General features: G+C 40.3%; 78 protein-coding genes, 14 tRNA genes, 3 rRNA genes and 4 pseudogenes (2 of these 99 cut by a window edge). 59 read left to right on the top strand and 40 right to left on the bottom strand.

What is annotated here, in order from left to right; translation table 11 throughout:
* The 4 genes from HYD28_08470 to HYD28_08485 form a co-directional block, all read left to right on the top strand.
* On the top strand, positions 1-3 hold the final stretch of the coding sequence (locus tag HYD28_08470) for an ABC transporter ATP-binding protein (protein QLE08996.1). 924 nt of this gene lie to the left of the window's left edge; only the last 3 of its 927 coding nucleotides appear in the window; its start codon lies beyond the left edge, outside the window; it ends in the stop codon at positions 1-3.
* Positions 4-5: 2 nt separating this feature from the next.
* A complete protein-coding gene (locus HYD28_08475) occupies positions 6-1,154 on the top strand; it encodes an ABC transporter permease (GenBank protein QLE10518.1) in 1,149 nt (382 codons plus the stop codon).
* A gap of 92 nt (positions 1,155-1,246) precedes the next feature.
* On the top strand, positions 1,247-2,374 hold the full coding sequence (locus HYD28_08480) for an extracellular solute-binding protein (protein QLE08997.1): 1,128 nt from the start codon (positions 1,247-1,249) through the stop codon (positions 2,372-2,374).
* Positions 2,375-2,383: 9 nt separating this feature from the next.
* On the top strand, positions 2,384-4,621 hold the full coding sequence (locus HYD28_08485; protein QLE08998.1) for a response regulator: 2,238 nt from the start codon (positions 2,384-2,386) through the stop codon (positions 4,619-4,621).
* Between the two features lie 10 nt (positions 4,622-4,631).
* Here HYD28_08485 and gloA read toward each other — a convergent pair whose 3' ends face one another.
* Both gloA and HYD28_08495 read right to left on the bottom strand, forming a co-directional pair.
* A complete protein-coding gene (gene gloA / locus HYD28_08490; protein QLE08999.1) occupies positions 4,632-5,030 on the bottom strand; it encodes a lactoylglutathione lyase in 399 nt (132 codons plus the stop codon).
* Positions 5,031-5,282: 252 nt separating this feature from the next.
* The gene (locus HYD28_08495) at positions 5,283-7,190 is read right to left on the bottom strand and encodes an aminotransferase class V-fold PLP-dependent enzyme (GenBank protein ID QLE09000.1); all 1,908 of its coding nucleotides are present in this window, start codon (positions 7,188-7,190) and stop codon (positions 5,283-5,285) included.
* 253 nt (positions 7,191-7,443) lie between these two features.
* On the opposite strand from HYD28_08495, the gene HYD28_08500 reads away from it, so the two are divergent.
* The gene (locus HYD28_08500; GenBank protein ID QLE09001.1) at positions 7,444-8,982 is read left to right on the top strand and encodes a serine carboxypeptidase; all 1,539 of its coding nucleotides are present in this window, start codon (positions 7,444-7,446) and stop codon (positions 8,980-8,982) included.
* A 124-nt stretch (positions 8,983-9,106) separates the two neighbouring features.
* Here the strand turns inward: HYD28_08500 and HYD28_08505 are convergent.
* A pseudogene (locus tag HYD28_08505) lies at positions 9,107-9,263 on the bottom strand (endonuclease III).
* Between the two features lie 311 nt (positions 9,264-9,574).
* Between HYD28_08505 and HYD28_08510 the strand changes: the two are divergent.
* Entirely contained in the window at positions 9,575-10,768 is a 1,194-nt protein-coding gene (locus HYD28_08510; GenBank protein QLE09002.1) for a sensor domain-containing diguanylate cyclase, read from the top strand.
* Between the two features lie 214 nt (positions 10,769-10,982).
* Here HYD28_08510 and nth read toward each other — a convergent pair whose 3' ends face one another.
* From nth to HYD28_08570, 12 genes are all read right to left on the bottom strand, one after another.
* Positions 10,983-11,615, bottom strand: a complete 633-nt coding sequence (gene nth / locus HYD28_08515; protein ID QLE09003.1) for an endonuclease III — start codon at positions 11,613-11,615, stop codon at positions 10,983-10,985.
* A gap of 38 nt (positions 11,616-11,653) precedes the next feature.
* Positions 11,654-12,352, bottom strand: a complete 699-nt coding sequence (locus HYD28_08520) for an electron transport complex subunit E (protein ID QLE09004.1) — start codon at positions 12,350-12,352, stop codon at positions 11,654-11,656.
* Positions 12,352-12,987: an electron transport complex subunit RsxG gene (gene rsxG / locus HYD28_08525; GenBank protein ID QLE09005.1), complete on the bottom strand. Its 636-nt coding sequence runs from the start codon at positions 12,985-12,987 to the stop codon at positions 12,352-12,354. The genes HYD28_08520 and rsxG overlap by 1 nt, the downstream gene beginning before the upstream one ends.
* Entirely contained in the window at positions 12,987-14,042 is a 1,056-nt protein-coding gene (rsxD, locus tag HYD28_08530) for an electron transport complex subunit RsxD (GenBank protein QLE09006.1), read from the bottom strand. The genes rsxG and rsxD overlap by 1 nt, the downstream gene beginning before the upstream one ends.
* Positions 14,039-16,612: an electron transport complex subunit RsxC gene (gene rsxC, locus HYD28_08535; protein QLE09007.1), complete on the bottom strand. Its 2,574-nt coding sequence runs from the start codon at positions 16,610-16,612 to the stop codon at positions 14,039-14,041. The genes rsxD and rsxC overlap by 4 nt, the downstream gene beginning before the upstream one ends.
* Before the next feature lie 8 nt (positions 16,613-16,620).
* Positions 16,621-17,175 (bottom strand): electron transport complex subunit RsxB, encoded by a 555-nt coding sequence (gene rsxB, locus HYD28_08540; GenBank protein ID QLE09008.1) that lies wholly within the window; start codon positions 17,173-17,175, stop codon positions 16,621-16,623.
* A 1-nt stretch (position 17,176) separates the two neighbouring features.
* A complete protein-coding gene (gene rsxA / locus HYD28_08545; protein QLE09009.1) occupies positions 17,177-17,758 on the bottom strand; it encodes an electron transport complex subunit RsxA in 582 nt (193 codons plus the stop codon).
* A 176-nt stretch (positions 17,759-17,934) separates the two neighbouring features.
* Positions 17,935-19,878 carry a GGDEF domain-containing protein gene (locus HYD28_08550; GenBank protein QLE09010.1) on the bottom strand — a complete coding sequence of 648 codons (1,944 nt, stop codon included), beginning with the start codon at positions 19,876-19,878 and terminating at the stop codon, positions 17,935-17,937.
* Positions 19,879-20,071: 193 nt separating this feature from the next.
* A tRNA-Asn gene (locus HYD28_08555) sits at positions 20,072-20,148 on the bottom strand.
* 29 nt (positions 20,149-20,177) lie between these two features.
* Positions 20,178-20,254 (bottom strand) — tRNA-Asn (locus tag HYD28_08560).
* Between the two features lie 19 nt (positions 20,255-20,273).
* Positions 20,274-20,350, bottom strand: a tRNA-Asn gene (locus HYD28_08565).
* A gap of 21 nt (positions 20,351-20,371) precedes the next feature.
* A tRNA-Asn gene (locus HYD28_08570) sits at positions 20,372-20,448 on the bottom strand.
* A 1,063-nt stretch (positions 20,449-21,511) separates the two neighbouring features.
* On the opposite strand from HYD28_08570, the gene HYD28_08575 reads away from it, so the two are divergent.
* From HYD28_08575 to HYD28_08590, 4 genes are read left to right on the top strand one after another with little or no spacing between them, the layout of a single operon-like run.
* Positions 21,512-22,891 (top strand): MATE family efflux transporter, encoded by a 1,380-nt coding sequence (locus HYD28_08575; protein ID QLE09011.1) that lies wholly within the window; start codon positions 21,512-21,514, stop codon positions 22,889-22,891.
* Complete coding sequence (uvrB, locus tag HYD28_08580; GenBank protein ID QLE09012.1) at positions 22,888-24,882, top strand: excinuclease ABC subunit UvrB; 1,995 nt, start codon at positions 22,888-22,890, stop codon at positions 24,880-24,882. The genes HYD28_08575 and uvrB overlap by 4 nt, the downstream gene beginning before the upstream one ends.
* 5 nt (positions 24,883-24,887) lie before the next feature.
* Positions 24,888-25,817 carry a class I SAM-dependent methyltransferase gene (locus HYD28_08585; protein QLE09013.1) on the top strand — a complete coding sequence of 310 codons (930 nt, stop codon included), beginning with the start codon at positions 24,888-24,890 and terminating at the stop codon, positions 25,815-25,817.
* The gene (locus tag HYD28_08590) at positions 25,817-26,473 is read left to right on the top strand and encodes a tRNA (adenine(22)-N(1))-methyltransferase TrmK (GenBank protein QLE09014.1); all 657 of its coding nucleotides are present in this window, start codon (positions 25,817-25,819) and stop codon (positions 26,471-26,473) included. The genes HYD28_08585 and HYD28_08590 overlap by 1 nt, the downstream gene beginning before the upstream one ends.
* Here HYD28_08590 and HYD28_08595 read toward each other — a convergent pair whose 3' ends face one another.
* The 9 genes from HYD28_08595 to HYD28_08635 form a co-directional block, all read right to left on the bottom strand.
* On the bottom strand, positions 26,474-26,716 hold the full coding sequence (locus HYD28_08595) for a hypothetical protein (GenBank protein QLE09015.1): 243 nt from the start codon (positions 26,714-26,716) through the stop codon (positions 26,474-26,476).
* Between the two features lie 69 nt (positions 26,717-26,785).
* Positions 26,786-27,673: a DMT family transporter gene (locus HYD28_08600; GenBank protein QLE09016.1), complete on the bottom strand. Its 888-nt coding sequence runs from the start codon at positions 27,671-27,673 to the stop codon at positions 26,786-26,788.
* Between the two features lie 72 nt (positions 27,674-27,745).
* Positions 27,746-27,904: a DUF2496 domain-containing protein gene (locus HYD28_08605; GenBank protein ID QLE09017.1), complete on the bottom strand. Its 159-nt coding sequence runs from the start codon at positions 27,902-27,904 to the stop codon at positions 27,746-27,748.
* Entirely contained in the window at positions 27,901-28,173 is a 273-nt protein-coding gene (locus HYD28_08610) for a late competence development ComFB family protein (GenBank protein ID QLE09018.1), read from the bottom strand. The genes HYD28_08605 and HYD28_08610 overlap by 4 nt, the downstream gene beginning before the upstream one ends.
* A gap of 46 nt (positions 28,174-28,219) precedes the next feature.
* Entirely contained in the window at positions 28,220-29,113 is an 894-nt protein-coding gene (locus tag HYD28_08615) for a histone deacetylase (GenBank protein ID QLE10519.1), read from the bottom strand.
* Complete coding sequence (locus HYD28_08620; GenBank protein QLE09019.1) at positions 29,110-29,718, bottom strand: primosomal replication protein; 609 nt, start codon at positions 29,716-29,718, stop codon at positions 29,110-29,112. Before HYD28_08620 ends, HYD28_08615 begins: the two co-directional genes overlap by 4 nt.
* The gene (locus HYD28_08625; protein ID QLE09020.1) at positions 29,719-30,495 is read right to left on the bottom strand and encodes a TSUP family transporter; all 777 of its coding nucleotides are present in this window, start codon (positions 30,493-30,495) and stop codon (positions 29,719-29,721) included.
* On the bottom strand, positions 30,495-32,570 hold the full coding sequence (gene dinG / locus HYD28_08630) for an ATP-dependent DNA helicase DinG (protein ID QLE09021.1): 2,076 nt from the start codon (positions 32,568-32,570) through the stop codon (positions 30,495-30,497). Before dinG ends, HYD28_08625 begins: the two co-directional genes overlap by 1 nt.
* Before the next feature lie 85 nt (positions 32,571-32,655).
* On the bottom strand, positions 32,656-34,371 hold the full coding sequence (locus HYD28_08635; GenBank protein QLE09022.1) for a sulfotransferase: 1,716 nt from the start codon (positions 34,369-34,371) through the stop codon (positions 32,656-32,658).
* 68 nt (positions 34,372-34,439) lie between these two features.
* On the opposite strand from HYD28_08635, the gene HYD28_08640 reads away from it, so the two are divergent.
* The 3 genes from HYD28_08640 to HYD28_08650 all read left to right on the top strand — a co-directional run bounded on the left by HYD28_08640 (position 34,440) and on the right by HYD28_08650 (position 41,625).
* Entirely contained in the window at positions 34,440-36,788 is a 2,349-nt protein-coding gene (locus tag HYD28_08640; GenBank protein ID QLE09023.1) for a DNA polymerase II, read from the top strand.
* A 255-nt stretch (positions 36,789-37,043) separates the two neighbouring features.
* Complete coding sequence (locus HYD28_08645; protein ID QLE09024.1) at positions 37,044-39,902, top strand: TonB-dependent receptor; 2,859 nt, start codon at positions 37,044-37,046, stop codon at positions 39,900-39,902.
* A 76-nt stretch (positions 39,903-39,978) separates the two neighbouring features.
* Positions 39,979-41,625 (top strand): sulfotransferase, encoded by a 1,647-nt coding sequence (locus tag HYD28_08650; protein ID QLE09025.1) that lies wholly within the window; start codon positions 39,979-39,981, stop codon positions 41,623-41,625.
* A gap of 46 nt (positions 41,626-41,671) precedes the next feature.
* Here the strand turns inward: HYD28_08650 and HYD28_08655 are convergent, their stop codons facing one another.
* The 3 genes from HYD28_08655 to HYD28_08665 all read right to left on the bottom strand — a co-directional run bounded on the left by HYD28_08655 (position 41,672) and on the right by HYD28_08665 (position 45,899).
* Positions 41,672-43,462, bottom strand: a complete 1,791-nt coding sequence (locus tag HYD28_08655; protein QLE09026.1) for a tetratricopeptide repeat protein — start codon at positions 43,460-43,462, stop codon at positions 41,672-41,674.
* Positions 43,463-43,515: 53 nt separating this feature from the next.
* Complete coding sequence (locus tag HYD28_08660) at positions 43,516-44,661, bottom strand: DUF547 domain-containing protein (GenBank protein QLE09027.1); 1,146 nt, start codon at positions 44,659-44,661, stop codon at positions 43,516-43,518.
* A gap of 62 nt (positions 44,662-44,723) precedes the next feature.
* Positions 44,724-45,899, bottom strand: coding sequence for a DUF547 domain-containing protein (locus HYD28_08665; GenBank protein ID QLE09028.1), 1,176 nt, complete (start codon positions 45,897-45,899; stop codon positions 44,724-44,726).
* Positions 45,900-46,539: 640 nt separating this feature from the next.
* Here HYD28_08665 and HYD28_08670 point away from each other — a divergent pair.
* The 6 genes from HYD28_08670 (at position 46,540) to HYD28_08695 (ending at position 60,035) form a co-directional block, all read left to right on the top strand.
* Positions 46,540-49,203, top strand: coding sequence for a TonB-dependent receptor (locus HYD28_08670; GenBank protein ID QLE09029.1), 2,664 nt, complete (start codon positions 46,540-46,542; stop codon positions 49,201-49,203).
* Positions 49,204-49,788: 585 nt separating this feature from the next.
* Complete coding sequence (locus HYD28_08675; GenBank protein ID QLE09030.1) at positions 49,789-52,431, top strand: TonB-dependent receptor; 2,643 nt, start codon at positions 49,789-49,791, stop codon at positions 52,429-52,431.
* A gap of 50 nt (positions 52,432-52,481) precedes the next feature.
* Positions 52,482-53,444 carry a class I SAM-dependent methyltransferase gene (locus HYD28_08680; GenBank protein ID QLE09031.1) on the top strand — a complete coding sequence of 321 codons (963 nt, stop codon included), beginning with the start codon at positions 52,482-52,484 and terminating at the stop codon, positions 53,442-53,444.
* A 229-nt stretch (positions 53,445-53,673) separates the two neighbouring features.
* A complete protein-coding gene (locus tag HYD28_08685; protein QLE09032.1) occupies positions 53,674-57,804 on the top strand; it encodes a transporter substrate-binding domain-containing protein in 4,131 nt (1,376 codons plus the stop codon).
* A 110-nt stretch (positions 57,805-57,914) separates the two neighbouring features.
* Positions 57,915-58,220, top strand: coding sequence for an H-NS histone family protein (locus HYD28_08690; GenBank protein ID QLE09033.1), 306 nt, complete (start codon positions 57,915-57,917; stop codon positions 58,218-58,220).
* A gap of 69 nt (positions 58,221-58,289) precedes the next feature.
* The gene (locus tag HYD28_08695; GenBank protein QLE09034.1) at positions 58,290-60,035 is read left to right on the top strand and encodes a DEAD/DEAH box helicase; all 1,746 of its coding nucleotides are present in this window, start codon (positions 58,290-58,292) and stop codon (positions 60,033-60,035) included.
* 25 nt (positions 60,036-60,060) lie between these two features.
* Here HYD28_08695 and HYD28_08700 read toward each other — a convergent pair whose 3' ends face one another.
* Positions 60,061-60,393 (bottom strand): ribonuclease E inhibitor RraB, encoded by a 333-nt coding sequence (locus HYD28_08700; GenBank protein ID QLE09035.1) that lies wholly within the window; start codon positions 60,391-60,393, stop codon positions 60,061-60,063.
* 171 nt (positions 60,394-60,564) lie between these two features.
* On the opposite strand from HYD28_08700, the gene HYD28_08705 reads away from it, so the two are divergent.
* The 6 genes from HYD28_08705 to HYD28_08730 all read left to right on the top strand — a co-directional run bounded on the left by HYD28_08705 (position 60,565) and on the right by HYD28_08730 (position 71,903).
* Positions 60,565-62,292, top strand: coding sequence for an outer membrane protein assembly factor (locus HYD28_08705; GenBank protein ID QLE09036.1), 1,728 nt, complete (start codon positions 60,565-60,567; stop codon positions 62,290-62,292).
* Positions 62,292-65,978: a translocation/assembly module TamB gene (locus HYD28_08710; GenBank protein QLE09037.1), complete on the top strand. Its 3,687-nt coding sequence runs from the start codon at positions 62,292-62,294 to the stop codon at positions 65,976-65,978. Before HYD28_08705 ends, HYD28_08710 begins: the two co-directional genes overlap by 1 nt.
* Positions 65,979-66,069: 91 nt before the next feature.
* Positions 66,070-66,960, top strand: coding sequence for a peptidylprolyl isomerase (locus HYD28_08715; GenBank protein ID QLE09038.1), 891 nt, complete (start codon positions 66,070-66,072; stop codon positions 66,958-66,960).
* Between the two features lie 260 nt (positions 66,961-67,220).
* Positions 67,221-71,111, top strand: a complete 3,891-nt coding sequence (gene hrpA, locus HYD28_08720; GenBank protein QLE09039.1) for an ATP-dependent RNA helicase HrpA — start codon at positions 67,221-67,223, stop codon at positions 71,109-71,111.
* Positions 71,112-71,166: 55 nt separating this feature from the next.
* The gene (locus HYD28_08725) at positions 71,167-71,598 is read left to right on the top strand and encodes a response regulator (protein ID QLE09040.1); all 432 of its coding nucleotides are present in this window, start codon (positions 71,167-71,169) and stop codon (positions 71,596-71,598) included.
* Positions 71,599-71,606: 8 nt separating this feature from the next.
* Entirely contained in the window at positions 71,607-71,903 is a 297-nt protein-coding gene (locus HYD28_08730; protein QLE09041.1) for a PilZ domain-containing protein, read from the top strand.
* A 9-nt stretch (positions 71,904-71,912) separates the two neighbouring features.
* On the opposite strand, the gene HYD28_08735 is transcribed toward HYD28_08730, so the two are convergent.
* Complete coding sequence (locus HYD28_08735; GenBank protein ID QLE09042.1) at positions 71,913-73,103, bottom strand: class I SAM-dependent methyltransferase; 1,191 nt, start codon at positions 73,101-73,103, stop codon at positions 71,913-71,915.
* A gap of 135 nt (positions 73,104-73,238) precedes the next feature.
* On the opposite strand from HYD28_08735, the gene HYD28_08740 reads away from it, so the two are divergent.
* Positions 73,239-73,886, top strand: coding sequence for an HD domain-containing protein (locus tag HYD28_08740; GenBank protein ID QLE09043.1), 648 nt, complete (start codon positions 73,239-73,241; stop codon positions 73,884-73,886).
* 1 nt (position 73,887) lies between these two features.
* Positions 73,888-74,280, top strand: coding sequence for a VOC family protein (locus HYD28_08745; GenBank protein ID QLE09044.1), 393 nt, complete (start codon positions 73,888-73,890; stop codon positions 74,278-74,280).
* 16 nt (positions 74,281-74,296) lie between these two features.
* Here the strand turns inward: HYD28_08745 and HYD28_08750 are convergent, their stop codons facing one another.
* Together HYD28_08750 and HYD28_08755 are read right to left on the bottom strand one after the other, a co-directional pair.
* On the bottom strand, positions 74,297-75,286 hold the full coding sequence (locus HYD28_08750) for a two-component system response regulator (protein QLE09045.1): 990 nt from the start codon (positions 75,284-75,286) through the stop codon (positions 74,297-74,299).
* Positions 75,283-78,612, bottom strand: coding sequence for a PAS domain S-box protein (locus HYD28_08755; GenBank protein ID QLE09046.1), 3,330 nt, complete (start codon positions 78,610-78,612; stop codon positions 75,283-75,285). Before HYD28_08755 ends, HYD28_08750 begins: the two co-directional genes overlap by 4 nt.
* Before the next feature lie 137 nt (positions 78,613-78,749).
* Between HYD28_08755 and HYD28_08760 the strand changes: the two genes are divergently transcribed.
* Positions 78,750-79,820 carry a GGDEF domain-containing protein gene (locus HYD28_08760; GenBank protein QLE09047.1) on the top strand — a complete coding sequence of 357 codons (1,071 nt, stop codon included), beginning with the start codon at positions 78,750-78,752 and terminating at the stop codon, positions 79,818-79,820.
* On the opposite strand, the gene HYD28_08765 is transcribed toward HYD28_08760, so the two are convergent.
* Complete coding sequence (locus HYD28_08765) at positions 79,817-80,797, bottom strand: pentapeptide repeat-containing protein (protein QLE09048.1); 981 nt, start codon at positions 80,795-80,797, stop codon at positions 79,817-79,819. The two genes, HYD28_08760 and HYD28_08765, sit on opposite strands and share 4 nt — an antisense overlap.
* 99 nt (positions 80,798-80,896) lie before the next feature.
* Here HYD28_08765 and HYD28_08770 point away from each other — a divergent pair, with 99 nt between their 5' ends.
* Positions 80,897-81,580, top strand: a complete 684-nt coding sequence (locus HYD28_08770; GenBank protein QLE09049.1) for a M48 family metallopeptidase — start codon at positions 80,897-80,899, stop codon at positions 81,578-81,580.
* On the opposite strand, the pseudogene HYD28_08775 reads toward HYD28_08770, so the two are convergent.
* A pseudogene (locus HYD28_08775) lies at positions 81,526-81,696 on the bottom strand (pentapeptide repeat-containing protein). The gene HYD28_08770 and the pseudogene HYD28_08775 sit on opposite strands and share 55 nt — an antisense overlap.
* On the opposite strand from HYD28_08775, the pseudogene HYD28_08780 reads away from it, so the two are divergent.
* A pseudogene (locus HYD28_08780) lies at positions 81,692-81,970 on the top strand (pentapeptide repeat-containing protein). The pseudogenes HYD28_08775 and HYD28_08780 overlap by 5 nt on opposite strands.
* On the opposite strand, the gene HYD28_08785 reads toward HYD28_08780, so the two are convergent.
* Positions 81,934-82,018 (bottom strand) — tRNA-Tyr (locus HYD28_08785). The pseudogene HYD28_08780 and the gene HYD28_08785 sit on opposite strands and share 37 nt — an antisense overlap.
* 48 nt (positions 82,019-82,066) lie before the next feature.
* Positions 82,067-82,151, bottom strand: a tRNA-Tyr gene (locus tag HYD28_08790).
* Positions 82,152-82,263: 112 nt separating this feature from the next.
* Between HYD28_08790 and HYD28_08795 the strand changes: the two genes are divergently transcribed.
* Positions 82,264-82,779 carry a queD like 2 gene (locus HYD28_08795; GenBank protein QLE09050.1) on the top strand — a complete coding sequence of 172 codons (516 nt, stop codon included), beginning with the start codon at positions 82,264-82,266 and terminating at the stop codon, positions 82,777-82,779.
* Between the two features lie 150 nt (positions 82,780-82,929).
* The gene (locus HYD28_08800) at positions 82,930-83,229 is read left to right on the top strand and encodes a hypothetical protein (protein ID QLE09051.1); all 300 of its coding nucleotides are present in this window, start codon (positions 82,930-82,932) and stop codon (positions 83,227-83,229) included.
* Between the two features lie 53 nt (positions 83,230-83,282).
* Here the strand turns inward: HYD28_08800 and HYD28_08805 are convergent, their stop codons facing one another.
* The 3 genes from HYD28_08805 to HYD28_08815 form a co-directional block, all read right to left on the bottom strand.
* Positions 83,283-83,723, bottom strand: coding sequence for a hypothetical protein (locus tag HYD28_08805; protein ID QLE09052.1), 441 nt, complete (start codon positions 83,721-83,723; stop codon positions 83,283-83,285).
* A 148-nt stretch (positions 83,724-83,871) separates the two neighbouring features.
* Positions 83,872-84,840: a cysteine synthase A gene (cysK, locus tag HYD28_08810; GenBank protein QLE09053.1), complete on the bottom strand. Its 969-nt coding sequence runs from the start codon at positions 84,838-84,840 to the stop codon at positions 83,872-83,874.
* Positions 84,841-85,294: 454 nt separating this feature from the next.
* The gene (locus HYD28_08815; protein QLE10520.1) at positions 85,295-87,616 is read right to left on the bottom strand and encodes a carbohydrate binding family 9 domain-containing protein; all 2,322 of its coding nucleotides are present in this window, start codon (positions 87,614-87,616) and stop codon (positions 85,295-85,297) included.
* Between the two features lie 227 nt (positions 87,617-87,843).
* On the opposite strand from HYD28_08815, the gene HYD28_08820 reads away from it, so the two are divergent.
* The 13 genes from HYD28_08820 (at position 87,844) to HYD28_08880 (ending at position 93,909) form a co-directional block, all read left to right on the top strand.
* Positions 87,844-88,995 (top strand): dicarboxylate/amino acid:cation symporter, encoded by a 1,152-nt coding sequence (locus HYD28_08820; GenBank protein QLE09054.1) that lies wholly within the window; start codon positions 87,844-87,846, stop codon positions 88,993-88,995.
* Positions 88,996-89,103: 108 nt separating this feature from the next.
* Complete coding sequence (gene uvrY / locus HYD28_08825; GenBank protein ID QLE09055.1) at positions 89,104-89,754, top strand: UvrY/SirA/GacA family response regulator transcription factor; 651 nt, start codon at positions 89,104-89,106, stop codon at positions 89,752-89,754.
* A gap of 8 nt (positions 89,755-89,762) precedes the next feature.
* Entirely contained in the window at positions 89,763-91,586 is a 1,824-nt protein-coding gene (gene uvrC, locus HYD28_08830; GenBank protein ID QLE09056.1) for an excinuclease ABC subunit UvrC, read from the top strand.
* Positions 91,587-91,627: 41 nt separating this feature from the next.
* On the top strand, positions 91,628-92,173 hold the full coding sequence (gene pgsA / locus HYD28_08835; protein ID QLE09057.1) for a CDP-diacylglycerol--glycerol-3-phosphate 3-phosphatidyltransferase: 546 nt from the start codon (positions 91,628-91,630) through the stop codon (positions 92,171-92,173).
* Positions 92,174-92,312: 139 nt separating this feature from the next.
* Positions 92,313-92,388: transfer RNA gene (locus HYD28_08840), tRNA-Gly, on the top strand.
* A gap of 12 nt (positions 92,389-92,400) precedes the next feature.
* Positions 92,401-92,474, top strand: a tRNA-Cys gene (locus HYD28_08845).
* A gap of 34 nt (positions 92,475-92,508) precedes the next feature.
* Positions 92,509-92,595 (top strand) — tRNA-Leu (locus HYD28_08850).
* Positions 92,596-92,656: 61 nt separating this feature from the next.
* Positions 92,657-92,732: transfer RNA gene (locus tag HYD28_08855), tRNA-Gly, on the top strand.
* A gap of 39 nt (positions 92,733-92,771) precedes the next feature.
* Positions 92,772-92,858 (top strand) — tRNA-Leu (locus HYD28_08860).
* A 125-nt stretch (positions 92,859-92,983) separates the two neighbouring features.
* Positions 92,984-93,059 (top strand) — tRNA-Gly (locus HYD28_08865).
* 18 nt (positions 93,060-93,077) lie between these two features.
* Positions 93,078-93,151, top strand: a tRNA-Cys gene (locus HYD28_08870).
* Positions 93,152-93,186: 35 nt separating this feature from the next.
* Positions 93,187-93,273, top strand: a tRNA-Leu gene (locus tag HYD28_08875).
* Positions 93,274-93,456: 183 nt separating this feature from the next.
* Positions 93,457-93,909: a hypothetical protein gene (locus HYD28_08880; GenBank protein ID QLE09058.1), complete on the top strand. Its 453-nt coding sequence runs from the start codon at positions 93,457-93,459 to the stop codon at positions 93,907-93,909.
* 10 nt (positions 93,910-93,919) lie between these two features.
* Here HYD28_08880 and HYD28_08885 read toward each other — a convergent pair whose 3' ends face one another.
* Complete coding sequence (locus tag HYD28_08885; protein QLE09059.1) at positions 93,920-95,338, bottom strand: alanine:cation symporter family protein; 1,419 nt, start codon at positions 95,336-95,338, stop codon at positions 93,920-93,922.
* A gap of 590 nt (positions 95,339-95,928) precedes the next feature.
* Here HYD28_08885 and HYD28_08890 point away from each other — a divergent pair.
* From HYD28_08890 to ihfA, 8 genes and pseudogenes are all read left to right on the top strand, one after another.
* A 16S ribosomal RNA gene (locus HYD28_08890) occupies positions 95,929-97,470 on the top strand.
* A gap of 270 nt (positions 97,471-97,740) precedes the next feature.
* Positions 97,741-100,650 (top strand): 23S ribosomal RNA (locus tag HYD28_08895).
* A gap of 104 nt (positions 100,651-100,754) precedes the next feature.
* Positions 100,755-100,869: ribosomal RNA gene (rrf, locus tag HYD28_08900) — 5S ribosomal RNA — on the top strand.
* Together the 16S, 23S and 5S rRNA genes form the textbook arrangement of a ribosomal RNA operon.
* Positions 100,870-101,187: 318 nt before the next feature.
* Entirely contained in the window at positions 101,188-102,243 is a 1,056-nt protein-coding gene (locus tag HYD28_08905) for a DUF2066 domain-containing protein (GenBank protein ID QLE09060.1), read from the top strand.
* A complete protein-coding gene (gene hda, locus HYD28_08910) occupies positions 102,243-102,953 on the top strand; it encodes a DnaA regulatory inactivator Hda (GenBank protein QLE10521.1) in 711 nt (236 codons plus the stop codon). Before HYD28_08905 ends, hda begins: the two co-directional genes overlap by 1 nt.
* A gap of 77 nt (positions 102,954-103,030) precedes the next feature.
* Positions 103,031-104,011: a phenylalanine--tRNA ligase subunit alpha gene (pheS, locus tag HYD28_08915; protein ID QLE09061.1), complete on the top strand. Its 981-nt coding sequence runs from the start codon at positions 103,031-103,033 to the stop codon at positions 104,009-104,011.
* Positions 104,012-104,026: 15 nt separating this feature from the next.
* A pseudogene (gene pheT / locus HYD28_08920) lies at positions 104,027-106,415 on the top strand (phenylalanine--tRNA ligase subunit beta).
* A 2-nt stretch (positions 106,416-106,417) separates the two neighbouring features.
* Positions 106,418-106,717: an integration host factor subunit alpha gene (ihfA, locus tag HYD28_08925; protein ID QLE09062.1), complete on the top strand. Its 300-nt coding sequence runs from the start codon at positions 106,418-106,420 to the stop codon at positions 106,715-106,717.
* Between the two features lie 62 nt (positions 106,718-106,779).
* Here ihfA and HYD28_08930 read toward each other — a convergent pair whose 3' ends face one another.
* Positions 106,780-107,586: a DUF2989 domain-containing protein gene (locus HYD28_08930; protein QLE09063.1), complete on the bottom strand. Its 807-nt coding sequence runs from the start codon at positions 107,584-107,586 to the stop codon at positions 106,780-106,782.
* A gap of 174 nt (positions 107,587-107,760) precedes the next feature.
* Here HYD28_08930 and HYD28_08935 point away from each other — a divergent pair, with 174 nt between their 5' ends.
* The 6 genes from HYD28_08935 to HYD28_08960 form a co-directional block, all read left to right on the top strand.
* Complete coding sequence (locus HYD28_08935; GenBank protein ID QLE09064.1) at positions 107,761-109,203, top strand: glyceraldehyde-3-phosphate dehydrogenase; 1,443 nt, start codon at positions 107,761-107,763, stop codon at positions 109,201-109,203.
* A 202-nt stretch (positions 109,204-109,405) separates the two neighbouring features.
* Positions 109,406-110,533 carry a carboxypeptidase family protein gene (locus HYD28_08940; protein QLE09065.1) on the top strand — a complete coding sequence of 376 codons (1,128 nt, stop codon included), beginning with the start codon at positions 109,406-109,408 and terminating at the stop codon, positions 110,531-110,533.
* A gap of 287 nt (positions 110,534-110,820) precedes the next feature.
* Positions 110,821-112,323 carry an alanine:cation symporter family protein gene (locus tag HYD28_08945; protein QLE09066.1) on the top strand — a complete coding sequence of 501 codons (1,503 nt, stop codon included), beginning with the start codon at positions 110,821-110,823 and terminating at the stop codon, positions 112,321-112,323.
* 151 nt (positions 112,324-112,474) lie between these two features.
* Positions 112,475-112,801 (top strand): hypothetical protein, encoded by a 327-nt coding sequence (locus tag HYD28_08950; GenBank protein ID QLE10522.1) that lies wholly within the window; start codon positions 112,475-112,477, stop codon positions 112,799-112,801.
* Between the two features lies 1 nt (position 112,802).
* Positions 112,803-113,084 (top strand): DUF1315 family protein, encoded by a 282-nt coding sequence (locus HYD28_08955; GenBank protein QLE09067.1) that lies wholly within the window; start codon positions 112,803-112,805, stop codon positions 113,082-113,084.
* Positions 113,074-115,343, top strand: partial view of a DUF349 domain-containing protein gene (locus HYD28_08960; GenBank protein ID QLE09068.1) — the 5' portion only. 412 nt of this gene lie beyond the right edge of the window; 2,270 of the gene's 2,682 nt are visible here — the first part of the coding sequence; the start codon lies at positions 113,074-113,076; the stop codon falls past the right edge of the window. Before HYD28_08955 ends, HYD28_08960 begins: the two co-directional genes overlap by 11 nt.

Below are 115,343 nucleotides of genomic sequence, written 5' to 3' on the forward strand. Positions count from 1 at the left end.
TGAATATTGTTACCTCTTTAAGCCGTATAAAAGCTATTGTAAGCAAAGAGTTATTACAATTACGCCGTGATAGAATGACATTTGCTATGGTGGTAATGATCCCCCTTATCCAGCTGATTCTATTTGGGTATGCTATTAACACTAATGTTAAGGATATCCCTGTTGCAGTAGTCGATCATAGTCACACTGCTCTCAGCCGCATTTTAGTACAAACAGTATCAGCCACAAATGTGGTCAAAGTGACAGATTACTATAACAGTATAGAGCAAGCACAAACAGCAATAGCCAGTGCTAAAGTGCGCGCCGTGCTTTTTATACCCCACGATGTAGCAAACCGGCTTGCTCAACACCCAACAGTCGGTTTTGGTTTACCAGATGGTAGTAATGAGTCGTTAGTCAGGCCAATTGCGCATTGGTTAGTTGATGGCTCAGATACAATGGTAGCGTCGAGCATTAAATCGCTTCGCAACATGCCGCTTGCTGAACTGCTCGATAAGCCCGCGAATAGAACTTATCCTACCTTTGAAACAACCTTATTTTATAACCCTGAGCAGCGCTCTGCGGTTAATATTGTGCCAGGTTTAGCAGCTGTCATTTTGACCATGACCATGATTATGTTTACCTCTGCTGCAATTGTTAAAGAGCAAGAGCGAGGCAATATGGAGCTCTTAATAACCTTACCTTTAAGCTCACTTGAGTTGATGATAGGTAAAGTGGTGCCTTATATCTTCATTGGTTTTATTCAGTTATTTATTATATTAGGAATGGGCAAGATATTATTTCATATTCCTTTTGGCGGTGGTTTAGTGGCACTGGTTGTCGCAACATTTGCCTTTATATGCGCCAGTTTAGTGCTAGGTTTAGTGCTCTCGACCATCGCTAAAAACCAGCTTCAAGCAATGCAAATGACTATTTTTATTCTGTTACCTTCCATTTTATTGTCTGGTTTTGTATTTCCCTATGAAGGAATGCCTATGGCGGCGCAGTGGCTTGCTGAATGCTTACCAGCAACGCACTATTTAAGGCTAATAAGAGGAATAGTACTAAAAGATGTCAATCTAATGAGCATGAGCAGTGACTTAATTTGGCTTTTGATCTTTACTATTTTAGGCTTGGCTATGGCTGCACTTAGGTTCAAGAAAACCCTTGATTAAGCTAGGCAATGTACGGCATATGTGCTTAACTAAAATATAATTTTCATTATTTATGAGCAAACCTTAGCGTGTGGCAAGTATTTTGGGTAGTGATGCTAATAGTTACATTTGATAGCTATGCGGCAAAGATAAACCTAGCCCATACCATGAAACATGAGCATTTTGATCAACTGTTAAGCACACTCGCTGAGCAAAGTGGTTTGACGGTTAATTCTGTGTCGGTTGATCAAAAAGCTCTAAAAGTAAGACTGGTACAAAACACCAGTACCAGCACCTCAACAGACGTTATTATTGTGCCTGCAGATCATTTAGGTCTTGATAAATATGCCAACTACAGTGTTATTCCAAGCTCACTCATTGCTGACACTACAGATAAGCGAACCTTAGACACTGCTAAGCTAAACAATCAGCTCTTGGGTATTCCCATTATTCAAGGTAATCACCTGCTACTTTTTTATAATAAGCAGTACGTTAAAGAGCCAATAGAAAATTGGCAGGATATATATAGCTTTAAATCATCCTTGCCTGAAGAGGTTAAACTAGTTACATGGAGTTTTATGGAGATGTACTGGTTTATTCCGTTTTTATCGGCTTTTAATGGTGATCTAATTGTAGATAATAAAGCTCAGCTAAACACGCCTGCAATGCAATCTGCTCTCAAATTTGTTTGGGATTTAAGTAAACAAAACCTCGTTGACAGACAGTGCGATTACACTTGTTCAAATAACGCATTTAAAGCGCAGCAAGCCGCATTTACTATTGATGGTGCATGGGCATTAAAAACGTATGATCAGGCGCTTGGTGATAATTTAGGGATGCAACAGTTACCGAAACTCAATGGTGAGTATATGCAGCCTTATTACTCTACTTTTGTACTGGCGTTTCCAAATGATGGCCTAAATGGTGCAAATAAAGAAAACTTATTCAAATTTGCTAAATTGGTTCAAGCAGAAAAGTTCCAAACAATGATTTGGCAACAGCTCCAAGATATTCCTATCAATACAGAGGTTTTAAATAAGCTAAAAGCACAACAAGGTTCATGGTTATCAACCTTAATTGATGCTATGCAATTCACAAAACCTATGCTATCAACGCCATCTATGATCATTGTATGGGAAGTATTAAATAAAGGTTTTATTCGCTATGGGAGTGGAGCCTTAACTGCTGAGCAAGCGGGGTTATTTATGCAAGGGTTGGCAGAGCGTTTCGATTGCCAATGAAGGGGATGAATGAGCAGTCCACGCTTTAGTCGCGCCTTGTTTATCAGTGTTTTACTTCTGGTAATTATACCTTTATTGATACTTGCAGGTTTGATGACAGGGCGTTTCTATTTAAGCTCGATTGATCAGGCAAACACTAGTTTACAGTGGCAAGCCAGAAATAATGCGGCTAGTCTTGAGCAACTATTATTTAAGCTTGAGAAAAACAGCCAATTACTTAGTAGTATCAAGGCGATTACTGAACTGCCTAATAAAGTTGTATACTCACAGTTCGCGCTAGTACAGCTACAGGAGTTTGTCGCCCAAAACCCGCAAATTAAAGCTGCAATTGTTATTGATAACCAAGGGTTTATAGTTGAGGGTTATCCTATTACCTCTTTAAATTTGAACTATAAGCTCACAAAAAGCATTCTCGATAGCGCCCAAACATCGACACAACAGAACACAATTCAAATTATTGATAACCCCCAAGTGAGTGAGTTGTTTGTTCCTGCACAAGCAAAACAAAATGCCTTGTTGGCTATTACATCAACACTGCTCCATGAGCAAGATTCACTGAGCGAGCCAATTATCAAAACGGGCGTATTAGTGTCTTTTGTCCCCTTATCCGAAGCGTTAAAGTGGCTTGCAATACATAATGAGCAGCCAGTTTATCAAGAAGGCAAGCAAGTACAAATCACAGCAGAAAAAAATATTTTGTTTAGTTTGGGTGATGCGGGCGAAAATGGGAAACTAATGGGGCAAGCAACGATTAATAATGTTTACTTCGAAGGCAAACCAACGAACTTACAGTTTCAAATTAACGAAACCAAAACAAGTTACACCAGCGCCGTTAAACAAACAGCCGTATTAGCAGGACTACTAATTTTTGGACTCTCTGTTATTTCATTTATTCTCGTCCGTTGGCTGACTGCGCGACTTCATAACCCGCTGAATCGTATAACTGCCCTTAGCCGCGAGTATGCGTTAGGGAATTACAAACAAAATACTGACGACTTTCACTACCAAGAGTTTAAAGATATTGCTGAGTCGCTAAATAGCATGGCTGAAACCATTGATATTCAAATTACTTCTTTGCAGCTAGAAAAACATCGGGCTGAGCGTTCTGAGCAAGTTAAAAGCCAATTCTTAGCGAATATGAGCCATGAAATACGCACTCCAATGAATGGTATCGTGGGCTTTTTACAGTTACTAAATAAAAGCGAATTAACGCAAGAGCAAGCAGAGTTCGTTAGGCAAATTAATAACTGCAGCGATGTTTTATTGACCGTTATTAATGACATTCTTGATTTTTCAAAAATAGAGGCAAAAAAAATAGAGCTAGAGTCGCGTGAATGTGATTTAGTCGCGCTTTGTCGTGACCTTATTTTATTATTCAAGCCTAGTTGTGATAACAAAGGGATTCGCTGCAATCTAGATGTCCCCTCAATACAATCTTTGATCGTTGAGTGTGATGAAATACGTGTTAAACAAGTGCTTATTAATTTGCTTTCGAATGCAGTTAAGTTCACTAACCAAGGGGAAATTGTACTCTCACTTACTTTGCTAAATAGAGACGAACGCGTCACAGACGTTGAGTTTTCTGTAAAAGATTCAGGAATTGGTATCGCAGAAGATAAAATTAAAGCACTGTTTAATCCATTTGTTCAGGCGCAAAGTAATATCACCCGTGAATATGGCGGTACAGGCCTTGGGCTTGCAATTAGTAAAGGGATGATTGATTTAATGGCAGGGAATATAGCGATAATTAGTGAGCTTGGCAAAGGAACCGAGTTTACGGTTAATGTCAGTTTTAAAACGCTATATCCAGAAGGTGTAAGCGCTAGAGTGGATCAGTTAGATAAAGACTCTCAATTTGATTTTAACTCAGTCGATAAGCCTATATTAATTGCCGAAGATAACCCAATTAACCAAATTGTTATCACTAAGTATTTAACTCAATTAGGTCTAAGTTATGAATTGGCCGAAAATGGACAAATTGCGTGTGAGAAAACCCTAACAAAAGACTACGCACTGATTTTAATGGATATCCAAATGCCGGTGATGGATGGTTTAAGTGCCAGTGAAAATTTATTAGCAAGGTCAGGTTTTAATACACCAATTATTGCAGTCAGTGCCAATGCAATGAAAGACGACATCGAAAGAAGTTCAAAAATTGGTATCAGCGACCATATCGCAAAGCCAATTAATTTTACTGAACTGGAAAAAGTACTCGCAAAGTGGCTATCTCAGCAATTGCTGAAATAGCCACTATCAATCAAAAAGTGTTGTTATCTTTTTTCTGAATTAACTCAATCGCATAACCATCTGGGTCTTTAACAAACGCGATTTCAGTTGTGCCGCCTTTAACAGGACCCGGCTCACGACTCACATTACCGCCAGCAGCTTTAATGTCTTCGCAAGCTTTATAAATATCATCAAACTCAATAGCAATATGACCGTATGCATTACCTAAATCATAGCTGTCTGTATCCCAGTTATAAGTAAGCTCAAGCACTGTCGAATCTTTTTCATCACCATAACCGACAAAAGCAAGGGTGTAGCGGTACTCTTCGTTGTCTGCACGACGCAGCTCTTTCATACCTAATACCTGCGTATAAAATTCAATTGATTTGTCTAAATCAGCAACGCGAAGCATTGTGTGTAATAAGCGCATTTTTAGCATCCTCTTTCTTGTCTTTAAATTCGCACAATTCTAATAACGCAGTGTGGTATAAGGCTGCGCGTTAAAATTATCAAAAATGGATTATAAGTTATTTCGATTGCTTGCACAGTAGCATTGAGACAAATCGCAAAGTCCATGCTGTAAAATTAATAACTAAGCTTTGGTATAAAGAAGGTAATGATATGCAGCAATGGGAGAGCTATTGCTGCATAACAATGAGGTATTTGAGATATAAGCGTACGTTTAGCTTTTCACTTTACCTTTCAGTACATAGATTTCGCCATCAAAACTCCCTTGGATTGTCAGACCTTGTCCCGCCAACTCTTTAAGATATTCGATATGCTCATTAGTGATATGTTGCCCCGGGACTAACAGTGGGATACCAGGAGGGTAAGGCGTCACTAATCCGGCACAGATTCGGTTGTTACTTTTACTAATCGGCACAGATTCACGTTCACCATAGAACGCATCACTTGGGATACAAGCCAAGTCTATAGCAGGTAAGTTTTCTGGTAAGCGAGTGCGCCTCATTGTGGTGGCTAGCTTCACTTTACCACTGTCGAGTTTTTTCAGTGCATTGTAAAGACGAATGATCTTTGAGCGTGTACCGCCAAGAGTTAGTAAAACTAAGATAGTACTGTGAGTATACTTTTCAATTTCAAGGCCAATTTCATCTAATAGGAATTTATGAATATCCTTTAATGAATAAGGTAGCTCACTAATATCTATAAGAATTTTTAGTGGGTCGTGGCCCATGTTATCGCCACGAAAATGTGGGAATATATCCATGAAATCTTGCTTATCGAGCACTTTTATATGTTTTAGGGAAGCCATTTGTTGCTTAAATTCTGCAACGTGATTCAGTAGGGCATTCAGTAATTTATAACCTTCCATTTCTAATTGTTTTTGGCATACATCTAGCGAAGCAATGAGCTGATATTTTGGCGAGGTACTGGCGTAAATACTGTAGATCTCACGAAAGAAATCGGCATCAAAATCAGGATCGTTAACATGAATATAAGATGCTTGAGAGAACGCTGAAACCACTTTATGTGCCGAATGGGTAACATAGTCCGCGCCAGCATTAATCGCCGAGTAGTGGCGTAAACTCGGGTGAAAAAGTGAATAAGCAAACCAGGCTTCGTCGATAAACACTTTAATACCGTGCTGATGAGCAAATTCAACCACTTGCTTTAAATCGCTAAGCAGGCCATCGTAAGTACAGCCTGTTAAAACCAATAATTTAGCATCGGTATTTTGTTCAATTGCTTGCTTAATGTCAGCCAGTGACGGTGGTGCGAAGATACCATATTTAGGATTCAAAATACTCGACAAGTAGATAGGTAAACTAGCCGATTGCAAAATGCCATAATGCACTGACTTATGGCAGTTTCGGTCTATTATCACCTTATCGCCTTTACGTAGCAAAGTTTGCAAAATAATTTTATTTGAAGTAGATGAGCCGTTGGTAACAAAGTAGGTATGTTTTACTTCAAATGTCGCCGCTGCTGATTCTTGAGAGCGGCCTATAGTGTTGGTACTGTCTGACAATGAGCCAAGCGAATCGACAGAAACAGACAAGTCGCCAACAAACACATTACGGCCATAAAACTGATAAAAGTCTTTAATATAGGGAGAGTTTCTAAAGCTAGCACCGCCACTGTGCCCAGGTGTGTGCCATGAATCGTTCGATTCACTTACATAACGACGGTAAGCGGTCCAAAATGGGGTTTCTGATCTGTCATCAAAGTCATTGATCATATAGCCCAAGATTGCTTCTGGGTCTGAAATGACCTCGTCTTTAAAAAAGAAAGATTCAATTTCTTCAGACTCGTTGACTATTTCCAAGCCTTTCGTATCGTCACCGATAACATAGACTGGCAGTTCAAGACGGATACCTTTTAATTGCTCGATAAAGCGACTATAGGTGCGTTCGCCATTATTTAATACATCCCAACTAAGCACTACAGCTTGAATATCACCATCTTCCTCTACATAATTCAACGCCTGCTTGAGCTCAATGCACTCAACAATCTCGATATCAACATCAGTACGTTCAAAGTTAGGGATTGTTCTTGCTAGGTTCGTTGAAAGCTCTTTTAAGGTGGCAGGATCTTGCTCAATTAATAAGATACGAAGTAAAGGTAACATAGCAACTCTCATAAAAAATTCACATTACTCAACAGCATAACGAAAGGATGGAAGCTTGTGAAATTAATACATTGATATTTTTGTTTCGATACAGGGTATGCTTTTTTGCGTGTTAATCGCAGATAGTTGAAATTACATGTTCTTACTGTAAAAGTAATCGCTAAAGTAAAAGGTTAATTGAGCACTGAGTGATAAAACCACTCAAGCCAGATACAGCTAAAAATAAAGGCAAGCTTCCAAGGGAGAATAAAACATGGCGTATGTTGCCAATTTCAAAACCGTAGTCATCTCGACATTGTTTGCGTTTTGTACAAACGCGGTCAATGCAGATGAAATTTCAGATTCAAACAACAGTAAAAAGTCGATACCCGAAGCCACAAAATTTGTTACGCAGCATAAAGGCACTTTCAATGGCAAAAAGCTGAAATACAAAGCTGTAGCAGGTGAAACTTATTTATTAAACAAAAACGAACAGCCAACAGCTGCTATTTTTTCGTTTGATTACATAGCCTCAGACGGCAACAAAAACAGACCTGTTACATTTATCTGGAATGGTGGCCCTGGCTCATCGTCTAATTGGTTACACATGGGGGCTTATGGCCCCAAACGAGTTGTTGTACCAAGCGATGCAACATCTCCTGGAATGGCTCCTTACGAATTAAAAGAAGCGCCTGAGACGATTCTAGATGTGACTGATATGGTGTTTGTGGACCCTGTTGGTACAGGTTACTCACGTGCATTAGGTGACACTGAAAGCAAAGCCTTTTGGGGCTTGAATGAAGATGCATCTTCTATCGCTGATTTTATTGCCCAGTGGCTGACGAAAGAAAATCGCTGGAATGCACCAATATTTTTATTGGGAGAGAGTTATGGTACAACTCGAGCAGCAGCGGTTTCTAAAGTGCTTATGGATAAACACCTGAATAATGTAAATGGCATTATTTTTGTTTCACAAGCTTTAGACTATCAAGGTTCAAGCCCTTATGTTGATGACAACATCATTTCTTACGTCACTTACATACCAACGCTCGCTGCAACCGCTTGGTATCATAAAAAAGTAGACACATCAGGAAATTTTGAAGCATTCATTGATGCTAGCCGAAAATTTGCAGTTGATGAATTACTGCCTGCACTATTTAAGGGTAATGCGCTCAGTAAAGCTGACAGAGCGCTAATTGTTGATGGACTTCACCGTTATACAGGGCTAAGTAAACAATATATTGAACAGGCTGATTTACGCATTAACGCCTTTAGATTTGCAAAAGAATTATTGCGTGATGAGGGCGTTGCCGTTGGCTTTCTTGATGGACGTTATAAGCTTGATGAAAGAGATGATCTAACAGCAGCTCCTAAGCAAGACGCTTCGAAAGTTATAGGGCCGGCATATAAAGCGGCACTGATGAAATACATGCACACAGACTTAAACGTGCAGTGGAAAAGAAAATACTTAAATCCTGGCGACCCTGAGTTATCTGATAATTGGCGCTGGCGAACTGCTCCTGACGGACAAGGTTGGGAGCCAAAATACGTCAACACAGCACCGGATCTATCTTATGTTCTTCGTAGTAACCCACAGATGAAAGTGATGGTTGCCTCTGGATATTACGATATTGTTACCCCATTTTTTGATGCTGAATACACTTTAAATAGACACGGTATATACGCTGATAAAATTGACTATCACTATTATCACGGCGGTCACATGATGTATGTTCACGAACCAGCAAGAGTGTCGCTTTTAAGAGATACGCGAGAATTTATTAAAAAGCAGGTGAGCCAAAATCCTCGATAATTGCCTAGTACATTGTGTCAAACCCTGTGTTTGGCACAATGTGCAAAATGAGCTTGCATGGGGATAGAAAAAGAAGAAGTGGGGAACATCACCTTTAGATTATTTGCTTTCGAGTAGACTTCAACTACTCAGTCTTTTCTTTAAACTCACTCAAATCTTCAATATTACAACTGCCGCATTTAGGCTTACGAGCAGTACATACATAGCGGCCATGCAGGATTAACAAGTTTAGGTACCACTTCTTCTAGTTTTTGTTCTACAGCAAGCACATCTTTACCCATGGCAAACTTAGTGCGGTTAGAAACGCGGAAAAAATGCGTATCAACAGCAATTGTCGGCCAGCCGAAGTATACTGAAAGTAGATTTAGATGATTGCGCTAAAATAGGCTGCTTTGAGAGGCCAATGGCCGTTGTTAACGATTAAGTTGTCTAGTCTATTTGTTTGATAATCTTAGATACTTCAGTGTTTGGTTGATTAAAAATCGATTCTTTCGATTCCTGTATAGAAAGTAATGTGATCAATTTGTTAATTATTTAGTAACCTATCGCTGTTTTATCGTTATAATGATAGTGACTTAATAGGTGAGTGAATGTGAGCATCATTTTTATAATTTTAGTTTTGACACTGTTGTTTACCTTTATAAAAATTAGACAGTATCAAATAGAAGTGCGTGCTGCTAGGTTCGATAAACAGCGTGCTGACATCGTTAATAAAATAGCAAAATGTATCAGCTCTGAATTAGCGCCGAATCAAATAATAACCATTGCGCTAAAGGATATAGCCCAATATTTCCCTATGTATCGTGTATCCTATTCTACTATTTCACCTCAAGGGATTTTATCCGTACATAGCTGTATACCCACTGAAAACTCACCCTCTATCGAAGGCATAGAAGCTGATTTAACTATTGCTCCGCAATACCTCGCAGCGCTAAAAAAACAAAAAATATTGGCGATTGATGATGTCGAAACCAACTCACTTATAGCGCCATTAAAAGACGCTATGATAGAAGGAAAGACCAGAGCTGTACTGGATGCTCCTATCAATGTAAAAAATAATGTCGTCGGTTTATTTTGCTTGGACAGTGCATCAACTCAACACTGGTCGGCCAGTGAAATTGAAATAATAAAAGAAGTTACTTCTTACATTGAAATTGCAATTCGCCAAGCGAACTATGTGATTGATATTGAGCAAATGGCAGCCAAATTAAAAAAATATAATCATAGTCTTGAAGAGCAGGTTAAAGCCCGTACGGCAGAGATCGAAATAGCCAAGAAAAAAGCTGAAACACTTGCCTTAACGGACGAATTAACACAGCTTCCTAATCGCAGAGCTTTTTATCAAATGGCTGAATGTCAGCATTCACAAGCTGTACGTTATTGTCATTCGTATTGTGTAATGATGTTTGATATCGATAACTTTAAGTCTATTAACGATACCTTCGGTCACGCTGCTGGTGACAAGGTGCTCTGTTCACTTGCAGATTTAGTGCGAAAAATTATAAGAAAGTCCGATGTCATCGGGAGAATAGGCGGCGAAGAGTTTGCGATGATGCTACCTGAAACTGAAATAGAAGAGGCAAAAGACATGGCTGAACGTCTGAGAGCACATGTAGAACAATGCCAAGTAAAATTTGAGCAACAAACTATTCGTTTTACCTTATCAATAGGTGTCGCCCAGCAGCCAGATTATAAACAAAGTTTTGACTCTATTTTAGCTCAAGCAGATAATGTGCTTTACCAAGCTAAAGCCTCAGGTCGAAATAAGGTAAACTGTACTGCCTGAAGAAATATTGTGGCTGCGTTTTTCGAATAACCGAGAGTGAGCTGCATCTACTTTTTATGAAGAGAAGGTTTCATGTAGAAGTACTGTGCTTATTGAGGGGTGTTATCACGTCAGGGGTGATTGTATGCCCATCACTTACTTACCGAAGCCGCCCCTTAATGGGTGGTCTAAAGGTGCTGACTGAGTTTGAGTAATACAACAATGAAGTCTTTGATTACTCAGTTTTATCCTTAAACTCACACAAGTCTTCAATAATACAACTGCCGCATTTGGGTTTACGTGCAGTACATACATAACGACCATGTAAAATGAGCCAGTGGTGCACATCGACTTTAAATTCTTTAGGTACTACTTTTTCTAATTTTTGTTCTACAGCAACTACATCTTTACCCATGGCAAACTTAGTGCGGTTAGAAACGCGGAAAATATGCGTGTCTACAGCAATGGTCGGCCAGCCAAAGGCACAGTTTAAAACAACATTCGCGGTCTTTCTGCCAACACCCGGTAATGCTTCGAGTGCTTCACGATTCTCTGGTACTTCTGAGTTATGTTTATTGACCAGAATTTCACACATTTTATAGACATTATTAGCTTTAGAATTAAACAAACCAATGGTCTTAATGTAATCACGAAGGCCTTCAAGGCCCAAATCAAGAATCGCTTGAGGCGTGTTAGCAACAGGGAAAAGCTTACGTGTGGCTTTATTAACCCCCACATCTGTAGCTTGTGCAGATAAGGTAACAGCAACTAATAATTCAAACGGGCTTGAATATTCAAGCTCTGTTTCTGGGTGCGGATTTTGTTCACGAAGACGAGATAAGATCTCGTAGCGTTTTTCTTTATTCATGGTGGCGTAAAGCACGCAGTGACGGTGCGCGCTCTCCTTTAAGTTAAACTCGTTACTCGGGCTCTTGGGCCTTTTTCTACTTCTGGAGTAACAACTTGCTTAGATTTTATTTGTGTATCAATGACATTTTTTGCAGCAATCAATAAACCAAGTCCCAAAAAGGCACCCGGAGGTAAGATAGCTAATAAAAATTGGTTATCAAAACTGAATACTTCAATACGAAGTGAAGCAGCCCACGGCCCTAATAGTAAATCGGCGCCATCAAATAGCGTACCTTGGCCAATAAGCTCTCGCATCGCCCCTAATACCACTAAAACTAGCATAAAACCAAGACCCATCATCAGTCCGTCAAAGGCTGAAAGTGGCACGGTATTTTTAGAGGCGAATGCTTCTGCGCGACCGATAATGGCACAGTTAGTAACAATAAGCGGAATAAAAATCCCCAGTGATTGGTAAAGCCCAAATGTATAGGCATTCATCATCAGCTGCACAATGGTTACAAAGCCTGCGATGATCATCACAAAAACAGGGATACGAATATCTTTAGGCACCCAGTTACGTACTATCGATACGGTTACGTTAGAGCCAACCAGTACCAATAAAGTCGCTAATCCAAGGCCTAACGCATTGGTAATCGTTGATGTAACGGCAAGTAGCGGGCACAAGCCTAATAACTGAACAAGGGCAGGGTTATTGGCCCACATACCATCTTTAAACAAGGTTCTAACTTGGCTCATTACTTGGCTCCTTGACAGATGTTTGGTGCAGCAAACAGATTATCAAATTCAGCTTGGGCAAAAAGTACCGCTTGTTTAACTGAGCCGACAACAGCACGGGGTGTGATCGTAGCACCGGTGAATTGATCAAACTGGCCGCCATCTTTTTTAACAGCCCAGCGGTTGTCATCTTCACCCAGTACATTTTGGCCTTTGAAAAGGGTGATCCAGTCAGACTTCTTGATCTCGACTTTATCGCCAAGACCCGGCGTTTCTTCGTGTTTAGTCACACGGACACCGGCTATTTCGCCATTGGCAAAAACTGCTGTTAATAAGTTGATATCGCCGCTATAACCACTTGGTGTTACATGGCGCATCACTAAAGCATAAGGCTTATTGTCTTTGTAGGCGCGGTAAATAACTTGCTCTGGGCGTGGACCTAAGCGCTCATCGGTGATCACAACACAATCTTTATAGAGCTGATTGTCGTAATGATGAGCATCAAGTACTTGTTGCAGTTGTTCTGCAAGTTGTTGCTTTTCTTGCTCTTCAATACGCTCAGCAGTCAAGTTATGAGTAAGGGCTACAGTGCCTGTGGTAATGAGCGCAAACGCAGTAAGAATAGCACCATTTTTAGTCATTGAGGAAAGGATCATTATTTCACCCCATGGCCGTAAGTTCGTGGTTGCGTGTAGTAATCAATTAAAGGCACCGCCATATTTAACAGCAATACACTAAATGCCACTGCATCAGGGTAACCACCAAAAGTACGAATTAAGTAAACAAGCAAACCAATTAACGCGCCGTAGATTAAACGCCCTTTATTAGTTGTTGATGCAGAAACAGGATCCGTGGCAATGAAAAATGCCCCTAACATAGTCGCACCACTGAATAAGTGAAATACCACACCTGGTTCTGTGCCAGGGGCGGCGATATAACCTATACCACTGCACACGGCTATCGAGGCTAAAAAGCTAACAGGGATATGCCAATTAATGATTTTAGCTTTTAATAAATAAAGACCACCGATTAAAAAGCCGAGGTTAACCCAGCCCCAGCCAAGACCAAACCAGTCGTTAAAAATTGGTTTACTCATGCTTTCAGCCACCGTTAGGTGATGGGCGACATCTGTTTTAACGGTATCAAGCGGTGTTGCCATAGTTGTGCCATCAATTGCTACACGTAATTGATCGACACTAAACCCAGCGCTGGTAAAGCCATTGAAAATAACAGACAGCTGTTGTGAGAAGCTAATCGGAGATGCAAGTAAATCACTCACAGGTAACCAACTAGTCATTTGCACCGGAAACGATACAAGTAGTAATACATAAGCCGCCATAGCAGGGTTAAATAAATTAAAGCCAAGGCCGCCATAAAGCTGTTTTACAATAACAATTGCAAACATACAGCCAATTACGATAATCCACCAAGGCGCTAAAGGTGGAATACTCAACGCCAGTAATACGCCCGTTAACCAAGCACTGCCATCACTGAGTGTTGGCCAAACTTTGCGCTTACGAAGAAGCAATACAGCGGCTTCAAAGGCGCTTACTGTTATAAGTGCGAGAATAAGCTGAATTAAAACGGCTGTGCCAAAAAAGTACACTTGGGCAATTAAGCCAGGAATACACGCAGCAATCACCGTCATCATTAATCGACTTAATGATTTATGGCTATGATTATGCGGCGAACTCGCCATGGTTAGTTTCATGACTTATCGTTTCCTTCTTGTTGTAACTTTTTAGCTTTAGCTTTTGCAATTGCACGGGCGACTGCTGCTTTTTTCTTATCTTCGCTAGACTCAGGTTCATCAGATTGCGGTTTGGCATCTGCCTCATCACTTGAATCATTTATTTGCTCTGAATAATTGTCACTCTGCGCTTGCTCTTTAGCGGCTTTTTTCGCTTTGGCGCGAGCGATAGCTGCAGCAACGGCGGCTTTTTTCTTATCTTCGCTAGACTCAGGTTCATCAGATTGCGGTTTGGCATCTGCCTCATCACTTGAATCATTTATTTGCTCTGAATAATCGTCACTCTGCGCTTGCTCTTTAGCGGCTTTTTTCGCTTTGGCGCGAGCGATAGCTGCAGCAACGGCGGCTTTTTTCTTGTCTTCTCTAGATTCAGTAGCATCAGACTGCGGCTTGGCATCTGCCTCATCACTTGAATCATTCGTTTGCTCTGATGAACCGTCACTCTGCGCTTGCTCTTTAGCGGCTTTTTTCGCTTTAGCGCGAGCTATGGCTGCAGCAACAGCGGCTTTCTTATCATCAACTGGTGCGCCATCTTCTTCAGCTTCAGTTTGGTTTTTAGCAGATTGCGCGGCTTTTTTCGCTTTAGCGCGAGCTATGGCTGCAGCAACGGCAGCCTTTTTGTCATCAACTGGTGCGCTATCTTCTTCAGCTTCAGTTTGGTTTTCAGCAGCTTGAGCGGCTTTCTTCGCCTTTGCACGAGCGATAGCAGCTGCAACAGCTGCTTTTTTGTCATCTTTTGGTGCTGAGTCTACTTCTGCGTTATCTTCTTTAGCTTGCGCGGCCTTTTTCGCTTTAGCGCGGGCAATAGCGGCAGCAACAGCAGACTTTTTATCGTCTTTATCGACGCCTTCTTCACCTTGCTCTAGTGCTTTTTGCTCTTTATATTTACGTGCTTGTTCTTTACGCGCAGCACGCTCTTTAGCTATTTCAGAGTTATCAGGCTCAAGCTCTGCACCCTGCTTTTTCGCTTTAGCACGCGCGATAGCAGCAGCGACAGCTGATTTACTCTCTTTGTCATCAGATTTAGTTTTAACTCGTGCTAGTGCATCGGCCACTTTTTGTTTTTCGCTATCTGACTTAGCAGCTGGCTTACGTTTGTGGCGGTTTTGACGTTCTTCTTGTTCGCGCTCTAAACGTTCTTTACGTGCTTCAAAACGCTCCTTTGCACGCTCTGCTTTGATTTGCTCTGCTTGCTGCTCTTTGATTTCAGCTTTAGCAACACGATAGTACTGAACGAGTGGGATTTCGCTTGGGCAAACATAAGCACAGGCGCCACATTCAATACAATCGAATAAATTGTGCTCGTTGAGTTTGTCGTATTCTTTAGACTTAGCAAACCATTGTAATTGCTGCGGTAACAATGAAGCAGGGCAGGCGTCAGCACAGGCACTACAACGAATACAGGCTTTTTCCTCACCCGGCTCAGCAAGTTCTTGGTGATCTGGCGCTAAAATACAGTTTGTCGTTTTAACGACACCAATTCGCACTGTTGGTAGGGTAAAGCCCATCATCGGGCCGCCCATTACAACACGTTGTTGTGGTACTGGTGAAAAACCTTGGCAATCTAATAAATGTTTAATTTCAGTGCCCAGTAAAGCCCACACGTTACCCTGTTTATGAATGGTGTTACCAGTTACAGTCACCACACGCTCAATCAGAGGTTTACCCTCATGCACAGCTTGATTTACTGCAAACAAGGTACCGACATTTTGCACTAACATACCAATATCAGCTGGAATACTGCCACTCGGGACTTCTTTGCCAGTTAGCAATTTAATCAGTTGTTTTTCACCGCCAGAAGGGTAAACCGTTGGCACTGTTTGTACCATTATGCTGTCGTTATGTTCAGCTGCTTTTTTCATAGCAGCAATGGCTTCTGGCTTATTATCTTCAATACCAATAATTGTGAGCTGCGGGTTTAACAGCTGCTGCATTAATTCAATGCCCGCGATAATACCATCAGCATGTTCGCGCATTAGCATGTCATCAGCGGTGATATATGGCTCACATTCGACGGCATTGACAATTAAAAACTCAATGTCTTTACGTATATCTGCTTTGACATAAGTAGGGAAGCCAGCGCCGCCCATACCTGAAATACCGCTTTGATGAATAATATCCACAAGCTCATCATGCGAAAGTGCTTTGGTATCAGACACAGACCGAAGCTCGCACCATTTATCTTCACCATCAGGTTCAATGATAACGCTAAGTTCTGGCAGCGCTGATGGGTGAGCAGATGGCATTGGGCAAATATCGCTGATCAGCCCAGATGTTGGTGCGTGTACTGGCACTGACCAATTCCCGCTTGGTTTCGTTAATGCTTGGCCTTTAAGTACCTGTTGGCCTTTTTCAACAATGAGTTTGCCGTTAGCGCCAATATGTTGTTTTAGTGATACAACAAGTTTGTCAGGTAGTGGTAGTCTTGCGATTGCTTGCTTAGTTGATTGCTGCTTTTGACCCGGTGGGTGAATACCTCCAGGAAATGGCCACACTTTACCTTGTTTAATTTGATCTATTAGCTTTTCCATCTGTGCTCCTAATCTACCTGAGTCACAGGGATTGCGTTTAATTGCCATTTCCAGGTTTGTTTAGTTTCTTTTACGGGCAACATATCAATACAGTCTACAGGGCAGGGTTCTACACATAAGTCACAACCGGTACATTCATCAATTAACACGGTATGCATTTGACGCGTTGCACCGATAATGGCATCAACAGGGCAGGCTTGAATACATTTGGTACAGCCAATACATTCATCTTCACGAATATAGGCGACTGTTTTAATCGGATCAGCTTGCTCACCGCCTGCAAGTGGTTTTGCTTCAACACCCATTAAATCAGCTAATTTTTTTACAGTTGCTTCGCCGCCTGGTGGGCATTTATTTATTTCATCGCCGTTGGCAATCGCTTCAGCATATGGGCGACAGCCAGGGTAACCACATTGGCCACATTGTGTTTGCGGTAAAATGGTATCAATTTGGTCAACTATAGGGTTGCTCTCTACGCGAAAACGCACGGCAGCGAAACCTAAAATTAAACCAAATATTAGCGCTAATGAACCTAACGCTATCAAAGCATAAAACAAGGTCATATTAAAACTTCACTAATCCTGTAAAACCCATAAAGGCCATCGACATAAGGCCTGCAGTGATCATCGCAATAGAAGCACCCTTGAAAGGAGCAGGGACATCAGCCGCAGCTAAGCGTTCACGTAATGCAGCAAACAGTATTAACACCATAGAAAAGCCCACTGCGGCACCAAAGCCGTAAACAGCGGATTGCAAGAATGAGTGGTCTTCTTTGATATTAAGTAGGGCAACGCCTAATACAGCACAGTTAGTGGTGATAAGCGGTAAGAAAATCCCTAATAAGCGATAAAGTGTCGGGCTGGTTTTTCTAACCACCATTTCAGTAAATTGCACGACAACAGCGATAACCAAAATAAAGCTCATGGTACGCAAAAACTCGATATCCAGCGGGATCAAAATATAATGATTTACTAGATAACTAGTCACGGAGGCAAGTGTAAGTACAAAGGTTGTGGCTAAGGACATACCAATCGCGGTATCTAACTTACCCGACACGCCCATAAATGGGCATAAACCTAAGAATTGAACTAAAACGAAGTTGTTGACTAGCACGGTGCCAATCAATAACAAGACATACTCTGTCATGCGTGCCTCACGAGAATAAAAACGACCCTATTATCCTTTTTTCTGGGGGCTGACACAACACATGAGGGACGAATAGATAAAATTAACAAAGCTGTTTACGATTAAAGTGTTAAAGCTAAGTTAATAGATAGAATAGGCCCAAAAACAGTAAGGTTTTTTGGGCCTTTAATAGGGGGTTAAATGTCTTTTGGTTTTTCGATGTAATAGCCTTGCACACCATCAAGACACAGAGTTTCAATGATATGCTTTTCTTCTTGGCTCTCTACACCTTCAGCAAATACACTCACTCCAATACGGTGGGCAAGATCAACCATTAAGCGCATAAAATATTGATTATTTTTATCTTCTTCAAGGCCGCGGGTATAACTTGCATCCATTTTGATGAAATCAGGTTTTAAATCTCTAAAGAATTTAAATGACGTTAAACCAACACCAAAACGCTCTACAGTGATACGCGCACCGACACGATGCACCATATCGATAAAGCGCTTACTTGCTTTAATATTTTGTTGCAAGCCAAACTCGCTCACTTCAAATATAAGCTTAGAGGCGATATTACTGTCTTTTAGTAGGCGGCGCTCAAGCCAGATCACAAATTGATCATTATGGGCGCTTGATGCGGTAACATTGATTCCAAAGAATTTCTCAGAAAAATTACGGGTTTTAATTTTTTCTAAGCTGGTGTCAATGATTAAGCGGTCAATTTCCATAGCCATTTCTAGCTTTTCGGTCATAGCAAGAAAAGAGGCAGTTGGTAGCATTTGATTTTCTGCGGTTTTGAAACGAACCTGAATCTCTGCATAGGCCTTCACACTTTTACCAATTGGCATAATGTTTTGCATGACCAAGTGAACACGTTTGGTTTCGATCACTTCGTTAATCACTTTACGCCAGTTTTGGTTACCAAAACCAGCGCTAGCATTATTTACAAGGTCAGTCTCGCGTTGAACATGCCATGCGTTAGCTTGCTTTGATTGCGCCATACTCATCGCATTATCAACAATAGATAATAACTCTCCTAAAGGTTTACCTTTTTCGTAACCGACAATACCTGTGTTCGCGACTGAGCTTAATTCTTGATTTTGTTGATACTGAGTAAATCGAGACTGTAAGTTATCACCAAAACGTTCCGCTTCTTTTAGTGGGGTATTGGGCAACACAACTGCAAAGTCTGAGCTGTTTAAACGAAACACTTGGCTACCAGTATAAGTACCACTGATATGTTTAATTATATCGGCCACGCTTTTAACATAATCATCACCTTTTTGGTAACCACGAGTTTGGTTGATGGCTTGCAGCTCGCTACAGCGAACCATCGCAAGTGAACCAAAAGTACTTTTTTCTGCGTTTTCGATATTCTTTTCGTAGTACTCAACAAACATATTACGGTTGCCAAGGTTAGTCACTACATCTTTATAAGCTTCTTTTTTGATGTTCAGCGCATTGTTTTGAATATCGTCGTGTTTAGTTTGTAAAAAGTGAGAAAGGCGGTTGAATGAAGGGATTAAATCTTTGCTTAACTTTTTTAGGCTAGTTGTATCAATTGATTGTTCTAGGTCATCATCAATTTGGTTTTGATTAATATAAATATCAACTATATCTGCAACTGTAGTGCTAATTTTACGATTAAGGCGGCGGAACATGCTCTTCATATAGATAATAGGAAGTAGGGCAATCAAGCCTGAAATTAAAATAACAACAAATAGAGCCTGTTGTAATAAGCTTGCGAGATTATGCGCATTAATTGTGAATTCAACCTTTATATCAGATGCTTGGTTAACGGCAAATTGAGGGCGAATTGAGTTAAACGTAGCATTTACAATTTCAGCAAATATGGGTAGGGGTTGACTTGATTCAACTGAGCTAACTACTTGGCCCGCTTGATCACGGATCACAAACTTAGAAAAAGTACTGCCATCGGCAAGCGCGTGTTTAATTTTTTCTGGTGCTAGTTCATCTAATGTCTGAGTATTTATATAAGCACTAACAACATTTTGTGCTTTTTGCTGAGCATCACTGACAGCACTGTCGAAACTAAGGGCAATAAAATAACCACCTAATAAAGCAAAAAGCAGCCAAGATATGAGTTGTATAAATATAAGTTTTTTAAAGCCAGCCATGTTCTTATCTTATAAAAGCCTAACGGAAGGAATCAATTCCTTGATTGATCGCTTTAATTACAGTCATTACATTCTATCGTAAAAAATAGAAAAAACTTTAGAAATAACTTTAATGTAGGGTAGATTATAAGCGCTTTAAAGTCTAATACAATCGAAGAATAGTAGTAGATAAACCTGATTATTTTCTGTGAGTTGGCTCCCCCTCCCCGACTCGAACGGGGGACCTGCGGATTAACAGTCCGTCGCTCTAACCAACTGAGCTAAGGGGGAACTAAATAGAGTAGTAGGGTGCTATGATTTGGCTCCCCCTCCCCGACTCGAACGGGGGACCTGCGGATTAACAGTCCGTCGCTCTAACCAACTGAGCTAAGGGGGAACAATCATATTCATAAACTTGGCTCCCCCTCCCCGACTCGAACGGGGGACCTGCGGATTAACAGTCCGTCGCTCTAACCAACTGAGCTAAGGGGGAATCGTTTATGATTGAAAAACTTGGCTCCCCCTCCCCGACTCGAACGGGGGACCTGCGGATTAACAGTCCGTCGCTCTAACCAACTGAGCTAAGGGGGAAGCGTCATGCCTTTCAACGGGGCGAAATATTAATGACAGCATTGCAAAGTGTCAACATAAAAACTTCATAAATTCAAAAAAGAAGCTTATTCGATGTTTTTATGTTCGATCTGCGCAAAATGTAGCTGAAAACAACTGCATTTTTTAGCTTGTAGTAGGGGACCTATGTCGAAAGCTTTTATTTTTTGCATGCTTTTTAAACAGAAGCATCATTTTAAAAGTATAAAAAAGTTTCTTTGCTTAGATATTCTTTACCAAGTTGAGTAAATCATCATTTATCCAATGTTTTATTCTAACTATGAGAATCAGATCTAATTCTTTTTGTTTGAAGTTCTCCGAGCGTAATTTTTTCTTTGTATTTACTGTGTAGGACTAGTAAAGATTTCTCTATTCTTTGCAGAGAAACTCAAAAATGATCTGAATCCAATAGAAGTAAACTCATTTTTAGTGCTGTATTTCATATGCTTAGCATATGAAATTTTATAGAACTTTAATTGTCATACTTAACTTTATAATAGGGTCGAACAATTTTTACGCGTTCTTTTCTAGAAACTTATAAAAAGGTTAAAACAATAGGCTTTGTTACTTTTCCTATACAGAGATGAACATCCACCTTAGAAGCCTTTATATTTGCGGCTTCTAGAGAGTTATCCACGGTTTCTGTGGATAACTCTGTTTATTAAACTTTAAGAACAGCTATAGTACTAGGATTTTAGGGCGCTACAGCAATTTCAAGCATTTAATTAAGTTTTTTTATTTTATTATAAATCAATTGCTTAGTATTTTTATCTGAAGCCATGCTGAATTGATAAGTAAATTTATTCGTGACGATGAAATAGCGCGATTTGTTGTGTAAAAAAACAGCGAAAACTGCCTTTTAATTGTAACAAAGCTATTAAAGTTGTTTTTATCTTGTATTTTATGAGGGTTAGTGGTTATTTTTATGTCAAAGTGTCAAAAGTGATAGTTTTGTGTATCAATTTTGATTCTGCTAATAAAGCATAGCTTGCAAGAGAAGGATGCTTTAAACTAACAGGTTCAGAAAAAGAGGCAAAGTATCCCCATGAGCGTGAAACCGCAGAGCAAAACTAAACCTGATCTTTTAAACTCACCCATTCTGCCAACCTTAAAAAAAATGACCATTCCGATGATCTTTGGAATGATCACCCTAATGATGTTTAACCTCGTTGACACCTTCTTTATTAGTTTACTAGGCACTGAACCTCTCGCCGCTGTCAGTTTTACCTTTCCAGTTACTTTTACTGTTATTAGCCTTGCAATTGGTTTAGGTATAGGCACTTCAGCGGTTATCGCTAAAGCCCTCGGTAGTGATAAGTTAGATGAAGCTCGCTTTGATGCCAGTATGTCATTGTTGGTATCGGTTGTGATGGTGTTTAGTCTTTCTGTGATGGGCTATCTTTTGATAGATCCTATTTTTAAGTTACTTGGTGCTGGTGAATTAGTATTACCGCTTATTCATGAGTATATGAGTGTATGGTTCCTTGGCAGCGTGTTTTTAATTACACCTATGGTTGGCAACTCAGTACTTAGAGCAAGTGGTGATACCAAAACTCCGAGCATTGTTATGGGTGGAGCGGGGCTGATTAATGCTATTTTAGACCCTATGCTTATTTTTGGCTTTGGGCCTATTCCCGCATTAGGTATACAAGGCGCAGCAATTGCCAGCGTTATTGCGTGGTCGGTTGCGGTGGTTATCATTTTATATATTCTAGCAATTAAAAATGGCTTATTGAGTTTGCATGCTGGTTTGCAAACACCATTTAGCTCAATTCAAAAAATTCTTAAAATTGGTTTACCAGCGGCTGGGGCAAATATGCTTACACCAATAGCAATGGCGGTAATTACGGCATTAGTGGCTAAGCATGGTCCTGAAGCTGTAGCAGCGTTTGGTGTTGGAAGTCGAATTGAGTCTATCGCAAGTCTTGTTGTGCTTGCTTTATCGATGACTTTACCGCCATTTGTTAGTCAAAACTTTGGTGCCGGTAAGTTTGAACGTGTAAAAGAAGCCTACACTAAAACCTTAAAATTCGTGATGATTTGGCAGTTTGCTATTTATATTTTACTGCTATTAACTTCTGGCTTGATAGCTAATGTATTTGGTAAAGAGCAGGCGGTAATGGATGTTATTAAGCTGTTCATTTATATCCTACCGCTCAGTTATGGCCTACAAGGGGTAATTATTCTATCGAACTCTTCATTTAACGCATTACATAAACCGATGAATGCGCTTATTTTAAGTGTAGTACGTCTGTTTGTTTTTTACGTGCCTTTTGCTTATATCGGCAGTGAGTTTGCTGGGTTAAAAGGGTTATTTATTGGCGCGGCTATAGGTAACCTATTTACTGCGGTGGTTGCCTATAGATGGTTTATCAAAGAAGTTGATGGGTTAAGTGAGTCTTATGTGAAGGAGTGTCATTCATGAGCGACCATTTTCAGCTAGTTTCTAAATTTCAGCCAAATGGTGACCAACCAACGGCGATTGCACAGTTAAAAGACGGTCTTGAGGCTGGGCTTGCACATCAAACATTATTAGGGGCTACAGGAACGGGTAAAACCTTCACTATGGCCAATATCATTAATGATTTGAATCGGCCAACCATTATCATGGCACACAACAAAACACTCGCTGCTCAGCTTTATGGGGAAATGAAAGAGTTTTTCCCTCATAACGCGGTTGAGTATTTTGTTTCTTATTATGATTATTACCAGCCAGAAGCCTATGTTGTTGCTAGTGATACATTCATTGAAAAAGACGCCTCTATCAATGAGCATATTGAGCAAATGCGTTTAAGCGCTACTAAAGCGCTACTTGAGCGTCGTGATACGATCATTGTGGCTTCGGTGTCTGCTATTTATGGTTTGGGCGATCCAGACTCATATATGAAAATGATGCTACTGCTTAAAGTTGGAGAAACTGTCGATCAACGCGACATGCTGCGTCGTCTTGCTGAATTGCAATATACTCGAAACGATATTGAATTTAGCCGTGGTACATATCGTGTTCGTGGGGAAGTGGTTGATATATTTCCTGCAGAATCTGATACTTATGCCGTTCGTGTGGAGATGTTTGACGATGAAATAGAGCGTTTAAGTATTTTTGACCCACTTACTGGGGCTGTTGAAAAGCACATTGTACGCGCTACTATTTACCCAAAAACGCACTATGTTACGCCGCGTGAAAAAATTCTCGATGCTATTGATAAAATAAAAGATGAGCTTAAAGACCGTCGTTCTCAGCTACTTAGTGCCAATAAACTTGTAGAAGAGCAACGTATTGCTCAGCGTACTCAGTATGATATCGAAATGATGACCGAGCTTGGTTATTGCTCAGGAATCGAAAACTACTCGCGTTACTTATCTGGCAGAACGCCAGGCGATCCGCCGCCAACATTGCTTGACTATTTGCCTGATGACGCATTAATGATTATCGATGAATCGCATGTTACGGTATCGCAAATCGGTGCTATGTATAAAGGTGATAGAAGCCGTAAAGAAAATCTCGTTGAGTATGGTTTTCGCTTGCCATCGGCGTTAGATAACCGCCCACTACGCTTTGAAGAATTTGAAGCAATCGCGCCGCAAACTATTTATGTGTCAGCCACCCCAGGTGACTTTGAGCTTGAACGCTCGTCAGGGGAGGTTGCAGAACAGGTCATTCGTCCAACCGGGCTTATTGACCCAGAAATTGAAGTACGCCCAGTGGGCTCACAAGTAGATGACTTACTCTCTGAAATATACAAACGAGTTGAGGTCAACGAACGGGTATTGGTAACTACTTTAACCAAGCGTATGGCTGAAGATTTAACCGACTACCTAAATGACCATGACGTAAAAGTTCGTTATTTGCACTCAGATATCGATACCGTCGAACGGGTTGAAATTATCCGCGATTTACGTGCTGGTGTGTTTGATGTGTTAGTGGGCATTAACTTATTACGAGAAGGTCTCGACATGCCAGAGGTATCCTTAGTAGCGATACTTGATGCCGATAAAGAAGGTTTCTTACGCTCTACTCGTTCACTGATCCAAACCATAGGTCGTGCTGCACGTCACTTAAATGGTAAAGCGATTCTTTATGGTGACCGCATTACTAAATCAATGAGACAAGCCATTGATGAAACAGATCGCCGCCGTGAAAAACAACAAGCTTATAATCTTGAGCATGGTATTGAGCCGCAAGCTTTGGTTAAAAGCATCACCGATATTATGGATGTGGGCGAAGAAGCAAGCCCTAAAGACAACCTTAAATTGGTGCGTAAAGAGTCTAAACAAGTACTCAGTGCAAAAGAAATTGCCAGCCAAATTAAAGAGCTTGAAGCGAAAATGCATGCCTATGCTAGCGATCTTGAATTTGAAAAAGCGGCATCTGTGCGTGATGAAATTCACGAATTACAACAACAGTTAATTAACTAAAGATTATGACAAACGATTTTTCTGCCATTTTAAATGCTTTAGCAGAGGCTCCTCTCGCTACAAATGAATTATGCCGTGTATTTCATGGCCGTGGCCACTCCGTGGCTGAGCTTAGTCACATTAACTTAGACTTTTATCCGCCAGCACTTTTTTTAGTTTCATATGAAGAAATAGATGAACAAGTGCTTGAGCAATTAACTAATACAGTGTGGCAATGGGCGCAAGTAAACGCACCAGAGCTTGTGACTGCATTGGTTTACCAACAACGTTGTGGAATTAATACCCGAAATTCTCTTCTGTTTGGTGAATTACCACAAGAGCACCTTGTTAGTGAAAATGGTATTAAGTTTAAAGTAGATTTACTTAGTCGCCAAAATACCGGTATATTCCCTGATATGCGTCGTGGTCGTGAGTTTGTCCAAGCTAATAGTAAAAACGCAAAAGTGCTAAACTTGTTTTCTTATACTTGTGGCTTTTCTGTTGCTGCAATGCAGGGTGGTGCTGACCAAGTTATTAATATGGATATGAATAAAGGCGTGCTTAGAACGGGTAAACAAAACCATCAGTTAAATGGTTTTGCTCAAGGAGTTAGTTATTTCCCACACGATATTTTAAAGTCATTCGGCAAGTTAAAAAAATCAGCACCTTATGAATTGATCATTGTTGATCCACCGAGCTTTCAAAAAGGAAGCTTTATATTGACTAAGGATTATCAAAAAATCCTGCGTCGTTTACCTGAACTGTTAAATGAAAACACCCAATTATTGCTTTGTGCTAATAGCCCTGAGCTTTCAGAGCAGGCGTTTAAAGAGCTAATTGCTGAGCATACGGAAGGGGCTATTTGTTTTGTTGAGCGTTTAAAACCGACAGATGGCTTTGTTGAAGTAGACAGTGATCGAAGTTTAAAAGCCTTAGTCTATAAAACAGCAAATTAATGGCATTGAGTAAACGACTATCAGCCATCGTTGATGTGGTTGAATCAGGCTATGACGAAATCTGGGATTGCTGCTGCGACCACGGTTTGTTAGGAATTGAGCTTTTACAGCAAAATAAAGCACAGCTTATACATTTTGTTGATATTGTGCCTGAGTTGATGCAAGCACTAAACGACAAACTGGTGCGCTTTGCCACTAACGAGCAATGCGCTCGCTGGCAAGTTCATTGTCAGGATGTTGCGATGATTTCCCCTGATCCAAATAAACGCCATCTTGTTATTATTGCGGGTGTTGGTGGTGAGCTATTGGTGCAATTTTTAGCGAAGATTGTGGGTCATCACCCAGGTATTCATATTGACTTTATTGTTTGCCCTGTACATCACAGTTATCAAGTTCGCCGCTATTTGCAAACACTCTCATTAGGGCTCGTATCAGAACAGTTGATTTGTGAAAATAAACGCTTTTATGAAATCATAGCTATGAGTGCGTCATCATCGAAACAGGTTACTCGAGTTGGGCAGCAAATGTGGCAACTAACAAGTAAAGAGCACCAAGCCTATTTAAAGCAGTTATGTGCTCATTACCAACGCATGTTAAATCAAGACGCGGCTTATTATCAGCCAGTGCTTGATGAGTACTCAGCTTTATTATTGTAATTAAAGTTTATTAATTTCTTGTTTTACGCTGTAGCTAGAGTCAGTGACAATGGCTTCGAGCGTTTGTACACGTTCTCTTAACTCTTGTAGTTCTTTTGTCACTTCGGCAACATGTTCGTTTGCTTCTTTTGAATTCTTTAAAGTCCGTGATTTAAACTCAAGGTGTTTTTTATACATATCATAAATTACCCCAGAGCCGACTGATATCAGCACGATTAACACCACCATGGTAGTACCTGACATACTATTCTCCTTCCATATTTAGTACCTAATAGAGTATAGATTGTATTTAAAAATGCAATTTGCATTCTGTTACAAGGTGTTTCGTTTTAAAAATGGTTTTATACGGATAAAGCCTGTGACCAGCATGGTGCCAGCGATAACACAAAGTGCGCCGCCTAAGGTATTTGGCCCTATTTGTTCATCTAAAATTAAATTACCCCATACAATACCAAAGAGTGGGATTAAAAAGGTAACAGTCAACGCAGAAGTTGGGCCAATGTCATCAATCAAGCGGAAAAACAGTATATACGCCACAGCTGTACAAAGCACACCGAGAGCGACCACTCCAAGCATCACTTCATTACTTGGCATTTCTCTGGCAGGAATAACAAAAATAAGCGGTAGTACCATAATACTTGCTGCCCACATACTGCCATGAGCATTATCAAAAGCAGACAACTTTGGTGCATGTTTAGTGTAATGGGATGCTATGGCATAACTTAGTGAAGCACAAAGTGCTGCAAAGATTGCTGTAACTGCTTGGGTATCGATAGTGAGGCTATTTTGACCCACTAAAATTGCTACGCCCGTTAAACCTAATAGTAAGCCAAGCAGCATACTTTTAGTGGGTTTAGTTTTACTCCAAATAATACCAACAATCACGCCCCAAATTGGGGTTGTTGAGTTTAGTATTGATAAGGTTGATGCATTGATTGTTTCTGCTGCATAGGCAAACAGTAAAAAGGGGATAGCGGAATTAAGTGCGCCAATAATAAAAAAGTGTTTTTTATGTGTCGTGAAAGCGAGTGTCTTTCGTAAGTATAAAGCAAAAATAAAGAGTGTTATTGCTGCAAAGCCAACTCTTAGCTCTATTAATACCGCAGGGCCTAAGCTATTAGCTGCCATACGCATAAATAAGAAGGAAGCGCCCCAAATAGCAGCAAGGATGAATAAGCGCAAAAAACTTGGCAATGACATGGTGTTACATTCTTTAATTATAAAACCTGAGCATAACAAATTTATGCTCTAATACTCGCCATTTTCGGACTATTAATTAGTTGATTTTGAGAGTTTCTTTTCGAAGTCAGATTTTACGATTTCTAGTGCGGCTAATACATCTTCAGCAGGTACGTCGTTTTGCTCTAAGAGCATAATTAGGTCAACAGCAATCTTTATATAGTCAGGCGCATGCTCTAACTCACTACTCATGATTGTAGTTCCTTTTTCTTAGCAACTTGACTGATTGCCACATCGATTGCCGTTTGTACTTGCTGCTCCATTTTTATACGCTCTGTTTGCGGTAAATAAAATTCCATATCAACATCATAGCGTATGTAGCGGGCAGGGAGTTGATTTAATACAGTGCAGCATAAATCTGCCATAACATCATCACTGTAGGTCGTTTCTAAGTTACGTTTTGTGATGTCTTCGACAACCAGTTTTTCATAGTAGTTGTGAATGTCGTCATGCAATTTCATACAAAGTGAACCCAATTAAAAAGTCACTTTAAGTGTATACCAAGCTTTAAAATAAATCGACAGCAGCCCTAAAAAGCTGACCATGAACATCAACCAAACGGCTTACATTTCGCTGATAGCCACCGCCCATGACTGCAAAGACAGGGATTTTTGCTTCTTTCGCTTGGTTTAATACAAAATAATCACGTTGATACACTCCCTCCATACTGACTTGAAAGTGTCCTAATTCGTCATTCGTTGCAATGTCTGCGCCGGCGTTGTACAAAATGATATCTGGCTGGTGGAGTCTCATCGTTAAGGCTAATGCTTGTTTCACTGTTTCCAAGTATTCAGTATCTTTTGTGCCATGCTCTAGGGAAAAGTCGTAGTTTGATTGCTGTTTAATTCGCGGGAAGTTTTGTTGGCAATGAATTGAGCAGCTAATGATCTGAGGGTGCGCTTGTGTCACTTCAGCGGTACCGTCACCTTGGTGGACGTCGCAGTCAAAGATTAACACGGTGTCGGCTTGCTCTGTATTAATTAAATGCGCAGCTGCTATCGCTAAGTCATTGAAAATACAAAAGCCACTGCCATAGCCTGTAAATGCATGGTGATAACCACCACTTAGGTTAAAAGCTGCACCATGTTGCAAGGCATACTCTGCGCCATGAATACTCGCCCCTACAGAATAAAGTGTTCGTTCAACTAATTCATGTGACCAAGGGAAGCCCATTTTTTTTATCTCTTTTGTATCAAGGCTGCCAGTTAAAAAAGCATCGACATAATCTTGGTCATGGCACAGAGCAAGCTGTGCTCGAGTGGCTTGTTGTGGGGTAATGAAATGCTGCTCATCAATAAAGCCGCTGATAAGTTGTTTCAACAAGCGATATTTATCAATCGGGAAGCGGTGACGCTCAGGTAAAGCTAACGCTGAATAACTTGGATGATAGTAAAACATTATCTGAGCTGCTGTTTTTCGACCTGTTGAATTTTGTCTTCAGTGGCTGAAATTGCCTTACGGCAACGGCCCAACCTTGCATGCAATGCAAGTATTTCTTTATTGATTTCGGCTGCTTGCTGCGTATTTGCAGCTTCGAGCTTAAGTTTTCGCTCTTCAATCATCAAAACTAAGCGGCGCTCAAACTCGTGATTTTGCTTTAGTTCATCATACAGTTCATGTGACGACTGCATGATTTTTTTTACTGCTTGTTTATAAACTTGTGGTTTTGTTTTTGGTTTAAAACTGTACTTATTTTCTTTAGCCCACACAGGGGTTGATTTGATCACATTGAATACAGCTTCTACCTGAAGGGCAATTCGTTCAAGAGCATATTGGTATGCGTGACGATGCTCAGCAGGGGGCAGGCTGTTAAGCTCATCTTCGATTTCTATGACATAATCTGCCAGCTTCATACTTTTTGTGCTAAACACTGCTTTATCAAATAAACTTGGTTGGGCTTGCATATAACGATTTTTCGCAAATAAATTACCCTTATCAAATTGTGTAGCTAATTGCTTTAGCCTTTCAATTTGTGAACGCAGTTTATCAAAAGCAGTCGATTGCATTTATAAATAAGCCTCATAGATTAACTTTAATGCTAAAACAATAACCACAGTGTTAAACACGGGGCGGATCATTTTACTGCCAAACTTAATTGCCGAATGCGCACCTAACCATGCACCTAGCATCAAGAAAAAGCCCATCGTGATACCAAGTATAAAGTTCACATGCCCTAACGCAACAAAGGTGATCAAAGAAATAAAATTTGAAACGAAGTTCATCGAGCGAGCAAGCCCACAGTTAAGTAACAAGCTCATTTTATATAATAGACTATTTGAAGCAGTCCAAAACGTACCAGTACCTGGGCCTGCTAAACCATCAAAAAAGCCTAGCCCAAGCCCTTGCAGCCACTGTTTAATTTTAGTTTTGCCATCAAGTTTTGGTAATTCGTTATGCTCGGTAGTACTTAAACTGCCAAATAAGCTGTAACAAGCTACTAGAATAATTACCACGGGCAATAATTTATTCAGAAATTCAATACTTAAGTAATCAACCACCAGGGTACCTATAAGCGCACCTATGGCTGTTGCTAGGATGGACGCGGCCCAAAATCGAGGGTTGAATAACTTTTTACGAAAATAGGTCACGCTGGCTGTTAATGAGCCAAAACTTGCTGCAAGTTTATTTGTGCCTAATGTGAGATGGGGAGGTAAGCCCGCAGTTAATAGCGCCGGCACAGTTAACATGCCGCCACCGCCTGCGATAGCATCAATAAAGCCAGCTGCCAGCGCCACTGCGCATAATAGTGCCCATGTTGTTGGGTCTAAAGCTAATTCAAACATTAATAATCAATTTGTCTTTTAAAGGGTGGCAAGGTATCGAGCATGGCTTTGCCATATCGCTTGGTCACTAATCGGCGATCAAGAATAGTAATACGACCCTGATCATTTTCTTTACGAAGCAGTCTACCACAGCTTTGTACTAATTTCTTTGCAGCATCAGGAACGGTTATCGAAAGAAACGGGTTGCCACCTTTACTTTGTACAAACTCAGCCTGCGCTTCTTCTATTGGGGAGGTCGGCACCGCAAATGGAATCTTTGTTATAACTAAGTTTTCTAAGTATTTACCCGGTAAATCAAGACCCTCTGACAGGCTTTGAGTGCCAAATAAATAACTAGCACGGCCTAAATCTACATTCGCTTTATGCTTTTTCAAAAGTGCCTCACGCGACATTTCACCTTGCACTAATACATCAATCCCTTTACTTCTCAACGCTTTGACGACATGGTCCATTTGCCAATAAGAGGCAAATAACACTAAATTAGCTTTTTTATCGTTAAGGAATTTAGGTAACTGTTCAGCTAAGTGGTCGCTAAAGGCTTTCTCTGTAGGCTCAATATGACTTGCAGGAATATGCAGCGTGGCTTGTTTTGGATAATCAAACGGAGAAGGAACTTTAATGTATTTGACACCTTCTTCTTTGGCAAGGCCACATTCATATGCAAAGTGATCAAATGAGCCAAGTGCCGTTAATGTCGCTGAACACAGAACAGCACCTGCACATTGGTTCCATAATTTATCTTTTAAGTAATAGCCAACTTCAATAGGGCAATCACTGAGTAAATGATCGTGATGGTTCTTATACTCTAGGCGTTTTATCCATCGAGCATGGGGAATACCTTCACCTTTTGTAGCGTAACTAAACCATAGCTTGTTTAATAACTCTAGGCGATTAATGTACTGGCCACTTTCAGCCAATATTGGATCGGCCACATAAGGTTTAATATCGCCATCACTCACGTCTTGCACTAGGGTGTCGTGCATCTTGTTAAGTGCTCTTAGTGCATCAAGGGTGGCATCGCTAATATCTTTTGCTTTAGCATGCAAAGCCGCTGGAATCTCACCATGCTCAAAGCGATAGGTATCATCACTATTGTAGTTAAAGTCGGCATTATCAAGAATGTCACGGACTACTTTTAGGTTTTTGCCCGCATCATTGATGCTGTCACTGAGTTTAAAATTTTGCCCAATCGCTTTTTGACCCACCAGTACATTCGCCATTTTCCCTGCGAATTTAACAAGCTTGTCGAGCCAGTCGATGGTGCCTTTGATTGTTGCCGCAGCAGATGAGAAGTCTCGAGTGATGTGCGCTAAGTGATGGGCTTCATCAATAACATAAATAGTATCGTCAGGTTCAGGTAGAATCTTACCACCACCCAAATCAAGATCAGCTAGTAACAAAGAATGGTTGATCACTAGCACATCCATTTGCATAAGACGCTGACGCGCCATATGGAAAGGGCAGAGCTGATGAGCGCGCATTTGTCGTTGGCATGAGTGTTTATCACAGGCAATTAAATTCCAAACTTTATCCGGAATAGTATCAGCCCAACTATCGCGATCGCCTTGCCATTGTTTGTTTGAATAAGCATCATAAAGTTGCTTTAAGCACTTGGTTTCCATATCTGAAAGTGGTGATGACAGGGTTGGCATAAACTCCATTTGCGTTTGGCTGTCGCCATTAACTGCAGCACTAAGTTTTTGTGCACAGATATAACGCTGACGACCTTTAACTAAATCAAATTTAATATCTAACCCAGAGTGCTCTTTAAAAAACGGCAGTTCTTTACTAATTAACTGTTCTTGTAGGGCAACAGTTGCCGTCGAAATCACTAATTTCTTTTTTTTGGCCATCGCCAATGGTAATGCACCTAAACAATAAGCGAGTGACTTACCGGTCCCTGTGCCAGCTTCAATGACACAGATACGTTGACTTTTGTGATACTCACCGGCAAGGGTTTTTGCTATCTCGGCAACTAAATAGTTTTGACTGCTTCTAGGGCGGTAGTCAGTAAGGTTATCAGCAACATGCTTATGAATTTGCCGAATTGTTTTTTTTAAAGAGTCAGATAGCATGCCCAGAAAACCTAAAGTATGTATATAATTACAGTAATGAATTTTAGAGATTTAACTGGGCAACTACAAGCGACTTGTTCGATTATTATTTTATTAGCTTTAATAGAGGTTCAAGATGAACCTGATAATTAGACCATTCTGTTAATGCATCTTTGTAAATGGGTTGCCTTACTTGTTCTGAGCTTGGTGTCATAATTGGGCGTTTGTGATTATAAAAACTCATGCAGCTTTCATGCATTTCTAAATCGCAGTAAGTTAGTAACTCACTCACGGTGTTGGAAAAATCATTAACAAGATTTTGATAGTCGACTTTAAATATTTCGCCAGGATATAAGCAATGCCAGTGCGACATTAAATCAGTGTAATCATTTATATATTCTGCAAGAGATGTAAAGTCGTAGCTATAGGCGTGACCCTCAGAGAAAGAGTGTTTGTATAAACTCCACGCAGTTGCGGCTTTATCTCTCGTTACTTCGAGTATCTTCGCATTTGGGAAGAGCGTTTTAATTAACGCAATATGATGAAAGTTCACTGGTTGCTTATCGATAAATATATTGTTTTTTCCACGTAAAGGAGCAATAAATTTTAGGTATCTATCAGCGTAGTGTGCTTTATCTTTATCAGTTAGCTTATCAAGGCCATAAGGAACATCTGAGAGTTTTTTACTTTCTAACTCTCGAGCGATTGCATTTATTTCTGTGAGCTCGTAACTTGCATCAACATCAGGGTGACTTGCTAAAATTTGCTCAACTAAGGTAGAGCCACTTCGCGGTAAGCTGACGATAAAAATCAGCTGTAGCGATTCATTAGATGTAAGATTATTAATAGATCTTTGAGTTAAATATTTTTTACAACGAAAAGTAAAGTTGCTTGGCTTGTATGGTGTTAGTGCTTTTTGAATTTTGTTTGCTTTTTCTAATGTCTTAAATGAGAGTTCGTAGTTGTGGCATTGTTCATAGGCTTTGGCGAGAGCAAAGTAAAGTTGAGCACTGTTGAGGTTTTGAACAGCAGATTGTGTTTGTTCTACTAAACTGTCTATATCCCTATTATTAAATGTATATGTTTTTAAATTAGCTAAATTCCAATAGGCCTCACCTAGTCTGTTATCTAGTTGGAGTGCTTGTTTATAGTGCGTTATAGCAAGTTCAGTATCACCTTTGATTTTTTCTATGTTACCAAGTCGAAGGTGGCAATGGGCTGCGTAATAGTTTGCTTCGAGTAACTTGTTATAGATGGCCTTTGCTTTATCAAATTGCATCATTTTTACATGAGCGATAGCAATTAAACTCTCAATAAATAAAGTAGGAGAGGGGATCGATGTGCGATAAAATGTGAGTAACTCTTCAAATTGCTTGGTATTGAGTAAGGCTTGGCAGTAGTTTTCTAGGACTGCTTGTTTTTGCGAGTTGTTCTCGAGGTTATGTTTTGATATGTCCAAGTACGCTTTGCTATCTCCCACCTTTAGTGCGATATCAGCCAGCGTTTGAAGTGCTCTAAACTCATTAGGCACGAGTTGTAGTAGTTGCTTAGTGATTTGCTCTGCTTGGCGAGGGTTATGGTTATTTAACTGTTGTTTAGCCGTTTCTAATTGTTTGTTAAACCAAAAAATCATCTCATATTGTTTTAAAGCACTTTGCTGTTGTTCGTGATCTTGCAGCATTTTGTGAGTTTCAGCGAGTAATGCCCAGCCATCATGATATTCAGGGTGTTGTTTGAGTATGTCTAGCAACAAAGCTTTTGCCTTATGTGGTTCAGTAGCAACGAGTGTTTTTGCGCTTTTAATTGCATTAATTGGGCTCATAATTGGCTCTTATAATTTTTTATAGTTAGGGTGTACTATACCTCTACCGTGATAGATATTTGAAGTAAATGGTTACAGATACAGGTTTTATCCTTTCAAAAGAGGCCTTCGATAGCTCAACAGGGGTTACTTTTGTGTTTTGGTTGTGGTGTAAACACGGCCCATTAAAAGTGCTCGTTGAACAGCAAGAAGTGGTGTTTTTCATCCCTGACAATCAAGTGTCTGCTGCAGAAAGGCTTTTGCAAAGTCAAAACATTTATGTTCGTTTTGCAGATGCCAAATTAAAAAACTTTCAAAATCAATCGGTGATCTGTTGTTATTTTAATTCATTAAAAGACTATTACCGTGCCATCAAAATTTTAAAAAGTTCACAAATAGTGACGTTTGAAGATGATGTTAGGCCAATTGACAGATTTTTGATGGAACGTTTTATAAAAGGCTCTGTATGGGTTAAAGGTGAAATTCATACACGAAGCGATTTTAGACTGCTAAAGAAAGCAAAATTAAAACCAAACAATGAATTTAAACCTAATTTTAAGCTCGTTTCTATTGATATAGAGTGTAATGGTGATGGCGTACTATTTTCTATTGGCTTAGTCGGAGACGGCATAGACAAAGTGTTAATGATAGGGCGCCCAGAATCTACTGCCGAATTAGATTATCAAATTAACTGGTGTGAAGATGAAATTGACCTGCTTTCTCAGTTTGAGACTGAAATTCAGCGAATTGACCCAGATGTATTGATTGGCTGGAACGTTATTGAATTTGACTTTAGTGTACTTCATGCAAGGGCTGAGGCACTAGGTATTTCACTAAAGCTTGGGCGTAATAAAGAAAAAATGCGTTTGCGTGAGGGAAACTTTACCCGCATTACAATACCTGGTCGCGTTGTTGTTGATGGTATTGATACCTTAAAAAATGCCACTTATCATTACGACAGTTTTAGCCTTGCCAATGTAGCAAGCATTGAACTTGGCGAAGAAAAGCTGATTAGCACTGATAATCGCCTTGAAGAGATTATTCGTCAGTTTAATGAAGAGAAGCTTTCGCTTGCTAACTACAACAGACAAGATTGTATATTGGTACTACGCATCTTTGAGAAGCTTAAACTGCTCGACTTTGCGGTTGTAAGAAGCCAGCTCACAGGCCTCGAATTAGAGAGAATGGGGGGTTCAGTTGCTGCCTTTACTAATCTCTATTTACCACTGTTACATAGAAGTGGCTATGTTGCCCCGAATTTAGGAGATCACGGGCTAAGCTTTGACAGCCCAGGTGGTTATGTTATGTCATCGCAGCCAGGCTTGTATCAGAATATACTTGTGCTTGATTACAAAAGCTTATATCCATCGATCATGAGGACCTTTTGTATAGATCCTCTTGGGCTTATAGAGGGATTAAAAAAGCCAGATAATGCAATCGAAGGTTTTAACCAAGCACAGTTTTCACGCACTGAACACCACCTGCCTGAACTGATCCGTGAACTTGCAGCGACAAGACAAATAGCCAAAGACAAAGATCAGCCTATGCTCTCACAGGCGATTAAAATCATTATGAATAGTTTATATGGTGTACTTGGTTCAAAAGGTTGTCGCTTTTATGATCCTCGATTGTCTAGCTCTATCACTTTACGTGGTCATGAAATTATGCAAACCACCAAGCAGTGGATAGAAGAGTGGGGCTACGAAGTCATTTATGGTGATACAGATTCGACCTTTGTAAGGCTTGATGATGATCTAAATTCGCATGACTGTAATGAAATCGGTACGAAACTGGCAAAAAAAATTAACAAATGTTGGCAAATTAAATTATTACAAGATTATAAAATAGACAGTTTCTTGGAAATTGAGTTCGAAACCCACTATAGCCCATTTTTTATGCCTACAATTAGAGGAAAAACAACAGGTTCTAAAAAGCGCTATGTAGGAAAAGTTGAAAAAAATGGCGCTTCAAAATTAGTCTTTAAAGGCATGGAAACTGTGAGAAGTGATTGGACAGAGCTTGCTCATAAGTTTCAGACAGAATTATTTGAGATTTTATTTTCAGAAAATTACAGTCCGCAATTAATAGTGCAAGCCTTTGATAGGTATGTTAAAAAACTCTATGCGGGTGAGTTTGATTCAAGCCTTATCTATCGTAAGCGTTTAGGTCAGCATTTAACTGATTATCAAAAAAACATCCCTCCCCATGTAAAAGCTGCGAAACAGCATTTAGCTGACAATCCCCACCTGGCGTTTCAGCGTGGTCAAATAATTGAATACGTTTACACCCCTAGTGGTGCAGAGTACTTCATAGGTGAGCATAATTATGATTATAGCATTTATGTTAATAAACAATTGCTACCAATAGCTGAAATGATTGTTGTTGATTTGGGTACTATAGTTTCATCTCTAAGTGACCGTCAAATACAGCTTTTTTAAAAAAATTAACATTTTTTTGATTCTTTATTGCGATGAATGATCAAGTGGACAGGTTTAAATGCTTATTTGGGTGTTTTTTGTTCACAAAAACAGAAAAAGTAAACTTTTTGCTGCTTCATTAAAAAATTGTAAATAAAGAGCTGGATATTTTGTTTTATTTGTTTATTATTTGTTTGTCGCAGTCCTGATGCGATACAAATAATAAACAAGCTTATGCTAAATATAGCCACAACATAGTGGTCCAGGGAGAATCAAATGTTAAATAATAAAGTTTCAAAAGCAGTTCGCTTAGCGCTTGCTTTTGGTACAGCTTCAACAGCTGCGTTTTCTGTAAACTCTTATGCTGCCGAAGAAGAAGCAGTAGAAAAAGTTGAACGTATTGAAGTTACAGGTTCACGTATCAAACGTACTGATATTGAGACTGCAAGCCCAGTACAAGTTACAACAGCTGAAGATATCGAAGTTGCTGGTTTTACTCGTGTTGAAGACATGATGAACAGCTTGCCTCAACTTGAAGCTTCAAGTACTGCATTCCAATCAAATGGTGCTTCTGGTACTGCTACTCTTGATTTACGTGGTATGGGCTCACAACGTACCTTAGTACTTATCAATGGTCGTCGTATGCAAGCAGGTGGTATCTATAGCCAATCTGCAGATATCAACCAAATCCCAGCAGCACTTATCAAACGTGTTGATGTTATGACTGGTGGTGGTTCATCAACTTATGGTGCTGACGCAGTAGCGGGTGTTGTAAACTTCGTAATGGACGATCAATTCGAAGGTTTCGAAGTAAACTTAGGCTCAACAGCTTATCAACATGATAACGATAACGAGTACATCCAAGGTTTAATGGATGAAAAAGGTTTTGAATACGAAAGCGGTAACACTGGTTTTGATGGTTCATCGTTTGATTTCTCTGCTACGCTAGGTGGTTCATTCGATAGCGGTAAAGGTCATGCTGTAGGTTATTTTACTTACAACAAACAAAACGAATTACGTCAAGGTTCACGTGATTACTCATCTTGTGCATTATCTTCTACAGGTACTTCATGTGGTGGTTCTGGTAACGCAGTTGTTCCTAACTTCTATATCGCTGGTGTTACAGATGCTGGTGGCTTCAATTGGGATGATTACGATTACTGGACACTAGGTACTGATAGCAGCTTCATTCCTTCAAGCGGCAACCTATATAACTATGCGCCAGTTAACCACTTTATGCGTCCAGATGAACGTCATACACTTGGTTTATTTGCTAACTATGAAGTAAATGATAACTTCCACCCGTTCATTGAAGCTATGTTCATGCGTGACCGTACTTCTGCACAAATCGCAGAATCTGGTACGTTCTTCAACGAAAATTATGTAATGGATTATGATAGCCCATTACTAACTGATGCACAGCGTCAAAACCTAACTGACCGTTTCGGTTTAACTTCAGGTGACCAATTTGCAACTTACATCGGTAAACGTAACGTTGAAGGTGGTCCTCGTGTTAACCAACTTGAGCATAGCTCATTCCGTTTAGTATTAGGTAGTAAAGGTGAAATTAGTGACCTTTGGTCATATGAAGCGTTCATGCAATATGGTTCAACTTCTTCATCTTCTGCATACGAAAATGACTTCTTCGGTCCACGTATCAGTACAGCTCTTTCTGCAAATGGTGAAGATTGTGCGGCAACTTCAGGTTGTATTCCTTATGAAGTATTTACTTACCAAGGTGTTTCAGCTGAAGCGGCTGGTGCACTAACAGGTACTGCGATCCTTAACGGTGTAACAGAACAGTTTATCGTAAGTGGTTTCGTAACAGGTGAATTTGAATTTGGTCTACCTTCTTCTGATTACCCAATTGCAGCAGTATTTGGTGCTGAGTACCGCGAAGAGACATTCGGCCGTACAGCGGATGAAGTTTACGCGCAAGGTCTACTACTTGGTCAAGGTGGTCCAACTAAGAGCCTTAACGGTGAGTACGATGTAACAGAATTCTTCGGTGAGTTAAGCTTACCAATCGTTGAAGGCATCACTGGTGTTGAAAGCCTATTAATCGACTTAGGCTATCGTTGGTCTGATTACAGCACTTCAGGTTCAGAGCCTACTTATAAAGTAGCAATGAACTGGGATGTAACTGAAAACTGGAAAATCCGTTCAAGCTACAACCGTGCAGTACGTTCAGCAAACAATGGTGAATTATTTGCTCAACAAAGCCGTGGCTTATGGGGTGGTGTAGATCCATGTGCGACTGCAACTCCAGAACTTAGCCAATCAGCTTGTGCAAACACAGGTGTTTCAGCTTCTCAGTATGGTAGCATCGGTAAGAGCCCTGCGGATCAGTACAACGGTTTCTTCGGTGGTAACCCAGAACTTCGTCCTGAAATTGCAGACACAATCACCCTAGGTGTTGTTGGTAACCCATTTGAAGATTTCAACTTCTCAATCGACTACTGGGATATCGACCTTGAAGACGCAATCGGTGCAATTGACCCTGAGTTAATCGTTCGTCAATGTGGTCTAACAGGCGATGCACAGTTCTGTGATAAGATTGAACGTACACCTGGTAGCGGTAGCTTATGGGTTGGTTCTGGTCAAGTTGTTGCAACTAACACTAACTTAGGTAACATTCACTTTGAAGGTATCGATTTAAGTGCTAACTACGACATGGAAATTGGCGGTGGTACACTTTCGACTAGCCTAATCGGTACTTACATGATGACTAAAGAATATGAAGATATTCCAGGTGTAAGTGAACCGTATGATTGTGTTGATACACTAGACAATGGCTGTTTCCCACAACCAGAATGGCGTCATGTTCTTAGCGCAAGCTACGACACTGGCAGCTGGTGGAAAGCGACAGCTAAATGGCGCTTCTTTAGTGGCGTGAACGATTACACTGGTTCTGACACATTAGTTCAAGACGGTATCGGTTCACAAAGCTACCTTGACCTTAAGGGTTCATTCACAATCAATGATTACACTCGTGTTCTTGTTGGTGTGAATAACGTATTAGATAGAGAGCCACCATTAGTAGGCGGTACATTATCTACAAATGGTAACGCAGTAGCTGGTTACTACGACACACTTGGTCGTTACTTCCACGCAAGCGTTTCATTAAAATTCTAATTTGAATTAATTAATGTATGATAAAGCGAGCTTCGGCTCGCTTTTTTTATGGGGAAGCTTTTTTTATGGGGAAACAATGACATCAGAACAACACACGTTTACCCAAGCTGTTGCTTTACTTCAGCAAGGTAAAGTTAGCCAGGGGATAGAATTATTAAAACCGTTAACACATAACAGTGAGTTTGCTGAAAAAGCGTTACAGATTCTCTTTAAAGTTGCTATGCAGCAACAAGACACTGAAACAGCCATTTCTTATTGCCAGCAACTGGTATCAATTGCTCCTACAAAGTTTGATTACGTACTGACCCTAGTACAATTAAGTTTAAGTTGTGGTGAGCTAGAAATTGCAAAAAACGCGCTATTACCTTTATATGAGACAAACCCGCAGCAAGCTGATATTTGTTTTCAGCTAGGTAAAATAGAAAGAAAGCTTGATAACGCAGATGCAGCATTAACTTATCTAGATCAAGCGAGGGTTTTGTCTGAGCAGTTTAAAGTACCTGCTTTAATCGAAATCTCTTTTGTCCATAATGATCAACTACATCAGCCAGATTCAGCAATAAAGTATTTAGAACAGGCAATTAGTGCCGATAGTAATAATCTGCAAGCCCACTTTGCATTGGCAAATATTTATGAACAACTCGGTGATAAAGACAAGGCTAAGAAGGGATTTCAACAGGTTTTAAAAATAGATGCATTTAATGCGATGGCTCAAGCAAGATTGGCCGATATTGAAACCTTCACTGAACGCGATGCAATTGACTATGAACGAGCAAGCTTAGCCATATTACAGCGGGAATCAGATGATATAGCGTGTGCTGATATTTATTATGCACTTGGTAAAGTATTTAATGATTGCAAAAATTATCAGCAAGCTTGGCATTATTATGTAAAAGCTAATCATTACAATAAAAAGTATTTACCAGCCTATGATCGCCAATCTGTTGAGAAGATTACTGACTACACCTTAGCTCGTAATATTGTTCTGCAAGAAGCGAATAGCTCAATAACACCAATTATAATTTGCGGTATGTTTCGTTCTGGCTCAACACTAATTGAACAAATCATCAGCTCTAACGAGCAAATAGCGGCAGGTGGTGAAATTGCCTATTTACATTCATCGTTATTCAATTTAATTGGCGATGAAAAGGCTCTTGCTAATAAGGCTAAAGAGCCTGAATTTACTGATGGTTATAAAGAACAATTAACCTTAAGAGCTGAAGGTGCGCTTTATGTAACAGATAAACGCCCTGAAAATTACCTTTACTTAGACATTATCAAGCAGCTATATCCAAAAGCTAAGATTATCTGGACAGAGCGAGATATTAAAGACAATAGCTTATCAGCTTTTTTCCAGCATTTAGGTCCAAGTTTAAATTATGCTGTATCGCTAAACGATACATTGCATCATTACGAGCAGCAACAACGAATTAAGTCACATTGGCAGTCGCGTTTTGGCGATGATATTTTTACTCTGAATTACGACCAGCTCGTTTGCTCACCTGAGCAAGTGTTAGAACAGTTGTTTAGTTTTTTAGGGCTAGAATACTCTGATGAAGCCCAGCGGTTTCATAATAAATCTGGCACTGTAAGTACAGCGAGTGTCTGGCAGGTTAGAAAGCCACTTTATAAGTCTTCGTCAGGTCGTTTTGTAAATTATCTAAAGCATATACAGGCTGATGAGAAATCCTATTTAGATGCAAAAGCGCTTTTAAATAGATAACAGCTAATTAGAGGAAAAGACCATCAGTTTGATGGTCTTTTTTTCACTATTTTAAGGGCATGATATCGCAAGGAATTGTTAGTCTAGGACTCTTACTTTTGAGTTGGTAAGTGCCATGCCAAATATAGCTAGGGAAAATAATAATATGACCTTCTTCTGGGCATATTTCACGAGCAATAGATTCTCGATCACCTAAGTTAAGACTTGTTTCCCCCAGTTTTAACCAACCATTTTTAGTCGGATCATCTTTACTCATTTCATCAGGAATAGAAATATAGCTCGGAGCCGATAACCAACCTTGTGGGTGAATATGGTTAGCATGAAAACCACCTTGTTCTAGTTTGACAGACCAACTACCTTTGGCAACAAAGCGTTGATGGTTACGTGCCAATAGAGGATGGTTAGCATCTTCTGGCAGCTGCTGCAGATATTGGTTTATGCATGTCGTCATTGATGACTTAAATAAATCAATGAGTTGATTAGAGCGGTGCAACAGGTGACCCTGCGTTTGACTGCCACTGCGCACACTTTGATCTAATGGTTGTAGTTTATTGGTGTGTAGGCCAATCATTAGCTCTTGCAGTTGTTTATTGAAATCGCCATACGTTTTAAAACCATGCGGGGCAGGAAGCTCCATTACCTTAACGAATTTATCAAGGTTAGTTAACCAATGATATTTATCATTATTTGATAGTCGCCAAGCAATACTTAAATATGCCCAAAGCTCTTGGTTATTAGGATTAAATTTTACTGCGGTTTCTAAATGAGAGATCGCTGAGCTGTAATCGCCTTGTTGTATGTAAAAGTTTGCTAAATCAATACTGTAACGAGCATTTTGTGGGGCTGCTTTGACTAGTTGCTGAAGGAGTGAAAATGCTTTTTCTGCTTCTCCTGTTTTATCAAGAAGAATACTATGGGCATGAAGTAAATCTAAGTTCTGCGGATGGCTTTGTGTTGCTTTACTACTTATAACTAACGCTTCTTCTAACTTGTCTAATTGCAGCAATTGGCCAATTTGAGAATGGATTAAAACAGGGTTAGCATCATAGTTTTTAAAAGTATGGGCATATGAACTCATCAACTGGTTTTGTGAGTGTTCCCAGTAGAGCTTATTAAGACTTTCATGTGCAGGTACATAGTTAGGAGCAAGCTCTAAGCATGCCTTGAGATGAGCTTGTGCATGTTCATATTGTTGTAAATCATAATGTGTACAACCAACTATATAATGTAATTCAGCACTTGGTTGCTGTTTTAAAAGCATTTTCAAAAGCTCCAATGCTTTGTCAAATTTACCCAAATTACGATAATTACACGCTTCTTTATAAACGAAATGAAATTGCCCCTTTAATTGGGCTGGTAATTTTGTTTGAAAATAGTCTTCGATACGTTGTAAATCACCCAATCGCTCGAAAAGCTCTAGAGCGAGCCAGTGATATCGAACTAATGAAGTTTGCGAAGGGGATGTTTCGTTAATAAACAGCTCAGCCTTCAGTAATTCGTCTTGGTTAATTAGACTTTCGATATAATTAAGTCGTGGCTTTTCGAGTGACAAAGAAGCTGTGTTGTATTCACAAAACTGAATACACTCTGCATACTTTTTTTGTTTACAAAGTAGATTGGTGTAGTTGTCTAAAAGGCCAACATGATTACTAAATTGGCTAAGGCCTTTTAAATAACACTGCTCTGCTTCAATAGTTTTGTTTACAGCTGATAAACATAAGCTATTCAATGTATACCAATCAGCGGTTTTATTTGTATGTAAAGAAAGGAGTTGTAATGCCTGCACATATTGTTGTTGATTGAATGCGTGCAAAGCTCTTTGCAATGAATTATTCACTCGTACACCCTGTTTTTGCTTTATGTTAACAGGGCGTACAGTAAAGTAAAATATTACTCTTGATTTACATCAAGGTCTTTGATTTCTACTGTACCTTTAATGCGTTCTCTTTGTTTATAAAGCTTGCGAATTTTCTTCCAAACTTGTGGTGGGTATCGACCAAATTGAGCTAGCCGCTTCGTTAAGGGATCGGTGATATAGCTTCCGTCTGCTGCACGATATCCATATGTTATTCCACCTATACCTTCTAACGGAGCCCTGTTAATAGCTGAAGAGGCTCCATAGGCTCTATGCGTGCGATATAAATCTACGATATGCCAATCATCTATTGTAAGCTTAAACCCTTTAGATGACTCTACAGCATCTTTTAAAGAGCCATTAGTATAGTGTTCAATATGAGACTTTAAATCTTGTTCAAAGTCGTCAAACAAGGCTTCTGTTTGCTGGTAGTAGACGGATAGGTAAAGCCTATCTTTCCCTTTAATTTGCATACCTCGGTTAGAATTAACAAATTCCTCACCATTGTCTGCTAGTTGGTAATACACTTTGCTTCCTACATAGGCTTCTGGGCGAAGATTTGGGCTGCCGATATTCCCTTGATGAAAGCCGTACATTACAATCGGTTTACTTTTGCCAAACTTTTTAAAGACAATGTCGTGTTGTATGTCATTTAAAGACAGGCTATGTCCCATAACAGTAATAAATTCCTCATCAAGTAATGAATTATCACCAAATAATAAATCTTCAGTACTGAAGATAGGGTAGTGCTCAATGAGTTTCTCTAATAATGCTGTGGTATATAAATTTAGCCAATAAGCGAGTTGCTCAGATAGGACGAGCTCATTAAGAGGGATTTGTTCAGGAACTTGTTCAAGGCTCAGACGTATTTTTCTAAAACCAGTTTTCAGGTTTGCCTTTACAACTTCTTCATAATAAAAACGGTTTGCTTCTAAAGCAGTATCGTTATTTTTATGTGCTCGGGTGCGTGTCCCAATGCTTGATTGGCCTTTTCGAAAACCTCGGTCTGAGCGGCCTAAGTCAATAACAGTGATTTTAAGCAACTGATCTAAATCACCATAAGATATTGTTAAATCATTATCTAAGCCGAAATCGGCAAATTCTTCTGGTAGAGTGTCTAGTTTTGCTGACGAGTATGCAGTAAAGAAAATTGTGGTAATTAATAAGAGTGGTTTAAGCATAGCGAACTCCCTGTTCAGAAAAAGCCACCCATCACATTCTTTTGACGAGTGGCTATCTTATTTTAATTCTTTGAATCAAGATCCTTAATCTCAACAGAGCCACTGTTGTCTTGGCGCTTTAAATTAAGTTTTTTGATTTTTTCTAACATTTCAGGAGAAAAACGACCAAAATCCATGGTGCGCATCATAATTGAATCAGTAATGTGACTAACGTTTACTGCCCCAATACCAGCGCCACTACCTTCAGGGCCGATAGGTACTGCAGAGTTGCTTACAACAGCATTTAGCATTGCCGCAGGGTTAGTTGATGCAGAACCGCCATAGTCACGGTCGGTGCCATATAAATCAGTGATACTCCAATCTTCAATATCAATTTTGAAGCGCTTGGCGTATTTAACATCGCTTTTCATTTGACCTTCAGCATAGTCTTCTAAGTGCTCACGTAAGTCATTTTCGAAATCTGAAAATAAAGACTCAGCTTGTTCATAATACTTAGACACATAAAGGCGGTTTTTACGCTTAATTTGCATGCCTCGATTTGAGTTTACAAACTCTTCACCATTTTCAACAAGTTGATGGTAAACCTTGCTACCTTTATACGCTTCATCTCGAAGGTTTGGGCTACCAATGTTACCTTGATAAAAGCCATACATAACAATTGGCTTCTTTTTACCGAATTTTTCAAAAACAATTTTATGTTGAATATCATTGAGTGAAAGTTTGTAACCGGCAACGGTTAAAAACTCATCTTCTAAAATTGAGTCATCACCAAAAAGAAGATCTTCCGTATCACGAACAGGGTAGTGTTCAATTAACTTTTCAACCATCGCTGTATTATATAGGTTAAGCCAATATGCCAATTGTTCATCAAGGCTTAAATCGTTTAATGACACTTCACTCGGTACCTTTTCTAGGCTAAGCCTAATTTTGTGAAATCCATCTTTTATGTCTGATTTAACAACCCCTTCGAAGAAAAAACGATTGGCTTCAAGCGCAGTATCATTATTTTTGTGGGATTTCATGCGTGTGCCAATAGAGGATTGAGATTTACGAGAACTTCGATCTGATTTCCCCATATCTATTACGGTCATTTCAAGTAGCTTATCGAGATCCTCGTACGAGACTTTAATGTCACGATTGAGACTAAAGTCAGAAAACTCTTCTGGGAGTTCATTTATTTTTGCATACGAAGAAAGTGAGCAAAAAGTAAATGTAATTAGTAATAATTGTTTAATCATGGTTTTTCCTTGTTGTTTTAACAATCTAACTATTGCTGATTGTTACATTTTTTTCAAGTGATCATGTACCGAATATATAACTGGATCCAATGTTTACCCTAGTAAATAAGGAGGTGTTGTAAATTGCTGGTTAAGTTGTCTTTCTGTTTGTGGTTAATAGAATGTTCATTCTATTAACTTTTGCATTTTTAAGTCTTGATTTTATCATTACCCCTTAATTTGACCTGTTTAATTGTGAATTGACCGTAATTACTGGGTGTTTATTTTTTTATTTTTATTTTTTACCAGATAAAAAATCTAAAACAACAAAGCTTTAATTATTGCTTTTATTGCAATTAATTGGTTGGTTTTGTGCTTGTACCTATATTAATGCCAGAAATGTGGATTTTTAAATTCTTTTATAACTTGTTGTAAACACTGTCATGCTCTTTGTAATTCAAGGGATTTAAAGGTGTTAATGTTGTTTTTTTATTTTGGGTGTTCTTATATTTATTGTTAAAAGTTGAACTTTTGCGTTACTGAAGTGTTGACCTTTGAGAGTCGCGAGTATTATTATCATGGCTCAAAATGACTGTGTAATATGCATTTATTTTGAATAACTATAAATATTCCATGAATAACATGGACCAGGGAGAATCAAATGTTAAATAATAAAGTTTCAAAAGCTGTTCGCTTAGCGGTTGCTTTTGGTGCAGCTTCTACTGCTGCATTTTCTGCAAGCTCATTTGCAGCAGACGAAGAAAACGCAGAAAAAGTTGAACGTATTCAAGTTACAGGTTCACGCATCAAACAAGTAGACCTTGAAAACAGCTCTCCAGTAACTGTTTTATCAGCTGCAGAAATTAGCCTTTCAGGTGAGCCTACAGTTGCTGACGTTTTAAATAACCTTGCTTCTAACTCTTTCGGTTCTTGGAAGGGTGTATCTGGTTACGGCGCAGGTGGTGCAGCATCTTCTAACATCAACTTACGTGGCCTGGGTTCTGATGCGACACTTGTATTATTAGACGGTCGTCGTATGCCTGGTACAAGTTCATCTTCAGGTTCATCAGCAGATACTTCAATTATCCCAATGGCAGTTGTTGAGCGTGTTGAAATCCTTCGTGATGGCGCATCAGCTGTTTATGGTTCATCTGCAGTTGCTGGTGTAATCAATATCATCACTAAGAAAGATTTTGATGGCGTTAGCGTTAAATACGATTACGAGGTACCTAAAGTAGAAGGTGGCGAAAGCAAAACTTTCTCAATTACTTCAGGTTATACATCTGAAAAAGGTAATATCATTTTCACGTATGAGAACTCACGTGACAACGCAATCTTCGACAAAGAAATTTGGGCGATGGACGATCCTACGTACGGTGCGTACAGTGGTTATAGCCATGTACCAAACTATCGAATTGGTGGTGCAGGTAGCTACATCTCAAACCCAGAGTTATGTGATCAAACAGCTGACGTAGTGAATGCTATGGATGAAAATGGCGTTGGCGGTTGTTTATATAACTACGGTAACGTTACAAAATTCTACCCAGACGTAGAAAATAACTCATTCTTAACAAACTTTAACTATGAACTAACTGATAACATCCGTTTTGTTGGCCGTGCAATGGCAAGTTTCAACGAAACAAATTCACGTTATGCTGGTACTCCAGTATCTACGGGTGCTGTATGGATGGACGCTGACAACCAGTATAACCCAGAAGGCGAAGACATCCGTCTTTACATGCGCTCTGTACCAATTGGTAACCGTGACACTAAAACAGAAGTTGTTACAACTGATATCGTATTAGGTCTTGAAGGTTTCACTGATATTGGCAATGGCCTTGATTGGGAAATCAACTACCAAAATAGCATTTCTAAAACAAACGTTTTCGGTAGTAACCTAGTTAACGACGTAATGTTACAAAACGCGATTGATTCTGGTGAGTACGATATTCTTAATACTACTGGTATGAGCTACGATGAGTGGAACACTCAATTAACTGATTTATACCAATATGCAGCGCACACTGGTACTTATGAAGGTCGTTACGAAAGTCAACAAATTGATGGTTTAGTGTCTACTACTTTTGTTGATAACGGTGACTTCGTTATTGCTGGTGTTGTTGGTGCTGAATTTGAAGAAATTGATTTCACTCAAGTATCTGATCCTGAATCTGCAAATGGTTTCATCTCTGGTGGTTCAGGCGGTGATGACGTGTATGCAACTCGTGACCGTACTGCTGCTTACATGGAAATCCAAGCAAGCTTACCATACGAAATTGATGTAACAGTTGCTGGTCGTTATGAGAAATACGAACAGTCTGGTATGACAAACCTTGGTGAAAAGAGCACTACATTCGATAAAGTTGTTCCAAAAGTAGGTGTTACTTGGCGTCCAACTGAAACATTATTAATCCGTGGTTCTTGGGGTGAGTCTTTCCGTGCTCCTAACATGGGCGAAATGTTCCAGTCTTATGCATTAAGTTTCCCAACTGTTCGTGATACAGCATGGTGTGATGCTAACCCAGGTCAAGCACTAGAAGGTTACTGTTCTGACGCTGGTGAGCAAGTAGCGACATGGTTCGGTGGTAATGCAAACCTTACTGAAGAAACAGGTGATTCTACGACTCTTGGTTTCGTATGGGATATCGTTGATGGTTTAGCCGTAGAATTAACTTACTACGATATCAGCTACGAGAACCGTATTGATGACGTAAGCACTACTGAGCTTCTACGTATTGAACAAGAAGAGGGTGGTTTAGGTTCTACGCCAGATGCTATCGACCGTGCTAATGGTAATGGTCAAATTGATTACATCTACACAGGTTATATCAATAAAGCATCACTACAAACGTCTGGTATCGACTTCTCAACTCGTTACAAGCATGAAACTAGCTTCGGTGACTTCGGTGTTATGCTAAACGTTTCTAAAGTTATGGAATTTGAAGAGAAAGCTGACAAAGATGCAGAACCATTTGATTATGCAGGTCTTCAAGATTACCCAGATTGGAAAGCTGATTTAGGTGTTAGCTACTCTTATGAAGACTACAGTGCGTCTTGGACTATGTTCTACGTAGGTGCACAAGAGTCTGGTAATGAAGAGTGGGGTGTTGATTACCTTGCTGATGTACCTTCATACTTCAAGCATAATGCTCAGTTCACATACACTGCACCAACAAATACTAAAATTTCTGTAGGTGTTAACAACGTATTTGATAAGAAAGCTCCTTCTTGGTATGACGGCTTCCGTGACTACCGTGATTCAAGCTGGTCATTATACGATCAAACAGGTCGTTCAATGTACCTTCGTTTAGAACAAAAATTCTAAACTTTGAAAACAAATTAGTATAAGCAATAAAACCCCGCGACATCGCGGGGTTTTTTTTGTCTAATTCTCGTTTCTCAATACTTAAAAATGGATTCATCAATATTAGTAGTTGTTAAAACCGCTGTGCTTCGGTTTGCAAAAACTTAATTACAAACCTTTTGTCTTAGTCTGATTTTGTGCAAACAGTCGTTCTTTCTAAGAAAAATCTTTAAGCTATCGAATAAAGTTCCCAGTAAATAGTGTTGTTGTTTTCGCAAAAACGAAAGCTTATTGGTTTTGTTTTTTGGAACTATCTTTTAGAGCTTTAATGGTTTTTTTATTGTATTAAAAAGGCTGTGTCGGTTATTTTAAAATTAGTTTGTCCCTATTTTTAAAATAGCGGTTAATGGTGTATGAATGGTTTTGGGAGTATTTTTAGATATAACGAATTACTGGATTTTACATTAAAAAACAAAGGTTAAAAAACTGTTGACCAAAAGTTGTCCCTGATATTAGTATTTAATTCCCTTATAGGGTACTAGTACCTCTTTAAGGGTTAAAATAAATTAATAAAGTCATAACATGGATATGACCAGGGAGAATCAAATGTTAAATAATCAAGTTTCAAAAGCAGTTCGCTTAGCGATTGCTTTTGGTGCAGCGTCAACTGCTGCATTTTCAGCAACGAGCTATGCTGCTGATGATAAAGGTGTAGAAGAAGTTGAACGTATCGCCGTAACAGGTTCACGTATTAAACGAACTGACTTAGAAGGCTCAATTCCTGTAACAGTTATTGACCGTGCTTCAATCGACTTTTCAGGTCAAACTTCAGTTTCTGATTTGATCCGTAATACAAGCTTTAACTCAGCAGGTTCATTCCGACCTCAATCTGGTAGTTCAGCTCAAGGTGTTTCGCAAGTTAACTTACGTGGTTTAGGCGCATCTCGCTCTTTAATCCTTGTAGATGGTCGTCGTCTTCCTAAATCACCATCAACTGGTAATTCTCAAGACTTAAACTCAATCCCTATGGCTGCTGTAGAGCGTATCGAGATTTTATCTGATGGTGCTTCAGCTGTTTATGGTTCTGATGCGATTGCGGGTGTAATCAACATTATTACTCGAAAAAACTTTAATGGTGTTGAGGTACGTCTAGGTGCGGGCGATGTAAGTCTTCCTGAAGAAGGTGGTGACCGTGAGGAAGGCTCTGTAGTTTTCGGCTCATCAAGCGATAATGCATCAGTGATTGGTGGTATTTCTTGGAATAGCCGCGATATTATTTATGAACACGATTACCCTTGGGTTCAACCTGGTGCATCTAGCTTTGGTGTGAACGCTTTAAAAGAAGCTGGTTACAGATCTATCATTTCTCAAGAAGAATGTGACAGCTTAGAAAACTTCATGTATGGCTCTACGGGTGCCTGTGGTTATAACTTCAACGCAACCAATGCTAATGAAGCATCAACAGGTAACCAATCTGCTTTCCTAAAAGCAGAATATGAAATAAATGACGATTGGAAAATCTTCTCGCATACTCTTGTTTCTAAAACAAAATCATTTGGTCGATATGCTCCTTCTTTGAATGATGCAGGTGATGCAGCTTTCTTATCAGATGATAGCCCTAACAACCCTATTAACCCAAATAGCCCTTTTTACGATGCAGAATTTGCAAGTTATATGGCTGACAAACGAGCTGGTGAAATTGCCAATGGCGATGATCCAAGTTTAGTTCAAATCCGTCACCGCTTTGCTGCATTGGGTAACCGTGATAACAACGTAGATAACTGGTCTACAGATTTCTTATTCGGTGCTGAAGGTTCAATTGGTGATGTTTTTGTTGATTTTGGTGCACGTAAGACTAAAACTAAAACATACGAAATCGGTCGCAACTACTTAATGGGTAGTAATGCCCGTGCTGCAATGGATAGTGGCGCTTATATGTTAAATGACCCATTTGGTGATCGTTTTACAACGGATACTGAGAAGAGCGATTATCAAGAGCTTTTAAGCGGTCTTAAAGTAACTACTTCTCGTATTGGTGAATTCAATCAAGAAGAGCTATTCGCGTCAGCATCATTCGATGTCATTGAAATTGGTGGTGGTATGATTCAAGCGGTAGTCGGTGCAGAATACCGTAAAGAAGAGTATCAAGATACTTATGATTCACTTTCAGAAGCTGGTCAAGTCGGTGGTTCATCAGGTAACAGTGCGGGTGGCTCTCGTGACGTTAAAGGTGCTTACTTCGAAGCATTGTTCCCGTTAATGGATGATCTTGAGATGACTCTTGCTGGCCGTTATGATGAATATTCAGATTACGGTAGTGATTTCTCGCCAAAAATCTCGTTTAAATACGATGTAATGGAAGGTTTAGTTCTTCGTGCTTCTTATGGGGAAGGCTTCCGTGCTCCAACACTTGATATCACGACAGCTAAGCCAGCACCTGACAACCCAAATGTTAGCGATGACCCTTCTTGTCTAAACTTTGGTCTTGAAGCTGGTTGTGACGTTCAAGTTAACGCAGTTACGCTTGCTAACCCAGAAATTGGTTCTGAAACATCTAAACAAACGTCAATAGGTTTAGCTTATCAACCAACAGATTGGTTAAACTTCTCTGCAGATTATTATGATATTGAAATATCAAATATGATCCGTTTCTTTGGCGCAACAACTATTCTTAACCGTGAACAAACAGGTGACCCAATTCCTGCAGGTTTAGGTGTAGAGCGCTTAAGCAATGGTGGTATCGACTTAATCACTCAAGGTTATGCTAACGAAGGTAGCTGGTCTATAAATGGTTTAGACTTGAACTTGAATACAACGTTTGATTTTGGTGATGCGGGTACATTCAAGCAAACTCTACAATGGAGTCACCAGTTTGAAAGCGTTGTAGATGGCGGCCGTAATACACTTAAAGATCCAGGTGAGCCTCAAGACCGTGCTGTTCTTAACAATACGTATACTTGGAGTGACTTTGACTTTGTATGGAATATCAATTTAATTGGTAAGCAATATGAAGACGTGACTCAAAATGATGATGGTTCTTTAGATAAGACAGGTAATATTGCAACTTGGGTAACACATGATTTGCAAGTTACATATAACATGTCTACGGGTACGCAGATTTCTCTAGGTATGCAAAATGCCTTTGAGAAAGAGCCGCAATTAAGCCCATTTGGCGGTCGTAACTATAACTTCGATTTATATGACGCATACGGACGTATTACATACCTTCGCTTCCGTCAATCATTCTAAATAAAACAATATGAGGGGTGGGCTTAAGCCCACCTTTTTTTGGAGTAAGTGTGAAACATTGGGACTCATATTGGCTATCGACTGAAACTTTAAGCAGTTTTGCCCAAAGTAATCACAAAGATGGTTATCAAGGAGATGTTTTAAATTTCTGGAATGCCATTTTTAGAGAATTTCAATCATCAGCCAAACTTTTAGATATTGGTTGCGGAAATGGTGCCTTGGCTGTTTTAGCTGAACAATATCCAAATGAATTTGAAATTACGGCAATTGATGCTGCGAATATAGATCCTACTAAGCATTTTAACGACAATGAAAAAGTTTCTCTTTCACTAAAAAACATCAATTTTTACAGTGAAATGTGTTGTGAAAAGTTAAACTTTAACGATTCATCTTTTGATTACCTCATTAGTCAATTTGGCATTGAATATTCAGATCTAAACTTTTCTTTTCTTGAAGCTAATCGAGTACTTAAAAGTGGTGGCGAACTGATTGCTTTAGTTCATCATAGAAATTCTTTCATTACCCAAGATTGCCAACAAGGAATTAAAGTACTTTCACAATTCGTAAATCAAGATGGGCTCGCATATAAAGTTAGAAACTTTGTTAATTTCTGTAGTAATTATCGTCTAATAGAAAAGCCAACGGCAAAAGAACAAAATGAATTCCTACAAAATAATGAGAAGCTGTTATTAGATTTTAAAAAAGTTCAAATTAATTTTAACTCTGAAATTGAACAAGATTGGTTTGGGCAGTTAGCAAAAAGTTTTATTCCGATGATAGTAAACTGGAGGGAAGTAGCTGTTCATCAAGTTGAGAGTTTGATTGAGGAACTTGCTAATTATAAATTACGGATAAATGAGCAAATCGAAGCCTCTTGGAGCGAAGATGATCAAAAGGCAATCATTTCTAATATGAGCTCAAGCTGGGAAACCTTTGATATTACGCCCAAAAAAATTGATGGAGAATTGTTCTGTTGGGTATTAAGAGCTAAAAAGTTACAGGAAAAACACTGATATCTTTCGCTAAGCACATAATTGTGTAGAGTGTAAGCTTTAATAATACAGTGTATTGGTATTGTAAGAATTTGGCTAAATGAATTTCAACTTCAAGCTATAAACAATAATTGTGTATTCAAATTACACTGCTAGAATATATTTAGTTATTGCTTTTTTAAATGGTCAGGCTCTGATAAGACTACTTCTGTTTTACTTTTCTATTATTACGCTTTCATTTTCTGGTGATGTGTTTGCAACACAACTCAAAGCGGGTATCGTTAACTATAACTTTTTCCCTTACCATACTCGCGACGCTGATGGCCAGTTCTCAGGTGTAATCGTTGGTTACAGTAATGAAATCGCTCGTTTGGCCGAAGCTGATCTCGAATACCGCGTTTATGATAGCCTAGATGAGCTTTTAGATGCCCTTAAAGCTGGTGATGTTGACTTTGCCGTCGGCTTAAATAAAACCTCACAACGTAAAAAGCACTTTTTATTCTCAACGCCATTCATGGAAGCGCCAAGAGGTATTGTTGCGAATAAGTCCATCGCGAATGATGCATTAAAAAATTTGGCTAGCCTGCGATGGGTGTGTATTACGGGGAGTTCGCACTGTGAATATCTAGTAGAAAATGGTGCGCTATTTATCAACCGTTTTATAAAACCAGAGGACGCCTTTAAAAAAGTAGCTGATGGCTCATTTGATGCGTTTATGGGTGATTACTCGGTTTTATCTCACCAACTTAAAAACCTTTCCCAAGAAAACCTGAAAGTTGTAAGTCCAGTTTGGTTATCCAGTGAAACCCTGCATGTTATGTTTAATAAAAATAATACGGCATTACGTAATCAGGTTAATTCGGTATTAGCTGCTATTTCTCCTACAACTAAACAACTATGGGAAAGCTCTGCCAGTGAAGAGTATTTAGCAGCAAAAGCTTATAGCCAATTTAAGCGTGATTTCAATCAGATTGACAAAGTGGAAGATAATAATTACTTACTCACTTTTTCTTTTGTAGATGGTTTATTTCCAATTCACGCAACCAGTAATATAGGCGAAGCAAAAGGCTATTTAAACGACACTTTGGAACTATTAGCACAACGAAGTGATTTTCAATTTAAATATATACCAGCTGCCAACTCTCAAGAGCTAGAACGGCTCTTTTTAGCTAATAAAATTGATTTAATTCCAACTATGAACCCCACAAAAATAGAAGAAGGTGTGTTAATTGCGTTACCTTCTCACTATAGTTTAGAGATGGTGTTAATCTCTAAACGAGCTAGTCAAACCAAGCGAATTGGCTATTTAGAGGTGTTCGCCGATCCTAAACAAAAGCTATTGACCAATGAATTAGCCGAAACAGTCTCATTTGATTCAATCAAAACGCTGTTTTATGCATTGAGAAATGACAACATAGATGCGGTGATACTACCGCAAAGTATTGCGGCGTATCAGCTAAACCAATTTTATATTGGTGAGTTTTATATCAATCCAAAATACCGTTATACCCAGCCTATTTATTTTTTAGTGAATAAACACTTCTCAGAATTTGCGACTCTGCTAGACAGCCTATTTAAAACATTGACCAGCAATGATTTTAACTATGTTGTTAGTCGTCACGGCATTTTTAGTATTGAACGTGGTTACGACCGTAAAACTGTTAATACCACAGCTATTCTCATTTTAATTTTGATTGCTGTGTCGGTAATTTATTTTATTAGCTGGCGATTAACCATTAATCGTGAAATTGCAAAGCGCAAAGATGCTGAAGAAGTGGCTTTAAGTAAGCTTAATTTTACCCAAAAACTGATAGATGACTTACCCACTATGGTGGTGATACAAGATCAGCACCAAAAGCGTATTATGTGGAACAGAGCTTATAAAGAAAATTTTGCTCACTTATGGGATGAAAAAAACCAATATTTGCGCGGAGATATTAAAGTCGTAAAAAAACTGATTTCGCAAAATGAGCAAAGTTTAAATTCAGGCAAGGTAATCAATCAGCATATAAATTACACGAATAAATCGGGTAAAGAGCTGGAGTTACTTTACACCAAAAAGCCATACTTGGGCTCAGGGGGTGAATTTGCAGGTATTATGACGGTGATCACTGATGTAACTGAACATCGTCACCTTCAGCGTGAGAATCAATCTGTACAGCAACTGTTACAAACCATTACGGACACAATACCTGGAGGTGTATTTCAGTATGAGTACTACGATGACGGTGAGGGTTGTTATACCTATATTAGTAAAGGTGCACAGAGTTTATTAGGGATTACTTCGCGAATGATTAACCAGCGCGGCATGACGGGATGTATTTCGCCGCTTATTGTTGATGAAGACCGAGTGCAAATTGCAAAGAGTTTTAAAGCAGCGAGTAAACTCAACAAAATGATTGATATTGAGTTTCGGATAAACAACCTAGGCCAGCAAATTTGGTGTCGTTTTATTGCCAATGCAGAAACTAATAAGCGCGAAAATAAGCAGGGTGTGCGTTGGAATGGTATTTTGCTTGATATCAGCATACTCAAACGTCAGCAGGAAGATTTGAATAAAGCAACGGAGCTTGCACATCAAGCTCAGTTGGCGAAAGGTCGTTTTATTGCCACTATGAGCCATGAACTAAGAACACCTATGTCTGGAGTAAATGGCTTTATAGAGCTTTTAAAATCATCATCACTTGATGAAGAGCAACACTATTTAATCGAGCACATAGAGAGCTCAGTAACAAAGCTTCGCACTTTAGTCGATGATATTTTATATTTCGCAAACAGTAGTACAGGTAATATCGAAGTCGACTTAAGAGAAACCGACCTTGAGGCGCATTTATGCCGTGTTATGCGTGCTCATGAGTACCTCGCTAAGCAAAAAGGGCTCGCTTTCAATGTACTATGGCGTAAAGCTACTTTTAATTTGGCTTTGGTCGATATAAGTCATTTGATGCAAGTGCTTTCTAATGTACTAAATAACGCCGTGAAATTTACAGAGCAAGGGACAATAAGCTGTGATGTTTTATTTGATAAGCAATCTTTAAAGATTGAAGTATCAGATACAGGTAAAGGTATGACAGCCGAGCAGTTGGCTAATATATTTATCCCTTTCGAGCAGGCAGATAACTCTATTCAACGTCGCTATGGTGGTACTGGGTTAGGCTTAAGCTTGGCAAAGCAACTTGTTGAAGCTATGCAGGGTGAAATCTCCCTATCAAGCACCTATGGTAAAGGCACTAATGTTTATATTTCAGTACCACTTAAAAACGCAAGTAAACAGAAATTACGAGCTTTGTCAGTTAATTGGGCTGTTTGTACCCAGCACGATCAATTACTAAATAACCTAGCCAGTATGGGGGTGAAACACTATCAATTAAGTTGGCCAATCGATAAAGACGCATTTGAACAAGCTGATAATATTCTCATTGACGAGAGTCATGTTAATGCACTGTGGGGCGCTAATTGGCAGCAATCAATTAGTAATGCAAGTAATAATTATATTTTAGTAGCATGCGCTAACAAAGTGCATACACCAGCAAATTGTTGCTGCCATATTCTACCTATTAAGCCATTGTATCCAGATACTTTGAGAGAGCTTATAAATAGTGCACACATTCGCTTGGATGATGAGATGCTAACGCAAAGCTATCCGTTACATGGGAAAATATTAATAGCTGAGGATAATAAAACAAATCAGTTATTGCTCGAAAAACAATGCCAAAAACTAGGAATTAAAGCGGTCATGGTTGACGATGGTATTGCTGCTCTAAGAGCACTTGAAACAGGGCATTTTGATTTATTATTAACAGACTGTCACATGCCTGATTTAGATGGATTTCAATTAACTGAGCAATTACGCAGTCAAGAGAAGTTTAAAAATTTGCCAATTATTGGCTTTACTGCGGATGATTCTAAAGAGTGTTTAAATAAAGCATTAAAATCAGGAATGAGCTGTGTGTTATTTAAGCCATATAAACTCAATGAATTATATAATCGACTAGCTGAGTTTATAGAGTTAAGTAGTGATGATTTGCCAATTACCGATGATAATCCCGATTTAAGCTTACAAGGTATAAAAGATAAACAGCATTGGTTAAATGTTTTCGGCAATGAGAATGATGCAAAAATGCTCGCAGAGGTATTTATTACTAGCTTGCAAGCAGACTTAAATTCCTTACAAGAGCAAATAAAAAATCAAAATTTAGAAAAGGTTTCTGGCGCAATACATAAACTTAAAGGCGCTATTGTAATGCTTCAATATCCTCCTTTATCTGAGCTTATCGTAACGACCGAGAGTCGTTTTAATCAACTGCAAGATACATTAATTGTCGAAAAGTTAATTGCAGAGCTAAGCGATGTAATAGATAAAATAAAGCTATGGCTATAATAAAAAGATAGGATAAAAAATAAACATGGAATAGATTATTTCATTAAATCCACATATACTAGCTACTGTTAAACTTTTAACTTAACTTTTAATACTTAAGAGAGCTCTCAATGAAAGAAATCCGATCTTTTGTGAAATCTGCGTCATTATCTGAATTAGAAAAAGCAAAACAGCTAATTGACACAGCAATCGAGAAATATACTCAACAGCAAGAAGCTAAAAAAGAAGTACTCGATCTACTAAAAGAAAAAGGACTTACATTAGAAGATCTACAGGATGTAGCAACAACTGATAAGCGTACTAAAGTAAAACCAAAATATCGCATCGAATTTAATGGTGAAATTGTTGAATGGACAGGCCGTGGTAAACGTCCTAAAGCTTTCCAAGGTGTAGATCTAACAAAACACCTCGCTTAATTTTTGCTTTAAAGAATAGGAAGGGAAGCGTATGCTTCCCTTTTTTTATGTCGATAATAGTCAGATAAAATGAAGTACGTACTCAGACCCTATCAACAAGAGGCCGTAGCACGCACAGTTGCTCACTTTCGACAAACTGATGATGCAGCACTTATTGTGTTACCAACAGGTGCAGGTAAGAGTCTTGTTATTGCTGAACTTGCGCGTATTGCCAAACAAAAAATTATGGTGCTTGCTCATGTTAAAGAGTTGGTAGAGCAAAACGCTGAGAAATACACCAGCTTTGGTTTTAAGGCCAGCATATTTTCAGCGGGTTTAAAGCAAAAGTCTTTAACTGAACAAGTCACCTTTGCAAGTGTGCAGTCACTGGCGCGAAATACAAAACAGCTAACCGACGCCTATTCATTATTGATCATTGATGAATGCCACCGTGTAAGCGGTGATGAAAAAAGCCAATACGGACGGGTGATAGCGAGTCTAAAAAAACAAAATCCTAGTCTTAAAGTACTTGGACTAACCGCGACTCCATTTCGAATGGGCATGGGGTGGGTTTATCATCATCACTATCATGGCTTTGTTAGAGGTGATAGCGATGCGCCATTTAAAAAGTGTATTTTTGAGTTACCACTGCGATATATGATCAAAAATGGCTATTTAACGCCGCCTCACGAGGTGGATGCTGCGATTAGTCATTATGACTTTTCATCACTGCCGAGTGATTCATTTGGTCGTTACAGTGTCGAGAATATGAATGCGTTATTGAAAGATAACACTCGCGCGACAAAAGCTATTATCAACCAAGTAATAGAATATAGTGAGCAGCGTCATGGTGTAATGATCTTTGCTGCAACTGTGATGCACGCCAAAGAAATAACAGGCTACTTACCTGAGCATAATACTGCACTGATTACTGGTGATACCGATAATCAAGAACGCGATAGGATTATTAATCAATTTAAAGCAAAAAAAATAAAGTATTTAGTCAATGTATCAGTACTTACGACAGGCTTTGATGCCCCTCATGTTGATTACATCGCAATTTTAAGGCCTACAGAATCGGTGAGTTTATACCAACAAATTGTAGGTAGGGGACTTCGTTTAAGCGAAGGTAAAGAAGATTGCTTAGTTATTGACTATGCTGGTAATGGCTTTGATTTGTTTTATCCTGAGGTAGGTAGTATCAAAGCACAAAGTGATAATGAGCCAGTACAAGTACTTTGCCCTGGTTGTGGGTTTGCGAATATTTTTTGGGGTAAAACTGATAGCGAAGGTAAAGTTGTTGAGCACTTTGGCAGGCGTTGCCAAGGGTTGCTGGAAAATGGTGAAGTGCAAGTACAGTGCGATTATCGTTTTCGTTTTAAAGAATGTGAGCACTGTGGTGAACAAAATGACATAGCAGCAAGGCAGTGTCAGTCATGTGGTGCTATGATGGCAGATCCTGATGATAAACTAAGAGAAGCGCTTAATCTAAAAGATGCTTTGGTATTAAGGTGTAGTGGTTTGTCGGCACAGTTGCTTGCTAAAGGTTTACTTAAAATTAGTTACTTTGATGAAGACGGTGCAAGTTGTGATGAAGTATTTAATTTAACCAACGATACGGGGCGGTTTATCTTTAATAAGCAATTTGGCAAACGAGCGGCACCCGGTTACAGTCCCGTTGAATGGCAAAGCGCAGAACAAGTTGTTGAATTACAGAAGCAACTACTTGCACCAGACTTTGTGATTGCCCGTAAAAATAAAAAATACGGTTGGAAAGTGGCTGAAAAGCTATTTGATTATCAGGGGAGTTTCCGTAAAGCGAATCAATTGAGTTGATTCGCTTTACGAAATTGGGGCAGACCTATTTTTCTTCGACCATTAAACCCCAGCCGTCACCATATCCATTGTGACCATTTGCGATGCTCTCTAAGTATTGCTCTGTTTGGCTAAGTAAAGTGTGATCTGGCACCATTTTCACACGAGTAATTACTTCCCACACCCCTGTATCAGGGCATTTGTTTAATTCCGTAGAAGGTGCAAGCTCATCACTTTCAATTACTTTTGAAAATTTTTCTGCTTCTGGTTTTTGTTCAAAAAGAATATAGAAATCGATGGTTTGCATACTGGTTAAGTCGACACCAGCTTCAGCAATTTCAGCTAATAATTGACCGTTTTCGTCATCAGGGAAGTGCATTTAGTCGCTCGTTCATTATAAATCTAGGTATTATCCGCTATTGTAGCGAAAATAAAAGTTTAACGCGTACTAATTTTAACATTTCAATTATGTCAGTGGCTATAACGCTGTGTTAATATCATTTTGTACTCATTTTAGATTATGACTCTTCCAAAAAAGTAAGGATAATTTTTGTATACTCGGCATCTCTATTTTGTCTTTTTGCTTTTCTGTTCTTCGTATAGCCAGTACTCAATTGGTACGGAAGGGATTATTAAAGATTATAAAATACAAGGGATTAGTGGCGAGCTTGAGGGGAACGTTGAGCTTTACATTAAACAACTTGTCGATGAAAAAAACTCTAAGGCTCTAAAGCGTCATGCTAAAAGCCAAGTTGAAATGAGTTTAAAAGCTCTTGGTTACTATAAACCTACCATTAAAATTAGCTTCGATAACGCAGAGCAGCTTTTGATAGTTAATGTTGAACGCGGCCCTGTTACACGAGTTGCAGATATCAAAGTGACTATCACTGGTTCAGGTAAAGATGACGCTGAATTCATGTCTGTAGTCAACAGCATCAAAATAAAACAGGGTGATTTTTTAAATCACGGTAAATATGAGGCCGCTAGAAAACGCATTGAAAGCCAACTATTAGAGTTAGGTTACTTTGATGCAAAATGGCATGAGCATAAATTAGCGGTGTCTTTGAAAAATAATAACGCGAGAGTCATTTTTAATGTCGATACTGGGCCTCGGTACCAGTTTGGTGATATCACAATCGGCAGTGAGACTCCCGCTGAAAAATATATTCGCTCACTAGCGGAGTTTAAACAAGGCCAGCCTTATAAAGCGACTGAGATTTCTGATTACAATTTAGCATTGTCGAGCACGCCTTATTTTGCGAGTGTGCGTGTTTATGCTGACATTGCTAAACGTAAAAATAATCAAGTGCCAATTAATGTTGATGTGTTACATAAACCTGCAAATAGCTTCGAAGTGGGTGGCGGTTATAGCACCGACCTTGGGCCAAAAGTTCGCTTTAAATGGACAAAACCCTGGATCACTGAAGATGGTCATTACTTAGAGAGCAATCTGAATGTATCAGAACGTCAGCAAGATATCTCTCTCGGCTATACGGTACCTGTAGATGACCCTAACGATGATTTATGGCGTTTTTCTTTAGGCTACAAACTAGAAGACGAATTAACCAATGATTTATATAGCCGCATATTTACAGGCCAATTACAGCGCCAATGGCTAACAGACGACGATTGGGTACGCACTGCATTTTTAAGGCGTGACTATGAAACTTACCGTATTGGTGATGAAGAGCAAAGTGCAAAAATGTTAATGCCTGGCATCAGTTATGCCAAGAAAGACACTGAAGGAGGCACAACGCCATATAAAGGCTATCAATGGATGATGTCAGCCGAATTTGGTTTAAAAGATATGATGTCTTCAACTAACATTTTGCGATTACAACTGCAAAATGCTTGGTTAACCACGTTTGCAGATCGCCATATGCTGTTTTTAAGAGCCAACCTAGGCGCAATGCTGGTCGATAATATCAATGAAGTTCCTCTATCTTTGCGCTTTTATGCGGGTGGTGACCAAAGTGTGCGTGGTTTTGCTTATGAATCTATTTCGCCTGAAGATGAAAAAGGACGTTTGATAGGTGGTAAATATTTAATGAGCGGAACCGTTGAATATAACTACCAATTTGCCGAGCATTGGCGAGCAGCCTTATTTGTTGATAGTGGTACCGCGACAAATGATTTTACTGATCGTGTAGAAGTTGGGGCTGGTTTTGGTTTTAGGTATTTAACACCGGTTGGTCCTGTGCGTATCGACCATGCTTGGGGTCTGACAAAAGAAAGTAAAAGCACTCGACTAAGTATTACCATAGGGCCTGAAATCTAATGAAGATGTTAAAAAAGATAACCAAGGTTCTATCAATTACATTGACAAGTTTGGCAGTCATTGTGTTTTGTTTGTTGTTCACAGCACCCGGTAATCACTTTATTGCATACTCTGCTAATAAGCTAGTTGATGGCTTAACAATTAAGTTGCCATCAGGGCGTTTTTTATATAACGATGCGTTTGATGTTTTCTTTGAAAACCAAGGTACCATGCTTGATGCAAAGCAACTAAAAGTTGATTTGTTCTGGTGGCGTTGTGATGGTATTTGTATTGAAAATTTAAGCGCCCAGTCGATTGATTTAAATATTAAAAAGCAAGCTTCATCAACTGAACCTCGTAATGAATCAGAGCAAGAAGTAGAACAAGCCACACAAATTAGCTTACCAATAAAAATCACTCTAAACCGAGTTGCAATTAATCGGTTTAGTTTAGTGCATGCCAGTGCCGACGTAACAGTAAATAAATTAAGCCTTGAGGGGCGCGCCGAAGCATCAGACGTCACAGTGAATTCATTGAATATTGCTGACATAGAGGTGTTATTGCATGAAACTAAAGAGCAGCCTAAGTCGACTCCACTAAAGGAGGTACCGGCACTACCAGAAATCGATACTACGCTCCCGGTTAACCTCCAAGTTAATCAATTTCGAATCAGCAAGGTTGCTATTACACCTTCTGGGGTAGAAGAGGCTCAGCTGGTTGAAAATATTGAATTGGTCGCTTCAGTTAATGGCAGTGATATTCACCTTGAAAAACTTGCTGCACGCTATCAGCAATGGCAATTACAAACCAAGCTAACGGCTGAACTCTCTGGTGATAATACTGTTAGTGGCTCGCTGTCGGTAGGTAACACTGAGCATCAAGCTAATTTAACTGTTTTAGGCCCACTTGCTAATTTAAAGTTAGATTTAGTAACTCAGGGGACATACCCAGCAAAGCTAAAAGGGACTGTGAATTTAAGAGAAACAAATTTTCCATTTGATTTAACAGGCCAGATAGAAAAGTGGCAAATTGAAACTAATACACAAAACCTGCAATTAACTGACTTTGATTTACAAGCCAAAGGCCACGCCGATGCTTATGAAGTCGATTTGAGCTTAGTCACACAGTTAGACGCGTTACCGGCAATGACTGTGAAATCGCAACTACAGGGTAGCTTAACAAGTGCAAAACTGAAGCAATTAAACCTTAATGCGAATGACAGTAACGCAGTAGTAACCGCTTCGGTTGATTGGTCAAATGGGGTAAAAAGTCAATTTAAAGGAACTTTGAGTCACTTAAAAGCACAATACTTAACGGATGCACTGAGCAGTGACTTATCCGGTGAGTTTAATGGTTCATTCAATTTACAGGCAAGTGAATGGCAGCTTGCGTTAGATAACACGCAATTAAATGGCTCAATAAATGAAGTTCCTGTGACCTTACTTTCGGATTTTGAACTTGATAGCAGCTTACATGCGAGTTTTAAAAAGCTTGAAGTGAAAAGTGGTAAAAATGAAATTGCCTTATCAGGTCAGGTAGATGATGTATGGCGCGTCGAAGGTAAAATGCGTTTAGATGCAAGTGGTCAAGATATCTTGCCTATGCAAGGTAAGGGATTTGCTGATTTGACTTTACGTGGAAAGCGACTCGCGCCAACGGTTGATTTAAATATGGTACTTCATACGTTGAGTTATCAAGATATCCAGGTCGATGGTTTAACATTAAAAGGGCAATTCGATTATGCCGCAGACTGGCAAACTGACCTGTCACTTATTCTTGATTCTGCAAGTGTAGGCGAACATAAAATTAATCAAATTGAGTTAGATGCCAGTGGAGATAAAACTGATCACCATTTAGCTTTTTTACTCGATGCAGATCAAGGGAAAGCATCATTTGATGTTGACGGTAAATTTAATAAAGAAATCTGGCAAGGTGCGTTAAGTCAAATTCTTGTAACCGATAATCAGGTGCGCTTTGGTACTAATAAGCCGGTTAATATTCAACTAAATACCAAAACCTTTGACTTTAATGTAGCCGCTCACTGCTGGCAAAGCGATAACTCAAAACTATGTTTTGAGACCTTGCAGCAAACTAAACAATTAGGTCAGTTGAATGCAAAGCTTGCTGCGTTATCTATTGCTGAATTTAAACACTTCTTACCAGATAATTTGAAAGTAATTGGCAATGCAAACGGGGAGTTTGTTGCTAATTGGAATAATGGCGCATTGAAAACGATTCGTGCCAATATCAAAACACAGCAGCTAGAAGCATCCTTAATTGATGGTGCAAATGTCTATAAATTACCGGTAGAGGTTTTAGATATCTCGGCAATGAGTGATGCGCAAGTTGGTAAACTTAATGCCACCCTTGATTCATCCGTATTAGGTAAAGTGACTTCACAGCTCAACATTGATGATATACAAAATAAACAGACCTTAGCGGGCGACTTGGTTATTGAGAAAATTGAGTTAACAAACTTAAGACCCTTTATTGCATCACTTGAACAATTAACAGGCGATATTAAAGGCCGTTTAGCAATCGCAGGCACCTTGAAAGAGCCATTACTCAATGGTGAATTTGATGTTGAAAAAATCAATCTAGAAGGGGCAACATTGCCCGTATCGCTGCAAAATTCATATGTAAACATTGCCTTTAATAACCAAAGTGCAAAGCTCACGGGTGAGCTGAAAGACACTGAAGGGGGCGCACTTAACTTATCTGGCGGTGTCGATTGGCAGCAAGATTTACCAGACGTTGACGTGAAATTGAACGGTAAAGAGTTTTTTGTGCGTGCCCAGCAAGATGTTACCTTTAAAGTATCACCAGATTTAACTATGTCATTGAAGAATAATGCGTTTAATCTCGATGGCCAAGTCGTGGTGCCATGGGGCCGAATTGCTATTGAAGAGCTACCAGAGGGCGCAGTACAAGTCAGCGATGATGAAGTGATTGTTGATATTGAGCAGCAACAATCTGAGAAAGTGCCATTTGACTATGCGATAAATTTAAAAGTATTGGTTGAGAATGATGTACGAATAGATTCTTTTGGCCTTAAGTCAAAAGTTGAAGGTGATTTAAATATAAGTATGGACCAAGTCACTCCTATGATAGCAACGGGTGAATTGAACCTAGTAGACGGTACATACCGTGCATTTGGACAAGACTTGCAAATCCGTACTGGTCAGGTGGGGTTTAGTGGCTCAATTGATAAACCTTACTTAAATATCAAAGCGATTCGTAACCCTGATAACACCTCAAATGGTGTTGTGGCAGGGATCACCTTAACAGGTAATGTTGAACAGCCTTCGTTAAAAGTATTTTCAGAGCCAGCGATGGATCAGGGTCAAGCCCTGGCTTATTTGCTAAATGGACAACCTCTTGATGAAGGTGACAGCTCGACCGATGCCATGTTAACACAATTATTGCTTGCCCAAGGTGTAAACCGCAGTGAGGGGGTGGTGTCTAAGATAGGCGAAAGTTTTGGTTTGTCAGATGTAAGCTTAAGTTCGAGTGGTAGTGGTGACGATACAAAAGTTGAGATATCTGGCTATCTTACACCGGGCATTCAAGTCAAATACAGTGTTGGTATTTTTGATTCGTTAAGTGAAGTTGCTGTGCGCTATCAATTGTTGTCACAATTGTACATTGAGGTGACCAGTGGCCTTTATCAAAATGTTGATATTCTCTATAAATTTGATTGGGATTAATAATGAGCATTGCCTTAATAAGTCGCTTTTACTTGCTTATTGGGGCATAAATTAATAGGCTGAATTGTCAACTACTTAAAAGATAATAACAATGAAATTAAGACTATTAACCTTGTGTCTTGGTGCGGTATTAATTGCACCAACTCATGGAAAAGAAACCAGTCAAAAACGTTCTGCTGGCGAAATCATTAAAACTGCCAGCGATAGTGAATGGCGAACTGTTAGTGCCCAGAACATCATTAAACTAACCCTACCTACGGGTGCTGCTTATATTGAACTAAACGATAAATTGGCGCCTACGCACGCAAACAACATGCGACAGCTTGCCAAAGAAGGGTTTTATCAAGGCCTGAGTGTGTATCGCTTTGTTGAAGGATTTGTAGCACAAGGAGGCGATGTCAGCGAAAGCAAACCTGTTAAAAATGCTAAAAAAGCCTTACCCGCTGAGTTTTACTTACGTACCGAGACTCCTCTAAAGATTACAGAGCTCAAAGGACCTGATGGTTATGCAGCTAAAACGGGCTTTTTAAACGGCTTTGCTGTGGCACAAAACCAAAGCCAAACTGAAACATGGCAAGTACATTGCCCTGGTGTTTTTGCTATGGCTCGCGATAATGATATCAATTCAGGTGGGACCGAATTTTATGTGACCATAGGGAATAGCCAGCGCTATTTAGACCGTAACATCACTGTATTTGGTCGCGTTTTAGAAGGGATGGAACATTTTAATCTCTTACAGCGTAAAGCCACTGAAGGTCAGACATTTAACCCCATCACAGATATGCAACTATTAGCAGATATTAAAGACACAGACAACAGTAAATTTCGGGTCATGAAAACAGACTCAAATGCGTTTATAGCCCTCATTGAAGCGCGTAAAAATCGCGTTGAAGCGTGGTTTGTTGAAAGCCCTGATTACATCAACGTTTGTGCAATGCCAATCCCAACAGAGAGGGTGATGCCAACTCGCAATAATCCTTAATCATTTTGAGGGATTAAATCTGTCGTTAATTGCGTTAAATATTACTTATTTACGACTGCATGGATGCAGGAAGTAGAGCAATGCAGGAGCAATTGCCGAGAACAATTAAACAACGAAATTTTTGCCTTGTTATCAACGAGATTTTATTGCCTCAAAACGGTTCACTTAATTAAGCGAATTGGCATAAATAAAGCCATGACCACCTGATAGATTATTTGATACAATATCAATCTATTGGTTAAGAAATATAAGGGTATCGGGTGGTTAACCTAGGTCCGCTGTTCGGCGAATTAAAAACGTGTTTACGCAAAGATCAATTCATCTTCAAAAAACGCCTTCATGGCATCAAAAAAATCAACGATGAAACTAAGCAAGCAAACATAGCGCAAAAAATAGCAGAAGATATTAGCCGTTCTCAGCAATTGCGCGAGCAACGTTTGGCTGCCTTGCCAAAAGTGACTTACCCAGAGCAACTACCAGTTAGCCAAAAGAAAGATGACATTAAACAGGCCATCGCCAATAACCAAGTCGTGATCATTGCTGGTGAAACAGGCTCAGGTAAAACCACGCAGATCCCAAAAATGTGTTTAGAGCTTGGCCGAGGTGTTGATGGATACATTGGCCACACTCAGCCTCGTCGACTCGCTGCACGCAGTGTAGCGAATCGTATTGCAGAAGAAATGCAGTGCGAGCTAGGTCAACAAGTGGGTTTTAAAATTCGCTTTAGCGACCAAGTCTCTGACAATAGCTACATTAAATTGATGACAGACGGTATTTTGCTGGCTGAAATTCAACAAGACAGATACCTAAATCAGTACGATACTATTATCATCGATGAAGCCCACGAACGAAGTCTGAATATCGATTTCATCTTAGGCTATTTAAAAAATTTACTGCCAAAGCGACCAGACTTAAAAGTTATCATCACCTCAGCGACGATTGACCCTGAGCGTTTTTCTAAACATTTTGATAATGCGCCAATTATTGAAGTATCAGGCCGTACTTTCCCAGTAGACGTTCGCTATAGACCAACTACTGAAATCAACAAAGATGATATGGAAGCGGATGGTGACCAATTACAGGGGATTTTTGATGCTGTCGATGAGCTTTGCGATGAAGGCCCCGGCGATATTCTGATTTTCATGAATGGTGAACGAGAAATTCGCGATACTGCTGATGCGTTATCAAAGCGAAACCTCAAAGGCACGGATGTTTTACCGCTCTATTCGCGTTTATCAAACGCAGAACAAAACCGAATTTTTGCGCCGCACAGCCGCCGTCATATTATTTTAGCCACCAACGTTGCTGAAACGTCATTAACGGTGCCAGGTATTCGCTATGTTATCGATCCAGGCACTGCGCGCATTAGCCGTTATAGCTATCGTACTAAGGTACAACGGCTTCCGATCGAACCAATTTCGCAGGCAAGTGCCAATCAGCGAAAAGGCCGCTGTGGTCGTATTGAAGCGGGTATCTGTATTCGCTTATACAGTGAAGAAGACTTTAATTCGCGCCCAGAGTTTACTGATCCTGAAATTTTACGCACCAACTTAGCCTCTGTTATTTTGCAAATGCTCGGTTTGGGACTTGGCGACATGCAGCAGTTTCCGTTTGTGCAAGCGCCTGATAGTCGTAATATTAACGATGGTTTGACGTTGCTTGAAGAACTCGAAGCCATTAAGCCTGCAAAACGTCACAAGAAAACCGAACTGACTAAGTCAGGTAGGAGCTTAAGTCGATTACCGGTAGATCCACGTCTAGCGAAAATGGTGCTAACTGCTGATAGCTTAGGTGCACTGCGTGAAGTGATCATTATTGTTGCGGCATTGTCTATTCAAGATCCAAGAGAACGACCGCAAGAAAAACGTGGCGCAGCAGACGAAAAACATGGTCGTTTTGATGATCCAGATTCAGACTTTATCGCTTTTCTAAATCTGTGGAATTACCTTGAAGAGCAGCAATCAGAATTGAGCAATAGCCAATTTAGAAAGTTATGCCAAAAGGACTTCTTAGCCTATATGCGCATCCGTGAATGGCAAGATATAGTCTATCAGCTATCGACGGTTTGTAATGAAATGGGCATGAAGGCTACCACCAATGTTGCTGATAGTGACCGAATCCATCAATCTTTATTAAGCGGTATGTTAAGCCATATTGGTTTTAAGGATGAAAAACAGCTTTATAAAGGTGCACGCAATAGCCAGTTCCATATTTTCCCTGGCTCAGGCTTATTTAAAAAGAGCCCAAAATGGATTATGTCGGCAGAGCTTGTTGAAACGAGCAAGCTTTATGCTCGAATCAACGCGCGTATAGACTTGAAATGGGTTGAAGGCTTTGCGCAACACCTAGTTAAGCGCAGCTACAGCGAACCGCATTGGGAGAAAAAGCCTGGTGCAGTTATCGCGTTTGAACAGCAAACCTTGTATGGGCTGTTAATTGTTAATAAGCGCCGCTGTGTGTATAGCAATATTGATCCTAAAGTCAGTCGTGAGTTGTTTATTCGCACCGCTTTAGTAGAACAAGAGCTGGGTCAAAATGAAGGGTTTTTACAGTATAATCAAGAGTTAATTGAAGATATTCAGGTACTCGAAAATAAATCACGTCGGCGTGATATCTTGGTCGATGAACAAACCTTATTTGAATTCTACGACAAGAAAATTCCGCAAGATATAAATAATCGTGCCGCATTTAATAAATGGTGGAAGACACAAAAGCAAAAGGATAAGCGCTTTTTGCACATGTCTCGAGAAGAGTTAATGCAGCATGGTGCTGATCATGTCACTGAGTTTGACTACCCTGATACTTGGCAGCAGGACAACTTGTTATTACCTCTGGCTTATCATTTTGATCCGGGTCAGGCAGTCGATGGTGTTGCGGTACAAATTCCGGTAGCGCTTCTAAACCAAGTACAAGAAACAGGCTTTGATTGGCACATTCCAGCATTTAGACATGAGTTAATTTGTGCGCTAATTAAGTCGCTACCAAAGACAATTCGTCGCAACTTTGTGCCTGCACCAAACTACGCCGACGCCGTACTCGCTGCAATTGAGCCTATGCAAGGCAGCCTAATTGATGCAATCAGCACTCGTTTGTTACGTATGACAGGGGTTCGTGTGGAGTCTGATGCGTGGGACTTATCAACCCTTGCTCCGCATTTACGCTTGCAGTTTGAAGTACGTGATGAACACAATAAGTTACTCGCTCGTGGTTTAAACTTGGCAAAGCTGAAAGCCCAGTTACAAGGCAAGGTAACGGATACCTTATCGAAAGTAGCCGACAAGGGCATAGAGAAAGCCGATTTGACCGAGTGGAGCTTTGGTGAGTTACCAAGCTCTTATGTGAAAAAGCAGGGTCAATACGAAATCAAAGCGTTTCCAGCACTCGTGGATAAGAAAGATTCTGCAGCGGTTGAGCTATTTGATAATGAACACAAAGCACAGCAGGCGCACCAACAAGGTTTACGTCGCTTAGTATTATTAAATGTGCCATCACCGATTAAATATTTACAGCAAAATTTACCAAATAAATCTAAATTAGGTTTGTACTTTAACCCTTTTGGTAAGGTGAATGACCTAATTAATGATTGTATCGCCGCAGCAGTGGATAGCCTATTAACTAAATATGGCAACATCCGTACTGCAGATGCATTTGAAAAAGCCAAGGAGCAAATTCGCGGAGAGCTCGGTGATACTGTTGTTGAGATTGCCACCCAAGTAGAGCAAGTGCTGAGTATAGCTCATGGCTTAAATAAACGTATGAAAGGTCGTGTTGATTTAACTATGATCACGGCGCACGGTGATATTAAATCACAGTTACAAAGCTTGGTGTTTAAAGGCTTTGTCAGCCAGCATGGTGCAGCAAAAATGACGGATTTAATTCGTTACTTAAAAGCCATTGAACGACGCTTAGAAAAATTACCAGTCGACCCTAATCGTGACAGGCTGTGCGTGCTTGAACTTGAAAAAGTGGCTGAGCAATATCAAAAGTTAGCGAATAAAATTCCTAAGGGTATGCCTATTCCCGAAGAAATAAGCGCGATATTTTGGATGCAACAGGAGTTACGTGTTTCTTTATTTGCACAAACACTAGGGACGCCTTATCCTGTATCTGCTAAACGTGTTTTAAACGCAATCAAAGAATGTGAGTTATAATACTAAGGAATGAGCAGTGAGCTAAGCGCTTCCTTGCTTTAAGTTACAAACACAAATGCTAAAAGGAGATTATGTGGGCATTGAAAAGGAAAGACCGATCTCAGTTCCTGAGCGAGCGGTAAATCGACCGCGACCAAGCATTTTGGTCGTTGATGATGAATATTTTAATTTTGAAATGCTCAAAGCAAGCCTTGGAGATGAGTTTTCGTTAAGCTATGCAAACTCAGGCACATCGTGTTTAACGTCAGCCATAGCTGAGCCGCCAGATGCTATACTGTTAGATGTTTGTATGCCGGGCTTAGATGGTTATGATACTTGCCGATTACTAAAAAACACCCCAGAAACAGAGCAAATCCCTGTTGTCATGGTGTCTGGCCTTGAAACCGAGCTTGAACAAAAAGCGGGGTTTGATGCTGGGTGCGACGCCTATGTAGTGAAGCCTTTTTCTGTTAAAACATTAATAGAGAAAATAAAAACACTGGTATAGGAGGCCATATGTTTCATGAGGAGAAACGCGACTTTCGCCGCATGCAAATTCATACCCCTGCAAAACTTATCCCGTTAGATGTTGCTAATGGCGCAGAAATTGAGGCGATATGCACTGACTTAAGTGCAACAGGGCTTGCAATTCATCTTGATGAAGCTTTAGAAATAGGCCGTCTTTATCGCGTGTTAATTGCTTCGACTAGCACCGCTATTACCTCATTTGATGCTACAGCACGGGTGATACGAGCAACCAAGGAGCAAGATGGCTCCTTGAGTGCCGGTTTAGAAATTGTAAATTTTAACTAATCTCTTTGCTTAGTATACTTTACAGATTAGGCCTTTAAGATAAAAACCTTCAGGGTAGCTGCCAGCAATCGGGTGGTCGGCAGCTTGATTTAGTCGCTCCATGATCAATAAGTCTTTACCTGCATCAAGGGCAGCATCCGCAACCACTTTCTGAAATAAATTTTGTTCCATTAACCCAGAACATGAAAATGTCAGTAAGGTTCCCCCAGGCTTTAAGATTTGCATCGCAATCATATTGATATCTTTATAACCACGGCATGCTCCGGTCAATTGTGCTTTATTATCAGCAAATTTAGGTGGATCCATTACAATAGTATCAAATTGCACACCCTCATCACGGTATTGGCGTAACAGCTTAAAGACATCTTGCTTGACGAAATCAACTTTAGATAAATCAAGGTTATTATGCTCAACATTACGCTTAGCAGTATCAAGCGCTGGTTGTGATACATCGACGTTAGTGACGTGTTTACAACCGCCACGCAAAGCATAGAGTGAGAATGTACCTGTGTAGCTAAAGCAGTTTAATACTGTTTTGTCTTTCACAAAGCGTTCAAGCGCAGCGCGGCTGTCACGCTGGTCTAAATAAAAACCTGTTTTATGGCCCTCAATAATGTCTACTTCAAGCTTTAAGCCATTTTCTTCGATTAGTACTGGTCCAGTTGGCTCTTTACCCCAAAGTATACCTTTGATTGGTTCAAGGCCTTCTTTAGTACGAACATCAACGTCTGAGCGTTCGTAGACATCGCAGCCAGGAAAAATAGTCATAAGTGCAGCGACTATTTCACCTTTATGTCGCTCTGCGCCTGCACTTAGGAGTTGGCAAACCAGTACATTGTCAAATTTATCGATCGTGATGCCTGGTAAATAGTCAGATTCAGCGGCACTTAAACGAAAACCCGTTAAACCACCTTCACTGATCACCTGCTGTCGAGCATCATAAGCACGGCGTAAACGCTTTTCAAAAAATGCTTGGTCAATCACTTCGTTTTTATCAAAGCTCCATACGCGAGCACGAATTTGCGATTGCGGGCTGTAAGCAGCAATGGCTAAAAATTTACCGTCATTATCATAGATAGTGACAGTATCACCTAGTCCTGGCTTACCCTTTACTTTCTTAATGGCTTTTGAGAACACCCACGGGTGTTTTCTTTTTAATGATTTTTCTCGTCCAGCTTGCAGGTAAATAGCAGATGACATAGGGATTCTCGCGTCAAACAAAAGGGGGCATAGTTTAATGAAGCGCTGACAAACATACAATGAATGTTTTGAACAAATCCAGCAACCACGCTAAAGTAAGCATAATTTCAATTAGTTAATGGTGATAGCCTGTATATGCAGCCAGAAATAGACTTTGCAGTTTTAGAAACTCAGTGTCGAGACTTTATTTTGTCTTTACTTCATGCCGATGTCGCACACGATATTAGCCATATTGAGCGAGTAGTTAGGGTTGCTAAACAGTTATGTATTGCAGAGCAGGCCAACATGGCTGTGGTGTTACCTGCAGCTTGGTTACATGATTGTGTTGCGGTTGCAAAAAACCACCCAGATCGGGCAAAAGCATCGACCATGGCTGCAGACAAGGCGTTAAGTTTTTTAGCCTCAATTAATTATCCAGAGCAGTATTTCAGTGCCATTCATCATGCTATTGTGGCACATAGCTTTAGTGCCAATATCAAAGTTGAAAGTGTCGAAGCGCAAATAGTACAAGACGCAGATCGAATGGATGCATTAGGTGCAATCGGTGTTAGCCGCTGTATGAAGGTAGGGGGCTCAATTGGTCGCTATCTGTACCATAAAGACGATCCATTTTGCTTAAACCGCGAACCCGATGATACAAAATACACCCTCGATCATTTTTTCATTAAGCTGTTAAACATTAGCGAGAGTATGAACACGCCATCAGCGAAAGATGAAGCCAAAAGACGCACAGCTTATATGCTCGAATTTTTAGAACAGTTAAAAACAGAAATTGGCGAGTAATATGGCTATTCCATCTTTATGTGGTGTTGACCATTGCCACTTAAATGTTGATGATTTAGCTAAAGCTGTTGGCTGGTATCAACAGGTACTTGGTTTTACCGTCGTTCCTGAGCTTGCTTTTTGGGATGAAGGAAAAGGTCCGTTAACCCTAGAAGATCAAGCAAAAACGATTCGTCTGGCACTGTTTGAAGCTGAGGGTAGAAGCAAGGGGATTGCTTTTGGCGCAAATGCAGCACAGTTTCTAGAATGGCTTGAACATTTAGCTCAATTTGATATTAAAACTGTTGTTGCCGACCATGGTGTTACTTACTCAATGTATTTTAAAGATTGTGCTGGTAATAGCCATGAAATTACTTCGCATGATTATGAAGCAATTAAAAAAGGCCTCAAATGAGGCCTTTAATTCGCCATTAGCTGGTATAAGTGTTTTTGATTTCTATGATGCTGCCTATTTGGCCGATAAATAAATCAACTAATTGCGGATCAAAATGCTTACCTGCCTCATCTTTTAATAAGTCGAGGGCTTCTTCAATCGACCAGGCTTTTTTATAGGGGCGTTTTGAGGTTAAAGCATCAAATACATCAGCAATAGCTACAATACGTCCTTCAATACTGATTTCTTCGCCTTTAAGGCCATACGGATAACCCGTACCATCCCACTTTTCATGGTGTTCAAGGGCAAGCTTATGAGCTAATTGTAATAGCGGCGAAGGTGAGTTTTCTAAAATCTTCGCACCTATTAAAGCATGTTGTTTCATGTGCTCGTATTCGTTTTCGTTTAAGCGCCCAGGTTTCAAAAGCACGGCGTCGGGAATACCGATTTTACCAACATCATGCATTGGGGCAGCCTGTTTAAGCTGCTCGGCTTCATACTCACTCATGCCATAGGCAAGGGCGAGTACTTTACTGTAGCGGCTCATTCTTGCGATATGCTCACCGGTGTCAGTGTCTTTATATTCGGCAGCTCGACCTAAACGTTGAATCAAATCAATATGAGCTAATTGCAGTTGCTCAGCTTGCACTAGGGATAAGTGATTTTTAACCCGAGCCCTGACAATTGCGGGGCTAATTGGTTTGGTAATATAATCGACTGCACCAAGAGCAAAGCCTTCAGATTCATCTTGTTCATGTGAAAGTGCCGTAACAAAGATAACAGGAATATGCGCTGTTTTAGAATTTGCTTTTAACACTTTACAGACTTCGAAGCCGCTCATATCGGGCATCATAATATCGAGCAAAATCAACTTAGGTGGTTCATTCTCAATAAGTTGAAGAGCAAGTTCCCCAGATTTAGCAAACGATAAGCGATAATCGTTAGCAAGTACTTCACGGATCACTTTTAAATTTGCAGGTTCATCATCGACGACCAAAATCTTTGCACGTTCTGAGAGTTGTGTCATAGGTGTTCCTTAGCAGCTTGGACTGTATGCTTTAAAGTTAATAAAGCGGTACTTGCTGCATCAAAGTCAAAGTTTTCAAAATGCGCACAAATTTCAACAACCTGCTCTTTATAGGTTGTAGGTGCTTGGGATTGCACCAGGCTTAATAAATCATCGTCTATTTCTGCATGCTCAGCTTGCTCTTGCAGTGTGTCAATTTGGCTAATAAATGCGTCCAATGACACTTCGTGTATACGTTGCTGTTGTGAACTGGGCTGCTGCTGATCTGCAAGCAATGCAATTAGAGTTTGCCATTCTTGTTCGCATTCGGCAATGAGTGAAGGGAAGCTTTCCTTTTCACGTTCTTTCTCAGCGTTTGATAACAAATATAATAATTTTGCCAGGGCTAAATTACCTGCGACTCCTTTAAGAGTATGCAAAATTAATTTTTGTTCGTTTTCACTGAGTTTTTGATCCTTCAGTCGTAGAATGCTCTGTTGATGATTGCTTAGGAATAAGCCAATTTCCATATTTAACTTCTCTTTGCTTCCCCACATCAAAACACCTTTGTCGTAGTTGATGTGTTTTCTTTCATCACGCATTTTATTACTAGTGACTTTATTTACTTCTAAACCAAGCACTTTCGCGATTTCATGGTTCAGCTGGTTAATATCAACAGGTTTATTTGCAAAACCATTCATCCCGGCTTGCTTTGTAGTAATTTTATCTTGTTGTAAAACACTCGCCGTTAAAGCGATGATAGGAGTAATTTTTAAGCATCTGACTTTTTCAATTTCACGGATTTCCTTACAGGCAGTTATTCCGTCACATTCTGGCATATGTATATCCATTAAAATCACATCAAAGTTTTGTTGCTCAAATGCAGCAATGGCTTCAAGGCCATTCTGAGCGGTAACTACTGTGTGCCCAGCTTGAGATAATAAAATATTGAGCAGCTCAATATTTTGCTCAATATCATCAACCACTAATATTTGAAGCTTTGGTAAATTCAATTGATTACAAGAAAATACATCTACTTTGTTAATATCACCCTCTTGCAAAGGAAGGGTGAAGTAAAAGCAACTTCCTTTTCCTTCTTCACTATTAGCATCAATTGAACCGCCCATTAATTCAACAAGCTGTTTACTAATAGTGGTGCCTAAACCTGTGCCACCAAAGCGGCGTGTCATAGTACCGTCAGCTTGTTCAAATGGCTGGAAAATAGCATCTAAGCGGTGCTTCGCTATGCCAATACCACTGTCTTGCACTTCAAAAAGTAATTGCTGATCTGGAGTTTGACTTACAGTAATCGTTACAGAACCTTGTTCTGTAAATTTAATGGCATTACCAATGAGATTATTCATCACTTGGCGAATTCGGGATTCATCGCCAATATAAATAGGCGCAACATTATCAGCGATGATCAAATCAAGCAGGATATCTTTTCGCTTAGCTTCGAGCCAAAAGGTCGATACGATGTTGTCGAGTAGCGCTTGTAAGTTAAAGTGCTCAGCGTGAATATCGAGTTTGCCTTTTTCTAATTTTGCAGAATCAAGGACTTCATTGAGTAAATGCAGCAGTGAGCGAGCTGATTTATTCACTGTAATAATATGCTTTTGTTGCTCTTTACTGAGTGGGCTATCCATTAATATGTCGCTAAAGCCAATTATTGCATTCATTGGTGTGCGTATTTCATGACTCATATTTGCCATAAATGATTGTTTTGCTTGTGCTGCAGCTTCAGCTTCTTGTTTTGCTTGTTTAAGTGACTCTTCATATTCGTGACGAGTAGTGATATCAATGAGTACACCATCGATCCACTTTTGGTCAGAGTCACTATTTTCGTTAATTGTTCCTTGGTCTAAAACCCACACAACTTTTCCACTTCGGTGGCGAATGCGGTATTCAACAGCATATTGGTTTTTTTCTGCTATGGCTTTTTCAATAACTTCATCAATATGCACTACATCATCATTATTAATGATTTGAGCAAATGTAACTGTGCCATTGGTAAACTCTTCAGGGCTATATCCTGTTAAGTCAGCAACACTTGGGCTTATAAATTTCATCGTCCAGTGTTCATCTAACAAGCAACGAAATACAGCGCCGGGGGTATTGTTCATTAACGTACGATATTGCTTCTCTTTTTCTTCAAGACTTTGCTGCAGTGCACGTTGCTCTGTTAGATCGGTTATGAAGCCAACAAATAGTGTTTCTGCATTAGGCTGTTTTACTTCACCAAGTCCTAGGCGAATAGGGAATAAGTGACCATCTTTATGTTTTGCATAGACATTTCGGTTAACGCCAATGACTTTTTTAACTTCATGCCTGCTACTATCAGCTAAATAATCATCGTGCTGAGCAGCAATATCGTCGTTCATTAATAGTTTTACATTTTTGCCTAGTACTTCGTCTTGGCGCCAACCAAAAATAGTTTCTGCTGATTTATTAAAGCTTAAAATAATGCCATGAATATTAATCGTGACGATGCCATCTATTGCAGTGCCTAAAATGGCATCTAGACGCGACTCTTCTGCTGATTTTTCTGCAAGTAATAAACGAAAACGCACCATGCCATTAATAATCCCAACCAGGGCGGTTAATAATACGGTGGCAAATGAAACGCTAATGGCGATAAAAGTAAGTTGCGACGTTTGCACGTTTTCGGATAACAAAGGTGAGGTTGCTACAAAGCGTGTTGCCGCCATGCCCATGTAATGCATTCCTGCGACGGCAAAGCCAAAAATAATGGCGCAAATGACACGGGTTTGTAGCATGGTTAGCTTTTTAAAATGTTCGCTAAGATGAAAGCGCGCATATAAGCCTACAAAAGATAAAGCAATTGCCACCACAATTGATGCTGCAAACCAAACTGGATCGTAGCGAAGTAGAGGGCTCATTTGCATGGCAGCCATGCCTGAATAGTGCATGGTTCCTATACCTGACCCTAGCAACACAGAGGCAATTAGCAGTTTAATTGTTTTTGGAATTTGCTTTAAATCTTTGCGTCTCAAAAATGAAAAAGCGGTGTAGCAGGCTAAAAATGCAGGTATGAATGAAAAAAATGTCAGAGTTGGGTCGTACTCAACGTTGGTGCACAAAGAAAAAGCTAACATACCAATAAAGTGCATGCTCCAAATCCCGCCTGACATAACCAAAGCACCGGTTGCACTGCCTAATTTTCGGTATGAATTAAAGTGAGTTCTGTTCGCTAAATCAATGATATGGAGTGAAAAATATGCAGCAAAGATAGCGGTAGCAATAGAAAGTACAACTAAGCTTGGATCATAAACGCCGCTGACAATTAGGCTGGGGTCTTGATTGGTAATAAAAAATTTTGCGAGCATAATATTTTTTTGAAACGGCTTATAAAGCTAGTTTAATACAAATTATTGTTAAATTAGAGAAAAACCTATCACTTAAGTACGTAGTATTGAAAACCTTGACTATATTTAATTAAAAAGGAGTAGTCCGAGGTGAGTAGATGAGAAGAACTGAGCAGACTTTAGTTGAGCAAATGCAAATTAATGATGTCGAAATTCAGCATAGGATGAGCTTATTGGGGCTGAGTTCAAACAGTCTCTCATCTCTTTTGAACTACAAACCTATTATCGAATCAGCCATCGAAAATGTAGTGAATGAATTTTATAAAAAGCAAACCGAAGTTGATGAAATTTCTTTATTAATTGGTGATGCGGATACTTTAACGCGACTAAGAGATGCGCAACGCCAATATATTATTGATCTATTTTGTGGTCGTTACGAACATGAATATGTTAATAACCGCTTACGTATTGGCATGGTACATAAGCGTATTGGGGTTGAACCAAAACTCTATTTATCGGCAGTGTGTACTTTAAAAGAACTCATTTTTAATGTGCTTAGGGCGACAATAAGCGATCAAGCTGAATTGAATCAAACGCTAAACATCATAGATAAGCTAATTTACTTTGATACCACCTTGGTCTTTGACACTTATATTGATAGTTTGGTGGGCGAAATTGAAAATGCGAAACGTCGCACCGAAGTTTACGCAAAAGGCCTCGAAGAAAAAGTTGCGCAGCGTACTCAAGAGCTTGAGAAGCTAGCGAAGCTTGACCCACTCACCAACCTATATAATCGCCGTGTCATGCAAGAGTTATTACAACGGGATCTTGCCAGAGCAAGACGGCACAAATCACCATTAACCATTGTGTATTTTGATCTGGATGACTTTAAGTCAGTAAATGATACGCAAGGGCATTTAAAAGGCGATGAAGTGCTTAAATATATAGGCCAATATTTACTTGAAAATATACGCGAGATTGATATTCCTTGTCGCTACGGGGGAGATGAGTTTTGTGTCATTTTGCCTGATTGCGAGATAGACAGTGGTGTTAATATTTGTGAAAAACTAATAGCTGCATTCGAACAACAGTACCCTGAGCTTCATTTAAGTTTTGGCCTTATAGCAGCACCACTTGATAGCACAGTAGATGCTGAGGAGTTAATTAATCGTGCTGATAAGAAAATGTATCAAGCGAAGGAGCATATAGGCTCATATATTATGCGCTAGCGGGTCATTCGCTTTACAAAGACAACAACGAACAAAGCAAGCGAGAAGCTGCCACAGAATGCTTCTATTGCTGCAATCAACCTTGAAAAGCCAATCGGAGTAATATCCCCATAGCCAAGGGTTGTAAAAGTTACCACACTGAAATAAAAACTATTTAATAATGCCGATAAATTGCTTGTAAATGAGTTTTCAACGCTTAGTTGCATCACTGAATCTTGATAACTTACCCCAAATAAGAAATAACAAAAGGCACAGCAAATAATTAGTGACAAGCTAAAGCGAATAACATTCTCGGGTTTTTCTCCATAACCGCACAGCATGTCAATAAAACTTGAAGTAATTTGCTTGGTTGAACCTCTAGGGTACTGCGCATGACGCATCCGTAATTCTTTGTATGTAAAGTTACCGGCTAGCTCAAATAGCCCTTGATGTTCTGAGGCTTTCCTTAAGTTTCGGTATATTTCTTCTGATTGTTCAAATAAGTCTCGGGCTTCTGCGAATTGTTTATTTTTACGAGCTTTAAATGCAGCCGCTTCTTGTAATAATTGATCGCCCAGTTCGATATTATCAATACGGCTGTCATTGAGTTTAATACCCAGTAGGTTGGTATTTTTTAAATCACAGTAATGCAAACTAGCGCTATGTAAATTGGCTTTCATCAATGAGGCGTTGGAGATTTTGTTATTAAATAAGTGAGCGCCCGTTAAATTCGCGCGGTAAAAATTACAATAAGAGAGATCATAGCCTTCTTCGTCATCCTGTTTGATTAAGTTTAGTCCTGAAAGGTTCGCTCTTTTCAGTTGCAGGCCTTCTAATAATCCCCCTTTTTTTGCATAGCGCTCTAATTTTTGGGTGAGGTCTAGCCCTGATTTATCAAATTTACTATCATGCCAAAAGCAAAATCCAGAGCCCATATCTGTTTCTTGGCACTTGTTACCTGTTGGTGAGGTATAACTACAACATGGTTTATCAGGCATAAGGACGAAAACTTATTTGTTAGTCATCTTTATAGATTAGCAGCTATTTAGCAGGGTAAAATGGAATCTCTCATTTTTATTAATTGAATTGGCTTATATTTGTTAGATTACACCTTAAAGCGCAGTAAACGCAGAACAACAGTTGCAATTAAAGTTGCTGAGCAGAAACTCACTGTTTATGCGCCTTTTTATGTCTCACAAACTGAGATAGATGGTTGGCTAAAGACAAAACAGGATTGGGTCGCAGAACAAATCGCAAGACAATCCTCACAAGCTGAACGACGTCAACTTCCTCTTGTAAACGCGACTATTAAGTTATTCGGTCAGAGTGTGCCGATAATTTTTGCTAAAGGCCCTAAAAGCACTTGGCAACAAGATGCACAATCTCGGCTCACTTTATCTATTTCATCACGGGTCAAATATCAAGAAGCTAACTACTTAGCTCTGCTAGAACGGTTTTTACATGAAAAGCTTGAGAGCTATATTGAAATGCGTGTTCATGACTACTGTTTGCAAATGACTGAAGCTTTACCTGCAAAGTTAAAGATTCAACATTATAAACGTCGTTGGGGCAGTTGTAATAAGCGCCGAGAGCTTTCATTTAATTTACATTTAGCAAGCGCGCCGACATGGGTGATTGATTATGTCATTATTCACGAACTTGCGCACCTCAGACATATGAATCATAGCGCTAAGTTCTGGCAGCGAGTGTGCCATTTTTATCCTGACTATAAAAAAGCAGAAAGTTGGCTAAAAGCAAATGGTAGTAGTTTGAGTTGGTAGCTTAAGTTAGCGAGAGTAAAGTTAGCGAGAGTAAAGTTAGCGAGAGTAAAGTTAGCGAGAGTAAAGTTAGCGAGAGTAAAGTTAGCGAGAGTAAAGTTAGCGAGAGTAAAGTTAGCGAGAGTAAAGTTAGAAAGAGTAAAGTTAGAAAGAGTAAAGTTAGAAAGAGTAAAGTTAGCGAGAGTAAAGTTAGAAAGAGTAAAGTTAGAAAGAGTAAAGTTAGAAAGAGTAAAGTTAGAAAGAGTAAAGTTAGAAAGAGTAAAGTTAGAAAGAGTAAAGTTAGAAAGAGTAAAGTTAGAAAGAGTAAAGTTAGAAAGAGTAAAGTTAGAAAGAGTAAAGTTAGAAAGAGTAAAGAGTGGTGGAGGGAGCTGGATTCGAACCAGCGAAGGCTGAGCCGTCAGATTTACAGTCTGATCCCTTTGGCCGCTCGGGAACCCCTCCACACAGATTTTACTATTGCATTTGGCCCCACTTTTCAAATAAGAAAAGTGGTGGAGGGAGCTGGATTCGAACCAGCGAAGGCTGAGCCGTCAGATTTACAGTCTGATCCCTTTGGCCGCTCGGGAACCCCTCCAATGCAACGGCGCTGATAATAGCAAACTGGTTATTTAAGTAAAGAAAAAAACTAAAGAAAATTACATAAATGCCGATAACTGGTTAATCAAGAAACTATTTGGCTAAAGACTATGCAAATTGATGGTTTGTTGCTCACAGAGAGTCAACTCGATAATCGTCTAAATAAAAGTGTTCAAGAGAAACGCCCTGGGGAGTTTGCTTTATTACTAGCAATGCTTTCTCATGATGTGCTCGATTTTAGTCAGTTTCACCTACCAAAAACTGAATTAACCAACCCTGATGTGTCTGAATCTGTTCTGCGAACTGAATTAGGAGCAGGGCCAGCACAACCATTGGCACCTGAGCAGTTTGACATGCTGATTGGTCAAGAAAATGCTTACAGGCTATTGCAAGGTGGTTTATCAGATATCAGGTTGCGTAATTGCTTAAATCCTGAACCACTGAATATACGTGATGCTAGGCAGCATGTGCCACTTGAAGTGATTGATAACTGTGAACCTGCAGTTAGAAAACGTTTTTACGAAAAGAATAAACCAGTTGAGCGGCCACAAATAGATGCAGCTGCCTTTTATGACAGCCTAAATGATGAAGCTATACATCAACCTCTACATTTAGCAACAGCCTAAGTATTAGCGGCTTAATCGAATTGTCATAGACTCTGAATAAACTATATTTAAGTAAAATGGCAAAAAGTACAGCTAAATTAAGATGTGCTTGTTATAATAGCAGCCTATGGCTTAATGCCATTGTCATTGAACCAAGTTACTAGGACTATAATGAAGAAAACATTCACGCTAAACCACGAGAAAATTAAATATCCTCGTATGGTTGATGCAGCCAAGCACGAAGTAAAAAAATACTTAAAACGTGAGCGTAATAAAACACTCCCAGCAGGTGCTGACTATTGGGCATTTGACTGTAAGTTTGGTGAGTCAGCGGATGAGGCCAATGTCGTTCACGTGGCAGAGATTAATAAGTGTATTAGCGATATCGAAGCTAAAGGGCTTACATCGTTTTACGTTGAGATCTTAGCGCGTCCTGCACAGCGTCAACATCAAGAGTTTGACGAAGAGTAATATCAATACTCTTATACTAAAAAAGGGCCATCAGGCCCTTTTTTAGTTTTAAATTAACGTGCAAATGGATCGGCATTAATTTTTTCTATGTACCATTTTCCTTTCTTACGTATCATTTTCACACTGCGCATATCATCAACTTTCTTACCATTAAAATAACCAGTAAAAATTAAATTGATATTGGCTTTATCGCCATATTGCTCGCGTAAACTCATATTGGTCATATCGACTTCAATTACGACTTCATCGTATTGCATATTGACAAGGTTACGAGCGAACTGCCCAGCAGTACCATAAGATTTCATAATACGCGCCATTTTTGGAGTGGAGTATTCCATGGCAAGATTCAAATCGTTTTGGTTATATAAGGCATCAAAATAGAGAGTAGCCACATTACCTGGCGTATTTTGTTCGCCTTTTGGAGCGTCTTCGGAGCCGCAACCGAAAAGGACGCTGCTACTTAACAGGATAAAAATTAAGAGTATATTTTTCATTTTTGTTGTTTTACGAGTGAACTTAATATTAAGTGTGTGACTAAATTAGCATGATGTAAAGTTAACTCGGTAAATTTATTGGTTTTATCTATTTTAGGTAATAAAAAAGGATGCATCTTTGCATCCTTTTTAGACAACTTAGTCGTTCTTACTGAACAAGCTCTTTATCGCTGAACTCTTCAGCGAATAATGGACTAGATAAGTAACGCTCAGTTGCGCTTGGTAAAATTACCACAATATTTTTATCTGCGTTTTCAGGCTTTTCAGCAAGGCGTTTTGCAGCAACAACTGCAGCACCAGAAGAAATACCTACTAAAATGCCTTCATTTTTCATCAGTTCATGCGCCATTGCAATTGCATCTTCATTTGATACTTGCTCAGCGGCATCAACAACTTCTAAATCAAGGTTACCAGGGATGAAACCTGCACCGATACCTTGAATTTTATGAGGACCCGGTTTTACTTCTTCACCAGCTAAGGTTTGGCTGATCACTGGTGAGTTAGTTGGTTCAACAGCAACTGACTGAACATTTAAACCTTTTTCAAGTTTAAGGTAGCGGCTAACACCCGTAATAGTACCACCCGTACCAACACCTGCTACGAAGATATCGATTTTACCATCCATTGCTTCATAGATTTCAGGGCCCGTGGTTTCAAAGTGAATTTTCGGGTTTGCAGGGTTTTCGAATTGTTGTAGAAGAATGTATTTTTCAGGGTCACTTGCTTGAATTTCTTTTGCTTTCTCAATTGCGCCATTCATACCTTTAGCGCCATCAGTTAGAACTAGGTTAGCACCTAACGCTTTTAACAATTTACGACGTTCTAGGCTCATAGTGTTAGGCATAGTCAGTGTTAACTTATAACCACGAGAAGCAGCAACAAACGCAAGTGCAATACCGGTATTTCCCGAAGTAGGCTCGATTAACTCTTTGTCTTTGGTTAATACACCTGACTTTTCTGCTTCCCAGATCATTGAAGCGCCTATACGGCATTTAACACTGAAACTTGGGTTACGTGATTCTACTTTAGCAAAAACATTACCTGAGGTTACGCGGTTAAGCTTTACGATTGGAGTATTACCAATCGTTAATGAATTATCTTCAAAAATGTTAGACATAGTGTTCCCTTGGAAGCAATTTATTCAATCGTGATCGAACAGCTTAGGCTAGCGATCTGTAATAGTCACACTTTACTGTGGTGAATAAAAAACGAAAGTAAAGTTTGGCTATAACATATAGCGAATAGGCTTATATACCCAAACCATCTCAAGGTGCGAGTTTCAGTTGGAATTAAAAGCGATTTAGGCAAGGCATTGATTGCAAGTAATAGTGGTTCTATTGCTAAAATCAATAACGCAGTATAAATCGCTTTTAAACCAACCCGTTGGGCGCTTCACAGGCACTTACTCTCATCGTTGTTACTTCTTAAAAGGGACTGTCTTGCAAAGTAACGCCTTGATATTAAGCACCTGTGAAACGCTGAATTCTGCATCTTGAGGTGGCTTGGGTATAGTTTAGGAATAAGCAAACAAAAAAAGGGGAGGGCGCACCAAAAGATGCGCTAATAAGGTATTAAAGCAACCAAGCGTAGCTAAATTTAGCAAACAACGTACGCTGCTCTTTAGTAATTGATGAAAGCTCATCATCTTGATAGCCATTATCAGAATAACCTGCAAAGAATACCGTTTGCGGGTTCAGCTTGTAAGAATACAGCAGCTGAGTGGCTAACTTTTTATATTGGCTATCTACATCATCAATGTAATTAGCCTGATTGCGCTCTAAATCGGTATAAATGACTGCAAGGCGTAAAAAGCTATTCACATTAAATTGGTAAGTTAAACGCACATCACTTAGGTTGGCGGTAAATACTTCACTGCCGTCGGCTTCAAGCTGCTCATAAGTATGGCGTAAACGCACTTCAAAATGCTTACCAAGGTTCATATTCAGCACAGGGCGTATATGGAACTTATCACCAACACGATTATTAGCTAAGTCAACGGCATTACCTGTATACATATATAAAGAGGCAAATACCCCTGCGGTTGGTTTAAAGTCACTGTAAAAACCAACGCCATTTTCGCTAAACAAGTCAGTGTTACCATCAATATCTAAACGTGATTTATCGTGGCGAAGGCCGGTGCGGTTACGGTGCTCAACAGAGAGCTCAAAAAAGCTCTGCAACGGGCCGCTGACTGAAAAACTAGTTTGTGCTTCTTTTTCGAGAAGTTCATTATTTTCGTTGTGGGTAATATCCCAATCGGCGTAAAGGTTAGCGCGATTCCACCAATTGCCTTTATCGCCATACCAGCGGTATTCACCGCCAGTCGTAAACTTTTTAAAATCAACTTGTGAGATAAAGCCTAAGTCAGCTCTTAAATCAGCATCGCGATAATTATAGTCAGCAAAGGCACGCCAGTACTTCTCGTCGTGTTGATACTTTACGTAGTAGCCAGTGCCTGATTGCTGTTCTTTACTTAAAACACGAAGTACGCCTTCGTTATAGTCGCAGTCACTATTTAATTCACAAATTACTTGCTCGGGCTGTAAGCAGTTATCACCATCACATAACTCGTCGATAAAATCTTGGCTGTATTGTGTTTGTGACTTTAATACTTGGACTAAGAAAACATCGTTCACTGTTGGCTTGTATTTACTATCAATACTGTAAACCGTGTTTTTATAATCATGACTTTGTCTGTGTGTTGCAGTTGAACCGAGCGATAACCCTGATTCAAAATCGTATCGATAACGCATAGCGCCATTTTCACTTTTCTCGTCAAGGGCAACAAGAGATGAGCCTAAATTGCCAGGGATCAACACATTGGTTTGTGTGTCATTGGCAATGAAGCCGGCAAATGTATGGCCATTTTTGCTGCCGGTGATCTTTGTTCCGTAATCTGGTTGGGCAATATTACGGGTATGAATAAGGTTGAGAGTTGAGGCAAAGTAGTCAGCGTTATCTAAAAAGAAGGCGCGCTTTTCAGGGAAGAACAAACTGAAATTATTGTTCACACTCAATTGTGCGACATCCGCTTCAACCTGAGAAAAGTCAGGGTTGATGGTCGCATTTAGGGTAATATCAGGAGTGATCCCCCATTTTACATCTAGGCTGGCTTCAGTATTGTTCTCTGACTCCCAATCATCAACTCGAGCGCCATCAATATCGCGGGTCTCATTTTTGCCAAGCACCACAGATGGGATAATCGCCACGTTATTGCCTTGTTTGGCTTGTTCAAAACCTTGGTAACTTGGCATTTGGCAAATCCAACAATTGTTACCGTGGTCAATCTGCATATTAGAGATACGCAACCGTTCACTGCGCGGTAAAAAGCGTAAAAACTCCATTGCCATGGTTTTGCTTGCGACGCTGTCGTCAAAATTTAGTACGCGTAAGGGAATAGCAACTTCAACTGTGTAGCCTTTATCATGGATAACACCGACGCTATCCCAAATACCGTCCCATGATGAGCTCTCATGTTTAGTTAGTTCGTTTTCTATTGAATCTTGCTGTACGCCAAGTGGGTTAATAAAAAATTGATACGCTAATTGAGAGTTATTGTATGAATCAATTTTTAGCCCGACTAAGTCATCATCCCAAGCTGCGTCACGGTCACGGTAAAAAGCACGAATTAGTTCTGGGTTAGGGTCGTTCGCTTCAAAACCTATAAATAACGTTTCGCCATCTTCATAGACATAAGCGTAGGTAGTAACAGGGCTCTTACTGTTCTCATAAGGCCAAGTGACGTTATCTATTGTAATTTTTTTTGCACGTTGCCAACTTGCTTCATCAAGCTTACCGTCAATTGTTGGCTGTTCTGCAATAAAAGGAAGGGTGATAGGTTGGCTGATGGCCAAGCTAGTAAAAGGCACACTCAACAGAGCGGCACTTAACATTGATTTATACATAAGCACTATATGGGTATTCAAAACTGCGAGCATGTTATTAATTTGCAACTTTGTTAACAAATGCAACGCGACAGGCCGCATATATTTACGTTCAAATTAGATTCTGCCAAGCTCTGGTGGTAAATTGCGCAGTTAAACGTTAATTTGGCTGTTTTATAACAAAAGTAAACTAAAACGTGGTAAAAGATTACCACCTAAAAATTGAAGTGATCGTTATGAATTTAATTTTAAAATTAATTGCTGGTATTGTTGCCGGTATTTTAGTGGGCTTGTATGTGCCACTAACAGGTGTTGAACTCCTTTACACAGTAAAAGAAATAATAGGTCAGTTGATCACCTTTACCATTCCGTTAATTATTTTATTTTTTATCGCATCAGGTATTGCTGGCTTACCAAAAGGGTCAGGCCACTTGTTAGGAAAAACGGTTGGCTTTGCATATGGTTCAACCGTTATTGCAGGTACCTTAGCGTTTTTACTTGTCAGCGCTATGATCCCATTGTTTGATGGGGGCTTAACGTTTGAAGCTGAAGTCGCCACAGAAGTGGGTAGCTTTATTGATTTAGAAATTCCACCTCTAATGAGTGTAATGACAGCTCTTGCTGCAGCATTCATTTTTGGTATTGGAATGAGCCAGTTACAGCTTGATACTTTAAAGAAAGTGTCTGATCAGGGCCGTGATGTTATTGATGGCTTACTAGCAAAAGTAATTATTCCAGCTTTACCTTTTTACATTGCTGGTGTATTTGCTGAAATGACAGTCGCTGGTACTGTGGTTGATACACTACAAACTTTTGGTATTGTTCTGCTGGCTGCATTAATTATGCATTGGTTATGGCTAACGGTTTTATATGTATCTACAGGACTGCTACTAAAGCGAAACCCATTAGAGCTTGTAAAAAACATGCTACCCGCGTATTTTACTGCTTTAGGTACAATGTCGAGTGCAGCAACTATTCCGGTTTCACTTCGCTCAAGTAAAGCAAATAACGTAAAAGAAGATGTTGCTAACTTTACGGTACCTTTATGTGCAACAATTCATTTGTCAGGTTCAACAATTACTATTGTGACGTGTGCGATGGCTGTGATGTTCTTATCACCTAATATGGATGTACCATCATTGTTTGGTATGTTGCCATTTATTATGATGCTAGGCGTTGTAATGATTGCAGCTCCTGGTGCACCAGGTGGTGCTGTTATGTCGGCATTGGGTCTTTTAACAAGTATGCTTGGCTTTAATGAAGGCGCTGTTGCATTAATGATTGCACTTTATTTAGCACAAGATAGTTTTGGTACTGCCTGTAATGTAACAGGTGATGGTATCATTGCTTTATGGGTTGATCGTTTCAGCGAGAAAGCATCAGCTTAAAATTAATGAGTGGAACGATATTTTGATTTATCGTTTCACTTTTTCTGTGCTAATGTGGCACATTAAATTGTGCGAAAGCAGCTATTTGGGTTATTTGAGGGTGTTCCATTGATTAATGTACTTTTAGTTGATGACCATGAACTTGTACGGACAGGGATCAGACGTATACTTGATGATGTTCGTGGTTTTAAAGTGGTGGGTGAAGCTAAAACCGGTGAAGAAGCGGTGCAATTTTGCCGTCAACATTCGCCTGATATCGTGTTGATGGACATGAATATGCCAGGTATTGGTGGTTTAGAAGCGACAAAGAAAATCTGTCGCTACTGCCCAGATGTAAAAATTATTGTGCTAACTGTACATTGTGAAGATCCATTCCCAAGTAAAGTAATGCAAATTGGTGCTCACGGTTATCTAACCAAAGGTGCCGGTTCTGATGAAATGGTTAACGCCATTCGTGCTGTAAATGCAGGGCAACGCTATATTGCACCTGAAATAGCACAGCAAATTGCCCTTGCACAGGTCAGCGGCCGTACAGATGAAAACCCATTCCAGAGTTTGTCTGAGCGAGAATTACAAATTATGCTGATGATCACCAAAGGTGAGAAAGCGCAAGATATCGCAGAGCGTTTGAATCTTAGTTCAAAAACAGTGAATAGCTATCGCTATCGCATGTTTGAAAAGCTAAATGTAGGTGGTGATGTTGAGCTTACACATTTAGCAATTCGCCACAAAATGATCGACATTGATAGCTCGCATTAATTTGCTCAATGTCTGATTTCGAACCAGCCCGTTTTCTCAAAACACTATCAAGTGAACCCGGTGTGTACCGAATGCTTGATAGTGAAGGGCAAGTCATTTATGTAGGTAAGGCCAAAAACTTAAAAAAGCGCGTAAGTAGTTATTTTCGAAGTAATGTTACTGATAGTAAAACGCGTGTACTAGTAAGCAATATTTGCAGTATTGAAGTCACCCTGACCAACACTGAAACCGAAGCCTTATTACTTGAAAACAACCTAATTAAAAAATATCAGCCTCGTTACAATATTTTGTTGCGAGATGATAAGTCATATCCGTATATTCTGTTAACTGCTCACAAACACCCACGCCTAGCTTTTCATCGTGGTAGCCGTAAAATAAAAGGCGAGTATTTTGGTCCATTCCCAAGTGCGGGGGCAGTATCTGAAAGTTTGCGTTTAATGCAAAAAATCTTCCCTGTACGTCAATGTGAAGATGCTTATTATAGAGCCAGAAGCCGTCCATGTTTACAATATCAGTTAAAACGCTGTTCAGCGCCTTGTGTAAATAAAATCTCCGATGGTGAGTATCAGCAAGAAGTGGATTTTGTTCGTAAGTTTTTATTAGGCAAGTCCCATGAAGTTATTGCCGATTTAATTGCAAAGATGGAACAAGCTAGCAAAGAACTTAAATTTGAGCTTGCTGCAAAAGTACGAGACCAAATTTTGTTGCTCAGGAAAATGCAGGAGCAACAATCTATTTCAGGTAACCATGCTGAAATGGACGTAGTGGGCTTTGCTCACTTAAATGGATTAAATGCGGTTCACTTATTAATGATCCGCGACCACAAAGTGCTAGGCAGTAAAACCTATTTTCCAAAAGTGCCAAAAGACTCTGGTGAAGAAGAAATCCTAACCTCTTTTTTAGGTCAGTATTATTTAGCACCCGGTGCAACAGGGCGCATTGCCAAAGAAATTATCTTACCCTTTAGTATTGAAGAGAGTGAGCCTTTAAGTGAAGCGCTTACGGCAATCTCTGAGCGTAAAGTCAGTTTAAAAGTTGCTAATCGTGGAGAGCGGGCGCAGTATTTAAAGCTCGCTAATAAAAATGCACTTAACAGCATCAGCGTAAAACAAAGTACGCAGGACTCAATCAATAAACGCTATGCACAACTAAAAGAAACATTACGTCTTGATGATATTAATCGCATGGAATGTTTTGATATCAGCCATACAATGGGTGAAAACACCATTGCAAGTTGTGTGGTGTTTGATTCACAAGGTCCAAATAATAAAGAATATCGCCGCTTTAATGTTACGGGTATAACTGGTGGCGATGATTACGCAGCGATGGAGTTTGCACTTAACAAGCGCTACAACAAAGTAGTTGATGAAGAAAAAATTCCAGATGTCATATTTATCGATGGTGGTAAAGGACAATTATCTCGTGCTGAGCAATATTTTGAAAACTGGCCACATAATAAGATTCCTTTGCTGGTGGGCGTTGCGAAAGGCACAAGTCGAAAACCAGGTTTAGAGACTTTATTAATTGATGGTGGGCGCAAGACAATTCCACTTGACTCAGATGCGCCAGCGCTGCATTTGATTCAGCATATTCGTGATGAGTCGCACCGTTTTGCCATTGCAGGACATCGCAATAAACGTCAAAAACAACGTACTCAATCATTATTAGAAGAAATTAACGGTGTTGGACAAAAGCGCCGACAAGCATTATTAAAATATTTAGGGGGCATGCAAGGGGTAAAAGCTGCTAATATAGACCAATTAAAACAAGTTCCTGGGATCAGCCCTGAAATGGCTGAAAAGATATTTAATCATTTGCATGACAAGGCGTAGCCTTCGTGCGAATATAGAAAAAAAGACATCTCCAAGTAGTTATGTGGAATATTCCAAACACACTCACAACCTTTAGACTTTTTCTTATCCCCATTTTTTTGGTGATATTTTATTTGCCTTTTTCATGGGCGTTTTTCGCAGCTGCGTTTGTTTTCTGGCTTGCGTCAATCACAGATATCCTTGACGGTTATTTAGCGCGTCGTTTAAATCAATCAACGCCTTTTGGTGCTTTCTTAGATCCAGTTGCTGATAAAGTAATGGTGTGTGCGGCATTAGTTGCCTTATCAAGTCATTACCAAACTTTATATATGACGATACCGGCATTAGTTATTATTAGCCGTGAAATTGTAATCTCTGCATTACGAGAATGGATGGCAGAGCAGGGTAAGCGTGATAACGTGGCTGTATCAAACATGGGTAAGTTTAAGACTGCGGCACAAATGCTAGCCATTATTGGTTTGATTTGGCAGTTTGATACATGGATGATCTACTTAAGCTATGGTCTTTTATACATTGCAACATTCTTGACGCTAAGCTCTATGTTGCAGTATTTAGTTGCCGCATGGTCTGAGTTGACCAAAAATTGATCCTAAACGTATAATTACACACCATTTTAGATAAAAAATAAGCAAACAGTTCAAAACTAGCATTTTTTATATTGACGCGTTTAATAATCTCTGTAGAATGCGTCCGTGTTGAGAGGGCATAGCCCCCAAGATAAAGAAAGCGGCACTAGCTCAGTTGGTAGAGCGCAACCTTGCCAAGGTTGAGGTCACGAGTTCGAGCCTCGTGTGCCGCTCCAATTATCTAATGTGGCGGAATGGCAGAGTGGCCATGCAGCGGATTGCAAATCCGTCCACCTCGGTTCGACTCCGGGTTCCGCCTCCATCAACACTCCACGCAGCTCTATGAGCAACCCGATGCCCGGGTGGTGGAATTGGTAGACACAAGGGATTTAAAATCCCTCGTTCGTAAGGACGTGCCGGTTCAAGTCCGGCCCCGGGCACCATTTGTGGTTAACTACAACACCAAATGTAGTTTTAAAAATATTTTTTTAGAGTTAATATGATGCGGCACTAGCTCAGTTGGTAGAGCGCAACCTTGCCAAGGTTGAGGTCACGAGTTCGAGCCTCGTGTGCCGCTCCATATTAACTTTATCCACTTGCTTTAAATAGCAAACCCGATGCCCGGGTGGTGGAATTGGTAGACACAAGGGATTTAAAATCCCTCGTTCGTAAGGACGTGCCGGTTCAAGTCCGGCCCCGGGCACCATTTAAACTTAAATAGTTTATTGGATAAAGACTCAAGTTTTCGGCACTAGTTCAGTTGCCAGAACGTTATCATCGCAACCTTCAAGGTTGTGAACCAACGGACAAATCACTGAGAGAAATAAATTTGCGGCACTAGCTCAGTTGGTAGAGCGCAACCTTGCCAAGGTTGAGGTCACGAGTTCGAGCCTCGTGTGCCGCTCCAATTATTTGGAAGCGATAAGGCGGAATGGCAGAGTGGCCATGCAGCGGATTGCAAATCCGTCTACCTCGGTTCGACTCCGGGTTCCGCCTCCATATAATACTCCACATGCTCATACGAGCGACCCGATGCCCGGGTGGTGGAATTGGTAGACACAAGGGATTTAAAATCCCTCGTTCGTAAGGACGTGCCGGTTCAAGTCCGGCCCCGGGCACCATTTATATACAATACCTCCTATCTATTTCATTAACACTTCAGTTTATAAATTAATCTAATTGTTTTTTATTTCACTAAATAGCTTTATAGTTTCCTTATTCTTTTTCAAATTAGTTAAAAAGTTTGCAGTATAAAACTTTGAACTGGTACAACGGAATTAAATAAATGGGATCAAGGAAAGATAATGGAGCAATTTAAAGGTGGTTTAAATCAGTTCTGGGTTGGTGCAGTGTTTGGGCTATGTTTAGCAATCTCATTAGTACTTATTCCTGTTGCTATTATTATGTCGAACATTAACGATGTACTTAAAATTCATGAAGTCAGCGTGCTTGTTGGTCAAGTATCCACAGTCTTTGAAAAATCTGAACGGGCTATCAGTAATGCTAAAACAGCGTTAATTGACTTTGATAATGACGTGGTGATGGATACGCTCACTGCCGTGCAAGCTTATCATCAACAATCGCAGCCATTATTAACTGCCAAGCAAAGACAAACATTAAAAGCGCAAATCAAAGAGCAGCTTGTCATGCAACTCGAGTCAAAGCTTAACGAACAGCAAATTACATTCATATTGTCTGTTTTTGAAAAGTTAGTAGATACAAAAAAGGGAGCACAAACGCTCCCCATTAAACATTAATTAAACTTGATTATTTGCGCCACGCGCCTTTAGGAATGGTTTGATCGAGTTTTTTGTTTTGCGAAGGATCAAAAGTAGGTAATTTACCTTCTTTACGTTGTGTATTGTAATCCTTCGCTAACCAAATAACGACACCCGATAACATAAATAAAGCGATTACGTTAACGATAGCCATTAAACCCATTGAAACATCTGCAAGGGTCCACACTAGTGGCAATTCGCCTAGAGCACCAAACATCACCATACCAAGTACTAGTAATCGGAAGATCAACATACCCGATGCATGGTTATGCTCTAAAAACAATAAATTGGTTTCGGCATAAGAATAATTAGCAACAATAGATGTAAATGCAAAAAACAAAATGGCAATTGCAACAAACGTTGCTCCCCAACTACCAACATGTTCTTCAAGTGCAGCTTGTGTTAACGCAATACCTGTTACTCCTGAATCAGGTATTAGCTGTTGTGATAATAAAATAAGGGCTGCAGTTGCTGTACAGATAATTATTGTATCTACAAATACACCTAACATTTGCACATAACCTTGTGAGGCAGGATGCGGTGGGTTCGGTGTTGCCGTTGCAGCAGCGTTCGCAGCGCTACCCATACCGGCTTCATTAGAGAACAAACCACGTTTAATACCCTGGATCATGGCCTGCATTACACCATAACCAATAGCACCAGCGCCTGCTTGCTCTATACCAAAGGCACTATTAATAACATGCATAAATACATTTGGTAATAAATCGTAGTTCATGGCACATACATAAAGTGCAACTAACAAATACGCCAATGCCATAAAGGGCACAACCATTTCTGCAAAACGTGAAATGGTTTTTAAGCCGCCGAAAATGATAATGCCAGAACCTAATACTAAGGCGATACCAACAACATAGTTTGGAATACCAAAAGCGACATTAAATGCAGCTGCTATAGAGTTTGATTGAACAGCATTAAATACCAAACCAAAAGCAAGAATAAGACAAAGCGAGAAAATGACTCCCATCCAACGTTTACCCAAACCATATTCCATATAATAAGCAGGACCTCCACGAAAGTTGCCCTCTTCATCGACCGTTTTATATGCTTGGGCAAGGGTACTCTCTGCAAAACTTGTTGCCATACCTATTAATGCAATAAGCCACATCCAAAAAATTGCGCCTGCGCCACCTAAATAAAGTGCAACGGCAACACCTGCCATATTACCCGTACCCACTCGAGCTGCTAATGAAGTACAAAATGCTTGGAATGAAGAAATGCCGTCGCCAGAACCTTGTCGGCTCTGAAACATAACTTTGATCATATGCGGGAATTGCGTGAATTGAATAAAACCAAGTCGAAGTGTAAAAAATAGCCCCGCAGCTATTAAGAGGTAAACCAGAATGTGGCCCCAAAGGAGGCCACTTATACTATTTATAATGTCTGTCATTTTTCTTGCCTTGTGAGCGAGTGGAAAATCTGCGGCGCAAGTTACCATAACAAGTGAGGAGAGTTTAGTTATTCTGCTAAAAAACGTCAGTTATCCACAGTTGTTTGTGAGTAACTTGGTTGCATTTGGTGGGTATCTAGCTAATTTGAAAATAAGCAAAAAAACCTGCAAAAAGTGCTTGCGTAAAAAATCCATCTCCCTATAATGCGACCCCACTGACACGGCGGGCAGCAACGAAAGACGCTGAACAACGTGGCAGAGAGTTAAGTAAAACTTCGGTTTAAAACGGTCTAAAAAGAAAGTTTAAAATTAAGTGTTGACTCGAAAAATTAAGGATGTATTATACGCATCCCTAGCGACAACGTCGCAACGTTCTTTAACAATATAAAGCAATCATCTGTGTGGGCACTCGTACAGATTGAGTTCTAACAGCCGATTCTAGTTCGCTAGATGACGCAAACAAATTTAGAGTCTCAATTGAACTGAGTGACCAACGGAAACAAGTTTACTTGTTTCAGCACAGTCAATTCGATTCGAAAGAATCAAAATTCAGAATTCATTGAGCATGTCCTTCGGGACAGAAAAAACTTTTAATTGAAGAGTTTGATCATGGCTCAGATTGAACGCTGGCGGCAGGCCTAACACATGCAAGTCGAGCGGAAACGAAGAGGTGCTTGCACCTCTGGCGTCGAGCGGCGGACGGGTGAGTAATGCTTGGGAATATGCCTTATGGTGGGGGACAACAGTTGGAAACGACTGCTAATACCGCATGATGTCTACGGACCAAAGTGGGGGACCTTCGGGCCTCACGCCATAAGATTAGCCCAAGTGGGATTAGCTAGTTGGTGAGGTAATGGCTCACCAAGGCGACGATCCCTAGCTGGTTTGAGAGGATGATCAGCCACACTGGGACTGAGACACGGCCCAGACTCCTACGGGAGGCAGCAGTGGGGAATATTGCACAATGGGCGCAAGCCTGATGCAGCCATGCCGCGTGTGTGAAGAAGGCCTTCGGGTTGTAAAGCACTTTCAGTAAGGAGGAAAGGTTAAGTGTTAATAGCACTTAGCTGTGACGTTACTTACAGAAGAAGCACCGGCTAACTCCGTGCCAGCAGCCGCGGTAATACGGAGGGTGCGAGCGTTAATCGGAATTACTGGGCGTAAAGCGTACGCAGGCGGTTTGTTAAGCGAGATGTGAAAGCCCCGGGCTCAACCTGGGAACTGCATTTCGAACTGGCAAACTAGAGTGTGATAGAGGGTGGTAGAATTTCAGGTGTAGCGGTGAAATGCGTAGAGATCTGAAGGAATACCGATGGCGAAGGCAGCCACCTGGGTCAACACTGACGCTCATGTACGAAAGCGTGGGGAGCAAACAGGATTAGATACCCTGGTAGTCCACGCCGTAAACGATGTCTACTAGAAGCTCGGGTCTTCGGACTTGTTTTTCAAAGCTAACGCATTAAGTAGACCGCCTGGGGAGTACGGCCGCAAGGTTAAAACTCAAATGAATTGACGGGGGCCCGCACAAGCGGTGGAGCATGTGGTTTAATTCGATGCAACGCGAAGAACCTTACCTACACTTGACATACAGAGAACTTACCAGAGATGGTTTGGTGCCTTCGGGAACTCTGATACAGGTGCTGCATGGCTGTCGTCAGCTCGTGTTGTGAGATGTTGGGTTAAGTCCCGCAACGAGCGCAACCCCTATCCTTAGTTGCCAGCGATTCGGTCGGGAACTCTAAGGAGACTGCCGGTGATAAACCGGAGGAAGGTGGGGACGACGTCAAGTCATCATGGCCCTTACGTGTAGGGCTACACACGTGCTACAATGGCGCATACAGAGTGCTGCGAACCTGCGAGGGTAAGCGAATCACTTAAAGTGCGTCGTAGTCCGGATTGGAGTCTGCAACTCGACTCCATGAAGTCGGAATCGCTAGTAATCGCATATCAGAATGATGCGGTGAATACGTTCCCGGGCCTTGTACACACCGCCCGTCACACCATGGGAGTGGGTTGCTCCAGAAGTGGATAGTCTAACCTTCGGGAGGACGTTCACCACGGAGTGATTCATGACTGGGGTGAAGTCGTAACAAGGTAGCCCTAGGGGAACCTGGGGCTGGATCACCTCCTTATACGATTTAGAACTTATTTGTTCGTAGTGTCCACACAGATGATTGTTAGTTAGCTAAACCGCTTGGTTTAACTAATTAATATGCTCTTTAAAAATTTGGAAAGCTGATATTAAAATTCTTATAGATACTTGTATCTATAAAGAGTTTTCAAAAGTAAAAATATGCCATTAATCGAAAGATTAATTGGTATCTACTTTAGTATTCTCATCATTATTTGATGAATTAACTTCTGGCGAAGTTAACAGCTGTCACTAACAAAGACCCGTTTGGGTTGTATGGTTAAGTGACTAAGCGTACACGGTGGATGCCTTGGCAGTTGGAGGCGATGAAGGACGTATTAACTTGCGATAAGCCTAGTCAAGCTAGTAAAAAGCGCTTGAGACTAGGATTTCCGAATGGGGAAACCCACCTGCTTGCAGGTATCGTTAACTGAATACATAGGTTAACGAGGCGAACGCGGAGAACTGAAACATCTAAGTACCCGTAGGAACAGAAATCAACCGAGATTCCGGAAGTAGCGGCGAGCGAAACCGGACCAGCCCTTAAGCTTATTATGTGTTAGTGAAACATTCTGGAAAGTTTGACGATACAGGGTGATAGTCCCGTACACGAAAATGCATCTTAAGTGAAATCGAGTAGGTCGGAGCACGTGAAACTTTGACTGAATATAGGTGGACCATCATCTAAGGCTAAATACTCCCAACTGACCGATAGTGAACCAGTACCGTGAGGGAAAGGCGAAAAGAACCCCTGTGAGGGGAGTGAAATAGAACCTGAAACCGTGTACGTACAAGCAGTAGGAGCCCTTCGAGGGTGACTGCGTACCTTTTGTATAATGGGTCAGCGACTTATATTTTGTAGCGAGGTTAACCGATTAGGGTAGCCGTAGTGAAAGCGAGCGTTAACTGCGCGTTTAGTTGCAAGGTATAGACCCGAAACCCGGTGATCTAGCCATGGGCAGGTTGAAGGTTGAGTAACATCAACTGGAGGACCGAACCCACTAACGTTGAAAAGTTAGGGGATGACCTGTGGCTAGGAGTGAAAGGCTAATCAAACCGGGAGATAGCTGGTTCTCCCCGAAATCTATTTAGGTAGAGCCTCGGACGAATACTTACGGGGGTAGAGCACTGTTAAGGCTAGGGGGTCATCCCGACTTACCAACCCTTTGCAAACTCCGAATACCGTAAAGTACTATCCGGGAGACACACGGCGGGTGCTAACGTCCGTCGTGAAGAGGGAAACAACCCAGACCGCCAGCTAAGGTCCCAAAGTCATAGTTAAGTGGGAAACGATGTGGAAAGGCCCAGACAGCCAGGAGGTTGGCTTAGAAGCAGCCATCCTTTAAAGAAAGCGTAATAGCTCACTGGTCGAGTCGGTCTGCGCGGAAGATGTAACGGGGCTAAACTATGCACCGAAGCTGCGGATTCAAACTTTGTTTGAGTGGTAGGGGAGCGTTCTGTAAGCCGTTGAAGGTGTACCGGGAGGTATGCTGGAGGTATCAGAAGTGCGAATGCTGACATGAGTAACGATAATGCGGGTGAAAAACCCGCACGCCGGAAGACCAAGGGTTCCTATCCCATGTTAATCAGGGTAGGGTAAGTCGACCCCTAAGGCGAGGCCGAAAGGCGTAGTCGATGGGAAACGGGTTAATATTCCCGTACTTGGTATAATTGCGATGGGGGGACGGAGCAGGCTAAACAAGCATGGCGTTGGTTGTCCATGTGAAAGTGAGTAGGTTGAGAGTTTAGGAAAATCCGGACTCTTAAGACTGAGACACGAGACGAGCACCCAAGGGTGTGAAGTTGTTGATGCCATACTTCCAGGAAAAGCCTCTAAGCTTCAGATTATACCGAATCGTACCCCAAACCGACACAGGTGGTCAGGTAGAGAATACTAAGGCGCTTGAGAGAACTCGGGTGAAGGAACTAGGCAAAATCGTACCGTAACTTCGGGAGAAGGTACGCTCCTATCTGTGATGAGACTTGCTCTCTAAGCGGACGGGAGCCGCAGTGACCAGGTGGCTGGGACTGTTTATTAAAAACACAGCACTGTGCAAAATCGCAAGATGACGTATACGGTGTGACACCTGCCCGGTGCCGGAAGGTTAATTGATGGGGTTAGTTTTCGGACGAAGCTCTTGATCGAAGCCCCGGTAAACGGCGGCCGTAACTATAACGGTCCTAAGGTAGCGAAATTCCTTGTCGGGTAAGTTCCGACCTGCACGAATGGTGTAACCATGGCCACGCTGTCTCCACCCGAGACTCAGTGAAATTGAAATCGCAGTGAAGATGCTGTGTACCCGCGGCTAGACGGAAAGACCCCGTGAACCTTTACTACAGCTTGGCACTGAACATTGAACCTACATGTGTAGGATAGGTGGGAGGCTTTGAAGCAGAGACGCTAGTCTTTGTGGAGCCGTCCTTGAAATACCACCCTTGTAGTTTTGATGTTCTAACGTTGGCCCCTAATCGGGGTTACGGACAGTGCCTGGTGGGTAGTTTGACTGGGGCGGTCTCCTCCCAAAGAGTAACGGAGGAGCACGAAGGTTGGCTAAGTACGGTCGGACATCGTACGGTTAGTGTAATGGTAGAAGCCAGCTTAACTGCGAGACAGACACGTCGAGCAGGTACGAAAGTAGGTCATAGTGATCCGGTGGTTCTGAATGGAAGGGCCATCGCTCAACGGATAAAAGGTACTCCGGGGATAACAGGCTGATACCGCCCAAGAGTTCATATCGACGGCGGTGTTTGGCACCTCGATGTCGGCTCATCACATCCTGGGGCTGAAGTCGGTCCCAAGGGTATGGCTGTTCGCCATTTAAAGTGGTACGCGAGCTGGGTTTAGAACGTCGTGAGACAGTTCGGTCCCTATCTGCCGTGGGCGTTTGAGAATTGAGAGGGGTTGCTCCTAGTACGAGAGGACCGGAGTGAACGAACCGCTGGTGTTCGGGTTGTCATGCCAATGGCACTGCCCGGTAGCTACGTTCGGAACTGATAAGCGCTGAAAGCATCTAAGCGCGAAGCAGGCCTCGAGATGAGTTCTCACTAGACTTTTAAAGTCTCTGAAGGGCCGTTGAAGACTACAACGTTGATAGGCAGGATGTGGAAGTGGTGCGAGCCATTAAGCTAACCTGTACTAATTACCCGTGAGGCTTAACCATACAACGCCAAACGCGTTTTGTGACAGCGTAACAGACAGAAGTTAAGAAACTAAAGTAGACATTTACTTGATATCAGAATTCCGAATTTTAGTTGATTGCCAAGGCGATTAACGACCCAAATTTGCTTGGTGACAATAGCGTTTTGGACCCACCTGACCCCATGCCGAACTCAGTAGTGAAACGAAACAGCGCCGATGATAGTGTGGCATTTGCCATGTGAAAGTAGGACATTGCCAGGCTCCAAATTAAAGAAAGCCCGATTCGAAAGAGTCGGGCTTTTTTGCGTTTGGGAGCTGTCAGCTTTCAGCCGTCAGATAATAGATGTCAGCTGAGCGGTGGGGGTGTTTAGTGAAGAGTCTCCCTCAGCAACAAAACTTTGTAGGAGGCACTTCAGTGCTGAATTAAGCCCATAATAAAACATGCATGGCTACGATTAGACTTAAAGCTTTATTCTTGCAACTCCCAATTCGCTCATCTACCGTTCATTAAATTAACTTTGCTTTGTTTATGGCTTTGATTTAGGATCAAATCAGTTTAAAAGCAAGAACTAATGGCCTGTGTCTAGATTACTTATTTGTTTATTATTATTTTTTTCGAGTGCTTCAAGCTTTGCAGTTGAAGTGACTAATTTATATCAAGATACCCTCAAAGTTGCGGACAAATCACGTGATGCTCGTTTGGCAGCAAGTCGTGAAGCGCTGCTAAATGTATTGGTGAAAGTGAGTGGTGATACAAGCGCTGATCAAAACTCTGTAGCTAAACAGCGTATCCGCGACATTTCAGATTATATGCTCAAATTTGAATATGACGAAAAAGCAGATGGTAGTTTAAATCTGGTTGTTAAGTTTGAAGCTAACAAAATTAATGCATTGCTTAAAGATCTAGGCTTGCCATTGTGGGGCACGCGTCGTCCATTAGTGGCTATTTGGTTAGCGATTGAAGATAATTGGCGTCGTGAACTAGTTACACAAGAGTCGTATCCGCAGCTTGAGCAACTTATTTATGACAAAGCGGATCGTCGTGGTTTACCTGTAGTTGTACCATTACTAGATTTGCAAGACCGCGCTATCGTTGGCATTCCTGAAGTATGGGGTAACTTTTCTGAGCCCGTCGAGCAAGCTTCCAGCCGTTACAGCGCAGAGCGCAGTATTACCGCAAGAATGTATCAACAGGCTGATTCAGAAACGTGGATCCTTGATTGGCGTTTTACTAATGCAGAATTATTTGATACTAATCGTTTGATGGGTGATAAGCAGCAAATTGTTGCTGATATGATTGACAGTTTAGCGGGCGGTTTAGCACAAGAGTATGCAATCGATCCTACAATGATTGGCCAAATAGCTACAGCTACCTTTTATCTTAAAGGCATTAATAACTTCGTAGATATTGAATTCGCTAAACGCCGCTTAGAAAGCTTAAGTGTTGTTACACGAGCAGTGATATCTGTACGTACTCCAGATGCAGTGCAATTTACAGTAAATCATACTGGCAGCATGAATGATTTCAGAAAAGCGTTAGAGCTTGATACTGCCTTTAAAGCCCATCAGGATCCTCGTGACTTTTATCAGGTAGTCAACAAAGACGAACTTGAATATCAATGGAAGGGGCTTTAATCACAGTGCAAGAACCAATGCAAATGGCATTGCCAGTTACTTTGCCTGATGATGAAACATTTACCTCTTATTTTGGTGGCGAAAATTCTCTTGAAGTTAGTCACCTTAAAGATGCGTTTACAAAGCTTAGTAATAAATTTCAATATACCTACTTATGTGGATTAGGTGATTCTGGCAAGTCACACCTTTTGTATGCTACCTGTATTCACGCACAAGAGCGTGGCTTATCAACTATGCTGCTTTCGATGCGTGAAGTGATTGATTATGGTCCTGTTGTACTTGAAGGCCTCGAAAATCTTGATGTGCTATGTATTGATGATGTGCACCTGGTGGCCGGAAATGATGTATGGGAAAAGGGATTATTTAACTTTTTCAATCGGTTCAATGAGCCTGGTAAATACCTTGTTGTAACAGCTGATTTATTACCCGATATGTTGCATATTAATTTACCTGATTTAGTATCTCGTTTGAAATGGGGCACGACATTGCAAATTCGCTCAATGAGTGATGATGACAAAGCCGAAGCCTTAGTTCGACGTGCTCACATGCGTGGTCTTGAACTTACCGAAGAATGTGCACGCTTTTTATTAACGCGATTAAGCCGTGATATGCGCGCATTATTAGATGTTTTAGATAAACTTGACCATGCCTCAATGGCTGCACAAAGAAAATTAACAATTCCTTTTATAAAATCAACGTTAAAGCTTTAGTAGGGCTAGAATCTAGTCCTTGCTTTCAGTTATCATTAGCTATTACAAAAATCCTTCTGTGAAAGACCAGGTACTCAATGAACTTAGAAAATATTTTAGCGCAAGCACTAGAGGCTGTTGCCAGTGCGAATGAAATCGCGCAATTAGAAGATATCAGGGTTAATTACCTTGGTAAAAAAGGTGAAATCACCAACTTACTTAAAACGCTTGGCAAGATTGCCCCTGAAGAGCGTAAAGAAGCGGGTCAAGTGATTAACCAAGCAAAACAAGAAGTACAAACAGCGATAAACGAAAAGCGTGAGTTACTAGCAAGTAAGGCTCTTGAAGAGAAGCTAGCGGCAGAAACGATCGACGTAACTTTACCGGGTCGTGTTATGCCTACAGGTGGCTTACACCCAGTAACTCGTACAATTGAACGTATAGAAAGCTTTTTTGGTGAGTTAGGTTTTGCGGTTAAATCAGGTCCTGAAGTTGAAGATGATTTTCATAACTTCGATGCGCTAAATATTCCTGAGCACCATCCAGCGCGTGCTGATCATGATACTTTCTATTTCAACCCAAAACTTGTGTTACGTACGCAGACAAGTGGTGTACAAATTCGTACCATGGAAACTGAACAGCCACCACTGCGTATCATCTCTCCAGGCCGTGTTTACCGTAATGATTATGACCAAACACACACGCCAATGTTCCATCAAGTCGAAGGCTTAATGGTTGACACAGATGTAAGCTTCACTGAGTTAAAAGGTATTCTGCACGACTTCTTACGCAACTTTTTTGAAGAAGACATGGAAATTCGTTTCCGTCCTTCTTACTTCCCATTTACTGAGCCATCAGCTGAAGTTGATGTTATGGGTAAAAACGGCAAGTGGTTAGAGGTATTAGGCTGTGGCATGGTTCACCCTAACGTTCTTAAATCAGTGGGTATTGATCCAGAAAAATACACTGGCTTCGCATTCGGTATGGGTGTTGAGCGTTTAACCATGTTGCGCTACGGCGTAAACGACCTACGTGCATTTTTCGAAAACGATTTAAAATTCCTAAACCAGTTCCGTTAAGAGTGAAGATATAAAATGAAATTTAGTGAAAAGTGGTTAAGAGAGTGGGTTAACCCAGCAATCGACACGCAGGCTCTTTCGGAACAGTTATCAATGGCTGGTCTTGAAGTCGATGGTGTTGAGCCAGCGGCTGCGGAGTTTACAGGCGTTGTTGTAGGTGAAGTTGTTGAATGTGGTCAACACCCTGATGCTGATAAATTACGTGTGACGAAAGTAAACGTAGGTGGTGATGAGCTACTTGATATCGTTTGTGGCGCACCTAATTGTCGTCAAGGTTTAAAAGTAGCGGTTGCTACTGTAGGCGCTGTATTGCCAGGCGATTTTAAAATCAAAAAAGCCAAACTTCGTGGTCAACCTTCACATGGTATGCTTTGCGCATTCGTTGAGTTAGGTATCAGCGAAGAAGGCGATGGCATCATGGAATTACCAAGTGATGCACCAATCGGCACTGATTTACGTGAATACTTGAGCCTAGACGACAACATTATTGATGTTGACTTAACACCAAACCGTGGTGATTGTTTAGGTATCAAAGGTCTGGCGCGTGAAGTGGGCGTACTTAACAGTGTTGATGTAAATACACTTGAAATCACACCAGTTGCTGCAACGATTGACGACAAAGTATCGATTGAGCTTGTAAATGATGAAGCGTGTCCTCGTTATTTAGGTCGTGTAATCAAAGGTATCAACCTTGATGCAGAAACACCACTTTGGATGGTAGAAAAACTTCGTCGCAGTGGCATTCGCTCAATTGACCCGGTAGTTGATGTTACAAACTACGTGTTACTAGAGCTTGGTCACCCAATGCATGCATTTGATTTAAATGCGATTGAAGGTGGCATTAAAGTACGTAGCGCAAACGCGGGTGAAGAGTTAGTTTTGCTAGATGGCAACACTGCAAAACTTAACGAGTCTACACTTGTGATTGCTGATCACAACAAAGCACTTGCCATTGCAGGTATTTTTGGTGGTGAAAAGTCAGGTGTGACTGAAGCAACATCAGACATCTTATTAGAAAGCGCATTCTTTAACCCTGTCGCTATTGCAGGTCAAGCACGTAGTTACGGCTTACACACTGATGCATCACATCGCTACGAGCGTGGTGTTGATTTTGCACTACAAAAAGATGCTATGGAACGTGCGACTGCATTACTACTTGAGATTGTCGGCGGTGAAGCTGGCCCTGTAGTTGAAGCCGTAGCCACTGATAAATTACCAAAAGTGACAGAAGTGCGTTTACGCCGTGAGCGTTTAGACCGTGTAATTGGCCACCACATTGATGATGCAAAAGTGACTGACATCCTAACGCGTTTAGGTTTAGATGTGAAAATTGTTGATGGTGTATGGAGCGCTGACGTACCGAGTTATCGCTTTGATATTCGTATTGAAGAAGATTTAATTGAAGAAGTTGCGCGTGTTTACGGCTATAACAGCATTCCTAACGTTGCACCAACTGCTAAATTAAAAATGACTAACCATGACGAGTCTCATGTTGCAGTAACTAAATTCCGCAATACACTTGTAACACGTGGTTACCAAGAAGCAATTACTTACAGCTTCGTTGATCCAAAAGCACAAGCAATTTTACATCCGCAAAGTGATGCGCTTGTATTACCACACCCAATTTCGGTTGAAATGTCAGCAATGCGTGTTAGCTTAATGCCGGGTCTATTAGCGTCACTAGTTTACAACCAAAACCGTCAGCAACCACGCGTACGTTTATTTGAGCATGGCCTTAAATTCTTACGTGAGGAAAATGCTGAAAACGGTGTAAACCAAGTTGCTGTCATTGGTGGTGTAATCTCTGGTCTTGCACACGGTGAACATTGGGTTCAAGAAAAGCGTAGCGTTGATTTCTATGACTTAAAAGGTGATGTTGAAGCACTTTTAGCAATTAGTAACGATTCATCACGTTTTGAGATAAAAGCAGAGCAGTCTGATGGCTTACACCCAGGCCAATCAGCCGTTATTTATGTTGATGGTAAAAAAGTAGGTTTTTTTGGTGCAGTGCACCCACAAGTGCAAAAGTCACTAGATATCAATAACACAGCATTTGTGTTTGAAATCGAAATGTCTGCACTAGAAAAAAGAAAATTACCAGAAGCAGTGGCAGTGTCGAAATTCCCGTCAAACCGCCGTGATATCGCGATTTTAGTGGAAGATCACGTAAAATCTGGCGATATTTTAAATGTCATAGAAAAAGTTGGCGGAAATCAATTGGTTGACCTAAACTTATTCGATGTGTATAAGGGCAAAGGTATTGAGCCAAATTATAAGAGTTTGGCGATTGCTCTAACACTGCAAGCGGTTGATAGAAACGCTCGAAGAGAAAGATATCAATCAAGTAGTTGATAATGTGGTGGCCGCACTGGCCGAACAATTTAACGCATCGTTGAGGGACTAGATATGGCGCTTACTAAAGCCGACATAGCTGAACACCTATTTGAAAAACTCGGGATCAATAAAAAAGATGCCAAAGATTTAGTTGAAGCGTTTTTTGAAGAAATCCGCTCAGCGCTAGAAAAAGGCGAGCAGGTTAAGCTCTCTGGATTTGGTAACTTTGATCTTCGAGATAAAAAAGAACGTCCAGGCCGCAATCCGAAAACAGGTGAAGATATTCCTATTTCGGCGCGCCGAGTTGTGACTTTTAGACCAGGTCAGAAGCTAAAAACTCGTGTAGAAGTTGGCACAAGCAAAGCAAAATAAGAAAAGGCAGCGTTAGCTGCCTTTTTTATTTGTTTAAGTATTTACTTGCGAGCTATCAAAAGCTAAAAACCGCGTGGTGATACGAAGTTTCCTCCTTGGATACTGTCGTAGGTTTTTTGTGCTAAATCATCTAAGCTGTCTAAGCTTTTACCTGCGGCAGCGAGTTGATGCTCAATAGGTAAAATATCGACATCTTCATACCCTGATAATTGTGCTACACGTGCAAAGGTGTAGGCATGCTTATACTTTTCATGTTTGTAGAATAAGCTCACGAGAGTAGGGTAGATCTCAGGGTTGGGTGTTGCACCTGCTTTATTTAGCTCTAGCGTTTTGTAAAGCAAATCAATGGTTTTTTCATCATCAAACTTCACGTAGTAGCTCGCTAAGAAAAACTGCATTTCGGCATCTTCAGTGACGCGTTTATCTTGTTTTTCTTCAAGGGCGAGTAACTTAGTTAATGCAGATTGGTCATTATTACGTGACCAATGGTAATACAACAAACCTGGGTGGTCAGTATTTTTGGTATCTTGAAAAATTCGCGTCATTTCTTTAATGCTCGTTAAATGGCCTTCAACGCGAGACGTGGTTTTTTCTTTTAGTTTTATATGCTCAATCTTGGCGGCAAGAGACACACATTGATCGTATTTCTCAAAATCCTTTAATAATTGGTATTTGTTCTCGTCTGTTGGTGACTTATATTCAACGTAACGTTGAATGATAACTTCGGCACGTTGCTCTTTACAGTGACTGTCTTTATTCAAATCACTACAGAAGCCAGGTGTTTCGTCGCACACTTTTGCCAGTGTAAGTGGATCTTCACAGCCTGCTAATGCCAATAAACCAAGCAACACACTTGCTCTTAATAACATTCCTTAACCTCAACTTAATTTGTACTACTTTATTCTAGCGCAATGATTTGTTCTGTAACAGTGGAGAATCGTTTGAGTTTAAATTAGAATACCCCTGCCTGAGATGTGTTGCTCTCAAATCACAGCACATTTTTTAAGGCTATCCGTTCAAAATTGTTTAATTAGGTAAAAAAAATGACCTCATCTCACGAGTTAGAATACACAAGCAGCTGGCAAGAACGTCAAGATTACGCAGAAAGTATGCAACCTATTATTGGTAGACTTTACCGTAATCGTGGTATCGAAATCGCTGTATATGGCCGTCCTCTCGTTAATGCCAGTACAATCGATATCATCAAAGCGCATAAAACAGTTGCTCAGTTTGAAGGTACAAAACTACGTCTACGTGAAAGCTTCCCTTTCTTAGAAGCAATTAGCAAAATGGACTTAAACTCTGCACGTATCGATATTGGTAAACTAGCGTATGGTTATTTGTTTACAGATGCTGCAAAAGGTCGTTCAGTTGAAGAGTACTTAACTGACGAATTAGCAGAAATCGCAAACTCTGAGCGCAAAGAGCCACGTGATGTTGTGTTATACGGTTTTGGGCGTATCGGTCGTTTATTAGCACGTCTATTAATCGAAAAATCTGGCCCTTATGCAGACCTGCGTTTACGTGCAATCGTTGTACGTGGTGGTAAAGACGGCGACCTAGAGAAGCGTGCAAGCTTACTTCGTCGTGACTCTATCCATGGCCCATTTAATGGCTCTATTACAATTGATAAAGAGCGCAACGCAATTAAAGCTAACGGTAGCTACATTCAAGTTATCTACGCTAACTCACCAAACGAAGTTGATTACACTGCTTACGGTATCGAAAATGCACTAGTTGTTGACAACACGGGTATCTGGAAAGACGAAGCAGGCCTTGGTCAGCACTTAGAAGCAAAAGGCGCGGCAAAAGTATTATTAACTGCACCAGCTAAAGGTAACATCAAAAACATCGTATACGGTGTAAACAACCAAGATATCAAACCTGAAGATAAAATTGTATGTGCGGCTAGCTGTACGACCAATGCTATTACGCCAACGTTAAAAGCGCTTAACGATAAGTTTGGTATCAAAAACGGTCACGTTGAAACTGTTCACTCATACACCAATGACCAAAACTTAATTGATAACTACCACAAAGCTGAACGTCGTGGCCGTGCTGCTGCACTTAACATGGTTATCACTTCAACAGGTGCTGCTAAAGCAGTTTCTAAAGCTTTACCAGAGCTTGAAGGTAAACTAACGGGTAACGCTATCCGTGTTCCTACACCAAACGTATCAATGGCTATCTTGAACTTAAACCTTGAAAAAGGTACAAACGTTGAAGAACTAAATGCTTTCTTACGTGAAACTGCACTTTACTCAGATCTTCGTGACCAAATCGATTACACAGCGTCTACTGAAATCGTATCTACTGACTTAGTGGGTAGTCGTTACGCAGGTGTTGTTGATTCACAAGCGACAATCGTAGATGACAACCGTGTTGTGCTTTACGTTTGGTACGATAATGAGTTTGGTTATAGCTGTCAGGTAGTACGCTGTATGCGTGATATGGCTGAAGTAACTTTCCCAAGTTTACCTCGCTAATACCTAAACTATACAGATTCAAGAAGCCAGCATTATGCTGGCTTTTTTAGTCGTGAAAGTTTTTGCAAATTTTCTGCATGTGATAGGCTGTTTAGGGTCTACACCATATTACTAACAAAACGTTCTAACTACAGAGCGTTGGCTTAATTCTTAACTAATAAGCGAGTAGCTAAGAATTATATTTAACCAATAGGTTTATAAAATGAAAATCACCAGCAATTTTGATAGTGGTAATATCAAGGTTATTGAAGCCGTTGATCCACTGAACATTCAATTAGAAATTAATAAAGACAATCAGTCTGATTTTTTCCAGTGGTTTCACTTTCGTCTTGAAACAACTGCGTTTCAAAACCATAAATTACATATTAATAATCTAGAAAATTCAGCCTATCCTGATGGCTGGGAGGGTTATCACACGGTTGCATCATACGACCGTCAAACGTGGTTCCGTGTTCCGTCTGAGTACGCAAACGGCACACTATCATTTGAAGTTGAGCCTGAGTGTAGCAGTATGTATTTTGCTTACTTTGCACCTTACAGCTATGACCGTCACTTAGATTTACTTGCATGGGCACAAAGCCAGCATGCGTGTGAATTAGAAACATTAGGTGAAACACTTGATGGTCGTGACATGAGTGTATTACGTGTGGGTATTCCTAGCAGTGAGAAGAAGAAAATCTGGATCACGGCGCGTCAACACCCAGGCGAAACAATGGCAGAGTGGTATGTTGAAGGATTGCTTCATAAATTACTTGATGATGAAGACCCACATGCAGCTGCGTTACTATCTAAAGCAGTATTCTACATCGTGCCAAATATGAACCCAGATGGCAGTGTGCGTGGTCACCTACGTACTAACGCTAAAGGTGTCAATTTGAACCGTGAATGGCAAACACCGAGCATGGAAAATAGCCCTGAAGTATTCTTAGTGCTTAACAAAATGCGTGAAACGGGTCTTGATATGCACTTAGATATTCATGGTGACGAAGCAATTCCTTATAACTTTGTTGCGGGTAGTGAAGGTATCCCAGGCTACGATGATCGCTTAAAAGAGTTAGAAGATAGCTTTAAAGCTGCGCTTTTAACTGTGACGCCTGAGTTCCAAGACGAACATGGTTATCCAAAAGATGAGCCGGGCCAGGCTAACTTAACTGTCGGTTCTTCTGCTGTCGCGTATGAATTTAATGCATTAGCTTACACGGTAGAGATGCCATTTAAAGATAACGATGATTTACCAGATCCAGATTACGGCTGGTCAGATCGTCGCTCGTATCAATTTGGTCAAGATACGTTAGCGGCTATCGTTAACGTGGTTGATAAATTAAGATAACGAACCTTACGGGCATCAGCAAAACTGATGCCCGTAATTGTATCTGTAGACTGAAAAATGACGGTGTAGAGCAAGATGCATCGAATGTTAACTAGGTGGGTACATTTGTCATATTGAAAATTAACTGTTAACAAACTTGGTTGGTTTAAGTTAATATTCAATATGTTCAACTGAGAAGTACCAAAATCTCATTTTTTTATTTCTCACAGTCATAGTGTCGCGCATTCTCACAAGCTCACGCTGAGTATCGTAACTAACAATAAAAAATATAATCATAGAGGATATCCATGGAAGCTTTAGTAAGCGCCGTTAATGACATAATTTGGAGTAGTGCACTCATTTATTTATGTCTAGGTGCAGGTCTGTTTTATTCCGTTTTAACCCGATTCGCACAAGTTAGACATTTCAAAGAAATGTGTAAATTATTGCTAAGCTCAAATAATTCAGATACGGGTATTTCTTCATTTCAAGCGCTAGCTGTATCGTTATCTGGCCGTGTAGGTGTAGGTAATATTGCTGGGGTTGCTGCAGCAATTGGCTTTGGTGGTCCAGGTGCGATTTTCTGGATGTGGATTGTTGCGTTTTTAGGCGCAAGTACTGCGTATGCAGAGTCAACACTTGGTCAGATTTATAAATCAGAAGAAGACGGCCAATATCGTGGTGGTCCTGCATATTACTTCGACCGTTGCTTACAACAAAAGTGGCTAGCCGTATTATTCGCGGTATCAGCGATTATCGCCTGTGGTGTATTCCTTCCAGGCGTTCAAGCTAATGCGGTAGGTAATGCATTCACTCAAGTTTTCGGTGAAGGTACACTGGTTAGCACCAGTTTTGGTGAAGTAGGTAGCTTCAAGTTAGTAGCCCTTGCAATCATCTTAATTGTGCTGGCATTTATTATCTTTGGCGGTATTAAACGTATCGCAAACTTCACCCAAATTGTAGTGCCGTTTATGGCGTTAGGTTACATCGTTTTAGCTTTAATAGTGGTGTTCTTAAACCTAGGTAAAGTACCGGGTATTTTCTCAATGATTTTATCTGATGCCTTCACAGCTCAAGCTGGCTTTGGCGCAGCAATTGGTTGGGGTGTTAAACGTGGTATTTACTCAAATGAGGCAGGTCAAGGTACCGGCCCACATGCAGCATCAGCTGCTGAAGTAGATCACCCAGCACAACAAGGCTTAGTACAAGCATTCTCTGTTTATGTTGATACTATCTTTGTATGTACAGCAACAGCGCTAATGATTCTAATCACTAAACAATACAACATTGTTGGTGAGTTACCTGCAGGTCAATTCATTGTTCAAAACGTTGATGCTGCAACTGAAGTAGGCTCTGCTGCTTTCACGCAAATGGCATTATTTAGTGTATTCGGTGGCTTTGGCGAAGCATTTGTTGGTATTGCTTTATTCTTCTTCGCATTTACCACAATTCTTGCTTATTACTATATTGCTGAAACCAATGTTGCTTATTTAAACCGTTATTTCAAAGGCAATATTCCGTTAGTTATCGTAAAGCTAGTTATTATGTTTATGGTGGCTTATGGGATGGTGAATAGCTCAGGCTATATCTGGAATATTGGTGATATAGGTGTTGGTTTAATGGCGTGGATCAATATTGTTGGTATCTTGGCTATTTTCTTTGTCGCTAAACCTGCTCTTAGTTGTTTACGTGATTATGAAGACCAAAAGAAAGCCGGTGGTGAAATCACTTTTGACCCAGTTAAATTAGGCATTAAAAATGCTGCTTTCTGGGAAAAGCGTCTAGCTGAAAAGGCGAAACAGAAACAATAAATCAGGATTTTGAGTTTTTGTGATGGATTTAATTGTGCAGGTTTTCGAATCTTCACAAATGAATGAAATTCAAATAAGACATCGACTCATAAAACAAGTACAATAAAGGGCGCCTTAAGGCGCCTTTTTTATGCGTAGTATGGAGAAAGATATGGCGATTATTAGTTGCCCGCAGTGTGCAAAACCAATATCTGACAAACATAAACAATGCCCGCATTGTGAATGCCAAGTCACCGATCTAAGCAATGAGCAATTGCAGCAAATGCAAAAAGAAACGCGTATTCGTAGACAACAAAAGTTTATGAATCAGTCTTTCCTCGCACTGATTTTATTTTTAGGGGGCTTTTTCTGTTATTACTTTATGCACCCCGAAGCAAAGTCTCTTGAGTGGTATGCTTATACATCGGCAATGGCAGTCGGTTTTGTATGGTATCTCGTAAGTCGCATCTATTTAGTTGTTTTAAAAAAGAAAAAGTAACATGAATATTGATCATATCGTTAAAAATATCACCCCAGAAGTATTTGAACGTCTTCAGTATGGTGCCTCAACCGGTAAGTGGCCTGATGGCACGCCTTTGTCTGAAGAGCAAAAACAACAAACCGTTCAACTCGTGATGCTTTATCAAGCTAAAGTTTCGCAAAGCAATGAGCAGTTTACCATTGGCGCAAATGGTGAAATGGTGCAAAAGAGCAAAGCTCAATTGCAAAAAGAATTCGCATCAGAAAATGAAATAGCTAGGTTTAGTGAAAATGATCTTTAAACACCTGTTTACTCCAAAATGGAAGCACCCTAAAAACCAAGTTCGTTTAGCTGCGGTTGAACGTCTTGATACAGAGCGTGACCTTAGTATTTTAAATAGCATTGCTCTTGAAGACAGTTCTGCTGAGATCCGTAAAAAAGCCCTGAACAAAGTCAATGATATTGTTCTATGGTGGCAAGCATACAAACAAGATCAAGCACTTAAAGACGTTGCAGAGCAACATATAAACCAAGCGGTGTTAAACACTGATAGCAAACTAGATGCAAACATCAAAAATGAGTTTATTGAGCGTTATGCACCAGTAAAAACGCTTGAAAAACTGGCGTTTGCAGAAAAAGAAATTCAAGTTCGGGTTAAATTATTAAAACGCTTAGCAAATCCAAGTTTAATTGATAAAGCCTTTAAAGAAGGCCGCGAAGAACTGCAATTGCAACTTGTTGAGCTTGTCATTAGTCACCAACTTGCTAAATCATTACTTAAACATGCAAAAGGTGAAGCGTATTCACAGCTAGCCGCTTACCTTGAAAATGAACGCCTAGCAACCGAAATGCCTGCAAAAGTTGAAGCAGATACACGTGTAGTATTAGCAAAGCTGAATGCACTTCGTGATAAAAATGATTTTCAGTTGGTATCAATGCAACAAGCTGAGTTATTACAGCAGTGGCAAGCTATTGAATTAAAATGGTTAAGCGATGAGCAAGTAAGCACACTTGATAAAAAGTATTCAGCGATTACGCAAAAGCTTGAGTCTCATATTGCACAACTAAGCAAAGAGCATGAAGCGGCGCAGCAAGCTTTAGCTGAGCAACAGCGTCAGGTCTTAGCATTAGCAAGCCTTGAAGCAATTGGTGAAGAAATTGAAAATGCATTGCAACTGGGTTTAGAAACGCCAGAACAAATTCAGCAAGACTGGCTTGAAGCTAAAGTTGCACAAGCAAAAGATGCGTTAACAGAGGCGAATCTACCTAATAACCAAAATGTTCGTGATGTAAAACAGCACTTAACAAATTTATTCAACCAAGTTGAAGAGTTACCGCAATTAGTTACTGCTATCGCTGAGTTTAAAGATGCATTTGATAAATTAAACACGGTTGCGACAACAGAAGAAGAAAGCGAGTTTGACGGCCTGAAACAGCAGTTTGAACAACAGCAAAAACTTGCACGTAAAAAGCTGGCAAGTATTCCTAATCGCTTACAAGGTCGCTTTAAAGCAAATTTAGCTGAAGCAGTAAATAGCTGGCAGCAAGCGATGGCACCGCTTACTAATAAGTTTGAGAAGAACCAACAAACAGCAAAGCGTAAAGCACGTGATGTAAAACGCTTAATTGACCAAGGGCGCTTCAATGTAGCATTTGGTGTGTTTAAAGGTTTTGAAGAGTTATACGCTACGCTTACAGAGTATTACAAGCAGCCATTAAATAGCCTAAAAGCTGATTTAGAAGCGCAATTAGCAGAAGCAAAAGATTGGCAAAAATATGCTTCAGCACCAAAGCGTGAAGCATTACTTGCTGAAGTAAATGAATTAGCCGCAACAGAATGTACAGACCCTAAACAACGCGCTGAGCAAGTTAAACAGCTGCGTCGTCGTTGGAATGAATTAGGCCGTTTAGACACTGATGCAGAGAAACAACAAGGTGAGTTATTCGATCAGCAAATAGAGTTGCTGTTTGCACCATGTCGTGAGTATTTTGCTGAGCAAGAGCAACAGCGAGAACAAGCTAAGGCACAGCGTCTTGATACAATCAAGCAAATGCAAGAGCTAACAGATCTTGATACGTCTTCTGACGAGTTCGATTGGAAGCAGTTTGAGAGTAAGTTCAATCGTACCGCTAAAGCTTGGCGCTCAGCAGGAAATGTTGATCCTAAAACGTATCGTGAACTACAAGCGCAATTCAAAGCTGCGCAATCACTAGTGCAAGCACAGCTAGCTGCCTTCCATAAAGCAAATGCTGAGCAAAAAGCAGCGCTGGTAGAGCAGGCAACACAGTTATCTCAAAGCGATGATTTAGCGTCTGCGTGCCAAGAACTCAAGGTATTGCAACAAACTTGGCAAACTATTGGCTTTGCAGGAATGAAAGCAGAAAATACCTTATGGCAGCAATTTAGACGTGTTAATGACGACACCTTTGCAAAGCGCAGCGCCGAGTTTGAACAGCAAAAGCAAGTACAGCAGCAAAATGATGAAGTTGCAGCAGCGCAGTTGAGTGAGCTTGAGTCAGCACTTGAAACAGTGGTGCATCTTGCACAGCTTAAAGATTT

It is taken from the genome of Pseudoalteromonas shioyasakiensis (genome assembly GCA_013391845.1).
GTDB classification, from domain to species: Bacteria; Pseudomonadota; Gammaproteobacteria; order Enterobacterales; family Alteromonadaceae; genus Pseudoalteromonas; species Pseudoalteromonas apostichopi.

Bases quoted from the DNA above. Each gene is read 5' to 3' on its own strand.
- HYD28_08480 (QLE08997.1), top strand. From the start codon at position 1,247: ATGCTAATAGTTACATTTGATAGCTATGCGGCAAAGATAAACCTAGCC.
- HYD28_08485 (QLE08998.1), top strand. From the start codon at position 2,384: ATGAGCAGTCCACGCTTTAGTCGCGCCTTGTTTATCAGTGTTTTACTT.
- gloA (QLE08999.1), bottom strand. From the start codon at position 5,030: ATGCGCTTATTACACACAATGCTTCGCGTTGCTGATTTAGACAAATCA.
- HYD28_08495 (QLE09000.1), bottom strand. From the start codon at position 7,190: ATGTTACCTTTACTTCGTATCTTATTAATTGAGCAAGATCCTGCCACC.
- HYD28_08500 (QLE09001.1), top strand. From the start codon at position 7,444: ATGGCGTATGTTGCCAATTTCAAAACCGTAGTCATCTCGACATTGTTT.
- nth (QLE09003.1), bottom strand. From the start codon at position 11,615: ATGAATAAAGAAAAACGCTACGAGATCTTATCTCGTCTTCGTGAACAA.
- HYD28_08520 (QLE09004.1), bottom strand. From the start codon at position 12,352: ATGAGCCAAGTTAGAACCTTGTTTAAAGATGGTATGTGGGCCAATAAC.
- rsxG (QLE09005.1), bottom strand. From the start codon at position 12,987: ATGATCCTTTCCTCAATGACTAAAAATGGTGCTATTCTTACTGCGTTT.
- rsxD (QLE09006.1), bottom strand. From the start codon at position 14,042: ATGAAACTAACCATGGCGAGTTCGCCGCATAATCATAGCCATAAATCA.
- rsxC (QLE09007.1), bottom strand. From the start codon at position 16,612: ATGGAAAAGCTAATAGATCAAATTAAACAAGGTAAAGTGTGGCCATTT.
- rsxB (QLE09008.1), bottom strand. From the start codon at position 17,175: ATGACCTTGTTTTATGCTTTGATAGCGTTAGGTTCATTAGCGCTAATA.
- rsxA (QLE09009.1), bottom strand. From the start codon at position 17,758: ATGACAGAGTATGTCTTGTTATTGATTGGCACCGTGCTAGTCAACAAC.
- HYD28_08550 (QLE09010.1), bottom strand. From the start codon at position 19,878: ATGGCTGGCTTTAAAAAACTTATATTTATACAACTCATATCTTGGCTG.
- HYD28_08575 (QLE09011.1), top strand. From the start codon at position 21,512: ATGAGCGTGAAACCGCAGAGCAAAACTAAACCTGATCTTTTAAACTCA.
- uvrB (QLE09012.1), top strand. From the start codon at position 22,888: ATGAGCGACCATTTTCAGCTAGTTTCTAAATTTCAGCCAAATGGTGAC.
- HYD28_08585 (QLE09013.1), top strand. From the start codon at position 24,888: ATGACAAACGATTTTTCTGCCATTTTAAATGCTTTAGCAGAGGCTCCT.
- HYD28_08590 (QLE09014.1), top strand. From the start codon at position 25,817: ATGGCATTGAGTAAACGACTATCAGCCATCGTTGATGTGGTTGAATCA.
- HYD28_08595 (QLE09015.1), bottom strand. From the start codon at position 26,716: ATGTCAGGTACTACCATGGTGGTGTTAATCGTGCTGATATCAGTCGGC.
- HYD28_08600 (QLE09016.1), bottom strand. From the start codon at position 27,673: ATGTCATTGCCAAGTTTTTTGCGCTTATTCATCCTTGCTGCTATTTGG.
- HYD28_08605 (QLE09017.1), bottom strand. From the start codon at position 27,904: ATGAGTAGTGAGTTAGAGCATGCGCCTGACTATATAAAGATTGCTGTT.
- HYD28_08610 (QLE09018.1), bottom strand. From the start codon at position 28,173: ATGAAATTGCATGACGACATTCACAACTACTATGAAAAACTGGTTGTC.
- HYD28_08620 (QLE09019.1), bottom strand. From the start codon at position 29,718: ATGCAATCGACTGCTTTTGATAAACTGCGTTCACAAATTGAAAGGCTA.
- HYD28_08625 (QLE09020.1), bottom strand. From the start codon at position 30,495: ATGTTTGAATTAGCTTTAGACCCAACAACATGGGCACTATTATGCGCA.
- dinG (QLE09021.1), bottom strand. From the start codon at position 32,570: ATGCTATCTGACTCTTTAAAAAAAACAATTCGGCAAATTCATAAGCAT.
- HYD28_08635 (QLE09022.1), bottom strand. From the start codon at position 34,371: ATGAGCCCAATTAATGCAATTAAAAGCGCAAAAACACTCGTTGCTACT.
- HYD28_08640 (QLE09023.1), top strand. From the start codon at position 34,440: ATGGTTACAGATACAGGTTTTATCCTTTCAAAAGAGGCCTTCGATAGC.
- HYD28_08645 (QLE09024.1), top strand. From the start codon at position 37,044: ATGTTAAATAATAAAGTTTCAAAAGCAGTTCGCTTAGCGCTTGCTTTT.
- HYD28_08650 (QLE09025.1), top strand. From the start codon at position 39,979: ATGACATCAGAACAACACACGTTTACCCAAGCTGTTGCTTTACTTCAG.
- HYD28_08660 (QLE09027.1), bottom strand. From the start codon at position 44,661: ATGCTTAAACCACTCTTATTAATTACCACAATTTTCTTTACTGCATAC.
- HYD28_08665 (QLE09028.1), bottom strand. From the start codon at position 45,899: ATGATTAAACAATTATTACTAATTACATTTACTTTTTGCTCACTTTCT.
- HYD28_08670 (QLE09029.1), top strand. From the start codon at position 46,540: ATGTTAAATAATAAAGTTTCAAAAGCTGTTCGCTTAGCGGTTGCTTTT.
- HYD28_08675 (QLE09030.1), top strand. From the start codon at position 49,789: ATGTTAAATAATCAAGTTTCAAAAGCAGTTCGCTTAGCGATTGCTTTT.
- HYD28_08690 (QLE09033.1), top strand. From the start codon at position 57,915: ATGAAAGAAATCCGATCTTTTGTGAAATCTGCGTCATTATCTGAATTA.
- HYD28_08695 (QLE09034.1), top strand. From the start codon at position 58,290: ATGAAGTACGTACTCAGACCCTATCAACAAGAGGCCGTAGCACGCACA.
- HYD28_08700 (QLE09035.1), bottom strand. From the start codon at position 60,393: ATGCACTTCCCTGATGACGAAAACGGTCAATTATTAGCTGAAATTGCT.
- HYD28_08710 (QLE09037.1), top strand. From the start codon at position 62,292: ATGAAGATGTTAAAAAAGATAACCAAGGTTCTATCAATTACATTGACA.
- HYD28_08715 (QLE09038.1), top strand. From the start codon at position 66,070: ATGAAATTAAGACTATTAACCTTGTGTCTTGGTGCGGTATTAATTGCA.
- HYD28_08725 (QLE09040.1), top strand. From the start codon at position 71,167: ATGCTAAAAGGAGATTATGTGGGCATTGAAAAGGAAAGACCGATCTCA.
- HYD28_08730 (QLE09041.1), top strand. From the start codon at position 71,607: ATGTTTCATGAGGAGAAACGCGACTTTCGCCGCATGCAAATTCATACC.
- HYD28_08735 (QLE09042.1), bottom strand. From the start codon at position 73,103: ATGTCATCTGCTATTTACCTGCAAGCTGGACGAGAAAAATCATTAAAA.
- HYD28_08740 (QLE09043.1), top strand. From the start codon at position 73,239: ATGCAGCCAGAAATAGACTTTGCAGTTTTAGAAACTCAGTGTCGAGAC.
- HYD28_08745 (QLE09044.1), top strand. From the start codon at position 73,888: ATGGCTATTCCATCTTTATGTGGTGTTGACCATTGCCACTTAAATGTT.
- HYD28_08750 (QLE09045.1), bottom strand. From the start codon at position 75,286: ATGACACAACTCTCAGAACGTGCAAAGATTTTGGTCGTCGATGATGAA.
- HYD28_08755 (QLE09046.1), bottom strand. From the start codon at position 78,612: ATGCTCGCAAAATTTTTTATTACCAATCAAGACCCCAGCCTAATTGTC.
- HYD28_08760 (QLE09047.1), top strand. From the start codon at position 78,750: ATGAGAAGAACTGAGCAGACTTTAGTTGAGCAAATGCAAATTAATGAT.
- HYD28_08765 (QLE09048.1), bottom strand. From the start codon at position 80,797: ATGCCTGATAAACCATGTTGTAGTTATACCTCACCAACAGGTAACAAG.
- HYD28_08795 (QLE09050.1), top strand. From the start codon at position 82,264: ATGCAAATTGATGGTTTGTTGCTCACAGAGAGTCAACTCGATAATCGT.
- HYD28_08800 (QLE09051.1), top strand. From the start codon at position 82,930: ATGAAGAAAACATTCACGCTAAACCACGAGAAAATTAAATATCCTCGT.
- HYD28_08805 (QLE09052.1), bottom strand. From the start codon at position 83,723: ATGAAAAATATACTCTTAATTTTTATCCTGTTAAGTAGCAGCGTCCTT.
- cysK (QLE09053.1), bottom strand. From the start codon at position 84,840: ATGTCTAACATTTTTGAAGATAATTCATTAACGATTGGTAATACTCCA.
- HYD28_08815 (QLE10520.1), bottom strand. From the start codon at position 87,616: ATGTTAAGTGCCGCTCTGTTGAGTGTGCCTTTTACTAGCTTGGCCATC.
- HYD28_08820 (QLE09054.1), top strand. From the start codon at position 87,844: ATGAATTTAATTTTAAAATTAATTGCTGGTATTGTTGCCGGTATTTTA.
- uvrC (QLE09056.1), top strand. From the start codon at position 89,763: ATGTCTGATTTCGAACCAGCCCGTTTTCTCAAAACACTATCAAGTGAA.
- pgsA (QLE09057.1), top strand. From the start codon at position 91,628: ATGTGGAATATTCCAAACACACTCACAACCTTTAGACTTTTTCTTATC.
- HYD28_08880 (QLE09058.1), top strand. From the start codon at position 93,457: ATGGAGCAATTTAAAGGTGGTTTAAATCAGTTCTGGGTTGGTGCAGTG.
- HYD28_08885 (QLE09059.1), bottom strand. From the start codon at position 95,338: ATGACAGACATTATAAATAGTATAAGTGGCCTCCTTTGGGGCCACATT.
- pheS (QLE09061.1), top strand. From the start codon at position 103,031: ATGAACTTAGAAAATATTTTAGCGCAAGCACTAGAGGCTGTTGCCAGT.
- ihfA (QLE09062.1), top strand. From the start codon at position 106,418: ATGGCGCTTACTAAAGCCGACATAGCTGAACACCTATTTGAAAAACTC.
- HYD28_08930 (QLE09063.1), bottom strand. From the start codon at position 107,586: ATGTTATTAAGAGCAAGTGTGTTGCTTGGTTTATTGGCATTAGCAGGC.
- HYD28_08935 (QLE09064.1), top strand. From the start codon at position 107,761: ATGACCTCATCTCACGAGTTAGAATACACAAGCAGCTGGCAAGAACGT.
- HYD28_08940 (QLE09065.1), top strand. From the start codon at position 109,406: ATGAAAATCACCAGCAATTTTGATAGTGGTAATATCAAGGTTATTGAA.
- HYD28_08945 (QLE09066.1), top strand. From the start codon at position 110,821: ATGGAAGCTTTAGTAAGCGCCGTTAATGACATAATTTGGAGTAGTGCA.
- HYD28_08950 (QLE10522.1), top strand. From the start codon at position 112,475: ATGGCGATTATTAGTTGCCCGCAGTGTGCAAAACCAATATCTGACAAA.
- HYD28_08955 (QLE09067.1), top strand. From the start codon at position 112,803: ATGAATATTGATCATATCGTTAAAAATATCACCCCAGAAGTATTTGAA.